The organism is Cupriavidus gilardii (assembly GCF_013347325.1).
GTDB lineage: Bacteria > Pseudomonadota > Gammaproteobacteria > Burkholderiales > Burkholderiaceae > Cupriavidus > Cupriavidus gilardii.
Map to the genome: position 1 here is coordinate 1,052,622 of NZ_CP054624.1, position 112,668 is coordinate 1,165,289.

A 112,668-nucleotide genomic window follows, 5' to 3' on the forward strand; every position below is an offset into this window, starting at 1 on the left:
GTATATTTATACAGTCCACTTCGTCCCCCACGAAATGGCGCGATTCCCAGCCGTTATCGATGTCCGCCACTGCCAGCCCGTCCGATTTCGCCGCCACCGTCCAGGACCAGCCATCCGCCTCGCCACGCGAGCAAGGCGAGCCTGCGCCGGCTGCCGACAGCGAACCGCGCTACATCGTCGCAGTCCGCACGCTGTGCGATTTCACCGCCCGTGCCGGCGACCTGGACCTGCGCTTCACGCCTTCTCCGACCGCGCTCGAAGGCATGGCCGGCCATGCCACCGTGACCTCCCGCCGTCCCGCCGGCTATCGGACCGAAATTTCCCTGAGCGCGGACTTCGGTCCGCTGCGCGTGCGCGGCCGTGCCGACGGCTACGACCCCGACCGGCGGCGGCTCGAGGAAATCAAGACCGTTCGCGGCGATGCCGCCGAGGTGCCGGCCCATCATCGGCATCTGCATTGGGCGCAAGCCAAGGTCTACGGTTGGCTGATGTGCCAGCGGGAGGCGCTGGACGACATCGAAATCGCGGTGGTCTATTTCGATATCGTCAGCGGCCGCGAGCTTGCCGAGACGCAGCGATTTACGGCACAGACGCTGCGCGAATGCTTCGAGGCGCAATGCCGTGCCTTTATCGGCTGGGCCGAGCAGGAGCTGGCGCATCGCGCCGGGCGCGACCTGTCGCTGGACTCGCTGGCCTTTCCGCATGCCGGGTTTCGTGCCGGCCAGCGCGAACTCGCCGAATCGGTCTATCGCGCCAATCTGTCGGGCCGCTGCCTGCTCGCGCAGGCGCCCACCGGCATCGGCAAGACCGTCGGCACGATCTTTCCCGCGCTGAAGGCGATGCCGAAGCAGAAGATCGACAAGCTGTTCGTGTTGTCGGCCCGCTCGACCGGCCGGGCGCTGGCGTTGGAGGCCACACGCGGACTGGCCGCGCAGCGGGATGCGATGCCGCTGCGCGTGCTGGAGATGGTCGCGCGCGACAAGGCCTGCGAATATCCGGGCCGCGCCTGTCACGGCGAAGCCTGTCCGCTGGCGCGCGGCTTCCATGACCGTCTGCCGGCGGCGCGCGCGCAGGCGGCCGGACGGACGATGCTGGACCGCGCTCAAGTTCGCGAGATCGCGCTGGCACACGACATCTGCCCGTACTACCTGAGCCAGGAAATGGCGCGCTGGAGCGATGTGGTGGTGGCCGACTACAACTACTACTTCGACCGCACCGCGTTGCTGCATGCCTTCGCGCTGCACGACGGCTGGCGCGTCAGCGTGCTGGTCGACGAGGCCCATCAATTGCCGGAGCGGGCGCGCGACATGTACAGCGCCGCGCTCGACCAGGCCGCGTTCCGCGCGCTGCGGCGTCAGGCGCCTGCGGATCTGCGCCGCGCGTTCGATTGCGTCGGCCGTCAATGGAACGCGGTGGTGAAGAACCTGGCCGGCGACTATCGGGCCGAGGCGAAAGTCCCCGCGCCGTTGCTCGATGCCTTCGAAGGGCTGTGCGCAGCGTTGCTGGAACGGTTCACGGAGCGGCCCACCGAACAGGACCCGGCGCTGCAGCGCTTCTATTTCGATGTGCTGCAATTCTGCCGGCTGGCCGAACAGATCGGTCCGCATTCCGTGTTCGACATGACGCGGATGCCGGCGCGCGGCGCGCACGCCAATGTCCGTCTCGGGGTACGCAACCTGGTGCCGGCGCACTTTCTGCGGCCGCGGCTGGCGGCGGCGCATTCCGTGTCGCTGTTCTCGGCCACGTTGGCGCCGGCCTCCTACTATGCCGATATGCTGGGCCTGCCCGAGCGGTGGGTCTGGCACGAGGTGCCGTCGCCATTCCGGCCGGACCAGTTGCGCGTTCGGGTCGCATCGCATATCTCGACCCGCTTCGCGCATCGCCGGCGCTCGCTGCCGGACATCGTCGAGCTGATCGCCGCGCAGTATCGCGATAGCCCCGGCAACTATCTCGCCTTCTTCAGCAGCCACGACTACCTCGGCGAGGCGTTGGCGCTGTTTACGCAGCGGCACGCCGATATCCCGAGCTGGTCGCAGGCGCGCGGCATGGGAGAAGGAGAGCAGGCCGACTTCCTGGCTGCCTTCCGTCCGGGCGGCCGCGGCGTGGGCTTTGCCGTACTGGGCGGCCCGTTCGCCGAGGGCGTCGATCTTCCCGGCGACCGCCTGATCGGCGCATTCGTCGCCACGCTGGGACTGCCGCAGTTCAATCCGGTCAACGAGCAGCTGCGCAGCCGGCTGGAGGACGCGTTCGGCGATGGCTATGCCTACGCCTATCTGTACCCAGGCCTGCGCAAGGTCGTGCAGGCGGCGGGAAGGGTCATCCGCACCAGCGAGGACCGCGGCGTGGTGTATCTGATCGACGACCGCTTCGCGCAGCCGTCGGTGCGGGAGTTGTTGCCAAGCTGGTGGCGGGTAGAACGGGCCCCGGCTAGCGTACCGGAGCAAGCTACACGTACTTCCCCGTCAGTCCGCCATCCACCACCAGTTCCGTCCCGGTGACATACGCGGCCGCATCCGAAGCCAAAAACGCGCAGGCGTAGGCCACGTCCCAGGCCGTTCCCATCCGCTGCACTGGTACCTGCCTTGCCCGCGCCGCGCGCGCTTCATCGAGGTCGTTGTCGGAGAACATCTTCGCCACGGTATGCGCGATCCGCGGCGTATCGATCAGGCCCGGCACCACCGTGTTGGCGCGGATGCCATGCGACGCGTATTGCTGGGCCAGCATGCGGGTGAACTGGATCACCGCCGCCTTGGTGACGCAGTATGACAGGTGCGGATAGCCGAGATAGCGCAGCCCCGCGACCGACGAAATGGTGACGATGGCGCCGCGGCCGCGCGCGACCATCTCGGGCAACACCTGTTGCGACGCGAGCAGCAGGCTGCGAACGTTGACGTTGTGCGCCTGGTCGAAGTCGGCGACCGCGGTGTCGAGGGGCCCGCCCGGCTTGCCGATGCCGACGTTGTGATGCAGCACGTCGATCGCCCCAAAGCGCGCACGCGCCTCGGCGAACAGGCGCTCGACCTCCGGCTCGATGGCGACGTCCCCGATGAACGTCTCCGCTGTGCCGCCTTCCGCGCGGATCAGCGCCGTGGTCTCTTCGGCGGACGCGGCATCGCGATCGACCACGCAGACGCGGGCGCCGAGACGCGCATAGGTCAGGCTGGCGGCGCGGCCGATGCTCCAGCCGGGGCCGGCCGATCCCGCGCCGGCGACGAATACGGTACGGTCCGCAAGGCTCAGCGGGAGCGCGGGGGTGGGCGTCACGATGCCTCTCCCGTCGGCGCGTTGCCGACATAGGGAATCGCGTGCTCGACGGTGTCCCAGATATAGCGTCCGGAAGGACTTTGCTGTTCCTCGACGATATGGGCGACCAGCCCGGCCGCGCGCGAGATCACGGCGAAGCCGCGCATCACCGCGGTCGGTACGCCGATCTCGCCGAGCAGCGCCGCCACCGCACCGGTGGCGTTGATCGTGATCGGCCGGCCGGCCGCTTCGTCGACCGCCGCGGACAACTGCTTCAGCGCGCGAATCCGCTCGCCGCCCAATTCCGGCTCTGCCTCGGCCAATTCGAGCAGCTTGTACGCGCGTGGATCGACCGGCTTGTGCAGATGGTGGCCAAAGCCGGGCACCGGGCTCCTCGTTTCCTTGTAGTGGCGCGCGATGGCGCGCGCTTCAGCCTGCGGGTCGCCTGCGGCGAGCAGCCGATCGAGCAGTTGCGAACAATTCTCCATGGTGCCGACGAAGGAGCTGCCCACGGCCAGCAGCCCGGCGGAAACGGCCCCCTGCAGGTTCTCCGGCGCGCTCATGTAGATCAGCCGCGTCGCGATGGCGCTCGGGGTCAGGCCGTGTTCCATCAGCACGATCAGCACGACATCGGTGATCCGCATATCGACGGGCCGCGGCGTGCGGCCGAAAATCTGCATCAGCATGACTTCGGTGAAGGTCTTCTTGCCCATCAGGTCATTGACCAGATCGGCATCGCGGTAGTGCAGGCTCGTCAGCGTATGCGTGCAAAGGCGGGTTACGGGCTTGGTGGTGGCGGTCATGGCTGCTCTCCCTCTTGTATGGGCGATATGGACGGGGTGGCCGACGCATCGGCGAGCGCCCGTTCGCGTACGGCGTTCTTCAGTACCTTGCCGACACTGGAGCGCGGCAGGCTGTCGTGGAAGTGGATGCGCTTGGGCGTGGGCACGGGTCCCAGGCGTTCGCGCACGAAGGCGACCAGCTCCGCTTCGCTCGGTGGCGGGCATCCTTCGCGCAATTGCACCGCGGCGTGCACCGCCTCGCCCCATTTGTCGTCGGGCACACCGAACACCGCGCATTCATGGACGGCGGGATGCTGTCCCAACGCGTTCTCGACATCGATCGGATAGACGTTGAAGCCGCCGGTGATGACGACCTCGCGCAACCGGTCCTTCAGATACAGGTAGCCGCGCTCGTCGAACAGGCCGCGATCGCCGGTATGCAGCCAGCCGTCGACGATCGTCGCCGCGGTCAGGTCGGGGCGCCGCCAGTACCCGGTCATCACCAGGTCGCCGCGAGCCACGACCTCGCCGATCTGTCCCGGCGGCAACAGCGTGCCGTCCGGTGCCATGATGCCGACGTCGCTGAACCAGGTGATCCGTCCGACCGAGGCCAGATTGCGCTCGTCGTCGAAATCCTCGGGGCGCAGCACCGTCAGCAGCTGCGGCGCTTCCGTCTGTCCGTAAGTCGTGCCGACCACCGGGCCGAAGAACGCGCGCGCCTGGCGGATCTTCTCGACGGGCATCGGCGCGCCGCCATAGATCAGCCGGCGCAGCGCGCGGTAGTCGTCGCGGGACGTGCCTGGCAGCGCCATCAGCATGTAGATCAGCGTCGGCGGCATGAAGGACACCGTGCCGCGCCGGTCGCGAAACGCGGCGCGGACCGCCTCGGCACCGCTGCCGTCCAGGATCACGTGGCAGCCGCCTTGCGCGAGGATCGGCAGCACATAGGTCGAGGTGCCGTGCGTGATCGGGGCCGCCATCACGTAGCGATCGTCGGCATCGAAGCCCCACGCATGGATCTGGTTGACGATATTGGCCGTCCACGCGCGGTAGGGCTGCATCACGCCCTTTGGCGCGCCGGTGGTGCCGCCGGTGAACTTGATGGCCTGGGTGGCATCGCGATCGAGGTCGGGATAAAGATCGAGACGGGGCCGCGCCGCGTCGGCATGACGGGCGATGAGCGCCGGCAATGCGTCGCAGCCGTCCTCCGCGACGTCCGTGAAGATCCGCACGCCCGGCGCGCCGTCGAGCAGCGCGATGCAGCCGCTGTCCAGCACCAGAATGCTCGGCTCGGTCGCATCGACAATGCGGCGCAGCTCCGGTCGCGTGCTCTTCGGGTTCAGCGGCACCCAGACCTTGCCGCTGGCCAGCACCGCGAGCAGCGCAACCAGATGCACGGTGGAATTGCCGGCGCAGATGCCGACGCGGCTCTGCGGCGAGGCATCGAGCGCCAGCAGGCCGGCCGCCGCCGCGGCGACGCGCGCCGCCAATTCGCGATAGGTCAGGCAGCCGTCCGGCGCGTCGATGGCGATGTTGTCGGGCCAGCGCTCCGCGGCCCGCCAGAACAGATCGATCGGAAACATGGGGCTCCTCAGTTCACACGGGCGCCGGACTGCTTGACGACATCGTGCCAGCGCTTGATCTCGGACATCATGAAGATGCGCATCTGCTCCGGCGTGCCCGGTTGCGGATTGGCGGCGAGATCCTGCATGCGCTGGCGCACGTCGGGCGCGGCCAGCGCCTTGTTCAGCGCGGCGTTGAGCCGGTCCACCACGGGTTTCGGCGTACCGGCGGGCGCCGCGATCGCGAACCACGACTGCACGTCGAAACCGGGGTAGCCCGACTCGGCCACGGTCGGCACATCGGGCAGCAACGGAAGACGCTGCGGGCTGGTCACCGCGATGGCGCGCAAGCGGCCGGCCTTGACGTGCGGCATCGCGGACGGCGTGTTGTCGAACATCGATTGCACCTGCCCGCCCAGCAGGTCGGTGACCGCCGGCGCGCTGCCGCGATAGGGGACGTGCAGCATATTGATGCCGCTGCGCATCCGGAAGATTTCGCCGGACAGATGGATCGACGAGCCGCTGCCCGAGGAGGCGAACGTGATACCCGACGAAGATTCCTTCGCAAAGCGCAGGTAGTCGGCTACGTTCTTGACCGGCAGGCTCGGATTGACGACCAGCACGTTCGGAATCTTCGCGATCATGCCGACCGGCTCGAAGTCCTTGGCCGGGTCGTAGCCGAGCTTGTCGTAGAGCGAGGCATTGATCGTGTTGGCGATCGTATAGACGTACAGCGTGTAGCCATCGGGCTCGGCCTTGGCGACCACCTCGGCGCCGACATTGCTGTTGGCGCCGGCACGGTTCTCGACGACCACTGGCTTGCCAAGCTCGTCGCCGAGCTTCATGGCGACCAGGCGCGCCAGCACGTCGGTCGCGCCGCCCGCGGCATAGCCGACGACGAGCCGCAGCGGCTTGCTGGGCCAAGGCTGCTGGGCATGGACAGAAGGGGGAATTCCGCCAGCCAGCACGGCAAGCGAAAGGGCAAGGGCACAGCCGAACAGGCGCCGACGCGGCGCGTTCCGTACGTTCATGATGGGTGTCTCCTGGGTCGATAGCCTTGCCGGGGCGAGCCCTCTTGTGGTGTTGGGGCATACTGCGGACTGGTATCCCGGCACGGAAATTCTTCCCGATGACCTCTCGCCTTGCGAATCGAAACGTCCGGCAGGCGGACGTTTCAACGACCGCTCCGGAAGAGGGCGCGCGTGCGCTGCGGCGCGGCCTGACGCTGCTCGACGCGATTCTCGCGGGCGGCAGGGACAGCTTGCGCGTCGTCGATCTATGCAGGGCGGCGGGGCTCGAGCGCCCGACCGTCTATCGGCTGCTGGCGACGCTGATCGAATGCGGCTACGTCGCTCAGCGCGGCCGCTTTCGCTATGTCAGCGGGCCGAGGCTCGCGGCGATGCCGCAGCGCGACGGCTCGACCGAACTGGCGGAGAAGCTGCGGCCGGTGCTGGCGCGGGTCAGCGGAGCGTGCGGAGATGCGGCCTTCGCAATCGTGCGCGATGGTTCGCTGTCGCGCTGCATCGCGCGCCATGTCGGCACGCATCCGGTGCAGGTGCTGGTGATCCAGGTCGGTACGCGTCAGCCGCTCGGCGTTGGCGCGGCCGGGCTGGCGCTGCTGTCCGCGCTGCCGGATGAAGCGGTGGGGGAAATCATCGAAGGCAATGCCGACACGCTGGCTCAGTACGGCGGCATGACGCCCGAGCGGATGCGCATCCTGATTCGGGCCACGCGCGAACGCGGGTGGTCAGTGATCGGCAATCACGCCACGCGCGGCGCCCTCGCGGTCGGCATGGCCGTGCACAACCGCGACGGCGAACCGGTGGCCGGCATCAGCGTCGCCAGCACGCTGGCGCGGATGCCGCGCGATCGCCAGCAATTGATCGCGCGGTTGATGCGAGAGGCGGTGGGGGCGTTGCTGCCGAAGGGGCTATAGAAGGGTCACGAGGCGCTGTGGCTCGTCTGCTAAGCCAGCGCCGCGATAGCCATCCCGATGCCGACGAGGGCCAGCATACCGACGGCTGCCACCAGTTCGAACTCGTACCATGCCTCGCGCCGCATCGGGGAGACCGGATACCGGCCCAGCGTCACGATCTTCAGTACGAGCCAGCCCGGCCAGTAGAGGAAGAACTGGAACAGCGCATACATCGCGAAGCGCGCCACGACCCCGATGACAGATTCCATTCGCCATGCCCCGCTTGATGGTGGAATGGCAGCATTCTAAGCGGGGCAATCGGTGCGTCAAGCCGCGATCAAGCTGCGATCAAGCCGCGGTATAGGCCGTCTTCACCGTCGTATAGAACTCCTGCGCATACCGTCCCTGTTCGCGCGGACCGTAGCTCGATCCTTTGCGTCCACCGAACGGCACGTGGAAATCCACGCCGGCGGTTGGCGCATTGACCATCACCATGCCAGCCTGCGCGTGGCGCTTGAAATGCGTGGCCAGCTTCAGCGACGTGGTGCAGATGCCGGCGGACAGGCCGAACTCGGTATCGTTGGCGAGCGCCAGCGCTTGCTCGTAGTCGCGTGCCGCGATCACGGCGGCCACCGGCCCGAAGATCTCCTCCCGCGCGATCCGCATGTCGTTGCTGCAATCGACGAACAGTGCCGGGCTCAGGTAGAAGCCGTCCTTGCCGAGCGACAGCCGTTCTCCGCCGCATGCCAGTCGAGCGCCTTCGGCCTTGCCGATGGCGATATAGCGCTCGTCCTGTTCAAGCTGCCGCGCATCGACCACCGGGCCGATCTGCGTGCGCGCATCGCGGGCATCGCCGACTACCAGCGCCGCGGTCCGCTCGGCGAGCCGGGCAACGAAGCGGTCGTGGATGCCATGCGTGACGATGATGCGGCTCGACGCAGTGCAGCGCTGGCCGGTCGAATAGAACGAGCCTTGCAGCGCGACCTCGACCGCGAGTTCGAGGTCGGCATCGTCGGTGACCACCAGCGGATTCTTGCCGCCCATCTCCAGCTGGAATTTCGCCAGGCGCTGGCAGGCCTGCGCGGCGATGTTGCGTCCCGTGGCCACCGAGCCGGTGAAGCTGATCGCATCGATCTGCGGATGTTCGACCATCCGCTGGCCGACATCGCGTCCGCGGCCGAGCACCAGATTGAAGGCGCCGGCCGGCAGGCCCGAGCGGCTCAGGATCTCCGCCAGCGCCCAGCTCGAACCCGGCACCAGTTCCGCCGGCTTGAACACCACGCAATTGCCGTAGGCCAGCGCCGGGGCGATCTTCCACGCGGGAATCGCGATCGGAAAGTTCCACGGTGCGATCAACGCGACTACGCCGATCGGCTCGCGCGTGATTTCGACGCCGATGCCGGGGCGCACCGAGGGCAGCAGCTCGCCCGCGGTACGCAGCGCCTCGCCGGCGAAGAACTTGAAGATCTGGGCGGCACGCACCACCTCGCCGATCGCCTCGGGCAGCGTCTTGCCTTCCTCGCGCGCCAGCAGATCGCCCAGCTCGGCGCGGCGCTGCAGCAGCTCGTTGCCGACGAAATCGAGTACATCGAAGCGCTGCTGCGGCGTCGACAGCGACCACTTGCCGAAGGCCTGCCGCGCGGCGGCCACCGCCCGGTCGACGAGGGCGGCGTCGCCTTGCGCATAGTGGTCGATGATGTCCGACAGGTCGGACGGATTGACGTTGGCGGTGCTGTCGGGGCCGGCGACCCATTCGCCGGCGATGTAGTGCGATTTCACGGTGGCTTCCTTGTTCAACGGGTCGGCGCTGCGGCGTTGATGTCGGCCCCTTGCAGGGGGGCAAGCGGCTTGCGAAGACGCCGGGTTCCCGCCTGCGCGGGAACCGCGGCGATCATTCCTTCTCGATGCCGGCGGTGCGGATGATGCGGCCCCAGCGATCGAGTTCGGCCAGCTGGAAGCGGCCGAGCTCCTCGGGGCTCGACAGCGAGATTTCCTGGCCGCTCTGCTCGACCACCTGCCGCACGCTGGGCGTGGCCAGCGCGCGATGGACCAGCTCGCTCAGGCGCTGCACGACCGGCTGCGGCGTATTGGCGGGTGCGTACAGCGCGTTCCAATAGCCGGCCTCATAGCCCGGCAGCGTGTCCGCGATGGTCGGCACATTGGGCACCAGGGCCGAGCGCTTCGGACCGCTGAAGCCGAGCACGCGCAGCTTGCCCGAACGCACCTGCGGCAGGCTGGCAGGCAGGTCGACAATCATCAGGTCGGTCTGGCCGGCCACGAGGTCCACCACCGCCGGCGGATTGGCCTTGTACGGGACGTGGGTCATCTCGGTGCCGCTCATCTGCTGGAACAGCTCGGCGGCGACGCGTGCCGACGAGCTGCCCGAACCGTAGGTCAGCTTGCCCGGCTCCTTCTTCGCCAGCGCGATCAGTTCGGCGACGCTGTTGGCCTTGACATTCTGATTGACGACCAGCAGCTGGTAGCCCTTGGTCAGCATCGACACCGGCGTGAAGTCCTTGATCGGGTCGTAAGGCAGCTTCTTCAGCAGATGCGGGTTGGCCGCCTGCGTGGTATTGGTCGTGATGAACAGCGTGTAGCCGTCCGGCTTGGCACGCGCCACGGTCTGGGCCGCAATACCGCCCATCGCGCCGGCGCGATTTTCGATCACCACCGCTTGTCCGGTCAGCCGGGTGACTTCATTGCCGAGCGCGCGGGCCAGGCCGTCGGTGGCGCTGCCGGGACTCGAGCCGATCACGATGGTAATGGGGCGAGCGGGATAGGTTTCCGCGAGCGCGCCGCCGGTCAGCGAGGCGAAGGCGCAGAAGGCAAGCAGGGTGCGACGAAATGACATCGTTGGTCTCCAATGAACGTTCTTGTAGTGGGACGAGGCGTCCCGTCAGTGCGCAGCGGGCGGCCGCCCGCGATGAAATCAGCGTGTGAGCCCCCACCCGGACATCAGCTCGTGCAGGCGGCGCTGCTGGGCATCGGTCAGCGGCCATGCCGAGGGTGGCCGTGCGGCGCCGCAGTCGTTGCCCATCAGCTGCAGCGCCGCCTTGACGACCGTGACGTTGGTGCCGTTGTTTTCCTGGGCGCGCAGGTCCTCGAAGGGCAGCATTTCGCCGATCAGGCGCATCGCCAGCGCATGGTCGCCGGCTTCCAGCGCCCGGTGGATCGCCACCGAGCGTTCGGGCATCACGTTGATCAGGCCCGAGGTGAAGCCGCGCGCGCCGACCGCATAAAAGGGCGGCGCCCAGACTTCGGCCAGCCCGCCGACCCAGGCCAGCCCGCGGTCCGCGGTGCGGCGGATTGCTTCGGCCAACACCATCGGCGTAGGGGAGGCCCACTTGACGCCGACGACCTCGGGAATCCGGCACAGCGCTTCGATCGCGGCCAGGCCGATGTTGTCGTTACGCAGATAGAGCACCAGCGGCAGGCCCTGGCCGGCCTCGGCGATCTTCTGGACATAGGCGACCACGCCGCGCGGCGCGACAAAGGGATCGGGCGGCTGATGGACCATCAGCGCATCGGCGCCGGCTTCGCGGGAGGCGCGCGCAAGGGCGCAGGCTTCGTGGATGCTGCGGCCGACGCCGGCCAGCAGCGGCACCCGGCCCGCCACGTATTCGGCGGCGACATGGACCATGCGCACGGCCTCCTGCTCGCGCAGGCCGTAGAACTCGCTGGTATTGCCATTGGCGACCAGCACGTGCACGCCGGCGTTCACGGCCCGGTCGATCACGGCCGAAAGCGGACCGGGCGAGACGGTATCATTCGCGTCGAACGGCGTGACCAGGATTCCGGAAATGCCATTGAGCGCCTCGCGCAGCGCGGAACCTTCGAAAGTCGCCACTTGAACTCCTGATGGAATGGACATGAGAGGCGCTACTGTAGAAAGCCCCCGGTGCTGCCGTCCAATCCAAACTGGCGATTGCCCAATACAAGATTTGAATCGTGTTCCAGCTATCCCATCTGCGCAGCTTCGTGGCCGTCGCGACCGAATTGCATTTCGGCCGGGCCGCTGCCTTGCTGAACATGACGCAGCCGCCGCTGACGCGGCATATCCAGCTGCTCGAACATGAGGTGGGCGTGCAGCTGCTGGACCGCTCCGGCGGCGCGGTGCGCCTGACGCCGGCCGGCGCCATCTTCCTGCGCGAGGCCGAGGACATCCTGCGACGCAGCCAGGCGGCCAAGCTGGCCGCGCGCCGGGCCATGCGTGCCGATGCCGGCAGCGTGTCGATGGGATTCATTCCGGCCGCGAGCTTCGCGCTGCTGCCGCAATTGCTTGGTGCGATCCGGGCCAACTTGCCCGAGGTCCATGTGTCGCTGCGCGAAATGCAGACCGACGCGCAGCTCGAGGCCATCGCCGCAGACCGCATCGAGCTGGGTCTGGTGCGCCCGTTCGCGCCGCGCAGCTTCGTCGAATCCGCGCCGCTGCTGCGCGAGCCGTTCGTGCTGGCCGCGCCGGCCGGGCATCCGCTACTGCAGGCCGAACGCCTGCCGTTGTCCGCGCTCGAAGGCCAGCCCTTCATCGAGTTCTGCCGCTCTGAATCCCGCTATCTGTACGAGATTGTCGCCGGCCGGCTGCGCGCCGAAGGCGTGGCGCCCGACACCGTGCAGACGCTGAGCCATACGCACTCGATCCTGTCGCTGGTCGACGCCGGCATGGGCGTCGCGCTGGTGCCGCAGTCGGCCTGGCGCCTCGGCTACGCCGGGGTGCGCTTCCGGCCGATCGACGATCAGGTCGGGCTGGATGTCGAGCTACATCTGGTCTGGCGGCGTGGCAATCCGCATCGGGTGGCGGCGACGGTGCGGCAAGTCCTGGAGCAAGCGTTCGACACGACGTGATTGCACTCGCCAGCCGGCGCGCGGCGCGCCATCCAAGTCGTTATTGTTCCGGAGATTGAGGAATTATTGCCTCCGTGGCGGCCAATAGGCCGATAGTTCCGGAATATTGGGAACTAATGGGCCGACCAAGGTGGATGACGAGGTCAAAACATGGTCAGAAAACTGCCGTTGCCGGATATCTCCCTGAGCCCGGTCGCTCACGATCTGCAGTCGTTAGGGGCTTTGATTCGCAGCCAACGAGGACGTTGTCAATTGCGGATCGACGATGCGGCCGATTTGCTCAATGTCTCCAAGGACTTGCTTTCTCGTCTGGAGAACGGCAGATCGGTCGGGCTCGACGGCCTGATGAAGGTACTCGATGGTCTGGGAATGAAGTTGCTTGTTGTCCCTAAAGGGGACGCCTTGTTTTTGGAGGACCGCCTCACCGAAAGCTGGAAAGAAGCGTAAGTCCTAGAACACGCCCAGCGCCAGCCCGCTTGCCAATCCTTCCCCAAGTTCCGCGCAGCGCGCGAGGTCCTCGGCACCGATCTGCTTCGGTGCCAGGATGCGCTCCGGCGTCTGCGCATGCGTGCAGACGATCAGACCGGGCGCCACGCAGCGCAGGCGCCAGCCGGTGGCGATCCGGTCGATCTGGCGCAGCGCGTTCTGGCCGTCGCTGCCGGCGCAGATCATCGCGGCGTAGGGGCGGCCATTGACGCGGTCGAGCACCGGGTAATAGCAGCGGTCGAAGAAGTCCTTCATCAGCCCGGACATTGCGGCGAGGTTTTCCGGCGTGGCGAACAGATAGCCGTCGGCGTTCAGCACGTCGCCGGCTTGGGCCTCGGTGGCGCGCAGCAGGCGGACCTCGACGTCCGGCTGCGATCTCGCCGCATTGGCGGCGGCTTCGGCCATCTGCTGCGTACCTCCGGTCATCGTGTGGTAGACGATCAGCAGCGTTTTCATCGGTGCGGGCGTGTGGATATGTGTGCGGACATCCGAGCGGCAAGTGTTCCGGTCCGCAATACGAGGGCAATGTAGCACGCAGTCTCCAGCGTGCCGCGCCGCGCGGACATCAGCGCAACGACGGCGTGCCGGCCGATCCCTCGACGGGAAAGGCCGATTGCGCGACCTGGCGGAAGTGCCGTCCCGTCGGCGTCTCGGTGTCGTCGCAATAGGCCAGCGCCAGTCCGATCGACGCGGCCTCCGGCATGTCGTCGACCGGGATGCACGCAAGGCGCTCGTTGGCGAAGCGATGCATGATCGATGGCACCAGCGCAATGCCGAGGCCGCTTTCCACCAGCGCCATCACGGTCTGGATCTGCGTCGCGATCTGCGTGATGCGGGGCTGGAAGCCGCCCAGCTGGCAGGCTGTCATCGCGGCCGCGTGCAGGCCGGAGGCCTCCTCGCGGGCGTACATCACGAAGCGTTCGCCGGCCAGCTCGGACAGGTTCAGCGATCGGTGCCCGGCCAGCGGATGATGGCGCGGCAGCGCGGCGACAAAGCGGTCGTGCTCAAGCGGAGCGAGCGTGATCCTGCCGGCCTGCAGCAGCGGAATGCTCACCAGGCCGACATCCAGCGCCCCGTCTTCGAGCTGTTTGACGATCGACGCCGAGGTGGCCTCCTTCAGTGTCAGCTCCACCGCCGGATACTCGGCCCGAAAGCGCGACACCAGTTGCGGCAGCAGGTGATAGGTCGTGGAGCCGACGAAACCGATCCGCAGCGTTCCACCCATGCCGCTGGCCGCGGCGTGCGCGGCCTCGCGGAAATGGCCGGCATGGAACAGGATGCGCCGCGCCTCGGCGAGCGCCGCGTGGCCGCTCGGCGTCAGCGTGACACCGCGCGTCTCGCGCACGAACAACTGCGTTTCCAGTTCCTGTTCCAGTTTCTGGATCGAAACGGTCAGCGCAGGCTGTGCGATATGCAGCCGTTCGGCGGCGCGGCGAAAGTTCAGCGTTTCCGCGAGAACGACAAAATGCCGGATACGTCGGAAATCCATGGGGCAGGGCGGCGCGCGGGCAGTGGCGAAGCCCACATCTTACCGATGGCCGACGCCGCGCCCGCCGGTCAGCCTTGGGACGCCGGTTTCCGTTTCTCGAGGAAGGCCGTCACCGCGCGCCGATGGTCCTCGGTCTGGTGGCACATTGCCTGGAAGGTCGCCGACATCTCGAGCAGCGTGTCGAGCCGCGTGTGCATGCCTTCGCGCAACAGCCGTTTGGCGAGCCGCACGGCTTGCGGCGGATTGGCGGCGATCGCCTCGGCCAATCGCATCGCTGTCGGCAGCAGCCGATCGGCGGGCACCACCTGGGACACCAGGTTCCATTCCAGCGCCCGTGCGGCATCGATCGGCAGGCCGGTGAAGATCATTTCAGCGGCGCGCGACAGGCCGATGACGCGCGGCAGCAGCCAGGCGCCGCCGTCGCCCGGAATGATGCCCAGCCGCACGAAGCTCTCGGCGAACTGCGCGCTCTCGGACGCAATGCGCAGATCGCACATGCAGGCGAGGTCGAGGCCCGCGCCCATCGCGGGCCCGTTGACCGCGGCGATCACCGGGACCTCCAGATGGAACAGCGCCAGCGGCAGCCGCTGGATGCCGCGGCGGTAGTCGCGCCGGATCTCCATGCCGGGCACCGTGCCCGACGCCTGGCGCTCCATGTCGCGGATATCGCCGCCGGTCGAGAACACGGTGCCGGCGCCGGTCAGGATCACCGCACGTACCGAGTCGTCGCCGTCGATGCGGTCCACCGCTTCCACCAGCTCCGCCACCGCGGTGTTGCCGGTCAGCGGATTGCGGCGTGCGGGCTCGTTCAAGGTCAGGGTCACGATATGACCTTGTTGCGCGTAGTCCAGGAACTGGCTCATGGTGGTCCTCGTTGGGTGGGTTGGCGACGGCGGCCCGTCGTCGTCGTTGCCGGTGAGTTCTATTGCTTCGGAATGCCGGCGCGCGTCGCCGCATCGGACCATTTGCGGATCTCCGCCAACTGGAAGCGCCGCAGTTCGGCAGCGTTGCCGGTAAAGACATCCCAGTTGGTGCGGGCGAAGAACTCGGCGGTCTCCGGGGCGGCATTGATTTCCAGCAGCAGCTTCTCCAGCTTCTCGACCACCGGGCGAGGCGTCTTCGCGGGTGCGAAGGCGGCGGTCCAGTTGACCATGAAGTAGCCGGGAAACCCGCTTTCCTGCAGCGTAGGCGTATTCGGCTGCGTCGCCAGCCGTTTTTCGCTGGTCACCGCCAGCAGCCGCAGCTTGCCGCCCTGCAGCAGCGGCAGCACGGCGCCGTAGTCGGCGAAGGCGAAATCGACCTGACCTGCGGCAACGTCGGTCAGCGCTGGCGCGGCGCCCTTGTACGGCACGTGGTTGGCCTTGATCTGCGCCTGTTTCAGGAACAGTTCGGTCGCGATCTGATATGAGGCGCTGCCGGCGCCGTAATTGAGCTTGCCCGGATGCTGACGGGCGTGCGCGACCAGTTCCGCGACCGTATGGAACGGCGAGGCCGGATTGACGACCACCGCCATCGCTCCCACGCCGAGCCGAGCGATCGGCGCCAGTTCGCCGACCGGATCGTAGGGTAGCTGGCGAAACATCGCGACATTGGTCGCCACCGGGGAATTGCTTGCGAGCAGCAGCGTGTAACCGTCGGGCTCGGCGCGGGTGACCGTCTGCACCGCGATAAAGCTGTTGCCGCCTGGCCGGTTCTCGACCACCACCGACTGACCGGTCTTTTCCTCGAGCTTGCGCGCCACGTAGCGGGCAGTGGAATCGGTGCCGCTGCCGGGCGGAAACGACACGACGAGGCGGATCGGCTTGTTCGGATAGTCGGCTCGCGCCGGCGCGGCAAGGCTCAGGGAAAGCGCGGCGACGCAGAAGATGGCGGCCAGCAGCCGGCCCGGGCGGGTCATCAGCATGTCTCTCTCCAGTCGGCGCCCCGTCATCGCGAGGCTTGTGCGCAAGGCTAAGAGCGGCGTCGGCAGCCTGTCCAATATGAATTCGGCGCGCGGCGATATACAAAACTTATCGCCGCCCCCGGGGAGTTGGACTCCCTGTCGTCGGCGCGAACGCGGGGACGACGGGGGCGGTTGCTAGCGATAAACGATCGCTATCGATCGATGGCGATTCGATATTGGACGCATTGCGTTTGCCCTCACTACGCTTGCCCCAATCGCAGCCACAGGAGACCACTGGTGAAAGGCGCATTGGCACATATCAAGGTTCTCGACCTGACCCGCATCCTGGCCGGCCCATGGGCGACGCAGAACCTGGCCGACATGGGCGCCGAAGTCATCAAGGTCGAACGTCCGCGCGTCGGCGACGATACCCGTGCCTGGGGCCCGCCGTTCCTGAAAGACGCGCAAGGCCGCGAAACCGCCGATTCCTCATACTTCCTCAGCGCCAATCGCGGCAAGAAGTCCATCACCGTCGATCTGGCGGTGCCGGAGGGGCAGCAGATCATCCGCGCGCTGGCGCGAGAGGCGGATGTCGTCGTCGAGAACTACAAGGTCGGCACGCTGGCGCGCTACGGCCTCGGCTACGACGATCTGCGCGCGCTCAATCCGCGGCTGGTCTACTGCTCGATCACCGGCTTCGGCCAGTCCGGTCCCTATGCCGCGCTGCCGGGCTACGACTTCGTGTTCCAGGGCATGGGCGGGCTGATGAGCATCACCGGCCTGCCGGACGGCGAGCCAGGTGGCGGGCCGATCAAGTCGGGCATCGCGATCACCGACCTGCTGACGGGCATGTACGCGAGCACCGCGATCCTGGCGGCGCTCGAGCATCGCAATGTCAGCGGCGAAGGGCAATACATCGACATGGCGCTGCTGGACTGCGTGGTGACCATCAATTCCTACCAGGCGATCAATTACTTCCTGTCCGGCAAGATCCCGCAGCGGATGGGCAATGCGCACTCGAACATGGTGCCCTACCAGGTGTTCCGCTGCCGCGAAGGGGACGTCATCGTCGCGGTGGGCAACGACGCGCAATACGCCGCGCTGTGCGAGGTGATCGGCCGTCCCGAACTGGCCACCGACCCCCGCTTCACCTCCGCCGGCCAACGCAACCGCAACCGCCAGGCGCTGATCCCGCAGATCGCCGAAGCGATGCTGGCGCGCACGATGACCGAGTGGGTCGAGCGCATGGAAGCGGCCAACGTGCCGTGCGGGCCCATCTACGACATGCAGCAGGTGTTCGAAGACGAGCAGGTGCGCCATCGCGGCATGCAGCTGTCGTTGCCCCATGGCGCGGGCGTGCAGGCGCCGGGACTTGCCAATCCGATCCGGCTGTCGGCCACGCCGATCCGGTACGAGCGCGCCGCGCCGACGCTGGGAGAACACACCGAGACGGTGCTGCGCGACAGGCTCGGCTTCGACGAGGCCCGGATCGATGCGTTGCGTGCCAAGGGCGTGATTTGACGCCGGTAGCTGGCCGGCGCACCCAACATGGAATGGAGTCGCCCATGCAGACCATCGCCTCGCTGGAGCAGTTACGTGCGGCGGTTGGCGCGCCTGCTGCCGTCAGCGGGAATTTTCCGCTGGATCAGTGCAGCATCGATGCGTTCGCCGACCTGCCGGCGATGGTGGCGACCGGGCTGATCCAGATGCGGTACTGACGCCGTTCCACGTGCGAGCCGCGGAAACGACCATGAACAGACCGAACATCGACCGCATCGGAGCCGATCGCAGTGTCCAGTCTTCTCGATAACTTCGTCCGTGCGGAACTGCCGCCCGAGGCAGAGTCCTTCCGTGCCGAAGTCAAGCGCTTTCTTGCCGCGCAACTGCCCGACGCGCCGGCCGATCGCCGTGCGCGCTCATGGATGGGCTTCGATGCGGACTTCAGCCGCCGGCTGGCGGCGCGTGGATGGGTCGGCATCACGCTGCCGCCGGAATACGGTGGCGCCGGGCTCGATCCGTTTCGACGTTTCGTGCTGGTCGAAGAACTGCTGGCCGCCGGCGCACCGGTCGCCGCGCATTGGATTGCCGATCGCCAGAGCGGGCCGTTGATCCTGCGCTACGGTTCCGAGACGCAGAAGCGCCGCCATCTGCCGGCCATCTGCCGCGGCGAGAGCTTCTTCTGCATCGGCATGAGCGAACCCAACTCCGGCTCCGACCTGGCCAGCGTGCGCAGCCGGGCAAGCCGCGTTGGCGATGGATGGGTGCTGAATGGCCGGAAGATCTGGACCACCAATGCTCCGCACTGCCGGTACATGATCGCGCTGGTGCGGACCTCTGGCGTGCCCGAGGACAAGCAGAAGGGGTTGTCGCAGTTCATCGTCGACCTGTCGTTGCCGGGCGTCACCGTGCGCCCGATCGAGGATCTGACCGGCGACGCGCATTTTGCCGAGGTCGTATTCGACGATGTTCAGCTGGACGACGACGCGCTGATCGGCAACGAAGGCAGCGGCTGGGAGCAGGTCAATGCCGAACTGGCGTTCGAGCGCAGCGGCCCCGAGCGGATCTACTCGAGCGTGGTGCTGCTGGATCTGTGGGTTGCGCGCCTGCGCCGCGATGGCGCCACGCCGGAACAGCAGGCGCTGCTGGGCCGATTCTGCGCGCAACTGGCCACGCTGCGGCAGATGTCGATCGCGGTGACCGCCAGGCTGGCGGCCGGACAGAGCCCGGTAGCCGAGGCGGCGTTGGTCAAGGACCTGGGCACGACGCTGGAGCAGCAGATTCCCGCCGCGCTCGAGGCCGTCATTGCCGGCGATCCGCGCACCGTTGCCGATGCGGACCTGTATCGCACCGTCAGCTATCTGAGCCAGATCTCGCCGACTTTCTCGTTGCGGGGCGGCACCCGTGAAATCCTGCGCGGCATGATCGCCCGCAGCCTGGGACTGCGCTAGGCACGCGGCGGCAAGCGCAAGGGGAGAGCACCATGTTCGTCGAAGCGATCGAATCGATCCTGCAGGATGCCTGCACGCCTGCGGCGGTTCGGGCCATCGAGGGCGGCGCCGACCCGAGGGGGCTGTGGGCCACCATCGAGGATGCCGGCTTTCTGGAACTGCTCGTGCCCGAGCGGAGCGGCGGTGCGGGCTTGACGCTGTCCGAACTCGCACCGGTGCTGATCGCCATGGGACGCCAGCCGCTACCGGTGCCGCTGGCGCAGTCGGTGGCCGCACGGGCGCTGCTGCGCCGGGCCAGGCTGGGGGTCCCGAACGGGATGATCACGCTGGCCCAGGCCGGCATGCGCGAAGCCGATGGCGGCGTGGTCTGCCCCGTGACGCCATACGGGGCGATCGCGGACCACGTGGTGCTGGGCCTCGACGGCAAGGTGCTGTTGCTCGATGCGGGCGCCGCCAGCCGCGTTGCCACCGGCGTGCACCGCGACCAGGCCGCGACGCTGCGCTGGCCGGCGCAGGCGGTGCCCGAGCCCGTGGCGGCGCCCGGCGCCGACGTCGGCGCATGGGGCGCGGCGCTGCATGCCGCGCTGATCGCTGGCGCCGCGCGTCGTGTGTTCGATCTGACGCTGCAGTATTGCAATGACCGGACCCAGTTCGGCCGGGCGATCGGGAAATTCCAGGCCGTGCAGCACCAGCTCAGCGTGATGGCCGAACTGGTCGCCGCCTGCCATATCGCCGCGCAGATCGGGCTCTCTGGCGATGGCGACCAGCCGGACCGCATCCCCGCCGCGATTGCGAAGTCTCGTACCAGCCAGGCAGCGGCCGCCATTGCCGCCACCGCTCACGCGTTGCACGGCGCGATCGGCATTACCGAGGAATACGATCTGCAGTTGCTGACGCGACGCCTGCATCAATGGCGCATGGCCCACGGTTCCGAGGCGTTCTGGCAGCCGGTGGTTGGCGCGGCCTGCCTGGCGTCCGCGCATGCCACGGTCGACTTCATTCGCGCGGTGACGGACAGCCGCGCACCTTGACGCGCCGGCCGCCGGCTGTCCGCACACTGCCGCAACTCACGCCGTCTCGAACAGCTTCTCGTGCGTGCGCGACCGGGCCGCATGGTCGGGCAGGGCCCGGTACCCCGCCGCGAACACCAGCCGGCCGGCCGACCACGTATGCGTGACCATCGGTTGCCCGGCCACAGGCGCGACCGCGATCACGTCCGCGCGCAATCCCGGTGCCAGTCGGCCGCGATCGTGCAACAGGCAGGCGTCCGCCGGATTGGCGGTGACCAGCGCGGCCGCCTCGTTCAGCGGCAAGTCGGCCAGGCGCGCCGCGGCAAACGCGGCGGCGATCAGCGTCGACGGCTGGTAGTCCGAACAGAGGATATGGCCGACCCCCGCCTGGATCGCGTCGATCGCGCGCATCGATCCGCTCTGGCTGCGCCCGCGCAGCACGTTCGGCGCGCCGAGGATCGTCGGTAGCGCGTGGGCGGCGGCCGCCTGCGCGGTGTCGAGGTTGATCGGAAACTCGCTCATGCGCACGCCGAGGGCCTGCATCGCGGCAATGCGCTGCGGGGAATCGTCGTCATGGCTGGCGGTCGGCACGCCGACTTCGTGCGCGCGGGACAGCAGCCGGCGGACCCGCTCGTGCGCACCGTCGCGCTGCTCGGCCTTCTTCGCGGCGGCGTCCGCCGCTTCCTCGCGGCTCATGCCATGGTTGCCGACCATGTAGGCAAGGTACGCGTCGAGCGTCTTGAACTGGCCCTGTCCCGGCGAATGGTCCATCACCGACAGCAGGTCGACCACGCCCTCGAGCATCAGCATCTCGAGCACCGGCACCGCGGCAGCGTCGGTCACTTCGTAGCGGCAATGGATTCGGTTGTCGACCAGGCTGTGGTCGCGGTACGCCGCCACGGTGCGCACCAGTTCGGCCGCCGTGTCGTTGTTGCGTACGCCGAACTGGTTATTGGCGAAGGACAGCGCATGGTAGGGCGTGGTGATGCCGGCCGCCGCGTTGCGCCGATCGACCTGTGCCACGGCGAAATCCATCGGGAACAGCACGTTGGCACGCGGTTCGACCTCTTTCTCGATCGCGTCGCAATGGACGTCGATCAGGCCGGGCATCACCGTGTGTCCGCGCAGCGCCACGACGCTGGCCAGCGCGGGCAGCGTGGATGGGTCGGGCTCGATGGCGGCGATGCGTCCATCCTCGATCAGCAGCGCGCTGTCTTGCAGCACGCGGTCGGGCAGTACCAGGGTGACGTGCGTCAGGTAAGTGGCGGACATGTCCGGCTCCGTGTCGGTTCAGGCTGGTGCGGGGTAGCGTGCACGTAGGGTGCGGATAGGGGCGGCCGGGACGCGCATCACGCGGCCGCGGTCGCCGGATGCAACGGCAGCAGGCGCGTGGCGACCGCATCGCGGACCGCCTCGTCGTGAAAGATGCCGATCAGGCAGCGGCCCTCGGCCAGCGCCTCGCGGATCAGTTCGACCACCACGGTACGGTTATCGGCGTCGAGCGAGGCGGTGGGCTCGTCCAGCAGCAGGATCGGGTGGCCGCCGATCAGCCCGCGCGCGATATTGACGCGCTGCTGTTCGCCGCCCGAGAACGTTGCCGGCGGCAGCTCCCACAGCCGGCGCGGCAGGTTCAGCCGTTGCAGCAGCGCCGCGGCGCGCGCGCGGGCCTCGTTGCGGTCGATGCCGCGCTGCTGCAGCGGCTCGGCCACGACGTCGAGCGCGCCCACGCGCGGAATCGCGCGCAGGAACTGGCTGACATAGCCGATCACGTCGCGGCGCAGCTTCAGCACGCGTTGCTCGGGTGCATCGGTCAAAAGGACCCAGGGCTCGCCTTCGGCACTGGTATCGCGAAGCCGGATGCTGCCTTCGGTGGCCAGATAGTTGCCGTACAGGCATCGCAGCAACGTGCTCTTGCCGGTGCCGGACCTGCCCGACAGCACCAGGCATTCGCCGCGCGCCGCGTCGAAATCGATCGCCTGCAGCACCGGCAGCCGGATGCCGCCCTGGTTGTGCAAGGTAAACATCTTGCCGAGGCCGCGGACCTCGATCAGCGTCTGTGCGTGCTCGGCCTGCCGTGCTTGATTCATGGTTCAACCCTGCAGAATGGAAGAGACCAGCAGCTGCGTATAGGGATGCTGCGGGTCGTCGAGAATCTGATCGGTCAGGCCTTGCTCGACCACGCGGCCGCCCTGCATCACCAGCGTGCGGTGGGCGAGCAGCCGGGCGACGGCGAGGTCGTGCGTGACGAGGATGGCGGCCAGGTCGAGGTCCGATACCAGCCGGCGCAGCAGGTCGAGCAGGCGCGCCTGAACCGAGACGTCGAGCGATGCGGTGGGCTCGTCCATGAAGACCAGGCGTGGATGCGTGACCAGGTTGCGGGCGATCTGCAGCCGCTGCTGCATGCCGCCGGAGAAGGCGTGCGGGGTGTCGTCCAGCCGCGCGAGGTCGATTTCCATTTTCTCCAGCCAGGCCCCGGCGATCTCGCGCAGCTCGCCATAGTGGCGCTGTCCGACTGCCATCAGCCGCTCGGCGATATTGGCGCCGGCGCTGACCTGCATGCGCAGGCCGTCGCGCGCGTGCTGGTGGACGAAGCCCCAGTCGGTGCGGGCGAGCAGACGCAGGCGCGCGCTCGACAGGGTCGCCAGATCGGTCAGCCCGGACTCCCGCATGTCGTAGCGGACGCTGCCGCGCTGGGCCGGCGCCTGCATCGACAGCGCCTGCAGCAAGGTGCTCTTGCCCGAGCCGGATTCGCCGACGATGCACAGCACTTCGCCGGGATACAGGTCGAAGCTGACGTCATGGCAGCCATGGACGCCGTCCCACGTGCGCGTCAGCCCGCGCACCGACAGCAAGGGCGTCGCGCTCATCGCACACCTCCGGCGGCCGAATCCGTGGGCTCGGCGGCCTGTCGGGCCTGCCGATCGGCGCAGTACTCGGTGTCCGAGCAGACGAACATGCGCGTACCGGCATCGTCGGTGATGATCTCGACCAGATAGCTGTCGGTGGCGCCGCACTGGGCGCAACAGCTGGACCACTTCTCGACCGTGAACGGATGATCGGCGAAGTCGAGGCTCTTGACCGAGGTGTACGGCGGCACCGCGTAGACGCGCTTCTCGCGGCCCGCGCCGAACAGCATCAGCGCCGGATTGCGGTCAAGTTTCGGGTTGTCGAACTTCGGGATCGGCGAAGGCCGCATCATGTAGCGCTGGTTGACAATGACCGGGTAGTCGTAGGTTGTCGCGATATGGCCGTGGCGTGCGATGTCTTCATAGAGCTTGACGTGCATCGCACCGTATTCCGCCAGCGCATGCATCGTGCGTGTCTCCGTTTCGCTGGGCTCGAGCCAGCGCAGCGGCTCGGGGATCGGCACCTGGAACACGATGGTCTGGCCTTCGCGCAGCGGTGTTTCAGGGATGCGATGGCGGGTCTGGATGATGCTTGCCTCGGCGGTGCGTTCCGTGGTGCGTACGCCGGTCACCCTGCCGAAGAAGCGGCGGATGTTGATGGCGTTGGTGGTGTCGTCCGAACCCTGGTCGATGACCTTGAGTACGTCGCGCCGGCCGATGATGGCCGCGGTGACCTGGATGCCGCCGGTGCCCCAGCCATAGGGCAGCGGCATCTCGCGGCTGCCGAACGGGACCTGGTAGCCGGGAATCGCCACCGCCTTCAGCAGGGCCCGGCGCAGCATGCGCTTGGTCGATTCGTCGAGATAGCCGAAGTTGTAGTGGGCGTCCGGCGTGGGGCTTTCCACGACGGGAGGGGCAATGGCGGCGGTCATGCGACGCTCTCCTCGTGGGGCTGGCCTTGTTGCGCAGTTTCGCTGTGTTGGGGAGCGGGGGCAGACGCGGCGACCGTTGGGGCTTCGGAGCCCGGCGCCGCCGTCTGGCGCTGCGCGCGCAGCCGGCGCAGCAGTTCGAGATTGGTCTGGAAGTCCACGTAGTGCGGCAGCTTCAGATGCTGGACGAAGCCCGAGGCCTCGACGTTGTCGCTGTGATACAGCATGAATTCGATGTCGTTGGCCGGATTGTCGGCGGCCTCGCCGAGTTCCTCGGCGCGCATCGCCCGATCGACCAACGCCATCGACATCGCCTTGCGCTCGTTGTAGCCGAACACCAGGCCATAGCCGCGGGTGAAGCAGGGCGCTTCCTCGGCATTGCCGGCGAAGTCGTTGATCATCTGGCACTCGGTCAGCTCGATCTCGCCGATCGTCACGGCAAAGCCCAGCTCTTCGACGAACAGTTCAACCTCTGCGAGGCCGTAGCGTATCTCCGCCGCGAACGGATGCGAATTGCCGTATCCGCGTTGCGTCGAATAGCCCATCGACAGCAGGAAGCCTTCGTCGGCTCGGGCCAGATTCTGCAGCCTCGCCGCACGCGCGGCCGGGAAGGTCAACGGCTCGCGGGTCAGGTCGGTCGGCGCGGGATCGCCAGGCGGAATGGGCTCGGCCTCGACCAGCGCTTCGGCTTGCAGCAGATCGGTCACGCGCGGCATCGCCTCGGCCTCGCCGCCCGTTTCCTTGTACGTCGCCGCGACCGCATGGGCAACGCCTTCTGCCTCGAGCGAGAAGTCGAGCAGCCGCTGCGTATAGTCGTACGTCGGCCCCAGGACCTGCCCGCCCGGCACATCCTTGAAGGTCGACGAAATCCGCCGGCGCAGCCGCATGGCGCCGGTATCGAGCGGTACCGTATAGCCGAAGCGCGCCAGCGTGGTGCGATAGGCCCGCAGCAGGAATACCGCCTCGATCTGGTCGCCGGCGGCCTGCTTCAATGCCAGCGCGGCGAGATGCGGGTCGTACAGCGAGCCCTCGGCCATCACGCGGGAGACGGCGAGCGGCATCTGTTCGCGGATCTGGGCCAGCGTCAGTTCCGGCACCGAAGGATCGCCGCGTCGATACGCGTCCACCATGCGGTACGAATTGAGGATGGCGCGTTCTCCGCCCTTGACTGCGACGTACATGTCAGTCCTCCACCAGTGTGGTGCGCGGCAGCGCGCAAATCCGATCGCCGGCGGTCAGCAACAGGTCCACGCCCAGCGGAAAGCCGGCATGGTTGGCTTGCCATTGCCGGCGGAAGTCGTCCGGCAGGCCGCCGACGCGCAGCGTGCGGGTGGTCTCGATGCCCGGACCGCGCAGCGTCAGCGTGCCACCTTCGTCGAGCGAAGCCACCTCGACGATCAGCGTGGCCGAGCGGTCCGGAAAGGCGGGATCGCCCTGCGCGCAGCGGCGCAGCGCCGGCATGTCATGACCGGCCGGCACGCAGACGAATTGCGCGGACGCCAGCTCTTCAACCAGCGGGCACCCGCAGTGAAACCGCAGGAAGCCGCCGATCGATGCGGCGACGTCGGCCGGCAGCCAGACCGGCGTGTCCGGATCGGCCAGCGTCAGCAGCAGCGCCGTCATCGCCGGCGACAGGCCGTCGGGCACGCCGCAATCGGCGTTCAGCGTCTCGATGCGGCCCGGATGCGAGATCGCTTGCAACGTCGCGCGAAAGACCTGTTGAGCGTCGTCGACAGGATTGTCGAAACCGGGCAGCAGCGACGCGGTGGTCTGGCCGGACATCGTATGCAGGGTCGGCATCTCAGTCCTCTCCGCGGGCCATCGTGAAGAACTCGACGCGGGTCTGCGCGGCAGTGGCGGCTTCCGTCGCGGCGCGCTCTGCCAGCGCGCTGGCCAGAGGCTCGACCACGATCTGCTGTACACGGGCATGCCATTCTGGCCGCTGCAGCAGTGCGTCGAGCACGGCCGCCTGTTCGACATGGCGCGGGCAGCGGCCCATTGCATAGGCCACGCCGGCGACCGCTGGCTCTTCGGTGGACGCCGGGCTGGCCTCGAGTACCACCGCGCAACGCGTCACGGTGATTTCGCCGAGGTTGAACTGCGCGCCAGTGCCCCCGGTACGCCCGCGCACCATCGCCATGCCGGATTCCGGCTTGCGCAGCAGCCGGTATGCCGGCAAGGGGCCGTGCTGTGCCAACTGCCGGTAGGCGCCGTCCAGCGCGTCGGTGTCCGCCAGCGCCAGAATCCGCAGCCATGCGGCCCGGGAAGCGTCGGCGGTATCGCTGATCTGGCCGCTTTCGCCGATCTTGCCTGTCATCGTCATCCCTATACGTCTATACGTTTAGATGTGAGCTGCAACAACACGGCGCTACTAGACCACGGCGGGATGACCGTTTGATGACAAGCCCGGATCGTGATCGGACACCGCGCACGCAGGCATGCGGCTCGGGCACAATCGCACGATGCGATGGCCGCCGAATGACAGCGGTCCATGACCAGGAGAACAACAACGATGTCGGAACGAGAAGTCGAACGGGGCTCGGGCGTCGCGGTGTGGCGCCAGATCGGGGAGGCGCTGGCCGATGACATCCGCAAGAAGCTGTACGGGCCGGGCGAGCAGCTGCCGCCCGAGTCGGAGCTGGCCATGCGGTTTGCGGTCAATCGCCATACGGTGCGACGTGCCATGAGCGAGCTCGAGCAGAGCGGTCTGGTACGGATCGAGCAGGGGCGCGGCACCTTCGTGCAGGAGCATGCGATCGACTATGCGATCGCGCGGCGTACCCGCTTCTCGCAAAACCTCGCCGCGCAGGGCATGCGCGGCCATACCGAAGTGGTCGGCAGCCAGGTAAGCCGTCTGCCCGAGGTCGCCCGGCATCTTGGCCTGGCGCGCACGGCGCCGGTGCTGCATGTGCAGATGGTGGGCAAGGCCGAGGGCCGTCCGATCGATGTGGCGGAGCACTATTTCGATTACGAGCGCTTCCCGCAGCTGGCGGACCTGCTGCGCGACCAGCGCTCGATTTCGCGGGCGCTCGCGCAATGCGGCATCGCCGACTACACTCGCAAGTGGTCGCGCATCACGGCGGCGCTGCCCAGCGCACCGGTGGCGCGGCTGCTGAACCAGCCGAAGACCAGGCCCGTACTGCAGGTCGAGGCGTTGAACGTCGACATCGACGGCGCGCCGGTGCAGTACAGCGTCACGCGGTTTGCCGGCGACTGGGTTCAGCTGACCGTATCGGATAACGACTGAACCGCGGCGCGAGCGGATGGCATGGCTGGTCGATTGGTCTAGACATCCGTCTGTCACCTTGACGCGTTAGCCTGCCGATTGGACACACGCACGCACATGACCATGCCGGCGCATCGATACGCCATTTACCTTGCTCCCAACGAGCCGTTCCGTACCTTCGGCCAACACTGGCTCGGCCGCGACGCGGACACAGGGGCAGCGGTACCCCTGCTTCCCGAGATGGCGGCGCGGCCGGCCGCGTGGGTCGAGGCGCCGGCCCATTACGGCCTGCACGCGACGCTGAAGCCGCCGTTCCGGTTGGCCGAAGGCATGGTCCCGGCAATGCTGGATGATGCGGTGCGCAATTTCGCCCGCGGTCGGCATCCGTTCCAGGCTCCGTTGACGCTGCGCGCGCTGCGGGGCTTTGTTGCGTGGAGCCTGGCGGATCGGCACGAGGCGGCAGAGCGGGTGCACCTGCTTGCCGACGCGAGCGTGCGCGAGCTGGACCGCTTCCGCGCGCCGCCGACGCCGGACGAGATCGCGCGGCGCAACCCCGAACGGCTGTCCGAGCTGGAGCAGCAGATGCTGCGCGACTGGGGCTATCCCTATCTGTTCGAGACCTTTACCTTCCATATCACGCTGACCGGCATGCTGGACGCGGAGCGGCAGGCCGCGGCGCTGGCCCAGCTGTCGATGGCGGCCGGCGCGCTGCTGGACACTCCGCTTCGCGTGGACAGCGTCAGCGTGTTCGTGCAGCCCGAGCCCGGCGCCGCGTTCGTCGCAGCGCGCCACTACGGCTTCGATGGGCAATCTCGCGATGGCGCCGGCGCGGCGTACCTGTCGGCATGAGCGCGGCAAATCATGGCGTGGATGGCGCCGGCCTGTTCTATCTGATGGGCCCATCGGGCAGCGGCAAGGACTCGCTGCTGCGGGCCCTGCACACGAGACACGGCAGCGATGATCGCCTGGTCGTCGCGCATCGCTATATCACGCGTCCGGCGGATGCCAACGAAGCGTCGGTCTCGCTGACCACCGAGGAATTCCATCGCCGCGTGGCGCTGGGCTGCATGGCGATGCACTGGCACAGCCACGGCCTGCACTATGGCATCGGTATCGAGATCGAGCAGTGGCTGGCACGGGGTATGAAGGTCGTCGTCAATGGCTCGCGCGAGTACCTGCCGCAAGCGGTGGCGCGCTATCCAAAGCTGAGTGCGCTCCATGTGCGGGTGTCGCCGGAAGTGCTGGCCGCACGCTTGCGCCAGCGTGGCCGGGAGTCGGAAGAGGCAATCGCACGGCGCCTGGCACGTGCCACCGCGCCGTTCGATGTGCCCGCCGATTGTCGGATTGTCGAGATCGACAACAGCGGGGCGCTGCACTCGGCTGCCGAGGCGATGGCAAAGGCAATCGGCATCGCGCCGGCCATGTGGCCGGCGGACGAAGGGCGCTGATCGCCGAAACCCGGTACGGAAGGTACGGAAGCGGTGCCGGCCGTCTTCAGACCAGCACCTTGCGGATCTGCGCCGAAAGCACGTCGATCACGGTCACGAAGGCGATGATCAGCAGCATCACGGCGCAGGTCTGCGCGTACTGGAAGCTGCGGATGATCTCCCACAGCACGGTGCCGATGCCGCCCGCGCCGACGATGCCGACCACCGACGCCGAACGGACATTCGACTCGAAGCGATAGAGCGCAAACGACAGCCACAGCGGCAGCACCTGCGGAATCACGCCGTAGACGACTTCTTCCAGCCGGCCCGCGCCGGTGGCGCGCACGCCCTCGACCGGACGTGGATCGATGGCCTCGACCGCCTCGGCGAACAGCTTGGCGAGCACGCCGGTGGTGTGAATCCAGATCGCCAGCACGCCGGCGAATGGTCCCAGCCCGACGGCGACGATGAACAGCATCGCGAACACCATCTCGTTGATGGCGCGCGAGGCGTCCATCAGGCGCCGCGCCGGCTGGTAGATCCACGCCGGCACGATATTGGCCGAACACAGCAGGCCCAGCGGCACTGCCACGCCGACCGCCAGCGCGGTGCCCCAGACGGCGATCTGCACCGTCACCAGCATCTCGTCGAGATAGTGCCGCCAGTCGCGGAAGTCGGGCGGGAAGAAGTCGGCGGCGAACTGCGCCATATTGCCGGAGTCGCGCAGCAGGTCAAGCGGGCGCATGTCGGCGCCCTGCCAGGACAGGGTCAGCATCGCGAGCACGATGGCCCAGACGAGCATGGCGGACAGGGAGGCGCGCGGCGGCCGGCCGTTAGCGTTCGGCGAAGGCAGGCCGGGCTTGGCGGTGGCGGTCATCAGGGAATCCGTAGAAAGAAAGTAGGCGGCAGGGACGCGGCACGGCCCCGGCCCTGCGGTCAGTCGAAACGATGCGCAACGACTGCGCAATCACAGCGCAATTACAGCGCGATCACTGCGCGCTGACGGCCTTGTCGAGTTCGGCAAGCCGGCGCGACACGTCCGCCAGCCGCTTTTCCTTGTCGGCGGCGCCAAGCGTGCCGTCCGATTCGATGCGGGCCTTCTCCTTGGCCAGCTCGATCTGCCGGATCGGCACCAGTTGCGCATCGCTGGACGGGCGGAAGCCCTGGTAGGTCAGCGTGGCCAGCACCTGCTTCTCGCGCGCGGCATCGGCGCCCTTGCCGTAGTTGACGAAGAAGGTCTGGATCTTCTTCTTCAGGTCGGCCGGCAGGTCCTTGCGGTACACCATCGGATCGGCCGGGATCAGCGGCGATTTCCACAGCACGCGCACCTGTTCGTACGGGTCCTTGCCGGTGTTGACCCGATAGCGCCCGAGGTTCTCGGTATTGTTGACCGCGACGTCGACCTGCTTGTTCAGCACGGACAACAGGTTGGCTTCATGGTTGCCGATGCGCACCGCCTTGAACAGCGTCTTCGGGTCGACCTTGTTGGCCGCCCACAGATAGTGGCCGGGGACCAGCGTGCCCGAGGTCGAGTTCGGATCGCCGGCGCCGTAGGACAGCTCCTTGCCGCGCTTGATCACGTCGTCGACCGACTTCAGGTCGCTGTCCTTGCTGACGATCAGCAGCGACCAGTAGCCCGGGTTGCCGTCCTTGTCGATCACCGAGGCGAATACCTCGCCGTTGGCGCGATCGACCGCCTCCATCGCCGACTTGTTGCCGAACCAGGCGATCTGCACCTTGTTGAAGCGCATGCCTTCGATGATGCCGGCATAGTCGGACGCGAAGAACGGCTTGACCGGCACGCCGAGCGTCTTGCTCAGGTCATCGATCAGCGGTTGCCAGGCGGTCTTCAGGTTCGATGACGACTCGGTCGAGATGAAGCCGATGCTCAGTGGCTTGGCATCCTGCGCCAGGGCCGGGGTGGCGACGATGGCCGATGCGATCAGCGCGAAGAAGGTTCTGCGAAGCATGGTGGTCTCCGATGCGGAATTGGGGTGGGGAATGCGGTGCGGCAGCGAGAAGCAGCAGGATCAGCAAGGGTGCTCACGCGGCCGCGAGATCCATCCTGACGGTGGCCGGTACCAGCATGCCGTCGGCCGGCATCGCGATCCGATCGGGCACCAGGTCATGCAGCAGCTCGTCGGCCTCGGTGCCATAGAGATCGCGCAGCATGCTCTGCGTCAGCGCCTGGGACGGGCCGTCGTAGACGACCTTGCCGTGGCGCAGCGCCACCACGCGCGGGCAGTAGCGCATCGCGATGTCGACCTGATGCAGCGACACCACCACGGCGACCTTGTGCGTGCGATTGATCTGTGTCAGCAGCGCCATCACGCGGCGCGACGATTCGGGATCGAGCGAGGCGATCGGCTCGTCGGCCAGGATCACGCGGGCGTTCTGCACCAGCGTCCGCGCAATCGCGGCGCGCTGCTGCTGGCCGCCCGACAACGTCGAAGCACGTTGAAACGCATAGTCGTCTATACCAACTTGCGCAAGCGCATCGAGCCCGGCGCGCAGTTCATCGGCCTTGAAATAGCGAAGCAGGCCACGCCATTTCGGGATGCGGCTCAACATGCCGATCATCACGTTGGTGATCACCGGCAGGCGACCGACCAGATTGAACTGCTGGAACACGAAGCCGATTTCGGCGCGGGCCTTGCGAACGTCCGTGGCGAGCCGGCCATCGCGCTGCACGGTGCGGCCATGTACCAGGATCTCGCCGCTGTCGGCGGCGACGAAACCGGCCACATGACGCAGCAGCGTGGACTTGCCGGAGCCCGAGGCCCCCAGCAGCGCCACCATTTCGCCGGGCGCCACCTGCAGCGTCACGTCGTCGAGGGCCTTTCGGTCGGCCCGGAACGACTTGCTGACGCCGCGCACTTCGATTGCATGGGTCATGTCGACTCCCTTGCTGAATGACGGGGGCATTCTGGGGGGAGGTGATGACAGAGAGATGACTGTGCCGGGCCTTCCGCTGACGAATGCCGCTATGCCGCATCGACGGCACCTGGCGTCGCGAATCAGCGGCGGAACAGCCAGATCAGAACGGAAACGATCAGTGAGATCACGATGCAGGTCGTGATCGGGAAATGGAATTGAAAGCCCTCCCGGACGATATGGATGTCCCCTGGCAGGCGACCGAAGGGAAGACGGGAGAGCCAGGGCCAGGCGAGTCCGGCCGCGAGCAAGGCCAGGCCGGCGATGACGAGAAAGCGCTGCATGGTGAAGAGGGCGTGCGTGCGCGAACGATCGACCAGGCAAGCCTAGAGGAAGGGAAGGGCCGCTGCAAGCGGTGCTCCACCGCGACGGCACAGCGCAGAGGCAATGCAATCAGTAACGAAGATTCGTAGTTGTCGCAATGTGTCAAGGAACTGACATTTGAGCTGCCAACAATGCATGCCAACGATAACGCTGTCCCTTTCCCCACCACGGAACTCCAGCCATGCTTCTTCCCTTCGCTTCCCTGTTGCGGCGCCGCACTTCGGCGCCGCTCGCGGTCGGCGCCATGCTGGCCGCGCTGCTGCTGGCCGGCTGCGGCGGCGGCGACGATGGCGCGACGCTGTCGCCCTCGGCCGCCCCCGACACCACCAATCCGAGCGGCAAGCTGCCCGGCAAGCCCGGCAACTGCTCGAGCCGCTGCGCGCCCTGACTGGGCTCCGTCCCCAACGAACAAGAATCCGCCATGACATTCAATCCGTCGAAGCGACAATTCCTGAAGGCTTCGCTTGGCACCGGCGCCGCTGCTGCCGTGCTGGCGAGCTTCCCGCCCGCCATCCGCCGCGCGCTGGCGATCGAAGCCCACAATGCGACAGGCACCATCAAGGACGTCAAGCACGTGGTGATGGTGATGCTCGAGAACCGTTCGTTCGACAGCTATTTCGGCACGTTCAAGGGCGTGCGCGGCTACGGCGACCGCTTCCCGATTCCGCTGCGCAACGGCCGCACCGCGCTGTACCAGACCGATGCGAACGGCAACATCATCACGCCGTATCACCTCGACGAGACGGCCGGCAACGCGCAGCGCGCCGGCGGCACGCCGCACAACTGGGCCGACTCGCAGGCGGCTTGGGACCACGGCCGCATGGATCGCTGGCCCGTGGCCAAGCAGCCGCTGTCGATGGGCTACTACGATGACGAGGAGGTGACGTTCCAGCGCGCGCTGGCCGATGCCTTCACGCTGTGCGATGCCTACCATTGCGGCATCCATACCGGCACCATCGCCAACCGCCTGTTCTACTGGACCGGCTCGAACGGCCCGACCGGCGACAACGTCGCGGTCACCGTCAACGAGTTCAACGGCGGCGCCGACGTGGGACCGTCGACCGAGGGCTGGACCTGGGAAACCTATGCGGACCGGCTGCAGGCCGCCGGCGTCAGCTGGAAGGTCTACCAGAACATCCCCGACAACTTCGGCTGCAACCAGATGATGAGCTTCCGTCATTGGCGCGCCGAGATGGAGAAGATGCCGGCGGGACGGCAGGTGTCGAACACCAACGCCCCCGGCTTCAATCCGCCGTACGATCCCGCGATCGACGACCGCTACAGCCCGTTCGCCAAGGGCTTCTGCAACACCATGGCCGATGGCGGCTTCCTGCAGTCGCTGCGCGACGACGTGCAGAACGGCCGCCTGCCGGAAGTCTCCTGGATCATCCCGCCGGCCGAGTTCAGCGAACACCCGGGGCCGTCTAGCCCGGCCAAGGGCGGCTGGTATGTACAGGCGATTCTCGATGCGCTGACGTCGGACCCCGAGGTCTGGAGCAAGACCGCGCTGATCATCAACTACGACGAGAACGACGGCTTCTTCGACCACCTGCCGCCGCCGACCGCGCCGTCGCGCAATCCCGATGGCACCGTTGCCGGCAAATCGACGCTGTCCGATGCGCAGATGGCCTTCGAATACCACGACTACCAGCCGGCCACGCCGAAGCAGCCGGCCCGCGATGGCCGGCCCTATGGCCCGGGTCCGCGCGTGCCGATGTGGATCGTCTCGCCGTGGAGCCGCGGCGGCTGGGTCAATTCGGAAGTGTTCGACCATACCTCGGTGATCCGCTTCCTCGAGGCACGCTTCGGCGTGATGGAGCCGCAGATCAGCCCGTACCGCCGCGCGGTCTGCGGCGATCTGACCAGCGCCTTCAATTTCGCCACGCCGAACGCCGATCCGCTGCCCGCGCTGGCCGGCCGCACCACGCGCGCCGAGGCCACCAGCCTGACGGCCGCGCAGCAAGCCATGCCGAAGATCCCGGTGCCCGCCACGCCGGAGTTGCCGGTACAGGACGCCGGCACGCGTCCGTCCCGTGCGCTGCCGTACGAGCTTCACACCAGCGCACGCGTCGATGCCCGCAACAACCGGCTGCAGCTGCTGTTCGCCAATGCCAGCGCGCGCAGTGCCGGTGCGGTGTTCCACGTCTACGATCGCCTGCATCTGGACCGCATTCCGCGGCGCATCGTCGTCGAGGCCGGCAAGATGATCGACGACGTCTGGGATCTGAGCGGCGACGGTGGCAAGTACGATCTGTGGGTACTGGGTCCGAACGGCTATCACCGCAGCTTCGTCGGCGATGTGGCGGAGCAGGGCGAGGCGATGCCGGAGATCCAGGTCTGCTACAACCCGTGCGAGCGCCCCACCGTGCAGGTCAAGCTGCATAACAACGGCAGCCGGCCGATCCGTTTTACGGCCGAGGCGCTGGCCTATCGCAACGACGGCCCGTGGACGAAGATGGTCGCCCCCGGCAAGGTCGTCGAGTTCGAATGGGCGATCGCCGACTCGGGCTGCTGGTACGACTTCGTCGTGACCTGCGACGCGAGCCCGGCGTTCCGCCGCCGCTTTGCCGGACGGATGGAAACCGGCAAGGATCTGGTCAGCGATCCGGCGATGGGGCAGGTTTGACGCCGGCCTGACGCTGTCGGCGGAAGTCGTCCGCTGAACGAAGCGCGGTCCCGCCCGGGACCGCGCTTCAGCTCGTCCGCAGGAAGGTGCCCAGGCCCTCCTGGTCGTAGTACTCCAGCGTCAGCCGATCGCTGCCGAACCACACGCGAGAGATCGTGCCGGGCGTCGCGTTCTCGTTGCGCAGCTGGAACGTGTAGACGTCGCCATCCCAATGCGATAACGGCAGCACCAGCGGCGCGGGGCCGATCGTCAGCACCAGCGCACCCGCGGACTCGCGCACCGTGATGGGCCCGTAGTAGTCGTTGGCGTAGTCGCCGGCATAGACGGGCAGCGCGCGCGGCGGCAGCGGCGAGGCCGGCGGCGTGGCGCCGACCAGCGCGCCCTCCGGCGCCAGCACGGGGGCGAGTGCCTCCTCGATGATCGTGGCCCAGTCCTGCTGGATCGCCCCTTGATCGACCAGATCGAAGAACTGGTTGTTGATCGTCTCGGGCACGCCGATCGGATAGCCGTTGGTCAGCGTGACGATCGCCAGGCCGAGCGATGGCACCGCGAGAAAGGCCGTGGCGGCGCCGAGCGCGAACGCGCCCGAGTGGTTGTACATCGGGCGGCCGGCGGGATTGGTGCCGACATTGAAGCCATAGCCGTAGAAGCCGGCCGGACGTCCGCCTGCCGGTGGCGTCGACTGATTATGCGGTGCGATCGCTTCCTTCAGCGCGCCGGCCTCGACGATGCGTCTGCCTTCGAACATGCCTTCGCCAAGCATCATGATCAGCCAGCGGGCGACATCGTTGACCGAGGCGCTGACGCCGCCCGCCGGCGATTGCGCATCGGCATCGCGCACCGGCCCGCGTACCCACACGCCGTTCTCCCGTACGTGGCCGACCGCCCGATTATCGCGGGCCACATAATCGGCGTGGCGCGAGCTGGTGCGCGTCATGCCGAGCGGACCATACAGGGTCTGTTCCGATAGCGTGGCCCAGTCCGCTCCCGCCGAGGTGGCGACCGCTTCGGCGGCGGCGGTCAGTCCGAAATTGGTGTACTGGTACGACGCGCGGAACGGATGCAGCGGCAGGAGCCGCAGCCGCTCCAGCACCTGGCGGCGGTCGTACCCCATGTCCTCGAGCCGGTCGCCGGCATGATCCGGCAGGCCCGAGCGGTGCGAGTACAGGTCCGCCACCGTCAATACCGGATTCACCTCGGGATCGGACAAGGCAAACCAGGGCAACTGCGATTGCACAGGCGTGTCCCAACGGATGCGGCCGACGCCGACCTGATGCGCGACGACCATGGCGCCGATCGATTTCGACATCGAGGCAAGCTGAAATACGGTATCGGCGTCGACCGTCGCCGGCTCGTCGACAGCCCGCTTGCCGAAGCCTTTGGCATAGACGACGCGATTGCCGGCGGAATCGCGCCGCACCACAGCGGTGGCCACACCAGGCACGCCGGTGCGCGACATCTGGTCGGTCACCAGCTTGTCCAGACTGGCGATGGCCTGGGCGATCCGCGCCTCCGGCACCGGCGGGGGTGGCTCGCCGCCCGATGGCGGGGGATCGTCGTCATCGCCTCCGCAGGCGGCGAGGGCGGTCCCGAGCGTGGCGACGAGAAACGTGCGGCGCGAATGCAAGGTCGTCATGGCGGGCCCCCCTTTGTGTTGTCCGGGCAGGCCGATGCGCCGCGCGCAGCGTTCCTGTCTTGCTGGACAGTAGAAGTTGCGGCGGCGAATGTCGAGGGCCGTCACCGGGATCGCGGCGGAACGAAGCGGGATGTGCCGGACGAGATGCCGAGCCCGGCCGGGCGCCGCGTTCAAGCGAATTCGGCTTGCCTTTCGGGCCAGGCCAGATGGGTACGCAAAAAGCCGATCTGATCTTCGACGACGAGGCGGCGGACCGCCTCCTTGTAGAAGTCGAAATGCGCGCAGGGATAGCGCCGCAATTCGCCGAGCGGTGCCCGATCCGCGATCCGGCGGCCGAGGTGCGAGGGCGTTTGTGCATCGCGCTCGGCCAGACAGACCAGCAGCGGCGCGTTGACGCGGTGCGCGCGGCGCCCCGGCCGGTACCACAGCATCATGTCGAGCAGCACGCGCGGCGTGATTTCGTTGCGCCAGCTGTCGTTGCGCATCGAGCGAATCACCTCTTCAGCCTCGTCGAATGCCATCACCGCCAGCCGCCCACGCGGGGCGACCGCTGGGACATAGTGCGGCGGCCGGCCGGTTCGGCCATGCCACCAGTCCTTCAGCATGGCCAACAGCAATTGTCGGGTTTCGGCCGGGGTCCTGCCTTCGACCTTGCGCGGAAAGCCGTTGAACGGCACCTGCGCGACCACCGCGGCGATACGCGAGTCTTCGGCGGCTACCTCGACCACATGCCCGCCGCTCAGCGAGCTGCCCCACAACGCGATGCGCTCCGCATCGACGCCTGGCAGGTGGCGAGCGTGCGCGATTGCCGCATGCCAGTCCCTCTTCTGCGCGGCGATCGAGATCAGCTGGCGGGGCATGCCGCCGCTCTCGCCGAAATAGCGGTAGTCGAAGGTCAGCACGACAAAGCCCGCCGAGGCAAAGTCCCCGGCGGTGCTGGCCAGCGAGCCCTGTTGCGTTCCGCCGAAGCCGTGCGCCATCACGATGCAGACGGGCAACGGCTTGCGCTGCGCCGGGCGATAGACGTAGCCGACGCAATCGGTGCCATCGACCTCGAAGCGCGTTACGGTCTTCTGCACCATGGTCATCGCTCCGTTCGGTCCCCGCCCATTGCGCTCAGCCGCTCAGGCCGCTGCTTGCTGCCCGGCCTTCCACGCCTCGTGCCGTTTGCCCCAGGCGGACATCGCCGTCACCGCGTCGTTCAGGCTCACGCCCAGCGGCGTGATCGAGTATTCGACGCGCGGCGGCACTTCATCGTAATCATGGCGATGGATCAGTCCGTCCAGCTCCATCTGCCGCAATTGCTGCGCCAGGACTTTTTCGCTGACGCCGGGCAACAGCCGGCGCAATTCCGCGAATCGATGCGGGCGCAGATGCAATTCCCAAAGCACCGATGTTTTCCATTTGCCGCCGATTGCCTGCAGCGCAGAGGCAAAGCCGCAGCTGTCCGGTTCCTTGTTCCTCATCGCAAAAAACTCCATCCCCGGATTTGGGGTACTTACCTCGAGGTGCGTTCTTCCTCGGGCAAAGGTGAATCGATATCATCGATTCTCCCTTCCACAAACATCGGGCGGTCGCGACCTCGGACGTTCGGTCGTTCGTTCGATCGCCGGAGAACTGTTGCATGACATCGAATTCGCAGCCGCGTGCCGCTTGGCAGATGAACTTGCCTGCCATTGCCATTCTAATGAACCCGTGCCAATCGGCTCCGCATCAGATTGCGGAGTGCGCCAATGCAGGCTGAAGTCCGCAAGCGAACCGCGGCTTGTTCATGCCGTGGCGTGGAACTGATCCTCACGGGCGAACCGCGCCGCGTCTACGCGTGCAGCTGCCTCAAGTGCCAGCGCTGTACCGGCTCGGCCTTTTCCTACCGGGCCATCTATGCCGAATCGGCGATCGTCAGCCGAAAAGGCGAAAGCCGGACGTGGCGCCGTATCGGGACATCGGGACAATGGCTGGAACAGGAATTCTGCACCACGTGCGGATCGGTGGTGCTGATGCGGGCGGAGGCATTGAAGGAAGCCATTTCGGTATCGGCGGGCTGTCTGGAGGACCGGGATTTCCCGCCGCCGCAATTGCTGCATTGGGCGGAGCGCAAGCATCGATGGCTTTGTCTGCCAGGAATTGACGCGGCCGCGCCGGCTTGAACTCGGCGGCTTATGCCTGCTTGAGCTCGTGGCGTTGCATCGGCGCACCCGGGCGCCGAATTAACAATTGCTGAATTCACCGCCGACTGCAGTTCTGGTAATGTCTCGGCCTTGACGCCAGCCATGCCGCCACGGGCATGCGCGGCGTCGAGCCAACACCAGATACCAATACCAATAAATCCGGAAGGGGTCCCGGTTCACCGGGCGCACAGGGCGTCCGGTCCCGGCTCAGCCTGGCGCATCGCCATGCCGCTTCCGGCGCAAGCTCTGCGGGAGGCCGGCGCAATGACGCTCTACGAACTCAAGCCCAGATTTCAGGCATGGCTGCGGCCGCTGGTCCAGGATCTGGCCGAGCGCGGCGCCACCGCCAATCAGGTGGCGCTGGTCGCCGCGGCCGGCTCGCTGGCCGTCGGTGCGCTGGCCGCGATCGGCGCGCTGGTTGCCGAGACCTCGGCGCTGTTCCTGCTGTTCCCCCTATGGCTGTTCGCGCGGATGGCGCTCAATGCGATCGACGGCATGCTGGCGCGCGAGCATGGCCAGAAGAGCGCGCTGGGCGCCTATCTGAACGAGCTCGGCGACATCGTCTCCGATGTCGCGCTGATCCTGCCGCTGGCCGCGCTGCCGGACTTCAATCTGGTCCAGGTCGGACCGTTTGCCCTGCTGGCGGTGATCGTCGAGGCCGCGGGGCTGATCGGTCCGCTGGCCGGGGCAAGCCGCCGCTACGACGGCCCCTTCGGCAAGAGCGACCGCGCGCTGGTGGTTGGCGCGATCGCGCTGTGGGCCGGCGTCGGCCTGGGCTTCGGCGCGGCCGGGCCGTGGCTGTGGCTGCTGCTGTCGCTGTTGTCGGTGCTGACCGTCGTCAACCGGGTGCGGCGCGGCGTTGCTGAAGCGCAGGCCCAATCGCCAGCCCGCACCGCGGAGTAAGCATGGATCGACTGTCGTCACGCCAGCCGCAGGAATTGCAATTTCAGACCCACGACGGGCAGACGCTGTTCTATCGGCATTGGCCGGCGGTCGAGGGGCAGCCGCGCGGTGCGGTAGTGCTGTTCCATCGGGGGCACGAACATTCCGGCCGTGTCGCCCACCTTGCCGACGAACTGAATCTGCCGGGCTACGACATCTTTGCCTGGGACGCCCGCGGCCATGGGCGCTCGCCGGGAGAGCGCGGCTATAGCCCGAGCCTGGCCGACTCCGTGCGCGATATCCAGACCTTTACCGAACATATCGGTGCCAACCACGGTATCCCGCTGCAGCGGATGGCGGTGGTGGCGCAAAGCGTGGGCGCGGTGCTGGCGGCAACCTGGGTCCACGACTACGCGCCGCCGATCCGCGCGCTGGTGCTGGCTTCGCCTGCGTTCAAGGTCAAGCTGTATGTGCCGTTCGCGCGCCCGGGCCTGAAGCTGATGCACCGGCTGCGCGGCAAGTTCTTCGTCAACAGCTATGTCAAGGCGAAGTTCCTGACCCACGATCCCGAGCGCATTGCCAGCTATGACAACGATCCGCTGATCACGCGGCCGATCGCGGTCAATATCCTGCTCGATCTGTACGAGACCGCCGAACGGATCGTCGCCGACGCCGCGGCGATCACCGTGCCGACGCAGCTGCTGATCTCCGGCGCAGACTGGGTGGTCCATCGCGGCCCGCAGGACCGCTTCTACGAACGGCTGGGCAGCCGGACCAAGGAGCGCCTCGTGCTCGATGGCTTCTATCACGACACGCTGGGCGAGCGCGACCGGCAGCGCGCGGTCGAGGCGGCGCGGCGCTTCATCGTGCGCGAATTCGACTCGCCGTCGGCGCCGCGCTCGCTGCTCGATGCCGACCAGATCGGCCCGTTCCGCGAGGAATCGGACCGGCTCGCCTCGGCGCCGACCGGCCTGGCGGCGTGGTATTGGCGCGCGGCGCGCGCCAACCTGAAGCTGGGCGGCCTGCTGTCCGACGGCGTGCGCCTCGGGCACCAGACCGGCTTCGATTCGGGCTCGACGCTCGACTACGTCTATCGCAACACGCCATCGGGCCGCGGCGCGCTGGGCCGGATGGCCGACCGCCAGTACCTCGAGGCGATCGGCTGGCGCGGCATCCGCCAGCGCAAGGTTCATGCCGAGGAGCTGATTGCCGAGGGCGTGCGCCGGCTGCGCGCGGACGGCGTGCCGGTGCGGATCGTCGATATCGCCGCCGGCCACGGCCGCTACGTGCTGGAGGCGCTGGAGAAGCTCGATCGCAGCGCTGTCGAATCGATCCTGCTGCGCGACTACAGCGCGCTGAACGTGGAACAGGGCAGGGCGCTGATCACGGCCAAGGGCCTCGGCGACATCGCCCGCTTCGAGCAGGGCGACGCGTTCGACGGCGACGATCTGGCCGCGTTGTCGCCGGCGCCCACGTTGGCGGTGGTCTCCGGCCTATACGAGCTGTTTCCCGACAACGCGATGATCCGCCGCTCGCTTGGCGGCCTGGCGCGTGCGGTGCCGCCCGGCGGCTATCTTGTGTATACGGGCCAGCCGTGGCATCCGCAGATCGAGTTCATCGCCCGCGCGCTGACGAGCCACCGCGCCGGCGCGGCCTGGGTGATGCGGCGCCGCTCGCAGGCCGAGATGGACGAACTGGTGCGCACCGCCGGTTTCGACAAGGTGACGCAGCGGATCGACCGCTGGGGCATCTTCACCGTCAGCCTGGCGCGCAGGCGCGACGCATGAGCGCCTTGCCTGCCGACACGCAGTCTGGGACGCAGCCTGCTCCGAGGGAGGCCCGCCCCTGGGGCCTGGCCTGCGTGCTGCTGGCGTTGGCCGGCGCGCTGTTCTTCTCGAGCTACGGCTTCGCCAACTGGCTGGCCAGCCAGCGTGCGGACGTGCCGTCGTTCCACTTCGGCTGGGAACGCGGCATCCCCTTCGTGCCGTGGACCATCGTGCCGTACTGGTCGATCGACCTGCTGTACGGCATCTCGTTTTTCCTGTGGCGCACTCGCGCCGGGCTGCTGACGCACGTCAAGCGCCTGGTCGCGGCGCAATTGATCTCGGTTGCCTGCTTTATCGCGTTCCCGCTGCGCTTTGCCTTCGCGCGTCCCGAGGCGGATGGCTTGCCGGGCGAGCTGTTCCGGCTGCTGGGCGGCTTCGATCTGCCGTTCAATCAGGCGCCGTCGCTGCATATCAGCCTGTTGATCATTCTGTGGGTCGCGTTCGCCGCGCACCTGCCCAGGCGCTGGCACTGGCTGCTGCATGGCTGGTTCGCGCTGATCGGCGTCTCGGTGCTGACGACCTGGCAGCACCATCTGATCGACGTGCCTACCGGCGCGCTGGTAGGCTGGCTGTGCGTCTATCTGTTTCCGCTGCGCCTGCCGGCTGTTGCGGCAAACGCCCCGGATGGAAGCACGCGCCGGCTCGCGCGCCGCTACGGGCTCGGGGCGGTGGCGACGTTGCTGTGCGCACTGCTGGCACTGAGTGCCTCGGTCACGCTGGCGCTGTTGCTGCTGTGGGGCGCGCTGGCGCTCGCCTGTGTCGCCCGCATCTATGCGCTGGCGGCGCCGGCCTGGTTCCAGAAGGACAGTGACGGCACCATGGCGATCGCCGCGCGCTGGGTGCTGGCGCCCTATCTGCTGAGCGCCTTTCTCAATTCGCGCTGGTGGACGCGGCGGGACCCGCAGGCAAGCGTCATCGCGGACGGCATTCGGGTAGGGCGTTTCCCCACGCGGGCGGACCTGCGCGCGTGCGGAGCCGATGCCGTGCTCGACCTCAGCGCGGAACTGCCGCGCGCGGTCGGCGGCGATCCGCTCGGCTATCGCTGCGTGCCGATGCTGGACCTGACCGTTCCCACCTCCGCGCAGCTCGATCGGGCGGTGGCCCAGCTCGACGCGTGGCACGCGGCGGGCAGGCACGTATTGGTCAGTTGCGCGCTTGGTTATTCGCGCAGCGCGATGGTGGTCACCGCGTGGCTCGCGCGTCGTCAAGGTTCGCCCGATGCCGTGGCGGCCGTCGACGCGGCGCTTGCCCATCTGCGTACCCACCGTCCTGCGGTCGTGCTCGGCGACGCCCATGCCGACGCGCTGCGGCGGTGGCTCGTGCAGGCCCGGGCAACGGAGATGGACCATGCCGCCTGATTCGATGCAGAAGGGCGCCGGCGTAAACGTCGAAGCCAACATCGACGCCTGGACCGCGCATGCCGTTGCCGGTGCGCTGTCCGGCGCCATCTGGATGGCGGGTGCGGGGCTGGCGTTCGGCCTTGCGACCGTCTGGCTGCTCGTTGCCGACGATTTGCCCGGCTGGCTCGCGGGCATGCCGGTGCTGCTCGCGCTGGCCCAGCTCTGGCTGCTGCTGCGGGTGGCGATCGACCGCCGGCTCTTCGAGGCGCTGGCGACTTACGCGAGCCGCCACGGCGCGGCCGATCTGGCGGGCCTGGATGCGGCGCTGCTGCAGCTCGGCTGGATCGCGCCAGGCCGCCAGGGCCGGACGATGACCGACCGCGCGCGCGGTGCGCTGCGGCTGGTGCGGCTGTGCGGCGCGTTGACCGTGATTCAGCTTGTCTTGACCTTTCTTGCATCGATCCTGGGATAACGCCATGTGGATAGCCCGCGTGACCGCGCGCGCCATCATCGTCTTCGCCCGCCTGCTGACCGGCATGCGGGCCAACTGGCAAGGCTGCGTGCCGGCGGCAGTGCAGCGCGTCTACTTCGCCAATCACAGCAGCCACGGCGACTTCGTGCTGATCTGGGGCTGCCTGCCGCCAGAGCTGCGCCCGCGCACGCGGCCGGTAGCAGGCGCCGACTACTGGGATCGCTCGCCGTTGCGGCGCTTCATCGGGCGCGATGTCTTTCGTGCGCTGCTGATCGACCGCACCCGCAGCGACCCGGGCAGCGATCCGGTCGCGCTGATGCGTGGCGCGCTGGAAGGCGGCGATTCGCTGATCCTGTTTCCCGAGGGCACGCGCAACACCACCGAGGCGCGGCTGCTGCCGTTCAAGAGCGGCATCTTCCATCTGGCGCGCGCCTGCCCGTCGGTCGAGTTCGTTCCCGTGTGGATCGACAACCTGAACCGCGTGATGCCCAAGGGCGAATTCGTGCCGGTGCCGCTGCTGTGCACGGTGACGTTCGGTCAGCCGGTGCTGCTGGCTCCGGACGACGACAAGGACCGCTTCCTCGCCCGATGCCGCGACGGCCTGCTCGCGCTCGCCCCCGTACTGGATTGACCCGCCATGCCGACCCTGCATTGGAACCACGAGACCTGGCTGTTGTTCGGCGGCCTGTTTGCCGTGCTGCTGCTCGCCTCGACGGTGACGCTGCTGCTGCGCTGGCGCATTGCCGGTGGCGGCGCGCACCCGGTGATCGACAACCTGGCGCAGCGGGTCTGGGCCTGGTGGTGGATGATCGGCGTGATGGGCGTGGCCTTTGCGCTGGGCCGCACCGCGGTGATCGTGCTGTTCTACCTGTTGTCGTTCTTCGCACTGCGTGAGTTCGTGACCATTACGACGACGCGGCGCGGCGACCATCGCGCGATCGTCGCCGCCTTCTTCCTGTTCCTGCCGCTGCAATACGTGCTGGTCTATGTCGACTGGTACGGCATGTTCTCGATCCTGATCCCGGTCTATGCCTTCCTGCTGCTGCCGATCCTCGCCGCGCTGTCGGCCGAGACGACGCGTTTTCTCGAACGCTGCGCAGGCGTGCAATGGGCCGTGATGATCTGCGTGTTCTGCATCTCGCACGTGCCGGCGCTGCTGACGCTGCCGATCCCGGGTTTCGAGGGCCGGAATCTGCTGCTGATTGCCTTTCTGGTGATCGTGGTGCAGGGCAGCGACGTGCTGCAGTATGTCTGGGGAAAGCTGTGCGGCAAGCGCAAGATCGCGCCGCTGCTGTCGCCGTCCAAGACGGTCGAGGGTTTCGTCGGCGGCGTCGCCAGCGCGACCGCGCTCGGTGCCGCGCTGTGGTGGATCACGCCGTTCGCGCCGTGGCAGGCGGGCGCGATCGCGCTGGTCATCGCGCTGATGGGCTTTCTCGGCGGGCTGGTGATGTCGGCGATCAAGCGCGACCGCGGCATCAAGGACTGGGGCCAGATGATCCAGGGCCACGGCGGCATGCTCGATCGGCTCGACTCGGTGGTGTTCGCCGCGCCGGTGTTCTTCCATATCACCCGGTATTGGTGGGTGCCGTGATAGCCGTTGCCGCGCGGCGTTGGCCATTCCCCGCTCGCCATCAGCGCTAGAGCAGCCCGGCACCGCGCAGCGCCAGCCATGCACCCGCGCCGATGCCGAGCGTGCCGCTGGCCCTGGCTACCCGCTGGCCGGCCGGCACCAGCCGTTCGGCGCTGATTGCCACGGTAGCGACCGCCATGGCGCCAAGGTCCATCACGCCGACCGCCGCGAGGCTTGCGGTCACGCCAGCGCAGCACTGGATGCAATGCAGGCCGAGGCGAACGCCATGCCGCCACGCGGCAGCCGTGTTTTGCAGTGACGCTGGGGGGGACGAGTGCCGGCAGCCCGTCAGCAAGCGAGTCTTCCACGCGGTGAATTGCAGGCCGCCGGCGGCGAGCACCACGAGGCCGGCAAGGGTAGGCATGGCCCGCGCCAGCGTCGGCCACTGCATCGCGAGCGCAACCAGCGCGGCGCCGAGCATGAAGACCGCCAATCCCAGCGCGGCCCACAACAGGAAGTAGGCCGCCGCTGCCACCAGCGTCAGCCACGTCGCGCGCCCCGTTTCCTCCGCGGCCACGCGGCAGCGCCACAGCGCCGGCGCGATCGACGGCAGCATCATCGCTACCATCATCACGACCCACATGCCGATGAAGGCCGCGGCGGCGCCGGCCCAGGTTTGCCCGCACATCGGGGCCCAGGCCATCGACAGCGTCCAGCCACCGGGCATCGGCGTGGCCACCATCGAGGACATCGCGCCATGCAGCGCGTCATGCAGTGACACCGTGGCCGCTGCGCCGAGGCCGAACAGCACGGCGCAGACGCCGAAGAAGGTTCGCCGGCTCCCGTCCCTGCCCGCAAGCTCGCCGCCGGCGCAGCAGTGCGCCGGTTCAGCGCTCGCCGTACTCGTCATGGCGGCGCCACCAAACGCCCGTTTCGTTGCGGCCCTTCGGCGCGCGGTCCAGCCACTGGTACATGCCCCAGAGTCCGTCCAGTCCACGCGAATACGCCGAGTAGGTGTGATAGACCACGCCGTCCTCCATCACGAAGGCGCTCAAGCCGGGCCGGTCGCGGTGAAAGGTAGCGGTATCGGTGCCGCACATCGCGGCGATCCGGTCTTCCGCGGCCTGGCCGCCGCCTTCCATGTTGCGGCGCCATCCGCGTACGGCGGGCTCGCGGCGGTAGTTGTATTCGATGTCGCCATCGCGCTGCTGCGCGGTGGTGAACGACACGTTGAAGTCGGCATTGAAGTCGCTGTCGTGCGACGACGCCCACGGGAAGGTCCATCCCATGCGCTGCTTGTAGGCCTGCAGCTTGGCCAGCGGCGCGCGCGATACGGCGGTCAGCGCGACGTCGTGATTGGCAAGGTGGACGGCAAAGCCGTTGAAGCCGTCGGCGATCGCCGAGCACGACGGGCAGCCGGCCTTGTAGTCGGGGCCGAACATGAAGTGGTAGACCAGCAGCTGGGAGCGGCCGCGAAACAGGTCGGCCAGCGTCGCGGGGCCTTCGTCGGTGTCGAAGCGGTAGGTCTTGTCGATGCGCAGCCAGGGCAGCGCCTGACGCTGGCGGGCGATTTCGTCGCTGCGCCGCGTCAGCGCCTTCTCGGCGTCGAGCAACTCCAGGCGGGCGGCCAGCCATTGTTCCCGGTTGGCGGTGGGGTGGGTTGTCATCGTGCTTCCTCCATGTGGACGTGGCGTGGGCTGCCGTGCTGTCGTGTTGTCGTGCTGCACGGCAGCGGCGCGCCGGGTCGGTTGATCGTCGTGCTAGATTAGGCGCCGGCTTCGACAGGGAGGGAGTGACAAGTGTGGCGTGATTCGAATGGACCCGACGATCTCGGCGGCGGCCCGCGCGCTCGCGGCTGGTAACCCGCTCGGGGCACTCAATTGCGTTGCCCTGCGCGATGACGCGCCGGCGCTGGCGTTGCGCGGCATCGCGATGGCGCAACTCGGCGACCTCGTGCGGGCCAAGGCGCTGGTGCGCAGCGCCGCGCGAGCCTTCGGCCACCGCGCTCCCGTTGCCCGGGCCAGATGCGTGGTGGCCGAGGCGGAGATCGCGCTGGCGGCGCGCGACCTTGGCTGGCCCGCCAGGGCGCTCGATGCGGCCCGCCTGACGCTCGAGGCGCACGGCGACCACGCCAATGCCGCGCATGCACGCTATCTGGCCAGCCGCCGGTTATTGTTGATCGGGCGCCTGGACGAGGCCGAGCAGATGCTGACCGGGGTCGATCCGGCGAAGCTGCCGCCGGCACTGCGGACCGTGCACGAGCTGGTGATCGCCGGCATCGCCATGCGCCGCGTGCATGCGCGCAGCGCCGCCGCGGCGCTCGACCGCGCGCGTCACGCGGCCCGCCGGGCGGCCATTCCGGCCCTCGCCGCGGAGGTCGATCGGACCGCCGCGATGCTTGCCGGCCCCGCGGCCCGCCTGATCGATCGCGGGGAAACACGACAACTACGGCTGGACGAAGTCGAGGCACTGCTTGCATCGAACACGCTGGTGGTCGACGGGTGCCGCCACGCCGTGCGCCACGCCGGCACGGTCGTGCCGTTGGCCACGCGGCCCGTGCTGTTCGTGCTCGCGCGCGCGCTGGGCGGGGCCTGGCCGGACGATGTGGCGCGCGACAACCTGATTGCGCACGCCTTTCGGATCAAGCATGCCGACGATTCGCATCGTGCGCGATTGCGCGTGGAAATGGGCCGGCTGCGTGCCGCCATTCGGTCATTGGCCGACATCCGCGCGACGGCGCGCGGCTATGCGCTGGTGCCGCACGGCACACGGCCGGTCGTGGTGCTGGCACGGCCGGTCGACGAGCGGCATGCCGCGGTGCTGGCCTTGCTGGCCGATGGTGAATCGTGGTCCAGCTCCGGGCTGGCCCTGGCGCTCGGCGCCAGCCAGCGGACCGTGCAACGCGCGCTGGATGCGCTGGCGGAGGCCGGCAAGGTGCAGGCCATTGGCCACGGACGTGCGCGCCGGTGGATGACGGCGCCGGTGCCGGAAATCACGACGACCTTGTTACTCCCGGCGATCCCGAGCCTGGACTAGGATGCGGGCATGAAGGCGCCATCGCGCAACTTGCTTGCCCGCCGGTGACGCGCCAAGTCCTTTGACCACCATCCACCAGGAAGCGAGCATGAAATCCATTCCCGCAGAAGTCCTCCAGGAGTACGGGCCATTCCCTGGCATTGAGGCCGTTCATGGCGTGTCGTATGACGGCAAGCATGTCTGGGTAGCGTCCGGAGACGGCCTCCACGCCATGGACCCGGCCAGCGGCCAGATGCTTCGCTCCATCGACGTCACTGCCAATGCCGGCACCGCCTTCGACGGCCGCTACCTGTACCAGATCGCCGGCGATCGCATCCAGAAGATCGACCCGCAGACCGGCCAGGTCGTCTCGACCATCCCTGCACCCACCGACGGCGGCAACTCCGGACTGGCTTGGGCGGAAGGAACGCTATGGGTCGGCGTATGGCGCGATCGCAAGATCCATCAGGTCGATCCGCAAACCGGCGCGGTGCTGCGCACGCTGACCTCCGACCGCTTCGTCACTGGTGTCACCTGAATCGATGGCGAACTGTGGCACGGCACCTGGGAGGGCGAGGCCAGCGACCTGCGCCATGTCGATCCCGCGACCGGGGAAGTGATCGAGCGCATCGAGATGCCGGCAGGCATGGGCGTGTCGGGATTGGAGTCCGATGGCGCGGATCGGTTTTTCTGCGGTGGCGGCCCCAGCGGGAAGGTCCGGGCGGTACGGCGCAAGGGGCGTGGATCGACCGAAGCGTCAACGTCGCGCGCGTAGGCGGCGTCCGGGCAGCTTCTCATCGAGATAGTTCACCAGCGCCTGCTGCGCGGGCGTCAGCAGCCGCGCGCTGCCGATCAGCGCCAGCTCGGTCGGCGGCGGGGCAGGCAATCCGGCCCTGGCGCCGAGCACGACATGATCGTCCTGCACGGCGGTGGCCGGGAGCAGGCTTAGGCCGAGATTCGCGGCGACCGCCGCCTGGATGCTGACCAGGCTCTGGCTCGTGAAGGCGATGCGCCAGCCGCGGCCCGAGGATTCGAGCGCGTGGATCGCACGGTCCCGATACAGGCAACCATGGCCGAACACCACCAGCGGTAGCGGGTCGGTGTCCATCGCAAAGCCCCGGCCCACGACCCATTTCAGTGTTTCCGGACGCCGGAGCAGTACGGGTGCACCGTCGGCGTCGCGCTTGAGCAGCGCCAGATCCAGGTCGTGCCGGGCGATCCGGTTGGAAAGCTCCACGCTCAAACCGTTGACGGTATCCAGCCGGATCGCCGGATGGCGCGCGGCGAAGCCGGATAGCAGCGGAATCAGCCGCTTGACATCGAAATCGTCGGGCACGCCGAGCCGGATGACGCCGGCGTTGCCCCGCGTCTGCATCATCGTCTCGGCCTCCCGGGCAAGATCGACCAGACGGCGCGCGTAGCCGAGCAGCCGCTCGCCGGCCTCCGTCAGAGCAACCGACTTGCCGGCGCGCTGGCGCAGCAGCAGCGGCTGCGCCACCTGGTCCTCCAGCTTGCGAATCTGTTGGCTGACGGTCGACTGTGTGCGGTGGACTCGCTCGCCGGCGCGCGTGAAGCCGCCCGCGTCGACGACGCTGACAAACGTCTTGAGCAGTTCGAGATCGAGCATGATTAGGAATGCCGATGAAGTTGCGCTAAAAATCGAATTTTCGAATTTTTCTGCATCAGCTTAGCATGCAGCCATTCGCAACGTAAAAGCTGGAGCCCCGATCATGCAAGCTTCCCCTCGTCCGGAATGGTTGACCTTTGACTGCTATGGCACCCTGATCCAATGGGACGAAGGCTTGCTGGCCTGCGTCGACCGCCTGCTGGCCAGTAAGGGATTGCGCGGCGTCGATCCTCACGAATTCATTCGCGTCTACGACGAACACGAGCACCGGCTGGAACAGACGCCGCCGCATCGCAGTTTTGCCGAGATATCGGCGCTGTCGCTGCGCGCCGCGCTGGAGGCGTTCCGGCTACCGTTCGAGCCCGGCGATGCCGATGCGCTGACGCGCCATATCGCGGCGATGCCGCCTTTTCCCGAGGTCGTGCCGACGTTGGCCTGGCTGAAGGCGCAAGGCTTCAAGCTGTGCATCGTGTCCAATACGGATGACGCCATCATCGCCGGTAACGTTGCCCAGCTCGGCGGCCATATCGATCGGGTCGTCACCGCGCAGCAGGGACGGGCCTACAAGCCGTCGCCGCGGCTGTTCGAACACGCCCATGACGCGATCGGCGTGTCGCAAGGCCAGCTGCTGCATATCTGCGCGAGTCCGCATCTGGATCTGGCCGCCGCGCGAGACATGGGGTTTCGTTGCGTCTGGATCGATCGCGGCACGGCGCGCAAGCCCTTGCCCGACTATCGGCCCGACGCCGTCCTGCCCGATCTCGCCGGTCTGCGCCAGTTATTTGCTACGCTCGGATGGGTGCAACCCTGAAGGAGCGATCCATGGCGCATCAACTTTCGAGCCGGGCTGCGGGCGACGCCGAGATGGCGGCGGTGTTGCGGAACGATCCTGCTGTCCGGCAGGCCCGTATCGATCTGGCGGCCTGCCTGCGCATGGCGGCGCGGCTCGGGATGGCGGAGGGCATCTGCAACCATTTCTCGGCGACGTTGCCGGGGCACCCCGGGCTGTTCCTGGTCAATCCGCTGGGGCTGGCGTTCTGCGAAGTCACGGCTTCGCGCCTGCTGGTCTGCCATGTCGACGGCCGCGTGCTCGATGGCGATGGCGAGCCCGAGGCCACGGCCTTCTTCATCCATGCCCGCCTGCACATGCGCAAACCCTCGGCGGTCGCGGCCTTTCATACGCACATGCCGAACGCGACCGCGCTGGCGATGGTCGATGGCGAACCGCTGGTATGGGCTGGGCAGACCGCGCTGAAGTTCTACGACCGCGTGGCCACGGTGCCGTTCAATGGGCTGGCGCTGGATGAACTGGAGGGCGATCGCATCGCGGACGCGATGGGCAATGCGGACATCGCCTTCCTGCGCAACCACGGCGTGATGGTGACCGCGCCGAACATCGCGCAGGCGTGGGACGATCTTTATTACCTGGAGCGTGCGGCCGAGGTCCAGGTGCGCGCGCACGGCACCGGCCGCAAGTTGATACCCGTGCCGCCCGACGTCGCTGCCCTGTGCGCGCGGCAGATGCGCGAGGGCGATCCCGACAGCGCGCGCCTGCATCTGGCGAGCATCCACCGTCAGTTGGCACGGCTCGAGCCGGATTATCTCGACTGAGGCCGCGTGCGTGCTGCCGCTCAACCGGCGGTCAGCAGATCGATCATCGCCCGTGCCGCCGCCGACTGGCGGCGGTGCGGCGCGTAGATCAGCGAGAACGGCCGCGAGCGCCCCCGCAGAAGCGGCAGCACTTCGACCAGCCGCCCGCGCTCGATCCGGTCGCGCACGATGAAGTCATAGCTCTGGCAGATGCCGGCGCCGTGCTCGGCGAGCGAGACCACGCCCAGCACATCGTCGGAGATCGCGATCGGGGAGCTGGTGGCCCAATCGATATCTCGGTCGCCGTCGCGAAATACCCAGGGCGCAATGCGGCCAGTGCTGGGCAGCACGAAGGGCAGGCAGACGTGGCGATGCAGATCGTCCAGCGTCCGCGGCGTGCCCGCGCGCCGCAGATAGTCCGGGGCCGCGACCAGACATAGCGCCGCATCTTCGAGCTTGCGCGCAACCAGCCCGCTGTCGGGCAGCTCGCCGAGACGGATGGCGAGGTCGAAGCCCTCCGCCACCAGGTCGACATTGCGGTTCGTGATGTTCAGTTCCACCTGCACGCGCGGGTACTGCCGCGTGAATCGCGCCAGCAACGGCGGCAGCCGGTAGTGCCCATAGGTGGTCGGCACGCTGAGCCGCACCCTTCCCGACAGTTCGCCTTCCTGACCCTGTATCTCACGCTCGGCGTCGTCGAGCAGCGTGAAAGCAGCGCGTGCCTGTTCGACATATTGCCGTCCCGCGTCGGTCAGTCCGATGCGACGGGTGGTCCGGCGCAGCAACTGGCTGCCGAGCCGGGCCTCCAGCCGGGCGATGGCGCGGCTCAGCACCGAAGCCGTGGTCGACAACGCCACCGCGCCCGCCGTGAACGAGCCATGCTCGACCACCGCCAGAAAGGCCTCCACGTCCCCAAGATGGTCGAAGCGGCGCGCCATTATATCCCCCGAAGAACAGATGAATTCCCGATTGGCGAGTTTATCTCCGTTGGTGCGGGTAATAAAGTCGGGCATCACCACCCGATCACGAAGAACTCCATGGACCTTCAACTTCAAGGCAAGACTGCCATCGTCACCGGGGCCACGGCCGGCATTGGTCTGGCCATCGCCCGGACCCTGGCGCGCGAGGGCGTTGCGGTGACGGTCACCGGGCGGCATTGCGACAAGCTCGAGGTGGGCGCCTTCACGCCGCCGGACATGGTGCATTACGGCGTCAGCAAGTCGGCACAGCTGGCCGTGTCGCGCGGCATGGCGGAGTTGACCAAGGGGACCGGCGTCACGGTCAACAGCGTGCTGCCGGCCGCGACGCGTTCGGACGGCATCGTCGAATACCTGCGCCAGACCGCGCCGCGTCCGGGCATGAGCGATGCCGAGATCGAAGCGCATTTCTTCCAGACGTACCGGCCCAGTTCGCTGATCGCTCGCATGATCGAGGCGGACGAGATCGCCGCGATGGTGGCGCTGCTCGCCAGTCCGCTCGGCGCTGCGTCCAATGGGGCTGCCGTCCGTGTCGAGGGCGGGTCGTTCCGCTCGATCCTTTGATGGCCGTCACTGCCTTTCGGCCCAACCTTCCGGACATCATCATGTTGCTTCGCCTATCCCGTCTCGCGGCGCTGGCGCTGACCGCGCTCACCGCCGTGCCGGCGTTCGCCGGTTCCGCCGATGCCGCAGATTCCCCCGCCCAGGTCACCCTCGAACGCTGGCGCAGCTATGCGGGCGTCAGCTGGGAGCCGTCTCGCCGGGGCGCGGACCCGGTGCCCTTCGCCGGCTCGGTCAACGCGCCAATTGCGGGCATCCATTTCGATGCGCAGGGCCGCGCCTTCGTCACCACGCCGCGGCTGGTGTCGGCCGACGCGCCGGCGACACTGAGCCTGCTCGACACGAGCGCTCCGAGCGGCCCGGCCCGGCTGTCGGCCTTTCCGTCGGTTGCCGGCAATGCGGTCGATGGCGCCCCCGACACCCATCTGCGCAATGTGCTGGGCTTTCATGTCGACCGCCGCAACGGCTGGCTATGGGCGCTCGACATGGGTTTCGTCGCGGGCCAGGCCGAGGCGCCGGCCGGCGCGCAGAAGGTGATGGTCTACGATCTGCGTACCGGACGCACGGTCCGGCGCATCGCACTCGATGGGGTGGCGGACCGCAAGGGCAGCTTCCTGAACGATATCGTCGTCGACGAGCGGCGCCGGATCGCCTATATCTCCGACAGCGGCCTGCGCAGCGCGCCGGACAATCAGGCGGGGCTGATCGTGGTGGACTTTGCCGCCGGCAAGGCGCGGCGCGTGCTGGACCGCCACGCGAGCCTGCTGCCGGAGCCCGGCGCGAAGGTCGTCTCGCATGGCGCCGAGGTGTGGCCGGGCAATCCGTTGAAGCTCGGCATCAACGGCATCGCACTGTCGCCCGATGGTGGCACGCTGTACTGGGCCGTCACCACGGGCACGCACATCCATGCCGCGCCGACGCGGCTGCTGCGTGACCAGGGCGCCAGCCCGGAGAGCCTGGCCGCGGCGGTGCGCGATCTGGGCGACGTCGGCAGCAATACCGATGGCATCGTCACCGACGCGAAGGGCAAGCTGTACATCACGGACGTGACGCGCAATGGCATCGTCAAATACGACCCGGCCACCGGCACGATGTCGCTGCTCGCGGCGGACGAGGGCGTGTTCTGGCCCGATACACCCGCGCTGCTGCCCAACGGCGATCTGGTGTTTACCGCCAGCCATCTGAACGGGCATTTCGCGGGGGCGGTCAAGGCCGGCGAGGAGCGCTACGAGCTGTGGCGCCTGCCGCTGCATCGGACCCCAGGCAAACGCGACTGAGCCGGGCGGCGCGGGTTCGAAGCGATGGGGGTTGGCAAGTGGGCTACGGACAACGGATGATATGGCGATTTCCCGCACACCCATATCGACCCCAGGAGCCAACACGATGAGACTGATCGGCATGCTCGATTCCCCCTATGTCCGCCGCGCCGCGATCACGATGCGCCTGCTGGGGCTGTCCTTCCAACATGAACCGGTTTCGGTGTTCCGCACCTTCGAGCAGTTCCGCGCCATCAACCCGGTCGTCAAGGCGCCATCGCTGGTCTGCGACAACGGCGTGGTGCTGATGGACTCGACGCTGATCATCGACTACGTCGAGGCGTTGGCCGGACGCAGCCTGATGCCGACGGAGCTGGCGGCGCGCCAGCGCGACCTGCGCGTGATCGGTCTGGCGCTGGCCGCTTGCGAGAAGGCGGTGCAGAACGTCTACGAGCACATGCTGCGGCCGGCAGAGAAACAGCACCAGCCGTGGGTCGAGCGCGTCGACGGCCAGCGCACCAGCGCCTTCGCCTTGCTCGAGGAAGAAGTCGCCCGCCTGCCGGTGCCGGTGCAGGAGACCGCGCTGACGCAGGCGCAATTGACGACCGCGGTGGTGTGGACCTTCACGCAGGCGATGCTGCCGGGGGCCGTCGATGCGGCCGCGCATCCGGCCATCGCGTCGCTGACGGCAGCCGCCGAGGGCTTCGCGGCGTTTCAGGCGTATCCGCACGCGTGAGACAAGTACGAACCTGCGGCAGCACGGTGGACTGCCGCCGGTTGCGGCCTGTTCAAAGGCCTGTTTGCTGCAGCTCCACCAGATACGGCGCCAGCGCGCCCAGGTCGGGCACCACGCCGAAGCCAGGCGCGTCGCCAAGCTGCACGCAGCCGTCGCTCAGATGCATGACCGGCGCCGCCATCGCGTCGCGCAGCGGATTCGGATTGGCGTCCACTTCGACATAGCCGGCCCCGCCCGCGGCGGTTTTCAGGTGCAGCGAGGCGAGCAGGCCGATGCCGGCGCCCAGCCAATGCGGGCAATACCATTTGCCCGCCGCAATCGCTTGCTGCGCGACGTCCAGGCATCCGGTCAGTCCGCCCCATTTGCCGGCATCCGGCTGGATCACCGACATGCCGGGTTCGCCGATGAAATCGCGGTACTGTGCATGGCCGCACAGGTTCTCGCCGCCGGCCAGCCGCAGCGGCTGCTCCGCAGCGAGCTTCGCCCACGTCTGCGGCGGCGCGTCGGCGCGCACCGGTTCCTCCAGCCACAGCAGATCGAACGGTGCCATGCGATGGCCGGCGGCCACCGCATCCTCGGCGTCCCACGCCTGGTTGGCATCGACCATCAGCACCGCATCGCCACCGAGCGCCTCGCGCATGTCGCGCAGATTGCCGAGGTCGCGCTCCACGCCGAAGCCGACCTTGAGCTTGAAGGCCCGGTAGCCCTCGGCCCGCTTGGCCAAGGCCAGTTCGGCGGGATCGGTCGGATTGATGCCCGACGCATAGACCGGCACGGGCCACGCGCCGGCACCGCCCAGCGCACGCCAGACCGGCTGGCCGGCGCGGCGTGCGAACAGGTCCCACATCGCCATGTCGATGCCGGCGGCGATCTGGTGAAGCGGTCCGGGCTCGCCGGTCTGCAGCATCAGTACCGCCAGCCGCGCCACCAGCGTTTCCCAGGTCTGTCGGGGCGAGGCCCACGCCTGGCCCGTCACGATGGGCCGGCCGTACGCCAGCAGCAGGCGGGCGCGATGCTCGGCGCCTACCGTCGGGAAATTGCACCAGACCTCGCCCCAGCCTTCGCAGCCATCGCTGTCGGTCAGACGGACCAGCACCGCCGGGCGATCGCGCATGATGCCGAACGACGTCTGCACCGGCGGATCGGCGGGCGCGCGCAAGACGAAGGCGTCGAGCCGCTCCACCTTGACCGGCGTCGCACTCGGTTGGCTGTCGTGCATGCGGTCTGCCATCACGCCACCCCTGCCATGCAGACGTATTCGATCTCGAGGTAGTCGTCGATACCGTCGCGCGAGCCTTCACGCCCCATGCCGGACTGCTTGATGCCGCCGAACGGCGCTGCCTCGTTGGCGATCGGGCCGCTGTTGACGCCGACGATGCCGCATTCGAGCGCCTCGGCGACGCGCCAGATGCGCGCCATGTCGCGCGAGAAGAAGTAGCCGGCCAGCCCGTACTCGGAATCGTTGGCCATGGCGATGGCGTCGGCCTCGGGCTCGAAGCGGATCAGTGGGGCCAGCGGGGCGAAGGTCTCCTCGCGCGCGACCAGCATCGACTGCGTGACGCCGGTCATCACCGTGGGCTCGAAGAAGGTGCCGCCCAGCGCGTGGCGCGATCCGCCGCACAGCACCTGCGCGCCGCGCTGGCGGGCGTCGGCGATATGCTCCTCGATCTTGGCGACCGCGTGGCGCCATTCGCCGCCGATCAGGCATGGCTGGCGGAACAGGGTTGGGTCTGGAAGGGGCATGGTGGTCAATGACATCAGCGTTGCTCGCCGTTTGTTCGCTGTTCAGTAGATCGGCGGTTCAACGGTCGGCGCGTTGCCTGCCAGGCTGGCGAAGTCGCAGCCCTCGTTGGCCTGCGTGACTTCGTGCTGGAAGATGCGGCCATAGCCGCGCGCATACGGCAGCGGTGGCGGCTGCCACGCTGCGCGGCGCGCTTCCAGTTCGGCTTCCGGTACCAGCATGTCGAGCCGGCGGGCGCCGATGTCCAGGCGCACGAGGTCGCCGGTGCGCAGCAGCGCGAGCGGCCCGCCGACCGCGGATTCGGGCGCCACGTGCAGCACGCAGGTCCCGTAGTGGGTGCCGCTCATGCGGCCGTCCGAGATGCGCAGCATGTCGCGCACGCCTTCGCGCAGCAGCTTTTTCGGGATCGGCAGGTTGCCCCACTCGGGCATGCCGGGGCCGCCGATTGGGCCCGCATTGCGCAGCACCAGCACGGTCGAGGCATCGACATCAAGGTCGGGGTCGTCCATCGCCGCGAACATCTCCGCGTTGGAATCGAATACCAGCGCCCGGCCCTCGTGCCGCAGCAGGTGAGGGCTGGCGGCCGACGGCTTGATGACCGCGCCGTCGGGGCAAAGGTTGCCGCGCAGCACGGCAAGCGCAAGTCCGGCCTCCGGACATTCCGGCGTGCCGGTCTTCAGCGGCCGGTCCAGGTCCAGCACGGTGCCGTCGTTTTCGCAGGGCCATGCGGCGATGTTCTCGCCAAGCGTGCGGCCGGTGACCGTGCGCGCGTCCAGGTCCAGGTGCGGCGCGATCCTTTGCAGCACGGCGGGCAGGCCGCCCGCATAGTGGAAGTCCTCCATCAGGCGTTCGCCGGAGGGATAGAGGTTGGCGATCACCGGCACATTGCGCGCAACCGCGTCGATCTCGTCCAGGTCCAGCGCGACGCCGGCCCGGCCGGCCATTGCCGGTAGATGCACCGCGGCGTTGGTCGAGCCGCCCAGCGCGGCATAGGCGGCAACCGCATTGAGGAAGGCCGCCTTGGTGGCGATCTGCGATGGCCGCAGGTCCTCCCAGACCATTTCGACGATGCGCTGTCCGCAGCGCCATGCCATGCGGCTATGCGCCGCGTCGACGGCCGGGATGCTCATTGCCCCAGGGAGCGTGAAGCCCAGCGCCTCGACGATGGCCGTCATCGTGCTGGCCGTCCCCATCGTGTTGCAGGTGCCGACCGAGCGCGTCATGCGCGCCTCCATCGCGATCCACTCATCCCTGGCGATATTGCCGATGCTGTATTCGGCGAAGTATTTCTTGGTGTGGGTGCCGGCGCCGACCGCGGCGCCACGATAGCGGTCGTTCAGCATCGGTCCGGCCGGCACGAAGATCACCGGCAGGTCCATCGAGAACGCGCCCATCATCAGGCCGGGAGGCGTCTTGTCGCAGCCGCCCATCAGCACCGCGCCGTCGAGCGGCAGGCTGCGCAGCAGCTCTTCCGTTTCGATCGACAGCAGGTTGCGATAGAGCATGGTGGTGGGTTTGACCATCACCTCGCCCAGGCTCAGCGCGGGCAGTTCGAGCGGGTAGCCGCCTGCCTGCAGCACGCCGCGCTTGACCGATTCGGCGCGTTCGCGCAGATGCGCGTGGCACGGCGAAAGTTCGCTCCAGGTATTGATGATGCCGATCACCGGCCGGCCCATGAAGGCCTCCCGGGCCAGTCCCTGCTGCTGCATGCGCTGGCGATGCGCGAAGCCGCGAATATCGTCGCTGGCGAACCAGCGATGGCTGCGCAGGTCTTCCGGGCGGCGCGGCGGCTTGTCTGGGCGTGTCATGCTTGCGATTCCTCCGGTTTGCAGCGCGCGTTCAGTACGACGCGTTGGCCGCGCCGGGGCCGCGGCCAAAACGCTTGGCCAGATCATCGGCGCTCTTGCGCAGCAGTACCTGGTCGGTACCCACCGCGACGAACAGCGCGCCCAGGTCGAGGCACTCCTGCGCACGCTTCTCGTCGAGCATCAGGATGCCGGGGGCCTTGCCGCAGGCCCGGATGCGGCGGATGGCCGCGTCGATGGCCGCGCGTACACGCGGGTGGTTCAGCTCGCCGGGCACGCCCATGCTGGCCGACAGGTCCGCAGGCCCGATGAAGATGCCATCGATGCCGTCCACGGCGGCGATCTCTTCGAGCCGTTCCAGCGCTTCCTCGGTCTCGATCTGGACCAGCACGCAGATCTGCGCGTCTGCATCGCGGACATAGTTGGCATCGCGGCCGAAGCGCGAGGCGCGCACGGTGCCGCCCATGCCCCGCACGCCGCGCGGCGGATAGCGCGTGGCCGCGACCGCGGCGGCCGCTTCTTCCGGCGTCTGCACGAAGGGGAACAGCAGCGACTGCGCGCCGATGTCGAGGTAGCGCTTGACCAGCACGGTGTCGTTCCACGCGGGGCGGACCACCGCCGAAGTCGTGCCGGTACGGCCCGCGTCCACGGCCTGCAGCTGCTGCTGCATCAGCACCGGATCGCTGGCCGTGTGCTCGGTGTCGAGCATCAGCCAATCGAATCCCGAACCGGCGATCAGTTCGGACACATAGGGAAACGGCAGCGTGGACCAGAGGCCGATCTGGGGGCGCTGCTCGTGCAGCGCCTGCTTGAAGTGGTTATGTGAGGGCACGTGTGCTCCGGTATCGGGAAGGATCTGTCGGGTCAGTCGATCTTGACGTTGGCGGCCTTGATCAGCGCGCCCATCGAGGTGTAGTCGGACTTGATGCGGTCGGCAAACTCGGCCGGCGTGGAAGACAGGACCTCGGTGCCCTGGGCCTCCTGCGGGGCGCGGAAGGCCGGGCTCTTCAGGATCTCCACCATCTCCTTGCTCAACCGCTCGACGATCGGCTGCGGCGTACCGGCGCGCACCAGCATGCCGCTCCACGGCACCTGCACCACGCCCGGCGCGCCGGCCTCCTTCATGGTGGGCACATTGGGCAACAGCGGGGCGCGCTTGTTGTCGGCCACCGACAGGATGCGCACCTTGCCTGACTTCTCGTAGGCCAGCACCGCATTCAGGTTGTGGAACATCATCGGAATCTGGCCGCCCAGCACGTCCGTCAGCGCCGCGGGGCCGCCCTTGTAGGGCACGTGGGTCAGCGTGGTGCCGGTCTTCTGCTGGAACAGCACGCCGGTCAGATGCATGGTGTTGCCGTTGCCGGCCGAGCCGTAGTTCAGCGAGCCAGGCGCCGCCTTGGCGGCCGCCACCACGTCGGCGACCGTGCGATACGGCGCGGCGGCGTTGACGACCAGCACGTTGGGCGTCTGATTGGTCAGCGTGATCGGCTGGAAGTCCTTGAGCGGATCGAAGCCGGGCGACTTGTACAGATGCGGATTGACCGCGAGCGTGCTGACCGAGCCGAAGAAGATCGTGTAGCCGTCGGCGGGCTGCTTGGCGACGTAGGCCGCCGCGATGTTGCCGTTGGCACCGGCGCGATTCTCGATGACGACCGGTTGGCCCAGACGCTGGGCCAGCGCCTGCGCGAAGGGGCGGGCGAAGGCATCGGCCGCGCCGCCGGGCGGTTGCGGCACGACCATCACAACGGGGCGCTCGGGCCAGGCGGCGATGGCGGCCGGCGCTGCCGCGACGAGGAGGGGAGCAGCCAGCAAGGGCAGCATGCGGGCCGCGCGGCGGAGGGGATGCATGAGGGTGTCTCCATGGAAAGGGCGATGTCAGCCTCGCCTCGGTCGGGGATGTTACCGGTTACATTTCGGCATCGCTGGCGAAATGAAACCGGTAACATTGCCCGAGTGTATAATCCGCTGCGCCAACTGGTCAACCCATCAACCGATCCTCGGCAGCATGCCCACCGATCCCGGCCCTGTTCCTCCCGCCAAACCCGCCGCCACGCGGTCGCGTGCGTCGCGGCCGAGGTCAGGCACCTATACGGTTCACGACGTCGCCCGGATGGCAGGGGTGTCGTCGGTTACGGTGTCGCGCTACTTCAACGAACCGCAGAAGGTGTCCGAGGCACTGCGCACGCGGCTGGCACAGGTCATCGAGCAAACGGGCTACGTCCCGAACCAGATGGCGCGGATCCTTGCGACCAACCAGGGAGGCGTGGTCGGAGCCGTGATGCAGAACGTCACCAGCCCGACCTTTGCGGACATGGTGCGCGGCATGATGGATGTGGCCGAGCGCAACGATCTGCAGCTGCTGCTGGCGAACAGCCACTTCTCGCGCGATTCCGAGGCCCGTGCCTTGCGCACCTTTGCAGGGTGGCATCCGCGCGCGCTGATCCTGACGCGCGGTGATCATTCGCCGGAGTCCGATGCCCTGTTGGCCAGGCTGAAGGTACCGATCGTCGAGGCATGGGAAGTGCACGCCGGCCGGCCGTTTCACCAGGTCGGGTTCTCCCAGCAGGTAGTGGGACGGATGCTGGCTGAACATTTCGTTGGCCAAGGCGCGCTGCGCATCCGCTTCGTGCTCAACGGCGCCGTCGAAGACGGCCGTGCCACGCGGCGCAGCGAGGGCTACGCACAGGCGATGCACGACGCCGGGCTCGTGCCCGATGTCTGGCGTGCGCGAGCGAGCGACGACGTCGCGGCGGCGCGCGAAGCGATGGCCGCGCTGGCGGCCATGCCGCCCGGCAGACGTCCGCGGGCGGTGATCTTTGCCAACGACAATATGGCGATTACCGCCATTCTGTGCGCGCATTCCCATGGCCTGGCCATACCTGGGGATCTGGCGGTGGCGGGATTTGGCGATGCGCCGCTGGCGGCGGTGACCACGCCTTCGCTGACCACGGTGCGCCCCGATCCATATGCGATCGGCAGCCGCGCCATGGAAATCGTCGTGACTTCGCTGCATGCCGGCACGGCGTCGGCCGGCCCGCAAGTGCAAGAGATCGCCTGCGACCTCGTGATCCGGGAAAGCAGCCGCGTCGTGCGCTAGCGCGGCAGCCTTTGGGCAGGGCTATCGAGGCGCAAATGCGGTGGCCTTGATTTCGACCAGTCCGCCCTCGGGGTTCAAGTCCGCGACGGCCAATTCCACCGCGACCGGATACGGCGCGGCAAAGAACTCGTCGCGTACGCGGCCGATCGCCGCCAGCTGTCCGGCCTTATCCAGCGCGAGGCGTTCGCTGCCGAAGACATGAAACATCTGCAGCTCGACGACATCGTCCAGTTGCGCGCCGCAGGCCAGCAGCAGGCGCTCGATCTGCCGGAAGACCGCACGCAACTCCTCGCAGAACGCGGCCTCGTCCATCGGCGCGGCGCGCCGGTTGCGGGCGACCACGCCAGACAGATAAACGAAGTCGCCGACGCGCCGGGCGGGAGCATAGTGGAACTGCGCGACGTCGGCCTCGAGCTCGGGCGGAATGGCCACCATGCCGGTGGCGGTCGGAATCTGGCGAATGTCGCTGCTAACGGGATGGCTCATCGGTATTCGTGGCGGCTAAAAATTTATCGATCGGTACAGAAATTGGCAAAAAAACAACGGGTGTATGAGACCCGTTGCATCGTTGCTTGAGGGGCAACGGCGCTCAGTGGGTTGAGCGCGTGCCGACGAGCATAATTTGTTTTGTACCGGTCAGTCAAATAATGCCGGGGCGCCATTGCTGGTTCCCGCGGCCGGGCACGCGGGATTACGCAGCGGCGCTGCCTGACTCCGCCCTTATTCCGCGCGAATATTCGCCCGCGCCGCGACGGCGCGCATCTCCGGCAGCTCCTTTTCGACCCGGGCCTTGACCGCGGCGGCATTGCCATAGGCCGGCGTCAGCGCCAGCTCGACGAGTCGAGCGCGCGTGGCCGGCGCATTGACGACGTCGGCCAGCGCCTTCTCCAACTTCTGCTGGACCGGCGCCGGCAAGCCCGCCGGTGCGATCAGCGCGAACCACGTGCCCATCTGGAAGCCAGGGTAGCCGCTCTCGGCCACCGTCGGCACCTGCGGCAATGCTGGCAGGCGCAGCGGCGACAGCACCGCAAGCGGGCGGATCCTGCCAGCCTTGATCAGCGGCAGCGTCGCGACCACGGTATCGACTGCGACTTGCACCTGGCCGCCGGCAAGTGCCGTCAGATTGGGCGCACTGCCGTTGAAGGGCACATGGACCATGCGGATGCCGGTGGCGGACTTCAGCATCTCGCCGCCGAAATGCACCGACGAACCGGTGCCGAACGAGCCGTAGGAGAACTTGTCCGGATCAGCCTTCGCCTGCGTGACGAGATCCTTCAGCGAATGCAGCGACGTGTCCGGGTTGGCGACCAGCACCAGGCTCATATCGGCGACCAGACCCAGCGGCGTGAAGCTCTTGATCGGGTCGTAGGCGAGACTTGGGCGGATCGCCGGGTTCAGCGTCAGCGTGGTGCTGGCCGCGAGCAGCAGGGTGTAGCCATCGGGCGCGGCCTTGGCGACCTGGGTGGCACCGATCACCGTACTGGCGCCCGGCTTGTTTTCGACGACCACGGTTTGCCCGAGCTTCTCGCCCAGGCCCACCGCCAGCAGACGCCCGAGCACATCGGTCGCGCCGCCGGCGGCAAACGGCACCACCAGACGGATTGGGCGCTCCGGATACGTCTGCGCCGTGGCTGGCGCCATGGTGGTCGCCAGGACGGCGATCAGGCCGGTGCATGCGAGGAAGAATCGCTTGTGGGGCAGCTTCGGGGGCATTGCGGTCATCAAGGGCACTCCTGCCAGCAGTGGTGAAGTTCGAATTCGGTCGGGCGGCTGTGGGATCGCCGGACGTGGCGGGGCTCAACCCAGCCAGGGACTGCGCACCCGCGAGAAACCGCCCGCAAGGTCGTAGGCATGGCCCAACTGCAGCACGGCGGCATCGGTCTGCGCGGGTCCGATGATCTGGATGCCGGCGGGCAGGCCGTTCGGTCCGAAGCCGGCCGGTGCGGCCAGGGCGGGCAGCCCGGCCATCGTCGCCGGCACCACGGTCTGCATCCAGCGGTGATAGGTGTCCATGTCGCGGCCGTCGATGGCGTGCGGCCAGTCCCATTCCGCGTCGAACGGAAACACCTGCGCGGCGGGCAGCACCAGATAGTCGTAACGCTCGAACAGGTGGACCAGCGCCTGATACCAGGCACTGCGCACGCACATCGCTTCGTAGACGCGCGGGCTCGGCAGCGCCATGCCGCGCTCGATTTCCCAAGCAGCCTCGGGTTTGAGCAGCGCGCGCTTCGCACGGTCGTGCCACAGCGCGGCATTGGCGCCGGCCACCGAGAAGCTGCGCAGATCGATCCAGGCGTGCCACAGCGTTTCCAGATCGAATGCCGGCAGCGCGGGCTCGACCGTGCAGCCCAGCGTGCGGAAATGGTCCAGCGCGCGGGCGCAGGTATCGAGCAAGCCCGGATCGGTCGGCAGTTGGCCGTTCATATCGCCCAGCCAACCGATGCGCACGCCGCTCCAATCGCGCTCCGGCGGCAGCGCAAAACTGCCCGGCGGCTCGCAGCGGCGCGTCAGCGGCAAGCGGGCATCGAAACCCGCCTGCACCGACAGCAACAGGGCCAGATCCGGCACGTTGCGCGCCATCGGACCGGCCACGCTGAATTGCTGGAAGAAGACTTCATCGGTCGGACCGTGCGGCACCAGGCCGAACGACGTGCGCAACCCATAGACATGATTGAACGCTGCCGGCGTGCGCAGCGACCCCATCATGTCCGAGCCGTCCGCCACCGGCAGCATGCGCAGCGCGACGGCGACCGCCGCGCCGCCGCTGCTGCCGCCCGCGGAGCGCGACGGGTCGAAGGCATTGCGCGTGGTGCCGTAGACCGGGTTGTAGGTATGACCGCCCAGGCCGAATTCGGGGGAATTGGTGCGCCCGACAAACAGCGCGCCGGCTTCACGCATGCGCGCGAAGATCGCGGCATCGGTCTGCGTGACCTGGCCGGCGAAGATCGGCGAGCCCTTGGTGGTGACCATGCCCGCGGCCGGGCTGATGTCCTTTGGCGCCTGCGGGAAGCCATGCAGGGGGCCGCGGCTTTGTCCGCGGGCGAGCTCGGCATCGCGCTCGGCGGCCTGCGCGCGCAGCGTGCCACGATCCAGCGGCGCCACGATGGCGTTGACGCGGGGGTTGTGGCGGTCGATCTGGTCGAAGAAGGCGTCGAGCACCTCGACGCACGAGACCTCGCGCGCGTGGATGGCGCGGGACAGTGCGACGGCGTCGAGTTCGACGATCGGATTGGCCGGTTGGCTGGAAGGGGCTTGGTCGGGCGGCATGGTCTGGGTTGTCTCCTTCGTGGATTCGTCAAAGCATACGGGCCGGGCAGGCTTTCGCACAATCGACGATTATTTCAAATATCCTTGCGTAAAACGCAAACCAGACCTGGAAACCTTCCCGCCGGAGACCCGAACCGATGCTGTCGCACCGCCTGCAGGACACCTCGCTGCGCTATTTCCTCGAAGTGGTCCGTAGCGGCTCGCTGACCGAAGCCGCCCAGCGGCTCAATGTCACGGTATCGGCGGTCAGCCGCCAGGTGGCCTCGCTCGAGGCGCTGCTGGGCGTGCCGCTGTTCGATCGCCGCCCGCGCGGCATGGTGGCCAGTGCGGCTGGGGAATTACTGGCCGCCTACGCATTGCGCGGCGCTCTGGAAGCCGACCGTGTCGTCTCGGAAATCGCCGCGCTGCAGGGCCTGCGGCGCGGACGTGTACGCATTGCCAGTTCGGCTGGATTTGCCATCGACTTCCTGCCGCGATGCATTGCCGAATTCCGCGAGCGCTATCCGGGCCTGCATTTCCATGTACGCGTGGCACCGCCCGCTGAAGTCACCGGCATCGTGCTGCATGGCGACGCCGATATCGGGATTACTTATAGCCGCGCAGGCGAGCAGGGCATCCGCGTCGAGCATCGGCAGCCGGCACCGGTGATCGCCATCATGCGCCCGGACCATCCGCTCGCTCGCTTTCGCAGCGTGACGCTGGCCCAGATGCAGCCGTATCCGTTGGCATTGCCGGAGGCCGACAACACGGTGCGCCAGCTGTTCGACATCGCCGCCGGCGAACGCGGCATCGTGTTCGAGCCGGTGCTGGTCACCAATCATTTCGAGACGCTGACCAGCTTTGTGCTGCATGGCGGCGGGTTATCGATTTCGGGTGCGGTGACGGTGGGAGACCGGCTGCGTCGTGGGGAGCTGCACGCTGCCGTGATACGGGAGCGCGGGATGAAGGGACGTTCGATCGAACTGCAGACCTTGGCGGGGCGGACGTTGCCGGAGGGGGTGAGGGGATTTTTGGGGTTTGTGCGGGAGAGGCTGGGGGCGGAGGCCGGGGCAGTGGGATGATCGGGAGTGCGTCTCGATGGTGGCGCTTTCCCCCGGAACGCCGCCTGCCCTCGTGACATCCATCTCCATGAAAGGACCCGATCGCCCACGCCTTCCGGCGGCGGCCACCGGATCCACTTGATGGAGGAGCGATGCCATGAAACACGTGCTGACAGCCCTATCCCTGTGCTGCGCTGCGGCAATCGCATGGGCACAGGCACCCAACGACGCCCAGATCGCCGCCATCGTCGTCACAGCGAACCAGGTCGACATCGACGCCGGCGAACTGGCCCGAACGAAGGCGAAGTCGAAGGAGGTGAGGCAGTTCGCCGACCTGATGGTCACCGACCACTCCAGCGTCAACCAGTCCGCAATGGACCTGGCCAGGAAGCTCGACCTCACGCCCGAAGACAACCCGACCGCCCAGACCCTGAAGCGTGGAGGGGAAGCAAACATCGCCAAACTGAAGGGGCTCAAGGGTGAGGCGTTCGACCGGGCCTATGTCGATCAGGAGGTCGACTACCACCAGGCCGTGCTCAATGCCCTGGACAAGACCCTGGTGCCGAACGCCAGCAATGCCGAGCTGAAGGCGCTGCTGGTCAAGGTACGGCCTGCCTTCGTTGCGCATCTGGAGCATGCGAAGCAGTTGCAAGCCTCGCTGCCCAAGGGCAAGACTGGCGCCAGGAACAAGTAGCCATGATTCGCAGCCGGGGGACCATGCTGGGATCGCTGCTGATGGCGGCGATCCTTGGCGGCACGGAAGTCGGCGCGGCGACCTATATTGTCACCATCGAGGGCATGGAATTCCGTCCTTCGACATTGGTGCTGCACCGCGGCGATCGCGTCGTCTGGGTCAATCACGATCTCGTGCCGCATACCGCGACCGCGTCGGACGGCAAGGGCTTCGATTCCGGCCATATCGCGCCCGGTGCGTCATGGGAGCATGTGGTGCAGGGCCAAGGATCGCTGCCTTATGTCTGCACGCTCCATCCGACCATGCAGGCGGTGCTTGAGGTTCGCAAGCGATGATCCCTTCCAGTGCAACGGCGCTCGCCACCGGCAATCCTTATCACGATGACCAGGAGCTTGCCCGGCGTATCGCGGCGGGCGATCGTTCGGCGTTCGAGTTGCTGATCCGGCGGAACAACAGGCGCCTGTATCGTCTGGCGCGGGCCGCGCTGCGCGACGACGCGGAAGCCGAGGACGCCTTGCAGGAGGCTTATCTCTCGGCCTATCGCGCGATCGGCGAATTCCGCGGCGATGCGGCGCTGGCGACCTGGCTGTCGCGGCTGGTACTGAATCAATGTCTCGGTCGATTGCGCCGGCACGCGCGCCGCGAGAAGGTGATTCCGATGGTGGCTTCATCGGGGGATGACGCTATGGAGCACGACTATCCCGCACCCGACGACGATGCGCCCGACCGGGCGTTCGCGCGTACCGAGTTGCGCGGGTTGATCGAGCGTCAGCTGGACCGCTTGCCGAAGGCGTTTCGTCTCGTATTCGTGATGCGGGAAGTCGAGGAAATGAGCGTCGAGGAGACCGCGCAGTGTCTCGACATTCCGGAGGCAACCGTCCGCAGCCGGCATTTCCGTGCACGAAGCCTGCTGCGGGAGGCGCTGGCTCGCGAGGTCGATCTGGCCGGCCGCGATCTGTACGAATTCGGTGGCGTGCGCTGCGATCGGATCGTGCAGGGGGTGATGGCACGGTTGGACCGCGAGAACGCTGGCAAGGGATGAAAGGATCGCCAAAGTAGCCCACGTGCCAGACAACGCCATCAACAACGCCGCAAGGAACTCGACATGACCACCTCCCTCTGGCGCGGCACGACCAACCCGACAGGATGTCCGATGCTGGTCGAGGACATCCAGACCGATATCGCGATCGTCGGTGGCGGCATTACTGGCGTCAGCCTCGCCTGGCGTCTCGTGCTGGCGGGGCGCAGCGTGGTGCTGCTGGAAGCGAATGCCCTGGGCGTCGGCGATACCGGCAATTCCACCGGCAACCTCTATGCGACGGTCAGCAGCGGGTTGCGCGCCATTCGGCAGAAGTGGGGCGACGACGTAGTACGGCAGGTCGCCCAGTCGCGCGGCGAGGCGGTCGATTGGATCGAAGAACACGTTCATCGCCTCGGCATCGATTGCGCGTTTCGGCGTTGCCCTTTGGTTCGCTATCCGGCGTCGGCCGATGCGCGCGACGGGATCGAGGCCGAGTTCGAGGCGTCGCTGGCCGCCGGCCTAGCAATTCGGAGGGAGGGCGTCTTGCCTCCGGGCTTGCCGCATGCCCACGGCGATGCGCTGGTGCTGGAGCAGCAGGCGCAATTTCATCCGCTTGCCTATGTGCTCGCGCTGGCCCGGCATGCCGCCGACAATGGCTGCCGCATCTTCGAGCGCTCGCCGGTGATCGAGCTGGACCGCTCGCAACAGCTGCTGCGAACGGAGCGCGGCAGCGTCAAGGCCCAGCACATCGTTCTGGCCACGCATTCGCCGAGCGGCTTTCATCTGATGCAGGCCGGCATGGTGCCGCATCGCGAGTATGGATTGGCTGCGCCATTGAACGGCGACTCGTTTCCCGCGGGGATTTTCTACGCCGAAGGCAGCGAGCGCTTGTCGGTGCGCGGTCTTGATACCACGCAGGGCAACTACCTCGTATGCGTCGGCCAGACGGCCAAGACGGGTCAGCATGACGCGGCCGCCGCCATGGCCAGGCTCGAAGACTCGGCAAGGCAGCGTCTCGGCATTCGCCAAGTTGCCTTTCGCTGGTCCGCGCAGAACTTCCCGTCGCCGGACGGGCTGCCCTATATCGGCAAGGACGCGTTTGGCTGCTACGTGGCCACCGGTTTCGCGACCGACGGCCTGACCTACGGCACGCTGGCCGCGGCCATCATCGCTGACCGGATTCTCGGGGCCGACAACCGCTGGAGCGAGCTTTACAGGGCAACGCGGCTGACCGCCGTGAAATCGGCGAAGGGCACCGCCGAGGAAGTGGTCAGCATGGGCAAGGCGCTGATCCAGGACTATCTGACGCGCCGCCAGCACGAACAGTTGCAGAGCCTCGCACCGGGAAGCGCAGCGATTGCCGAGCTGGAAGGGGAACGCGTCGCGGCCTATCGCGATCCCGCTGGACGGCTGTTTGCGGTATCGCCCGTCTGCACGCACATGAAATGCATCGTCCATTGGAATGCGGTCGAGGCAAGCTGGGACTGCCCATGCCATGGCAGCCGTTTCGCGCCCGATGGCAGCGTGCTGTCCGGCCCGGCGCTGGCACCGCTGACCATCAAGCTGGTACCGGACCAGGAAAGCGGTACCTGAGCCGACGCCGCCGTGGCTCAATCGCCGTCGTTCTGCTCTGCGGAAAATGGCGGAAAACCCCAACATGTCGCGGCCTGGAACAGCCATTAAGATGAACCGGCAGCAGCGGACTTCAAAACGACAGCCGGAGACATCAGCATGGATCGACGACAGTTCCTCGGTGCGGCGGCTTGTGCCACCTCAGCGCTGGCGGCAAATGGTCTGGCGCCACAGGCATGGGCCGCCGATTGGCCGAGCCGGCCGATCCGTCTGGTGGTCGCCTATCCGCCGGGCGGCGGTACCGACGTGGTGGCGCGCCTGTTCGCCGACTACTTCACCAAGGTCATCGGCCAGTCCGTGGTCGTGGAGAACAAGCCAGGCGGCGCGACGATCCCTGCCACGCAGGACGTGATTCGCGCGAAGAACGATGGCCATACGCTGCTGGTGACGCTGGGCTCGTCGGCGACCTCCGGGGCGCATATCAACCGCGTACCCTACGACCCGCTGACCGATCTGACCGCATTGGCGGAGTTGGGCAAGGCCCCGGTCGTGATGGTCGCGAACAAGGACGCGCCATTCTCGTCGCTGAAGGAGCTGGTCGCCTGGTCCAAGGCCAACCCCGGCAAACCGCTGCATTCGGCCTCGTACGGCCCGGGCACCTCGTCGCACTTCGGGCCGCTGCTGTTCAATCGGCTTGCCGGCACCCATATCGAGCCGGTGCTGTACAAGGGCTCGGCGCCGGCCACGCAGGATCTGGTCGGCGGCGTGGTGCCGCTGATGATCGACGGGCTGACCACGGGCGTGCCGCTGTATCAGGCCGGCAAGACCAAGGTGCTGGCCACCACGATTCCGGAACGTTCCGAACTGGCTCCCGGTGCGCCGACGTTCCGGGAACTCGGCTTCCCCGAGATGGAGCAGCTGAGCGGCTATTTCGCGCTGTTCGGTCCCAAGGCGATGCCCAAGGAGACCGTGGAGGCGGTATCGGCCGCGGTGCGCAAGGTGTTGGCCGATCCGGCCTATCACAAGCGCCTGGCGGGCGTCGGCGTATTGCCGCCGCAGGCCGTCACGCCGGACGCCTTTGCCACGCAGATCAGGACCGATCATGCCCGCTGGGGCAAGTTCATCAAGGACATCGGCTTCAAGATCGAGGGAACCTAGGCGCCAGCGCCAGCTCCCGTACCATCGCGGGATTTCCCATCCGGGGCCCGGTGCCCTATGCTACGGGCTTTGCGTGGCCTGCCGGCGCAGCGGCAGGGCCATCCGGCCCGCCGCGGGCGCCACGCCAGCCAGGAATCAGAGGACCCCGCCTTGAAGGCCGATAGCACCGCGTCGATCGTCGACGACTACCAAAACCTGTTCGATCTCGCGCCAGTCTCGTTGTGGCTGGAAGACTATAGCGACCTGAAACGGCATCTGGACGGCCTGCGCGCCGCGGGCATCGTCGACCTGCGTGCCCATCTGCACGGTCATCCCGACGAGGTTGCCCGTTGTTCGTCGCTGATGCGGATCGTCCATGTCAATCGCCGCACGCTGGAGCTCTACGGCGCCCGCGATCTCGCCGACCTCGTCGGCAATCTGGACAAGGTGTTCCGCGACGACATGTTCGAGCAGCATGTCGAAGAACTGGTGCAGCTGTGGGAAGGCAAGGGGACCTTCTCGGGCCAGTCGGTCAACTACACGCTCGATGGCCAGCGTCTCGATATCCAGCTGTCCGGCCGCGTACTGCCCGGCCACGAGCAGCACTGGGATCGAGTGCTGCTGTCGATCGACGACATCACGCAACGCCAGCGTGCCGAACGCGAATTGCGCAATAGCCGGCAATACGCGGTCGGGCTGTTCGAGCATTCTCCGGTGTCGCTGTGGGTCGAGGACTTCAGTGCAGTGAAGGTGCTGCTCGATGAGGTCCGGGCGGCCGGCATCACCGATTTCCGGACATTCCTGAATGTGCATCCCGATTTCGTCGCGCGCTGCATGCAGGAAATCCGCGTGATCGACGTCAACCAGCAGACGCTGCTGATGTTCAGCGCGCCGTCGAAAGCGGTGCTGTATTCCCGCCTGGGCGACGTTTTTCGGGACGACATGCATCAGCATTTCGCCGAGCAGCTGGTCGACTTGTGGAACGAGAAGCTGTGGCAGCAGCGCGAGATCGTCAACTATGCGCTGGACGGCCGTCAGGTCGATGTGTACATGCAGTGGTCGGTGTTCCCGGGCCATGAGGCGGAATGGGATCAGGTGCTGGTATCGCTGACCGATATCACCGCGCGCAAGAAGGCCGAGGCCTATGTCGAGTTTCTCGGCAAGCACGACGTGCTGACCAAGCTGTACAACCGCGCCTACTACGAGGACGAGCTGGCCCGATTGGGCCGCAAGGGCCCGTGGCCGGTCAGCGTGATCGCGGTCGATCTGAACGGGCTCAAGCAGGTCAATGACAACCTCGGCCATGCCGATGGCGATGCGCTGCTGCGGCGCGCGGGCGAGGTCCTGAAGAAGGCTGTCGGCGACGGCTTCTGCGTGGCCCGTGTCGGCGGGGACGAGTTCATGGTCCTGCTGCCGGACCGCGACGAGCATGCCGCGGCCTCGGTCGTCGCGCAGATCCAGCAGGTCGTCGAGCTGAACAACCAGTTCTATCCCGGGGCGGCACTGAACTTCGCCATCGGCGCGGCGACCTGTGCGGTGGGCGAGCGCCTGACCGACACGGTCAAGCAGGCCGACGCACGCATGTACGCCGCCAAGCGGGCCTACTACGAAAAGCTGCGGGCGGAGCGCGAGCGCCGCCTCGGCTGAAGCGGACTCAAGCCCTCAAGCGTTCAAGCCATCAGTCGCGTTCGCCCATCGCCGGGTCGGACACCAGGTCCTTGCCCGTTTCGATGCGCCCGGCGAAACGGCGGCGGAAGCTGCCCTGCTGGGTGGTCACCGTGAAGTCGTACCAATTGCCCTGCGATCCGACCGGCCAGTGCTGGTCCAGCTGCTTGCCGGCCGGCACCTCGAAGGTCCACGGACCGTCGTCGCGATAGGCGTTCGGCACCACGGTGAAGGTGCAGGCACTGGCGCCGGCATTGATCATCGTCAGATAGACCGCCGCGTTGGCGATGTCGTAGCAGACACGGATCTCCGGTGCGCTGGCGCCCGCGGTGCCCAGCGTGCTGACGTCGCCGCGGAAGCTGCGGTGAAATCCATTGGGCCCGAGCACGAACAGGTCGTAGCGGCCCTCGTCGCTGGCAAAGACGTCGTAGCGGCCATCGAGCTGCTTGCCCGGTTCGACGGCATAGCGGCGCGGCACGCGGTCCAGATGCAGGCGGTCGTAGACGTGAAACACCGCGGTGGCGGTTCCCGTATTGCTGAACAGCAGCCACATCGCGCGGCCACTGGCGTCTTCGCGGCCGCTGACATGCAGTTCGTACGGCAGCCCGCGCGACGGCCGCGTTCCGGTTGCCTGCGCGGGCAACTGCTGCGCGCTCGTCGCGGGCAGCGGCACCTGCGGCAGCTGGCCCTGCGCGGTGCGGATCGCGTCCGCACTGGTCTTGTCCCGAGTCGGCAGCGACGGCAGCGTCTCGGTATTCGGATTGACGAAGTTGAACGCCGAGGTCAGGTCGCCCGCGATTGCGCGGCGGTACGCGCTGATATTCGGCTCCATCACGCCGAAGCGAGCCTCGAGGAAGCGCAGCACCGAGGTGTGGTCGAACACCTGCGAATTGACCCAGCCGCCGCGGCTCCACGGCGATACCACGTACATCGGCACGCGCGGGCCCGGGCCATAGGGATTGCCGTCGGTGTGATATTCGCCGTCGGTCGCCACCGTCGACGCGCCGGCCAGCGTGCCGTTGTCGAAAGCGGGCGCACATGGCGGCGGCAGGTGGTCGAAGAAGCCGTCGTTCTCGTCGAAGTTGATCAGCAGCACCGTGCGGCTCCAGACCTCCGGATTGGCCGTCAGCGCGTTGAGCACCTCCTGCGTATACCAGGCGCCCTGCACCGGGCTCGACGGTCCCGGGTGTTCGGAGTAGGTGGCCGGCGCCACGATCCACGACACCTGCGGCAGCGTTCCCGCCGCGATATCGTCCTTCAGCGCCTGCAGAAAGCCGCCGTCGGGCATCGTGTTGCCGATGCCCTTGATCAGCGGGCTGATCGATTCGTCGGCCGGCGTGTACGGCGGATACGGACTGCCATTCGGCTGGTTCCCCCGCGCCGCGTTGGCGTCGCGGTATTGCTTGAAGCCGGCCAGCGGGTTGTCGGTGAAGTTGTCCGGCAGGTTCTGATAGACCTTCCAGCTGACGCCGGCCGCCTGCAGCCGTTCCGGATAGGTGGTCCAGCGGTAGCTGATGCTCGTTGCATCGAGCGAATCGCCGCGGTTGTCGATGACAGGGCCGCCCATCGCGCCGGTAGGATCGTTGGTCCCGGTCCAGTGGAACAGGCGGTTCGGATTGGTGCCGCCGTGGAACGAGCAGTAGTACGCGTCGCAGATCGTGAAGGCGTTGGCCAGCGCGTACTGGAAGTCGAGTTCGGCTTCGGTATAGAAGCCCATCGAATGCGGTTCCTTGTACGTCGGCCACTGGTTCATGCGGCCCAGGTCCCAGGCGTCCTGCGCATCGGGATAGCTGTGCGGCGTGCCGCTGACGCGCTGCGCATTGCCTGCGCTGCTGTCCAGGTGGTAGGGCAGCACGATGCGGCTGACGCCGTTCTCGGTATAGGTCTGCTCGAACACGTTGCGTCCGCCGGCCAGCGGAATCGGAAAGCGGTCGCCAAAGCCGCGCACACCCTTCATCGTGCCGAAGTAGTTGTCGAACGAGCGGTTCTCCTGCATCAGGATCACGACGTGTTCGACATCGCGGATCGTGCCGGTGGCGTTGTTGGCGGGAATGGCCAGGGCGCGGCGAATCGCAGGCGGGAATGCGGCCAGCGTGGCGGCAGCGGCGGCGCCGGTGCTGGCGATCTTCAGGAATTGACGACGGCTGTTCGATGGCATGGCGAAAGGCGGCTGGGATGACGGGATGGTACCGGCAGGGCGGCGATCGGGAAACCATGGGCGCCGGCGCCCGCGTTCAGCGGGACGCCGGACAGCCGAAGCCGGCACCGTACCGGAGCGCGATGTCAGCGCCATGACGTCGGGATGACAGCCGCCACTTCACAACTTGTGCGGGAGTTCGGGCTCGGGTCACAGTGCCGTCATGCATCGGCACTAGGCTGGCGGGATTTTCCGGAGCGGCACGCCTGTCGATCCGGAATCTTTCCCATCCTTCTTCCACGCCAGCGAAGGTCCCAATGCAAGCCCTGAGAATGACGAGAGCGCTGTTGGCCGTTCTTCTGACCACTGCCGTGCTGACAGCCTGCGGCGGCGACGACGACAAGCCGGGCGAAACGCCCAGGCCGCCGGAGACACCGAAGCCGGAACTGCGCTGCGCGCCCTGAGCGAACGCCCGCACTCCGTCAACCGGCGTACCTTGCGCCATCGCGCGCTCTGCCTCCTACCACAACAACGAACAGAAATGACCTCTCGCCGCAGATTCCTGCAGGCGAGCGCGGCTGCCGGTTTTTCGGCCGCCGCGCTGGCCGCCTTTCCTCCGAGCATTCGCCGCGCGCTGGCCATTCCGGCCAACAACGCCACCGGCACCATCATGGACGTGCAGCACGTGGTGATCCTGATGCAGGAGAACCGCTCGTTCGACCACTACTTCGGCACGCTCAGCGGCGTGCGCGGATTCGGCGATCGCATCACGATTCCGATGCCAAACGGCCGCAAGGTCTGGCAGCAGGAACGCGCCAATGGCACGGTGATCACCCCCTACCATCTGGATGGCACCGCCAATAACGCGCAGCGCGTCGCCGGCACGCCGCACTCGTGGAAGGACAGCCAGGAAGCGTGGGACCACGGCCGCATGTCGCGCTGGCCGGTAGCCAAGACCGACACGTCGATGGGGTATTACAAGGAACAGGAGATCCCGTACCAGTTTGCGCTGGCCAACGCGTTCACGATTTGCGACGCCTATCACTGCTCGATGCATACCGGCACCGACGCGAACCGGTCGTTCCATTTGACCGGCACCAACGGCCCGGTGCCGCAGAACGTCGCCTTCGTCAACAACGAGTGGGATGCGATCAACGGCATCCCGTCGGACGCGAACATCGGCTACACGTGGAAGACCTATGCCGAGCGGCTGGAAGAGGCCGGCATCAGCTGGATCAGCTACCAGAACATGCCGGACGAGTGGGGCGACAACATGCTCGGCGCCTTCCAGACGTTCCGCCGGGCCAATCTGGCATCTGGCTTTCCGGTGTCGAGCGGCGGCGCCCCGGGCGCGCCGTACAACGATACGGGCCAGCCGCTGCCGTATCACGCCTACGATGCGGCGACCGACAACGCCAACAACCCGCTGTACAAGGGCGTCGCCAACACGCTGCCGGGAAGCCAGCCGGACCAGTATCTTGATGCCTTCAAGCGCGACGTGCGCGAAGGCAAGCTGCCGCAGGTGTCGTGGATCAATGCGCCGTCGATCTACTGCGAGCATCCGGGGCCGTCGAGCCCGGTGCAAGGCTCGTGGTTCCTGCAGGAAGTCCTCGATGCGCTGACGGCCAACCCCGAGGTCTGGAGCAAGACGGTCCTGATCGTCAATTTCGACGAGAACGACGGCTATTTCGATCACGTGCCGTCGCCGTCGGCGCCGTCCCGCAATCCGGACAACACGTACGCCGGCAAGACGACGCTGAGCGAGGAGCAACTGGCGCCGGAGTATTTCACGCAGCCGCCGCCGCAGGGCAGCACCAGCCAGCCGGCGCCGGATGGCCGTGTCTATGGGCCGGGCCCGCGCGTGCCGCTTTACGTGATCTCGCCGTGGAGCCGCGGCGGCTGGGTCAATTCGCAGGTGTTCGACCACACCTCGGTGCTGCGCTTCCTCGAAGCCCGCTTCGGCGTGCAGGAGCCGAACATCAGCCCGTTCAGGCGCGCCGTCTGCGGCGACCTGACCAGCGCGTTCAATTTCAAGACGCCCAATTCGGAAGCGCTGCCGACGCTGGCCGGCCGCACCACGCGCGACGCCGCCGACGCGCTGCGCGCCGCGCAGCAGCGGCTGCCGGCCGTGCCGGTGCCGCGCGACATGGCGCTGCCGCTGCAGGCACCGGGCACGCGTCCTTCGCGCGCGCTTCCCTACGAGCTGCATACCAGCGCGCGGTGCCAGGCGTCCGGCCAGGTCGAACTGCTGTTCTCGAATACCGGGACGCAGGCCGCCGTGTTCCACGTCTACGACGGCCACAAGCTCGACCGCATTCCACGCCGCTATATGGTCGAGGCCGGCAAGACGCTGTCCGATACCTGGAACGCCGCGTCCGACAATTTCGGCCGCTACGATCTGTGGGTGCTGGGCCCCAACGGCTATCACCGGCACTTCAAGGGCGATCTGAACCGGCTCGGCGGTACGCAGGCCGCGCCCGAGATCCGCGTCTGCTACGACATCGCCAATGGCGATGTCTACGTGGACCTGCTCAATCCGGGCGCCGCCGCTTGCCAGTTCGCCATCACGCCGCTGGCCTATCGCGCCGACGGCCCATGGCAAGTGGATGTTGCCGCGGGCGGCACGGCATTGCGTCACTGGTCGCTTGCCGACAGCGGCCAGTGGTACGACTTCGCGGTGACGTGCAGCAGCGATCCGGCCTTCTATCGCCGCTTTGCCGGCCGCGTCGAGACCGGTCGGCATACGGTCAGCGACCCGGCGATGGGCGAGGTCTGATTGCCGCGGATCAGCGGTCCGAAGTAGTGGGCGGCGAGGGCTGCTCCCTCGCTTCCTTGACCCATCGCCACAACGTCGCCCGGCTGATGCCCAGCAGCTGGGCCGCCTGCTGCCGATTGCCGCCGCATGCGGCCAGCACTTCGAGCACCCGTTCGCGAGGCGCGGCGTTGGCGCCGGAACCGTCGGCGTCCACGCCAAAGAGCTCGGGGCAGTCATGGCGCAGCTCGTCGAACGCGATCGCGTCGACGCGCGGCCACTGCGAGAAGAACACCGCCATCCGTTCGCACAGGTTCTCCAGCTCGCGCACATTGCCCGGCCAGCGATAGGCCAGCAGCCGCTCGCGCAACGGCGCAAGCAGGGCCTTCGCGTCGAGGCCGCTGTCAACCCGGTCCAGACTGCGCCGCAGCAGCACGGCAGCCAGCGTTTCGATGTCCCGCTGCCGCTCCCGCAGCGGCGGCAGGCTCAATTGCAGCGTGTTGATGCGGTAGTAGAGGTCCTGCCGGAATTGCTTCGCCGCGATCCGCTGCGGCAACGGCTGGTGGGTTGCCGCGATGATGCGCACGTCGACGGGAATCGGCACGCCGCCGCCCAGCCGCACAATCTCCCGCTCCTGCAGCACGCGCAGCAGCCGCGTCTGCAGCGGAACCGGCATGTCGCCGATCTCGTCAAGGAACAGCGTGCCGGTGTGAGCGGCTTCGAACAGGCCGCGCTTGCCGCCGCGGCGTGACCCGGTGAACGCGCCTTCCTCGTAGCCGAACAGCTCGCTCTCGAGCAGCGCCTCGGGAAACGCCGCGCAGTTGACCGCGACGAAGGGCTTGTTCGCGCGCTTGCTGTCGTTATGAATGGCCTGGGCAAACAGCTCCTTTCCGACGCCGCTCTCGCCGGAGATCAGCACCGTCAGATCGGTCCTGGCGAAGCGTTTGGCTGTCTGACAGGCGCGCAGGAAAGCCGGGCTGGTCCCGACCAGATTGTCGAAGCGATGGCGTGCCGTGGGCTGATGGCGGCGCTGCTGGCTGCGCAGGCTGGCGTCGGCATCCTGGATATTGCGGGCGTCGTACAGCGTCAGCGCGGCGCCCACCGTCTCGCCGTGCTCGCGAATCGGCGTGCGGTTTGCGATCCAGTCGCGCTGGGCGTAGCGCAGCACACTGCCGCGCTCCTGCAGGCCGCTGTCCAGCGTGGCCTGCAGCGACAGCGCCGGCTCGATGTCGTCCAGATGCTGGCCCAGCAGGCGGGCGCGCACGCGCCCGAGCAAGGTCTCCATCGGCGGATTGACGGCGATCACCCGATTGTCGCGATTGACGGCCAGCACCGCCTCCTGCAGGTTGTGCAGCACGCCGTTCAGCTGCTCGTAGCGGCCGGCCTCGAGCCGCGCGACGCGTGCCAGTTCGATCGCGTCCTCGATGCCCTGGCGCACCGCGCCGAGCGAGTAGGCGAGCCGTCCCTGCAGACCGTACTGCTCGGCCAACTCGACCACGATGCTGGAGCCGACCACCACTTCGTAGCCGTCACGGGCCAGCAGCTCGAAGCACTGCCTCGCCTCGTCCGGCGTGCGGTAGGCGTATTGGGCGACCTCGATCCTCAGCAGATCGCGCACGGCATCGAGCTCGGGGATGCAGGTGCCGTACATCACCACGCCGACCTTGGACGAGATGCGCCGCGCATTGAGCAGCGCCAGCAGGATGTCGAAGCCGGACAGCTTGATGGTGGCCACCGGCGCCACCACCGCATTGCGCAGGATGGTGGCGTTGGCGCCGGCGCTGATCAGCGCGTCGGTCGAGCCATCGCGAATGCGCTCGCGAGCGGCATCGAGGGCCGCCTCGAACGAGGCGTTGACCACCTCGATGTCCGCGCGATCCGCGTATTCGTCCAGCACCGTCATCGCGAACCGGCTCAGGTGCTTGTAGCTGATGAAGCAAAGCCGCGGCCTGATGCCGCGGTCGTTCGGGGTGTTGCGCATGGTCTCCTCGCCGGCAATCTTCGCGCCTCGGACGGATCGGGGGTCGTCGTTTACGCGAGGTCGCCGTGTTTCATCGACGTTTCATCAGTGTTTCATGAAACGCCGAAACGCGAGTGGCAAAATGGATTCCCTCGAAGAATCAATGCGTTAGCGTCCGTTGCAACGATGGCATAGCGCTTGCGGAATAGGCCTCACGCTACTGACGGAGGAAAGAATGCAGGCGCTCAGCCATATCACCGTGCTGGATTTGACCCATATGCTGTCGGGCCCGTACGGCACGATGCTGCTGGCCGATCTCGGCGCGCGCACCATCAAGGTGGAGCCGCCCGGCGCAGGAGAGGGGACGCGCCGGCTGCTGGCCGACAGCGAGGACTATGCGCGCGACGGCATGGGCGCCTATTTCCTGACGCTGAACCGCAACAAGGAAAGCGTCTGCATCGACCTGAAATCCGACGCCGGCCGCGCGGTGTTTCTCGATCTGGTCCGCCATGCCGACGTGGTGTTCGACAACTTCAGCGCTGGCGTCACCGAGCGGCTGGGCATCGATCATGCGGCGCTGTCGCAGGTCAACCCCCGCATCGTGACCTGCTCGGTGACGGGCTTCGGTCAGACCGGACCGGACCGGCAACAGCCGGCCTTCGATCAGGTCGTACAGGCGATGGGCGGCGGCATGTCGATCACCGGCATGGCCGACGGTCCACCGGTGCGCAGCGGCATTCCGATCGGCGACCTCGGCGGCGGAGTATTCGGCGCGATCGGCGTGCTGGCGGCGCTGGCCGAGCGCGAGCGCAGCGGCGTCGGGCAGCACGTCGACATCTCGATGCTGGACGCTCAGATATCGCTGCTGAACTACATGGCGACGATGCATCTGATGTCCGGCATCGTGCCGGAGCGGATCGGCAATAGCCATTTCGTGCACGTGCCGTACAACACTTATCCCACTCGCGACGGCCACATCATCATCGCCTGCATCGGCGATGCGTTCTTCGAGCGCTTCCTCAGCGTGATCGATCATCCCGAGCTGCGCCGCCCGGAATATCTGCGTCAGCCGGGCCGTTATGCCGACAAGGACCGCATCGACGCGATCATTGGCGAGGTGCTGCGCACCGAATCGTCGGCCTGGTGGCTCGACCGGCTGCGCCAGGCGCGAATTCCCTGCGGCCCGGTCAACGACTTCGCCCACGCGCTGCGCGAACCGCAGGTGCTCGGCCGCAACATGGTGGTCGAAGTCGGTCTAAAGACAGGCGAGACGGTGCGCATGCCGGGCAATCCGGTCAAGCTGTCGCGCGCCGCCGCGCCGACATACAGCTGTCCGCCTGCGGTTGGCGAACACACCGAGGCCGTGCTGCGCGATCTGCTCGGCTATGACGCCGATCGGCTGGACCGGTTGCGCGCTGCGGGTGCGGTTGCATGACGGAGGCGACGACGATGGAACGGGAAACGATCGTCATCACCGATGTCGCGCCCCGCGATGGACTGCAGAACCAGGCCGCCGCGATTTCGACCGACGGGAAGCTGGAGCTGGTCCGCCGCCTTGCCGCGGCCGGTGTACGCAGCGTGGAGGCGACCAGCTTCGTCTCGCCCCGCGCGGTACCGCAGATGGCCGACGCCGCCGACGTGGTGGCCCGCCTGCGCGCCGAGCTGCCCGATCTGCGCCTGTCGACGCTGGTGCCAAACCGCAAGGGACTGGAACGCGCCCATGCCGCCGGCGCGCCGGAGATTGCGGTGGTGCTGTCGGCGACGGAGACCATGAACCTGCGCAACATCAATATGGACCTGGACCAGGCCACGGCCGTCAGCGAAGAGACGCTGGTCCACGCATGCCAGCTGGGCCTGCGCACGCGGGCCTATGTCGCAGTCGCGTTTACCTGCCCGTTCGAGGGAGACGTGCCGCTGTCCACCGTCGTTCGGCTGGCGCAGCGGATGCGCGAGGCCGGCGCGGAAGAGATCGTCATCGCGGACACCATCGGTGCCGCCGCGCCCGCGCAGGTCAAGGCGCGGTTTGCGGCGCTGTCCGAAGTCATCGAGCTCGATCGGCTCGCGGTTCATCTGCACGATACGCGCGGCCTCGGTGCCGCCAATGCGTGGGCCGCGTTGGAAGCAGGCGTGCGGCGCTTCGACGCCAGCGTCGGCGGCATCGGCGGCTGCCCGTTTGCGCCCGGCGCCGCCGGGAATCTGGCCACCGAGGATCTGGTGCTGATGGCCGAGCAGAGCGGCTTTGCCACCGGCATTGCGCTCGAAGGATTGCTCGATGCGGTCGACTATGCGGAAACCTTGCTGGGGCGTTCGCTGGGAGGGCGATCCAGCGCATGGCTACGGCGTCGGTACCGGGCTGTATCGGAGACGTGATTGCGCCGTCCGGCAGGAGCCCAGCGAGCAGAACAAACCAACACAGAACATACACAACAGGAGACAACCGATGCTGAACCATTGCTGGATGCGCGCGGCCGTGATGAGCCTAGCCTGCATGGCCGCTGCCATGCCGTGGAGTCACGCCGCCGCCAAATGGCCCGACAAACCGGTCACGCTGATCGTGCCCTATGCGCCTGGCGGCGGCACCGATATCGTCAGCCGGCTGGTCGCGCAAAAACTGTCGGAGCGCTGGGGGCAGTCGGTGGTGGTCGAAAACCGCCCCGGCGCCAACGGGGTGATCGGCACCGGTCACGTCGCCAAGTCGGCACCGGATGGCCACACCTTGCTGATGGTGGTCGGCTCCCACGCGATCAATCCGGTGCTGATGAAGAGCCTGCCCTATGACACCGCCAAGGGTTTCACGCCGATCACGCGCCTGGCCGTCTCGCCGATGGTGCTGGTGGTCGCGAAGTCGAGTCCGTACAAGACGCTGAACGATCTGGTGGAGGCCGCGCGCAGGCAGCCGCTGGGCGTGGGCTATTCGGAGGGGCAGACGCGGCTGACGGGCGAGCTGCTTCGCCAGGTCGGCAAGTTGCAGACGATCCCGGTGTCGTACAAGGGCGGCGCGCAGATCATGGTGGACATCATCGGCGGCCATCTGGCATCGGGCTTTACCAGCGTACTGACCGCCTTGCCGCACGTCAATGGCGGCAATCTGCGCGTGATCGGCGTGGCGGCGGACGAGCGCATGCCGATCTTCCCCGATGCGATGACGTTCACGGAGGCCGGCCTGGACGACGTGCAGTCGCTGAACTGGTATGGCTTGTTCGGGCCGGCCGGCATGCCTGCGGCCACGGTCGAACAGATTCATCGGGACCTGCGCGAGGTCACCGCCGATCCTGCGGTGGCCAAACAGATGCGGGACCAAGGCGCGGCGATCGTGCTGACGCCGCCGGACGCGTTCCGCGCGTTTATCGGCAGCGAAACGCAGAAGTGGGCCGAGGTCGCCCGCCGCGGCGGCATTCGGCCGGAGTAGCGCGGCGCAAGCGGAGTAGTGGAGCGCGAGAGCAAGATGCCCCCGATATAACGAGGAGGAGGAGACAAGATGCAACGCCGAAGACTGATTCAGGCGCTGGGAGCCGCCATGCTGGCGCTCGCCGTGGCGCCGGGCTCCAAAGCCCTCGCGCAGGATTATCCGGCGCGGCCGATCCGCTTGATCGTGCCGTTCGCCCCCGGCGGGGTCTCGGATACCAGCGCGCGCGTGATCGCCGACAAGCTGGGCCAGCGGCTTGGCCAGCAGGTCATCGTCGATAACCGTCCTGGCGCATCAGGCAATATCGGAACCGCGATGGCCGCGCAGGCCGCGCCGGACGGCTATACGCTGCTGCTCGGCTTCGACGGCACGATGGTCATCAACCCCCACGTGTTCGCCAAGGTTCCGTTCGACACGATGAAGGACTTCGTGCCGATCAGCAAGATCGGCGACGCCGCGCTGATCCTGATCACGCATCCGTCGGTGCCGGCAAAGAATCTGAGCGAATTGGTAGCGTACTCGCGAACCACGTCGGCGGGCCTCTCCTATGGCAGCGCCGGCACCGGCAGCACGCCGCACTTGGCCGGCGAACTGCTGAAGGCGCGCACCGGGCTGAACATGGTCCACGTGCCCTACAAGGGCGGCGGACAGGCGATGGGCGACCTGGTCGGCGGCACGCTGCCGGTGCTGTTTACCGCGGTGGCGGGCGCGCAGCAATACGTGAAGAACGGCAAGGCCAACGCGATCGCGGTGTCCGCCGCGAAGCGCGTGCCCTCGCTGCCCGACGTGCCGACGCTGGCGGAGTCGGGCGTGCCGGGCTTCGTCAGTGACTCCTGGGTGGGCCTGCTGGCGCCGGCCAATACGCCGAAGGAGATCGTCGACAGGCTGGCGCGCGAGCTCAATGCGGTGGTCAACATGCCGGACACCCGAGAGCGTTTGGCGACGCTCGGGATCGTGCCGTCCGGCAATACCTCGGAGGCGTTCGCCAGCGAGATCCAGAACGATCTGAAGAAATACAGCGAGATCGTCAAGACCGCGAAGATTCGCGTGCAGTGAGGTCGTCGGCGTCGGCAAAACGATCAGTTGCCGCAATCAGCCGATCAAGAATGCCCGGCTCCGTCCATGCATGCCCGGCACCCTCGACCAGATGAAAGTCCGCCCGCGGCCAGGCCTGGTGCAACGCATAGGCGTAGCGCGCCGGGCACGGCATGTCGTAGCGGCCGTGCACGATGACGCCGGGGATGTTGGCCAGCCGGTGCGCGTCGCGCAGCAGCTGCCCTTCTTCCAGCCAGCAGCGGTGCGTGAAGTAGTGGTTCTCCAGCCGGGCAAATGCCAGCGCGAAATGGCCATCGTCGTGCTTGGCGGCGATCGCCGGATCGGGCAGCAGCGTAATGGTTTCGGCTTCCCACACGCTCCACGCGCGCGCGGCTTCGATCTGCCTGGCCTTGTCGTCGCCGGTCAGCAGCTTGCGGTAGGCCGCCATCATGTTGTCGCGCTCGGCCTCGGGGATCGGCGCCTGGAAGCGTGCCCACTTGTCGGGGAACATTTCGGAGACGCCGTATTGGTAGTACCAGTCCAGTTCGGCCTGCGACACCGTGTAGATGCCGCGCAAGACCAGCTCGCTGACCCGCTCGGGATGTTTCTGCGCGTAGGCCAGCGCCAGCGTCGAGCCCCAGGAGCCGCCGAACACAAGCCAGCGCTCGACGCCGGCCAATGCGCGCAGCCGTTCGATATCGTCGACCAGGTGCCAGGTGGTATTGGCCTCGAGTCCGGCATGCGGGGTCGACCGGCCGCAGCCGCGCTGGTCGAACAGCAATACGTCATAGCGTGAGGGGTCGAACAGGCGCCGATGGTCGGGCGAGATGCCGCCACCCGGCCCGCCGTGCAGGAACACCGCGGGCTTGGCGCCCGGCGTACCGGCGCGCTCATAGTAGATGACATGGCCGTCGCCGACATCGAGCGTGCCGGTCTCGTAGGGCTCGATTTCTGGGTAGAGGGTGCGCAGTGCGGGCATGGGTGCGGGCTCCGATGTCGAATACCGCAGTGTACCGGCGCCGCATGGCCGAGACAGGGCAAGTCGCTCAGGCGGCGGGTGTCACGGCAAGCCAGATCATCAGCGCGCCGGCCACGATCAGCACGACGCCGGAAAGCCGTGCCAGCTGCAGGCCGGCTGGCCCTGCCTTTTCCAGCAGCACGAGCAGCGCGAGCGCGGCAGCCCAGACCAGCGCCATCACGCCGGTGACGAACAGCACGGCCATCAGCGCCCAGCAGCAGCCCAGGCAAAACGCGCCATGACGGAGACCCATCGTCAGCGCACCGCGCTTGCCGTCGCGCCAGTTCGTCATCAGGAAACCGAGCGGGCTGCGGCAGTGGGTCAGGCAGGCCCGTTTCCATGGCGTCAGCTGGTAGAGTCCCGCCAGGCAGAGGATGGCGCCCGCGGCCACGCGGCTCGATATTGCCATCGCCGGGGACAGCAGCATGGTCTGATGAAGGCCCCATTGCACCAGCGTGATGGCGGCGCTGAAACCGACCCAGACGGCCAGATAGCCAAGCCCGAAGCAGACCACGGCTGCCGGCAGCCTGCGGCCGGGCCGCCGGCGTTGCAGGCCGGCGTAGACCAACATCACTGGCGCGGCGGCCGGCGCCATCATGCCGATCATCATGACCACCCACATCGCGAGGGTGTAAAGCCCGTCCGCGGCCGACCAGCGCATCGGCATCGCCATGCCCATGCCGGCCATCATCGCGGCGTGGTCCGTAGCCGGCGCCATCGAGCGATGCAGATGGAGCAGATAGCCCCACGCCAGCGCGGCGATGACCAGCATGCAACCCCAGACCAGCAGGCGGTCGCGTTGCGGCAGTGCGCCGAAACGTCTGGCGTCGGGCAGCGGCACCGCGCCGGCGGGCTCAGGTTCCCTGCCAGGAGAATGGCGCATATTGGCCATTGTTGCGGCCGCTGTCGTCGTCCCAGACCATGCCGAGCGCGTGGACGTGGCTGCGTGCGGGGCGCGCCAGCGCGACGCGGTCGGCTGCGGGATGGCCGGTGTTGTCCAGATGAATCGGCTCGGTCGCATTCGGGTTGATGCCCATCACGCCTTCGGCGGCCATGTCGACGAGGTTCGGCGCGGTGACCGACCAGCTTCTGGTGTTGCGATCGAAGCGGATCTGCGCCGACTCCACGCCTTCGAAGGTGCCGACCAGTGGGGAGAGCGCCGCCATCGGCCCGCCCGCGGCGCCGCTCGCAATGGCGGTGATCGCATCACGCTGTGATGCATCGGCGCGTTCGTCGACGATCAAGCCGACCGACCAGTTGCCCTTGCCCATCTCGTCCGGCGTCGAGCCCAGCACGATAAAGCCAAGTCCATCCAGCGGGACCTCGCCATAACGGCCCTGCTCGATCTGGAAGCCCATCGCGAAGATGCAGTGGCCCTTGGTGGGCGGTACCGCGAGCTGCCCGGGCAGGCAGGGGCAAATGAAGTCGCAGTTGCAGGTCTCGTAGTACTGACCCCGGATGTTCCAGTTGGGCGCGGCCATGGTTGCCTCCTCGTCTTGCCTCCCGGACCGGCGCCGTACCGCGGTGGATCGGGCGATACGCGGCGTCTCGATTTCGCGAGTCCGGGATCACTCGAATATAGGCGAGCAGACGGAGGATGCCGCCAAGGCCCAATAGGTCAGTGTTATTTGCCGAAACGGGGCGAGGAGGGAGGGGAGAGGCGGCGATGCCGCCACCGAAGGCGGCGGCATCGCGTCATGCAGGCATCCGGAAAGACGCCCGGCGAGGCAGAGGTGCTGCTTATTCGACCGTCGCACCGGATTCCTGTACGATGGTCTTCCACTTCCTGTAGTCCGACTGGACCAGGTCGGCGAACTGCTTCTGGGTCATCACCTTCGGCTCGGCGCCTTGCTCGTGGATGGCCTGGATCATCGCCGGCGTGGCGAGCTGCTTGTTCACTTCGGCCGCCAGCTTGTCGACGACCTCGCGCGGCGTCTTCGCCGGCGCGAAGATGCCATACCACGTGCTGACGTCGACCTGCTTGTAGCCGCTTTCGGCAAGCGTCGGCACATCGGGCAGCGAGGTGCTGCGCGTGGCGGACGTCACGGCCAGCGCGCGCAGCTTGCCGGCCTTGATTTGCGCCATGGCCGACGGCACCGAGGCCACCATCAGATCGACGTTGCCGGCGATCGCATCCATCATCGCGGCGTTCGAGCCCTTGTACGGCACGTGCAGCAGCTTGATGCCCGCGGCCTGGCTGAAGATCTCCGCTGCCAGGTGAATGGTAGTGCCATTGCCCGGCGAGCCGTACTTGATCGAGCCGGGCGCACGCTTGGCGGCGGCAACCACGTCGGCGATGTTCTTGAACGGCGAATTGGCCGGCGCGACGATCATGATCGGCGTATAGGCGACGTGGGTCACTGCCACCAGATCCTTGGTCGGATCGTACTTGACCGTCTTGTAGAGCCACGGGGCCACGATCAGGTTGTCCTTCTGGCCCATCACCAGCTCATAGCCATTGGGCGTCGCCCGTACGGCTTCGGCAATGCCGATGGTGCCGCCCGCGCCCGGACGGTTGTCCGGTACCACGGTCCATTTGGCGCTCTGGGTCAGCTGATTGGCGACGAGGCGGGACAGGATGTCGGTGCCGCCGCCCGGGGGGAATGGAATCACCAGTCGAATCGGCTTCGAAGGCCAGGCGGGGTCGGCCTGGGCCGGGGCGACCGCGGCCATGCCGCAGACCGCCAGAAGGGCGAGCAACGCCTTCTTCATCGTTTGTCTCCTGTTCTGGATTGTCCCGAACCAGTCGTGCTGCTGGCTTGTCGCGGCCGGATTGCGCCGGTCCCGCTGGGCTGGAGCAAGTCTAGAGGGCGGGAGTGGGGCGGGCGAAGTCATATTTTCAGAGACCAGATATGCGTTTTAAAAATAGCGGAGGTTACCACTAACCGAGATTGGGGGCACAGGAAGGGCCGTACCGGACGCCGATCCAGGGGGCTGCTGGCGGTATGGACAGGGAACCGGTATCGCGCAGGGGCCGCCGCGGGCAGGCGTTCCTGCGCGCACCCTATAGAGGTCCCCGCCTGTTAAATCCGCGGCATTTCAGGCAAGCACCGTAGCCGATTGGCTGGCAACTTATCGGGACGTTGGCCCCCTCCTCAACCTGGCTGTCCTTGCCTATGAACCCCTATCTCGACCCACCCGTTGCCGCCCATCTCGCCCGCTATCCCGTTCGCCCTCCCGCGCGCTGTTTGATGACGCATTCGGGCGGGCATGCCATCGGCGGTTATTCGACCCTGCGCCGATTTCCCGAACCGATATGCCACCGGATAGCCGAACCCGGGGATACGGCAGACGGTGACGCCCCTGCGAAAGGCCGCGATCACGATGGCTCATACAAGCTGGTGTTCTCCTTTCGCGAAGTCGTGCGCGACCTGATACATGGTTTCATCGACGAGTCCTGGCTGCACGCGCTGGACTGGAATTCCCTTGAGCCGGTGCCCGGACACTATGTGTCGGACCGCCTTCGTTACGGCATCAACGATGTGGTTTGGCGAATCGACGTCGCCGGGCAGGAGCAGCCGCTCTACTTGCTGATTGAATTTCAAAGTCGAGTCGATGCCGACATGGCGGCACGCATGCTCGCCTATGTCGGCATGTTCTACCGCGATGCGAGCCGTCGACCCAGCCGTCCACATGGCCGTCGGCGCGGTCCACGGTATCCGGCGGTGCTGCCGATCGTGTTCTACAACGGCAACCGACCATGGCAAGCGGATACGGAAATCGCGGCGATGATTTGCCCACTGCCGCCGTCCATGGCGAGTCACCAGCCGCGCCTGAACTATTTCCTGATCGACCGTACCCGCTACACGGATGCCGACCTGGCGGGGAAGCGAAATTTGGTGGCAGTGCTGATGCGGTTGGAACGGGCCCAGAACATCGAAGCGATGCTCGAACCATTGCGGCTGGCGAGAGAATTGACGGCACACAATGCCGCCCTCGACGAGGCAATGACAGCCTGGTTCGCTGCTCTGACACCGAATGCGTTGCGTTTAACTGAAGTACATAACCTGATGGAGTTGGAAATGGACATGACGGCAAAGTTTTACCGCTGGGCGCGGGAGTATGCGCAGAAGGAGGTCGAGCAGGGGATCGAGAAGGGGGTTCACATGGGTCACGCCAAAGCTTTGGCAAAGCTCCTGCGGCATCGTTTCGGCCCATTGTCCACACATGTCCTCGCCCAGTTGGACGCCGCTTCAACGGATCAGCTGGAGGTCTGGCAGGACAGAACCCTGGAGGCGGAGTGCCTGGACGACGTTTTTCGCCCCTGACGCATGCAATCGGGGGCAGGTCGGACTTGTAAAGCAAGACTAGCCGCCGGCCCGGCCTCGCTGTTACCCGAGGCCGGGCCTCCGGAGCACGAGGCCGTTCGTAACAGACGCTCGCGCTATTTGCTATTGCGTGACGCAGTTGAAGCTGCCGGCCATGTTGATGTCACCGCCTCCCTTGTACCGCGGCCAGCTCGGATACGGGCAAAGCGGGCGCGTGCGTCCCGGCACACCGACCGTGTCGGCGACCACCTGCGGGGGCGGTTCGGCACCTTTCTCTACCCAGTTTTCCAGCGCGGTCAGCGAATCCCAGGCCGCGTTGAACACCGTGCTGGCGGCGTGGCCATAGCCCGGGATTTCATAGTAGTGCATGAACTGCCCGACCCGGTCCGCGCCCATGGTGGTGCGCACGCGCTCGTAGTACTGGGCCGTCGCGCGCGAGCTGACCAGCACGTCGGCATTGCCATGGGCCATCAGGATCTTGCCGCCCTTGGCGGCGAATGCGCTCAGGTCCGTCTTGTTGATGTCCTGCAGCGCGGTCAGTTCGCTGACGCGAGACTGCCAGGGGCCCGGGTTCTCCGGATCCAGCGACAGCGAGTTGAAGTTCGGGTCGCGCGTGACGAAGAAGCGGACCCACTGGTCCCAGAACACCGCGAAATACGGCGCCGTGGCAGGCATCGGCGTCGCGGGCGGGTCGAGATTGAGCGCGAGCGCGATCACCGTCGCTTGCACGGGCGACGGCCCCGACATGCCAAGGTCCGCTCCCCATACGTTGAAGCCCGGGTACTGCGTCTCGCCGCTGCCCAGCGGATACGCGAACTGGATCGGCGCGTTGTAGACCTTTAGCGCCGCGATCTGCGGATCGGACAGGCAGTTGTCGCCGGTGTCGCCCCCGCCCGTGCAGCGCAGCGGGGCGCCGTTCAGGGTCGCCGTCGCCGGATCGAAGGTGGCGTTGCACGCCGCGACATTGCTGATGAGGCCATCCTGCACGCCGTCGAGCGTATCGCAGGCCTGCAGTGAGGCGTCAAAGAGTGCGCGACGTTTGGCGGCATTGGGATAGGCCCCTGGCTGCGCGAGCGCCCGCGTGATGCGCCCAAACGCCAGATCCAATGTCGCAGCGTTCCACGCGGGATAGAGCACGATGGCACCGTTCCAATCGTCGGGCCATCGCTGGACCACGGCGAGCGCTTCGCGGCCACCGGTGGAGCCTCCCGCAAAGTACGCCTTGCGCGGTCCTTCGGTCGCGTAGCGAGCCTTGATCAAGTGCAGCGCTGTGTCGCGGGTCTTCTTCAACGCATCGCTGGCGAAATTGCGCAAGGCCTCGTCATTGACGCCGAACGAGCCATCCCGGCTGCCCAGCGCGCCGGCCTGATGCCCGGAGTCGCTGGCGAAGGTGGCATAGCCGCGCCCCAGCGGCGTGGGCTGGTCGGCGGGGCCGGCCGGCACATTGCCTTGCGCCGCCGGAATCGTGCCGTTGTAGCCGCCGCCACCGAACATCATGATCTTGTTGTTCCAGTTGGCCGGAAGATTCAACTGGAAGCGGATATTCGGCGCATTGGGGTCGACCGGCCGGATATGGCCCAACACCCGGCAATACTCGCCGGTAGCCTGCGCGCCACTGCCGCCGGCCGGCACCACGGTCGCCTCGGTGACCACTGCACCAGAAGTGGGCAGTCCGATTGCCGTGGCCGGTACTTCGACGGTCGCCATTTCGGCGCAGGTCTTGGGCTTGGCGGCACTGGGTGGTGGCTTGTGTTCGTGATCGTCGCCGCCGCAGGCGGAAAGGGTCAGGACGATGCCGGCCAGCAGCGCGCCAGAGGCGGCGCGGATCGGATAGTCAGCGTGGCGGGTGCTGCGGTCCTGGTCCGGCGGATTGTCCGTGTTGGTATCTTGCATGCTTTGTCTCCATGTCGATATTCCGCCTTGGCCCTGGACCGGCACTTGTGAAGGCTGTCAGGCCGCGCAAGGGGGCGGCCAATCGACCATAGGAGGCGCAGCGCGATGCGTCAATCACGGAGATGGCTGATAGCCGGCAACGCGGCTGCCATCGGGTCGCGGGGACAATGCAGGCGGAGAGCGCCGGCCCCTCAGAAGTCGAACTTCTGCCCCGGCTCCGGCACGATGATCCGGGTCGTTTCCGTGGCGCCCAGCGCCGCAGTAAATTCGGCCGGCGTGCCGCGCAACATGGGATTGGTCAGGTAGTGAATCGGCATCGCGTATTTCGGCCGGATCATCTCGCGCACGGCGATCGCCGCCTCGCGCGGTCCCATGGTGAAATGCCCGCCGATCGGGATCAGCACCAGGTCGGGCTTGTACAGTTCGCCGATCAGGCGCATATCGGCGAACAGGCCGGTATCGCCCATATGCCAGATGCGAAAGCCGTTCTCCAACTCGATGATGTAGCCCACCGGCTCGCCGCCATAGTGGACCTCGTCCTTGCCCGAACTCGGGTTCTTCCAGACCAGCTCGGACGAGTGCTCGGCATGCACGGCGGTGATCCTGGGACCGTTCGGGCCGAACGGCGTCACCGTGCCGCTTTTGCCGAAGCGCTGCGACAGGTTGGCCGGCACCATGCCGAGGCTGACCAGCGTTTGCCCCATGCCGCCGCCGTTGTAGATCGGGGCGTTATGCATCTTGGCCAATGCCGGGGCGTCGCCCAGGTGGTCGCCGTGCGCGTGCGTGACCAGGATCAGATCGACCTTGCCCAGCGCCTGCAACTGCTTGAAGGGGGCTGGGGTCTTCGGATTCGCAGTCAGCCAGGGATCGATCACGATCACCTTGCCCCCTGGCGTCGTAATGCGCGTGGCGGCTTGGCCAAGCCACAGTACCTCGGTCTTGCCGCCAGACGTCGGGCCGGCGGCGGCCGGTGCCGGCCCCGGTGTGGAAGCGGTGGGCGCAATCGGTGCTTGGCCGGCGCATCCCGCGAGCAGTGTCAGCAGGGCGGCGAGCAGCAGCGGTCGGGCTTGAGGCATGGCTTACTCCTTGCAGCGTGAGCGAAACGGCAAGAACCGAGCAGGCCATTGCCAAAGCCCAGTATTGGCATGCGTACTTGCGGTGTCAACCTGGGGTGGCGGGAATCACCGTGCCATGTGCCATGTGCCTTTTGTCATGCGGAAAGGCTGGACGATATGCGCGATGACTAGCGGTTCCGCTCGCCGCCGCCCAGCGCCCGCTCGATACATCCGATGATCTCCGTATCCTCGAAGGGCTTGTTGACAAAGCAGGCGGCGCCAGCCGCGCAGGCGCGTCGCTCGTGGCCTTGTTCGGAAAACGCCGTCATGAAGATGATCGGCACGTGGCAGCCGCTCGCGCGCAGCGCCTCGCACAGCGCGAAGCCGTTCATTTGCGGCATCTGGACGTCGGTGATCACGCATGCGATCTGATGCAGCGTGGCCGATTGCAGCAGATCCGCGCCGCGGCCATAGAGTTCGACCGCCAGGCCGAAGGACCGCACCAGCCTCCCCATGGCATCCCTGACGGAGATGTCGTCGTCGACGATGGCAATCACGGGGGGCGAGGTCACAAGGGATCCTTGAGGAATCGGGCGTTTGCCTAGAAGGTATGCCGCATGCCGAGCGCAAAGACCTGCGGATCGGCTCCCGCCGCGATGCCCAGCTCGTTGATCGCGAAGTCGTAGGTGGCGTTCCGCTTGTTGTCGATGCGGCTGTAGTACGCATACAGCGCCGTGCGCTTCGACAGCGGATGGTCGTAACCGATTGTCCATTGCGTGGCGCCGGTCTGCGGACCGCTGCGGACGACCCCGATGGTGTCGGTCGATGCGCCGGTGCCATTGGCGGCAAATCCAAAGCCCAGCCGCAGGCTGCTGGCGCCCAGCCGCTGCACCAGCGATGCATACCAGGCGTTGCGCTGCAGATCGCCGCTGGCGGTCCGGTAGTGCAGCCGCTCGTAGACGCCGGCGATCCGCGTGCCGGACAGCACCTGCCACGCCACGCCGAGCTTCAATGCGTCGTCGTTGCGGCCGGCTGCCTGGTAGTGCCGGTGGACCTCGTAGGCGACGCTCGCATCGAACGCTCCGCGCTGATAGACCAACGCTGCGGAGTAGAGCGAAGGATTGCGTGCGACCGTCGCCCTTTCCTCGGGCAGGCCCCAACCGAGCCACAGGCTGGCACCGCCGAAGCGCGGCGACCGGTATTGCACGATGTTTTTCTGGCGGCGATCAAACGAACTGGTGTTCTCGACGTTGTCGGAGCTGGAGGCCGACCCATTGCCGATCAGCGCCATATAGCCGGCGGTGGTCGGGTAGTAAGGGTCGTAGCCCATCGTCGACTCGGTATACGGCGTATGCCAATGGCCGAGGAACAGCAGGCCGTAGTCGCCCTGCAGCCCGATCCGCGAACTGCGGCCGGCGATCTGGCCCTCGCCGGTGTCCAGCGACAGGTTGCTCTCGATCTGCCACAGCGCCTTCAGCGAGCCGCCCAGCGCTTCCTCGCCGCGCAGGCCGAACACCGAGCGGTAGTTGCTCTGGCGCATGCCGCTGGCGAGCGCGGTGCCATCGGTGGCGGTGCTGGCTCGCGTGTATTCGATTGCCGTATTGAGCCGTCCGTAGACGGTGACGGTACTGTCCGCCAGCGCGGGAACGCACGCCATCGACAGCGCGCCGGCGCACAACAGCGCGTCAGTGCGCCGCATCGCCGTCCTTGCGGTTGGCGGCAAGCGTTGGCCCCGGCGTGCCGGTAATCTTCGGCACGCACTCGGAATGGAACCACGCGACGGTGACCGGCTCGCCCGCCAGCATCCGCTTGACCGGCGGAATCAGCTGCTCGCCGATCAGCATGCCGAGCAGGCCGATCAATGCGACAGCCGGCGGCGCCGGGGAGCGAACCTGCATCAGCGCATAGATGATGCCGACCAGAATGCCGGCGCCAAGGGAAACGAGGTAGATCTTCATGGCGGTCTCGTAATCGAGAGGAAATCGGAAAAGAACCGGCTCAGGTGCGCGTTGGCGGCAGGCCCACACCGAGCAGATGACGCACGCGGGGCGGCTCGGCACCGGTGTGGAAGCGGGCGATGTCGCGCTGCAGGTCCGCGTCGGCATGCGGCACGCGCCGGTGCTGGCGCAGGTGCTCGGCCCACGATTCGACCAGGAACCACTCTGTCAGCAGGTCCGGATCCTCGGGGTCCTCCATTACGCCCCAGTTGAAGGCGCCGTCGCGCAGCCGTTCTTCCGACAGTTGGTGAATGGCCCGCAGGAACGCCTCGCGGTTCTCGGGCGAGACGCGATACTCGATCAGGATCATCACCGGGCCGCGGTCGTGCGCGATCTCGTCGGCCTTCTCCGGCTCGGGCCAGTGGCGTGCCGGACCCAGGTCTTCCTCGCCGCGCGGCAGGCGCACGCGGCGCAGCAGCAGCGTCGCGACGATCAGGCCCGCGCCGGCAATCCACAGCGCATTCGGCGTCCCCAAACCCTGCGCGACGAAGCCCCAGATCAGGCTGCCGCCGGCCAGCGCGCCGTTGAAGACCATCTGGTAGACGGCCAGCGCGCGGCCGCGTACCCAGTTCGGCAGGATGGCCTGCGCCGCGCCGCCCAGCGTGGTCAGCGCCATGATCCATGCCGCGCCGAGCAGCAACAGCAGCGGCAGCGCAACCCACACCGGCGGTGCGATCGACAGCGCGGCCATCACCGCGGCGGTGACTACCGCGGACAGCAGCACCATGCCATCCGAATCGAGCCGCTTCTGCAGCGCCGGCATCGTCAGCGCGCCCAGGATCGCGCCCGCACCCACGGCGCCCAGCAGGATGCCGTAAAGGCCCGCGCCGCCGTTGAGCAGCTGACGCGCGACCAAAGGAAGCAAGGCCCAGACGCTGCTGCCGAACGCAAAATGCACGGCAGCACGCAGCAGCACGATATGCAGCTTGCTGTGCGCCCGCGTAAAGCGCAGTCCGGCCCGGAAGGCGCTGAAGAAATGCTCGCGCAGCGGATCGCTGGGCTGGGCCGGGCGTTGCCACCAGATCAGCGCCGCGATCACGAACAGATAGCTGAGCAGATCGGCACCGTAGGTCGCCGCCGCACCGAATGCCGCCAGCAGCAGGCCGCCGGTGGCAGGGCCGATGGCGCGCGCGATATTGACGCCCAGCGCGTTCAGCGCCACTGCCTGCCGCAGCGTGCTCGGCGGCACCAGCTCGGGCACGATCGACTGCCAGGTCGGGCCCATCATCGCCGCGCCGATGCCGCCGACGAAGGCGAGCGCGATCAGGATCTCGATGGTCAGCGCCTGCCGCCAGGCCAGCAGCATCAACGTGCCGCTGACCAGCGCGAGGCCGATCTGGATCACGACCAGGAAGCGGCGCCGATCGAGGATGTCGGACAGCACGCCGGCGGGAATCGCCAGCAGGAATACCGGCAGCGTGGCCGCCGCCTGAATCGTCGCGACGGCAGCGGGCGAGCTCGACAGGTCGGTGGCCAGCCAGGCGCTGGCGACGTCGCGCATGAAGCTGCCGATATTGCCAAGGATGGTCGCGACCCACAGTACCGCGAAGGTCGGCCTGGCCAGCGGCGCGAAGGTGCCGGCCGATGCCGGCGCGGCCGCTGCCGTATCGGAGGGCGCGCCGGTGCTCATGCCTGCCTCCGCGTACGCCAGTCGTGCCAGGCCACCAGCAGGAAGCCGCCGACCAGGCCCAGGTGCTCGAAGAAGGCGTTGGCCATCATGAACTGCGCCTCGGGCGGCGCGTTCCAGAAGCGGTTGGCCAGGAATGTGGCGGCCAGCGTGAAGGCCGCCAGGGCCAGCGCGCCGAGCCAGCGCCCAATGCCGGCCAGGATCATGGCGGCGGCCACCAGCTCGAGCGCGATGGTGGCGACGGCCATCGGCACGGCCGGGCTCAGGCCGAAATGCTGCATCTCGGCGACGGCACCGGGGAAATCGAGCAGCTTGACCAGCCCGCCCTGCAGATAGGCGCCGCACAGCAGCAACAGCGCGATCCAGCGCATCGCGCGCGGCAGCATGCCCGCATCGTCATCGGCCGGGGAAGGCCGGGAGCTCGACAGCATCATGTTGGTTCTCCGGTTGGCGGCTTGCGGGTCGGCTTGCACGCCGGCTTGCAGGACGGCTTGCAGGTGGGGCTACCCATCAGAACGCCCAGCACGAGCACCCCAGCGCGCCCCAGAACCCGCTTTCATCGCTGGTCGGCACGCTTGATGTCCACGCCTTCGCGTGCGCGTGGCCATGCACGCCGCACGAGGACGCGCAGCCGCAGGCGGTGTTCAGCGCCAGCGTGCGGGCCTGCGCCTGCGGCCGCGGCTGGTAGCGGCTGCCATGGCGGGCCGGCGACCAGTCCGGCATCGGCGGCGGCAGGTCCGGTGCGTGCCGGCCAAACTCGGCGTCACCGTAGACCACCTTGCCGCCGAGCACGGTCATCACCGAGGTGATGTCCTGGATCTCGTCGCCGGGCACCGAGAAGTAGTCGGCCGACAGCACCGCCAGGTCGGCCAGCTGCCCCACCTGGATCTGCCCCTTCTTGCCGACCTCGGACGAGAACCAGGTATTGGCCTCGGTCCACAACCGCAGCGCGGTCTCCCGGTCCAGCAGATTGGCCTGCGGGTACATCGCCATGCCGCCCACCGTCTTGCCGGTGGTCAGCCAGTACAGCGATACCCAGGGGTTGTACGAGGCCACGCGGGTGGCATCGGTGCCGGCCCCGACCCTGACGCCGCGCTCGAGCATCTTCCTGACCGGCGGCGTGGCCTCGGCCGCCTTGGCGCCGTAGCGCTCGACGAAGTATTCGCCCTGGTAGGCCATGCGATGCTGCACCGCGATGCCGCCGCCGAGCGCGGCGATGCGGTCGATATTGCGGTCCGAGATCGTCTCGGCGTGGTCGAAGAACCAGTTCAGGCCCTGGAACGAGACGTCGCGCGCGACCTTCTCGTAGACGTCGAGCGCGCGCGTGATGGTTTCGTCGTAGGTCGCGTGCAGGCGCCACGGCCAGCGCTTCTCGGCCAGCAGGCGGATCACCGGCTCCAGATCGGCCTCCATCGACGGCGGCATGTCTGGGCGTTCGACGCGGAAGTCCTCGAAGTCCGCCGCGGTGTAGACCAGCATCTCGCCGGCGCCGTTGTGGCGATAGAGATCGTCGCCCTGGCCGGGCCGCACCGATGAGGTCCAGTTCTGGAAGTCGCGCAGCTCTTCCTTGGGCTTCTGCGTGAACAGGTTGTAGGCCAGCCGCACGGTCAGATGGCCCTCGCGGTGCAGCTCCTCGACGATCTGGTAGTCGTCCGGGTAGTTCTGGTACCCGCCGCCGGCATCGATCACGCCCGTGACGCCGAGCCGATTGACCTCGCGCATGAAATGGCGGGTCGAATTTTTCTGGTACTCGGGCGGCAGCTTCGGGCCCTTGGCCAGCGTCGCATAGAGGATGGTGGCATTGGGCTTGGCCAGCAGCAGGCCGGTCGGGTTGCCGCTGCCGTCGCGCACGATCTCGCCGCCCGGGGGATTGGGCGTGTCCTTGTTGTAGCCGACGGCGCGCAGCGCGGCGCCGTTGAGCATCGCGCGGTCGTACAGATGCAGGATGAACACCGGTGTGTCGGGCGCCACGGCGTTCAGTTCCTCGATGGTCGGCAGGCGTTTCTCGGCGAACTGGTGCTCGGTGAAGCCGCCGACCACGCGCACCCATTGCGGCGCGGGAGTGCGGTCGACCTGCGCCTTGAGCATGCGCATTGCGTCGACCAGCGAGCGTACGCCATCCCAGCGCAGCTCCATGTTGTAGTTCAGGCCGCCGCGAATGATGTGCATATGGCTGTCGATCAGCCCGGGAATGGCCCGCCGGCCATTCAGATCGATCACCCGGGTGCCCGATGCCGCGCGCTTCATCACGTCCTGGCGCTCGCCGACGGCGATGAAGCGGCCGTCCGCGATGGCAACGGCATCGGCCTGCGGATTGGCGCGATCGAGCGTGGCGAACTTGCCGTTGACGAGAATCAGGTCGGGTGTCGGGTTCGGTGACATGGCGAAGAGTTCCGAAGAGGCGGCCGCGCCGAGCGCGGCGGCCGAGGCGATGAATTGCCGGCGGGTGACTGACATAGGCTCGTGCGTCCGGATCAGGCGTTCAGGAAGGCCAGCAGGTCGGCATTGACCTTGTCGGCATTGATCACGCACATGCCATGCGACGCGCCCGGGTAGACCTTCAGCGTGGCGTTCGGCGCGATCTCGACGGACAGCCGCGCGGCGTTGTCGATCGGCACGATTTGGTCGTCGTCGCCATGCAGGATCAGCGTCGGCACCGTCATCTTCTTCAGGTCCTCGGTGTAGTCGACCTCCGAGAATTCCTTGATGCAGGCATACTGACCGACAATGCCGCCGGCCATGCCCTGAGCCCAGAACGCGTCGATCGTGCCCTGCGAAACCTTGGCATTGGGCCGGTTGAAGCCGAAGAACGGCATCGCCAGGTCCTGGTAGAACTGCGAGCGATTGTCGGCCACGCCCTTGCGGATGCCGTCGAACACTTCCAGCGGCAGGCCGTTGGGATAGGCCGTGCTCTTGGCCATCGTCGGCGGCACCGCGCCGATCAGCACCGCCTTGGCGACGCGCCTGGTGCCGTGGCGGCCGATGTAGTGCGCCACTTCGCCGCCGCCGGTGGAATGGCCGACCAGCGTGGCGCCCTGGATGTCGAGCGCGTCGAGCAGCGCGGCCAGGTCGTCCGCATAGGTGTCCATGTCGTTGCCATGCGCGGGCTGATCCGAGCGGCCATGGCCACGGCGGTCGTGTGCAATGACGCGAAAGCCCTGCTGCACCAGGAACAGCATCTGCGGATCCCAGGCATCGGCGTTCAACGGCCAGCCATGCGAGAAGACGACCGGACGGCCCGTGCCCCAGTCCTTGTAGAAGATGCGAGTGCCGTCCTTGGTGGTGATCGTGTTCATCGGTTCGTTCCTCGAGTCAGGTGGAAGCGGTGGGGTGGGAGGCGTTCAGCGCGCCGCGACCGGGGCGATCGACTGGTGCGGGGTGGCCGTGCGCTGCTCGGCCTTGTGCACCATCGTGTAGGCGTAGTCCACGCCCATGCCGTAGGCGCCGGAGTGTTCCTTGACCAGCTTCATCACCGCGTCATAGGTGTCGCGGTGCGCCCAGTCGCGCTGCCATTCGAGCAGTACCTGCTGCCAGGTCACCGGCACCACGCCGGCCTGCACCATGCGCTGCATCGCGTAGTCGTGCGCGTCCTTGCTGGTGCCGCCCGACGCATCGGCCACCATGTAGATCTCGTAGTCGCCCTCGAGCATCGCGCACAGCGCGAACGTGGTATTGCAGACTTCGGTCCACAGGCCGGACACCACGACCTTCCTGCGGCCGTTGGCCTTCAGCGCGTCGCGCACCTTCTGGTCGTCCCAGGAATTCATCGAGGTGCGCTCGAGCGTCTTTGCCTCGGGGAACACGTCCAGGATCTCGGGGAAGGTGTAGCCCGAGAACGACTCGCTCTCGACCGTGGTGATGGTCGTGGGCACATTGAAGATCTTTGCGGCCTTGGCCAGGCCGACGACATTGTTCTTCAGCGTCTGGCGGTCGATCGACTGCACGCCGAACGCCATCTGCGGCTGCTGGTCGATGATGATCAGCTGGCTGTTCTGCGGGGTCAGGACTTCTAGCTTCGGGTTGGCCATCGGGAGCTCCCTGGAAACGAGGTTAGAACGAAGTGGGACGAGAGGGACGAAAAAGGCGGTGCGCGCATTCGCGGTACGCGAAGCGGGGTGGGCGGCACCGAACCGGTGCGCGATCGGCGGGGCGACGGCGATGCAGCCCGACAGAAGACTAGACGGCCCAGGCGTTGGCCGCCATTGACCGATCGTATTAGTGGCCAGTGGCGCGATGGCGGCAGCGCAGTACGCGAACCGTCGTCGCCCGCGTTCACGGGGACGGCGGTGGCGGCATCGCTGCCGGCGGCGCCACTAACACAAAGGTATGGGTGGCCGTGCCGGCGCCGCTATGCTGAAATCGGCCGGTCCCGCGGGCCGCGTCATCGGCCCTGTCTATAATCCCCGCGATCTGCTCGAGCACACTGGAGGACCGACCGTGACCACCCACAGCGAGGCACATGCTGCCGGCGGCGAGTCGATGGTGCTGATCGTCGACGATGATGCGGGGCTGCGCAATGCACTGGGCAACCTGTTCCGGTCCGTCGGCATCCGAGTGGCGCTGTTTGACTCGGCAGCCGAACTACTCGAGTTCGAGCTTCCCGACATGCCATGCTGCCTGGTGCTGGATGTTCGCCTGCGCGGCCCCAGCGGCCTGGAGCTCCAATCGCGCCTGTTGCAGATGGGCGTTCCCATTCCGATCATCTTCATGACGGGGCATGGCGACATCCCGATGACAGTCGCGGCAATGAAGGCGGGCGCGGTGGATTTCATGTCCAAGCCGTTTCGCGACCAGGATCTGCTCGATGCCGTCACGGCGGCGCTCGACAAGGACCGCGCGCGACGGCAAGGGATGCGCCAGGTCGAAGCGATCCGGCGGCACTACGCCACGCTGACACCGCGCGAGGCGGAGGTCATGGGGCTGGCGGTCACTGGCCTGCTGAACAAGCAGATCGCGGCGGAGATCGGCATCAGCGAGGTCACCGTCAAGATCCATCGCGGGCAGGCCATGCGCAAGATGAAGGCCCGAACCTTCGCCGACCTGGTATTGATGGCCCAGCAACTGGGCATCCGGCAAGGCCTGCCGGCCGGCTGAATTCGCGCTACGCGTGCCTTCCCAAGCGGGGGGCGATCTGGCATCAAAATATTTGAATAACAAGGCCAAACCGCGGTCCTTCTCCCACTGCGACCTCCCTCTATAGTTCAGCACATGGACGACGCGACGGCGCAACAAACTCAAGCGCGGCAGCGTCCGAACCGATTCAAATTCGCTGACTGATGAAGGAGAAAGCCATGCCCAAGAACACCGCCCTGAAGATCGCTTCCGCTCTGCTGCTGTCGTTTGCCGGTGCCGGCATCGCGCAGGCCGCGACGGTCCCCGCCGACAAGTACGGCTACGAGTTCCGCACGCCGCAGACCTACACCGAAGGGGCGCGCACCTTCGATGTGCATGGCGATGGCGCCCGCGGCTTCGACCCGTACACCCAGGGCGCGCGCAAGGCCGACCCGTTTGTCGACGGCGCGCGCAAGGTGGCCGGACTGGATCGCGTGGGCGTCTCGGCAACCCCCGGCCGTGCTGCCGATGCGTACACCGATGGTGCTCGCGGCTTCGATGCCTTCAGCGAAGGCGCACGCGGCGTCAATCCGTATCTGGACGGCGCCCGCATCCAGGCCTGACTCGATGCGGCGTGCCGCGCTGCGCCGCGGCCGTCGCATGGCTGTCTATAATGGCCGCCCACTCGCAAGCAACGGACGGGAGAAGGGCGGTGATGGATCCAGTGCAGGCAGCCCCGATCGCCCCGGCTGGGGGTGGCGCGGGCCAGTCCAGGAGCGCCGCGTCATGACCTCGCCGAACCGACCCGAGCGGCATTCACCGATCGCCTTCGATGCCGCATGGCTTGCCGCCACGACAGCCCACCTGTTGAGCGCGGCGGACGGCGTGGTCGCCGAGCGTCTGTTCGATCCTCGTACCGGCACATACTGGCTGTCCCGCAGCGCGTCGCTCGCATCGGACGGCGCGCATCGGCAGTTGCAGAACGAACTGAGGCTGGCGCCGCGCTTGCATCCCGGATGGGCGACGGTGCCGATTGCCACCGTCTGGACCGCCGACCGAATGGTGCTGTTGTCGGAGGCGCATCCGTCTTCCCGCACCGCCGCGGCGCAGATCGGTCCCGTGCTTCCCATTGCCGCCGTATTCCAGATTGCCATCGCCGCCGCTCGCGCGTTGGCGGCCATGCACGGGAAAGGCCTGCTGCATGGCGATATCCGCCCGCACAACCTGTTGATCGACGACAGCGGCGCGTTGCGCCTGACCGGCTTCGGCCACGCGGTCGTCATCGACCCGGGGCGGCCATCGGCACCGCAAGCGGCACCGCAACCGGGCCCCGCCGCGCTGCCGTATCTCCCGCCGGAGCTTGCCCGCGGCGACGTGGCCCGCATCGGCGTGCGTTCCGACTTGTACGCGCTGGGCGTTGCACTGTACGAGTTGCTGATCGGCGCGACCCCGTTCCAGGCCGAATCGCCGGCCGCATGGCATCACGCCCATCTCGCCGTCGAACCGGTGCCGCCGCAGTTCCGCCGTCACGATGTGCCCGGCATGCTGGGCCGCATCGTGCTGAAGCTGCTGGCAAAGGACCCCGCCGACCGCTATGCCAGCGCCGCGTCGCTGGTGTCGGATCTGCTGCGGCTGCGGACCGAATGGGAGTCGACGGGGCGGATTGCGCCGTTCCAGCCCGACGCCGCCGTTCGGCCGCCGATTCCGATGCTGCCCGGCCAGCTGTTCGGCCGCGACACCGAGAAGGCGATGCTGTCCGAGGCATGGTCGCGTGTGCGCGACACCGGCAGATCCGAGCTGGTGCTGATCGCCGGTGCCGCGGGCTCCGGCAAATCGGCGCTGGTCGACTGGCTTCGGCGCGAGGCGGGCCTGGACGCGCTGCACTTTGCCGGCGGCAAGAGCGATCAGTTGCAGCGCGAGACGCCGTATGCGCCGGTGGTGCAGGCGCTGCGCGCGTCGACGATGGCCTTGCTTGGCGAGGATGAGGCCGTGCTGGCGCCGCTGCGGCAGCGCTGGCTCGACGGGCTTGCGGGCCAGGGCAGGGCCGTGGTCGAGCTGGTTCCCGAGGCCGAGCACGTGATCGGCGCCACCGCGCCGCTGTCCGAGGTGCCGGCCGCGCAGGCGAGGGCACGGGTGGACACCGCGATGCTGCGTACCTTCGCCGCCTTTGGCGAGGCGGGCACGCCGCTGGTGCTGTTCATCGACGATCTGCAGTGGGCCGATGCGTCAACCCTCGGGCTGCTGGAGGCGTTTATCGCGCAGCCGCCCGACAACGTGCTGTTGATCGGTGCCTATCGCGATTCCCGCGCCGGGCAGGAGCCCGGTGCCGGCGCCATCGAGCGGCTCGCGGGTCTGGCGCAGCCGGCGCGGCCGGGTATGACGGCGGCAGCGCCGGCAACGCCGATATCCGACACAACGACGGCCGCAACGAGCGCCCCGATGGCCGTCAGCCGTATCCAGATCAAGCCGCTGGCGCTTGCCGAGCTGACCGAGCTGGTGGCGGCTGCGCTGGACGAAGCGCCGGCCCGGGTGGCGGAGCTCGCGCGTGCCGTGCGCGCCAAGACCGCGGGCAATCCGTTCTTTACCTACCAGCTGCTGCGCACGCTGATCGACGAAGGGGTGCTGGCCTACGACGGTGCGGCTTCGCTGTGGCAGTGGAACGCGGCCGACCTGGTGCGCCTGCGTTATACCGACAGCGTGATCGACCTGATGGTCCGGCGCTTTGCGCGGCTGCCGACCGCCGGCACGCTGCTGCTGCAGCAACTGGCCTGCGTCGGCATCCGCTGCGGCGAGGGGCTGCTGGCGCGCATTGCCGGCATCTGTCCGCTGCAGATCGGCCAGCGGCTGCGGCCCTTCGTCGACGCGGGCTTGCTGGACCGGCTGCCCGAGGGCTATGCGTTCCGCCATGATCGCGTGCTCGAGTCCGCGTACACGATGATCGCGCCGGACCGGCGTTCGGCGATGCATGCGCACATCGCGGCCAGCATGATCGAGCACTGGCAGGACGAGCTGCCCGACTACGCCTTCGAGATCTGCAACCAGATCGAGCGCGCGGGCGATCATCCGCTGACCGGGCAGCAGCGCGCCGCCTTTGTCCATGTCGCGATCGTCGCGGGCCGGCGCGCCAAGCGCGCGGCCGCGATCGAACAGGCGGCGCGCTATACCGACGCGGCGTTCCGGCTGATGCCGGCGTCGTGGCGGTCACCGCAAGACGGTCCGCCTGAGGGTCCGCATGACGCCCCCCATGCGCGGCCCGACGATGGTTCCCCCTACGCGCTGGCCTACGCGGCCAGCGTGCTGCGCTGCGAATGCCTGCTGGCGCAGGCCGATCTCGACGGCGCCCGGCGGGAAATCGATGCGCTGCTGATGCGCGAGCTGCGGCCGATCGACCGCGCGGCCGTGCACCGTCTCGAGGCCATCCTGCTGACCGTGCGCTGCGATTACGAAGGCGCGATCAACGCGGCGCTGTCCGGGCTCGCGCTGCTCGACGTGCGCCTGCAGCGGGATCCGGCGCGCATCCATCATCGCGCCGCTTACGAGGCCGTCACGGCCGCGCTGGGCGACCGCGCGATCGCCGATCTCGGCGCCTTGCCGGCGACCGGCGATCCACGTATCCGCACGGCGATGGGCCTGCTGTCGACGCTGATCTCGTCGCTGTTCGTGTCCGACGGCATCAGCTTCTTGCATGTCGCCAAGATGGTCGAGCTGACGCTGGAACACGGCGCGACGCCCGAATCGGCCTACGGCCTGTCGTGGTTCGGCGTGTTCGTCGCCAGTCTCTACGACGAATACGACGACGGGTTGGCCTATGGCCTCGCCGCGCTGGCGCTGATCGATCGCCATGGCTACGAGGCAGAGCGCATCGCCACGCTGGTCGCGCTCGACCAGGTCAGCGCCTGGACCCGGCCGCTGCCGTACGCGCTGGAACACGCCCAGCGCGCGGTCGCGCTGGGGCGCGCGTCCGGCGACATCGGCATGGCGTGCTACGCCTGCAACCATATCGCCTCCGACCTGCTGGCGATGGGCGAGCATCTGCGGCTGGTCAAGGAGGAGATCGAGCGCGGTCTCGAACTGACGAGGCTGGTCCAGTACCGCGACATCGAACTGATCCTGCACGCGCAGAGCCACTTCGCGCAGCGCCTGTGCGCCGGCGACGATGCGATGGCGCAGGACGGGCCGATGCCGGCGGCGCAGACCAGTGTCAAGGAGCGGCTGCGCCTGAGCAACTCGTTGCCCACACGCTTCTGGATCTGGCTGTATGACGGCATGGCAGCGGCATACCTGCACGACTGGGAGCACGCGAGCCGCAGCCTGGCGCAGGCGGAAACGCTGATCTGGTCGGCGCCCGCGCATATCAATGTGGCGGATTGCCGCCTGTTTCTGGCGCTGTCGTTTGCCCGCGGTCCGGCGGCCGCGCTGGATCGCGACCAGGCCATCACCGCGCTGCAAAACCATCGCGAGCGCTTTGCGCAATGGGCCTCGCTCAATGCGCTGACGTTCCAGAGCAAGCTGTCGCTGCTCGACGGCGAGATCGCGCGGCTGCGCGGCGACCCGCTTGCCGCGCTGGTCTGCTACGAGCGCGCGGCCCACGCCGCGCAGGCCGCCGGCTTCGTGCATGAGCAGGCGCTGGCCAACGAACTGGCCGCGATGCTGTGCGAGAACCACGGTCTGCATACCGCGGCCCGTCAGCACTACCGCGGCGCGCAGGACTGCTACCGTCGCTGGGGCGCCGATCACAAGGCGGCACTGCTGGCCGCACGCCATCCGGAGCTCGGCGCCTGGTCCGACGCCCAGGCAAGCCCCGTGGCGCGGTTGGGCGCGGCGCTGCCCGCGGCGACGCGCTCACTCGGTATTGAGGCCGCGCAGGCGCTGTCGGGCGAGGTCGTGATGGACCGGCTGATCGAGACGCTGATGACCGCGATCGTGGCATCGGTCGATGCGAGCCTGCGCTGGCTGAACCGTCCGGCGCCGGAGCTGGGCGAGGTCGCCGAGGGGCTCGCGCAGATCAAGCAGAACGGACTGCGCGCGGCCGACATCATTCGCGCGCTGCGGTCGCTGGCGAAGCAGGCGCCGGCCGTGCTGGCGCCGCTGCGGCCGGACGACGTGGTCAGTGAAGTGCTTGACATGGTGCGGATGGATATCGAGGAACACGATGTCCGCGTCCACGTGCGGCTCGAGGCGGGCGCGGCGACGGTCGAAGGCGACCGGGTCCAGCTGCAGCAGGTCGTGCTGAACCTGATTACCAATGCGCTCGATGCGATGGACGGCACGCCCGCCGAACGGCGCGAACTGATCGTGACGTCGCGGCGCGAGCCGGGGCGGCAGGGGCGGCAGGGGCGGCAGGGGCAGCAGGAGCAGGTGGTGGTCAGCGTGCAGGACCGCGGCGAGGGCATCGCCGCGGACGCCGCCGAACGGATCTTCGATCCGTTTTTTACGACCAAGGCGAGCGGCATGGGCATGGGCCTGGCGATCTGCCGCTCGATCGTCGAGGCGCATGGCGGCACGCTGGAGGCGAGGCGGGTCGAGCAGGGCGGCAGCGAATTCGAGTTCCGCCTGCCAGTGGTGGCGGGTTAGCGGCGCACCAACTGCAAAAAAACACGCGCGCAAGGCGATCGGCCTTGCGCGCGTGCTTGCCGGTGAGGCAGCGAGCCCCCGGCGATGGCACTGTGGCCCGTGCTAGGCGACCGTGCGCACAGGCAACGAACGGATCCGCTTGCCCGTTGCGGCAAAGATCGCGTTGCACAGCGCCGGTGCGACCGGCGGCACCGGCGGCTCGCCGACGCCGCCCGGCGGCACGTCGTGGCTGCCGTTGACCAGGTGCGTGCGAATCGTCCGCGGCGACGCGTGGTGGCGCAGTACCTCGTAGTCGTGGAAGTTGCTTTGCTTGACCCGCCCCTTCTCGAAGGTGATCTCGCTGGACAGCGCCAGGCTCAGCCCCATGATCGCGCCGCCTTCGAGCTGCGAACGGATGCGTTCCGGGTTGATCTGCGGGCCGCAGTCCATCGCCATGTCCACCGCGACGACCTGCACCTCGCCCTTGTCGTTGACGGCGACCTCGACGACCGCGGCCGTATAGCTCATGAAGCTGTAGCAGAAGGCCAGGCCCAGGCCATGCCCGCGCGGCAGCTTGCGGCCCCAGCGCGCGCCGCGCGTGGCGGCCTCGATCACGTCGCGCAGCCTGCCCGTGTCATACGGATAGCGCTCCGGCGATTCGGTGTAGTTCCAGCTATCCGCCATCGTGCGCGGATCGATCTTGCGGGCCGGGCCGATCAGGTCCAGCGCGAACTGCTTGTGATCCTTGCCGGCGCGATGAGCCAGCTCGGCGATGAAGCACTGTGCCGCGAACGCATGCGGGATATTGGACACCGAGCGGAACCAGCCGATGCGCGCGTGGGCCTCGACTTCCGCGGTTTCGACACGCACGTTCGGAATCCGGTACGGCATGTTGATGGCCGACATCCCCAGTTCGAACGGCTGCTGGCCCTTGGCCCCGGCCGTAAACAGCGAGCCGATGGTCGGCGCGGCGCTGCGGTGCAGCCAGGTCTGCGGGCGCCCGTCCTTGCCGACGACCGCCTCGAGGCGCTCCACCGACACGGTGTGCAGGTAGTCGTGATGGATGTCGTCCTCGCGTGTCCATACCAGCTTGACCGGCGTGCCGGGCATGGCTTGGGCCACGACCGCGGCCTCGTCGACGAAGTCGGGCTTGGACTTGCGGCCGAAGCCGCCGCCCAGCAGCACCACGTTGACGCGCACGTCCTTGGGCTCGAGCTTGAGCCGCTTGGCGACGGCGGTCTGGGCGGCCACCGGATTCTGGACCGACGTCCATACCTCGGCGGTCTTGCCGCTGACGCGCACCGTCGCCACCGGCGGTTCCATCGAAGCATGGGCCAGGTGAGGCAGGTAGTACTCGGCCGCGTAGCGCTCGCTCTCGGCGCTCTTGTTCCAGGCAGCCGGCGCATCGCCCTCGTTGCGTACCACCTTGCCCGGTTGCCGCGCCGCGGCTTCCAGCGTACGGCGATAGGCGACCGAGTCGTAAGCGGCATTGGGGCCGTCGTCCCACTCGATCTCGAGCGCGGCACGGCCCTGCATCGCGGCCCAGGTATTGCGCGCCACCACGGCGACGCCGCCCAGCGGCTGGAAGGCGGGGGCGCCGGCAAACGGCGGTATCTCGACGACCTTGAGCACGCCCGGTACGGCCAGCGCCTTGTCGGCGCGAACCGCACGCACCTTGCCGCCGACCACCGGCGGCCGGGCGACCACGGCATAGACCATACCGGGCAGGCGCACGTCCATGCCATAGGTGGCCTGGCCCTTGCCGATCGCTTCCAGATCGACCAGGCGCACGCGGTCCTTGCCGATATAGCGGAACTGGTCGGGGGTCTTGAGCTTGAGCGTGCCTTGCGCGGGGACCGGCTGCTTCGCGGCGTCGGCGGCAAGCTCGCCATAGGACAGGCGCCGGCCCGTCGGCAGGTGGACCACCTCATGCCGTTGCGCGCGGACCTCGCCGACCGGCACCGACCAGCGCGCCGCGGCGGCGGCCTCCAGCATCTGCCGCGCCGCCGCACCGACACGCCGCATCGGCATCAGGAAATGCCGCACGCTGCGCGAACCGTCGACGTTCTGGTTGCCGTAGCGCGTTTCGTTGGCCTCGGCCTGGACCACCTTGACGCGGTCCCAGTTCGCCTCCATCTCGTCGGCGACGACCATCGGCAGGCTGGTCCGCACGCCAGTGCCCATCTCGGCGCGATGCGCGACGATGGTCACCGTGCCATCGGCGCCGATCGAGACGAATACCAGCGGATCGGACACCGTGCCGCCGGGCATCGAATCCGCGCCATATTTCTTCGGCGCGTCGTCATCGGCGCGGGCCAGGCCGATGATGCCATTGGCGCCGACCGCCAGCGCCAGCGTGCCGAGCGCAGTGCCTTGCAGGAAGCCGCGGCGCGAGAGGTCCGGGGTCATGGCCGGGGTCATGGTCGAGTCGTTTGCGCGCATTACTTGCCCCCCTTGGCCAGTTCGCCGGCCGCCTGCTTGATCGCCGCACGGATCCGAGGGTAGGTGCCGCAGCGACAGATGTTGCCGCTCATCGCTTCGTCGATCTGGCGCTCGTTCGGCGCCGGTGTGGCCTTCAGCAGGCTGACCGCCGACATGATCTGGCCGGCCTGGCAATAGCCGCACTGGGCCACGTTGTTCTCTACCCAGGCTTTCTGCACGACGCGGCCGACGCGATCGGATTCCACGCCTTCGATCGTTGTGATGGCGTGCCCGTCCGCGGCGGAGACCGCGGTAATGCAGGCGCGAATCGGCGAGCCGTCCATATGCACCGTGCAGGCGCCGCACAGTGCCATGCCGCAGCCGAATTTGGTGCCGGTCATGCCGAGCTCGTCGCGCAATACCCATAGCAGCGGGGTATCGCCCGGAACGTCGATTTCCTTGATCTGGCCATTGAGTTGGAGGCGTGCCATGGCGGAATAGAGGTCGGTGGGGTAGTGTTCGGGAGTTGTTATCCGAGCGCGGGCCGCTGCGGCATGCACGCCGATTGCGCGCCGAATTGCGCTCCGGCGCAATGATATTCGCTAATGCCGTTTCTCGCAGCGTGCGCAATCGGCAAGCACTGATGCGTCGGCTCGCCGGACTACTTCGAGGCGCACGGCGTGCAATGCGATGGCGGCCCATGGCCCCCAAGTTTCCGGTGCTGTTCGCCTGCTATCCGAACCGGCGCAATGCGTCGAAGGCGCTGACGCTGGTGATCGAGGCGATCCGGTGGCGGGATCGAGGCGGGAGTGGACGCCGCGGGCGGCGCGAGCGGCAACGGGGAAAGCGGGGCCGGCCGACGCCGTGCCCCGCTGTCCTTGCCGCGTGGCGGGCCTTGGGCCCGCTCAGGGCTTCACCGCAATCGCCCCGATCTCGACCGCCACATCGCGCGGCAGCCTGGCCACCTGCACCGTCGCGCGCGCCGGCGTGACGCCGGTGAAGTAGGTCCCGTAGACCTCGTTCATCTTGGCGAAGTCGTTCAGGTCCTTCATGTAGACCGTGGTCGAGACGACGTTGGCCATCGTCATCCCGTCGGCCGCCAGCACGGCCTTCAGGTTGTCGAGCACCAGCCGGGTCTGCGCCTCGATTGGCGCGTCCTTCATCAATTCTCCGGTCTTCGGATGAATCGGGATCTGCCCGGCGAGATACAGCACATTGCCGGCGCGGACCGCCTGCGAATAGGGCCCGATGGCCTTGGGCGCATCGGGCGACGAGACGGCGCGCAGGGCGCCGCCTTGCTGGGCGCAGGCGGACAGCGATGCCGCGCCGCAAAGCGCGGCGGCAATCAAAGCGATCGATCGTTTCATGGGCTGACTCTTGTTGGAAAGGGGAAGGTCGGTTATGCCATGGCGCCGGACAGATTCCACATCGATTCCACCAGCCGGTCGATGTCGTTCGCGTCGTGCCACAGGTGCGTCGAGATGCGGATGCCGTAGTGCTGCGCGGGCGCGCCGATGACTTCGAAGTTGACCGAGCGGATCACGAAGCCCGGCGAGAAGTCGCTCAGCATGCGGTTGACGAACGTGGTGGCCTTCTGCTGGTTCATCACGTCGTCGCGATTGCGGAACGGATTGAAGCAGGTCAGCGCCGACACCAGCTTCGGGTCGTCCTTCGGCGAGTACAGCGAATCGATACCCCAGCGCTCGACGATCTTTTCCTTCAGGTAGGCCGACAGCGTCAGATCGTAGGTCTCGATCTTCTTCCTGCCGATCGAATCCCACATTTCGCAGGCCCGTGCCAGCGCACGGAACATCGGCACATGCAGGCTGCCGCAGGAGGTCACCGTGGCGGCGATATCGTACGCGCCGCGCGGCTGCTGCCTGGCGTAGGAACTGGTATGGATCGGGAACCAGTCGGGCAGCGGCAGCGGGTTCGATGCGCGCATCTTGTTGCGGATGACCAGGATGCCGGTCGAGCCGGGGCCGCACTGCCACTTGTGTCCGGCGCCGGACATGAAGTCCATGCCGAGCGCGCCGTAGTCGTACGCCATCATGCCGGGCAGGTGCGCGCCATCGACAATGCTGATCAGGCCATGCGCCTTGACCACCTCCATCAGATCGGCGATCGGCAGCATGGTGCCGGTCTTGTAGGTCGGCGATGACCACATCATCGCGCGCACTCGCTTGCCCTGGCCCTTCAGCGCCCGGATCCGTTCGTCGAACAGCTGCACATAGGTGCTGGCGCTCTGGCGATTGCCGGTCGGCACCTGGATCATCGACACTTCGATGCCATAGCGGTCCACCGCGATATTGAGCGGCGTCAGACCGCCGCCGTGTTCGTGGTTGGTGGTCACCACCACATCGCCCGGTTCCCACTTGATGCCGAGAATCGCATGGCACATGCCCGACGAGGTGTTGGCCGAGAAGGCCAGCTCGTCGCGATCGACGCCGAAGCCCTTGGCCACGGCCTCGCGCAGGTCCGCGAGGTTGCCATATCCGCTCGAGGAATCGGCCGCCTTGGCGAAGTTTTCCTGCTCGAACGTATCGAGCACGACCTGCGGCATCGAGCCGCCGGTGCCGATGTTCATGTAGACCTTCTCGGGCTTGAGCACGAACATGCCCTGCACCTGCGCCCAGAACGCTTCGTCCTGCGTCAGCCGCGAGCGCAGGTCCGATGCCTGCGCCGATGCGTCGTCGGAGCAGGCGCCGATCAGCGGCCCCAGCGCCAGCGAGCCGGCGCCGTAGGCCAGCATCCGAAGAAATTCACGGCGCTTCGGCGTCCACGTCGCCAGGTCCTCCGCCTGCCATTGCGTCGCGACTGCCGGTCTCTGCGTTTGCTTCAGCTCGTCCATGGTGCTCTCCCGTTTCGGTCCAACGATCTCGGTCCAACGATCGGCGCATCGCGTATTCGAACACTCGAACATTCGAACATTCGAACATTCGAACGCATGGCGCCTGTCCGAAAAAAGTCTATGCAAACTGCGGTCCCGGCATCAGGACGACTTTCCCCTACGCAGTAATACCGAGAGCACGGTGTTCATGCACGCAGAAGGGCAATGCGCAAGCGAGGCGCGCTTGCGACGTGCGCCCGGGCAGTGCGCTCGCGCGGCGCGGCGGCACCATCGCGGGGATGGCGCCCCAGCAGAGGGATGACGGTCAGCAGTCCGCCGCGAGTGCCTCGTCGGCCAATCCGACCGCATGCAGATCGGAGAAGTGAACCGCGTACTTGACGAGCTCCGCGCGTCCGCCGACCTGCAGCTTGCGACGGACATGCAGGCGATGTGTCTCCACCGTCCGCACCGAGGTGCCGAGCCGCTCGGCGATTTCCTTGTTGGAATAGCCCTCGGCCACGAGCTTCAGCACCGTGGCTTCCTTGGGCGTCAGCGTCCGCCGCGATGACGGGGGCGGCTCGTCGGTCCGCAGATACGCCTGCAGTTCGGTATTGAGATAGGTGCCGCCCGCGGCGACCGTGCGGATCGCGGTCACCAGCTCGTGTGCCGGCGCTTCCTTCAGGACATAGGCCGCGATGCCGAGCGCGAAGGCGCGGCGCACATACTCCGGATCCTTGTGCATCGACAGCGCGACGACGCGGATCGACGGAAACCGCTCGGCAAACCGCGTGGCGAGCTGCAGGCCGTTGGCGTCCGGCATGTGAATGTCCGATACAACCAGATCGGGACGCCGCTGCTCGGCCACCGCGATGGCGTCCTCCACGTTGGACGCCTCGCCGACCACCGTCATTTCGCCGGTGGCCTCCAGACGCAGGCGGACGCCGTCCAGCACGAACGGATGGTCATCGACGAGCAGCACACGCAGGTTCGAGGTCATGCAGCAGGGCTCCTTGCAGGGGGACGGTGGCCGGAACGTCGGGCCGGCTGTCGGCGCGGATGTCGGCGCGGCTGTCGGCGCGGCTGTCGGTCTCGGGCTCGGGCGCGCGCAGCGCCAGCCGTACCTCGACGCGCGTGCCGTCGGGCCCGGTATGGATGGCGAAGCCGCTGCCTTCCAGGCTTTCGATGCGCTCGCGCATATTGCGCAGGCCGATGCCGCGCTGGCGGTCGGCACGCACCTTTTTCAGATCGAAACCGCGGCCGTTGTCCTCGATCGTCAGCTCGACATGGCGCTCGCTTCCGGTAAGTGCGATCTGCACCCAGCCGGCATGGGCGTGGGACAGCGCATTGTTCAGCGCCTCCTGTGCAACGCGGAACAGCGCCGTGGCCTGGGCCTCGGACAGCGCCGGTATCGCACCGTGCTCCGCGAAGCGCAGGTCGACGGGACACTGCGGCCGCAACTGTTCGACCAGCATGCGCAGCGCGGCGGCCAGACCCAGGTCGCTCAGCAGCGCCGGATGCAGGCCGTGCGACACGCGGCGGATCTCGACCAGGGCCTCCTGCAGACGGCCCAGGCCCTGCGCCAGCAGTTCCTGCGGCGCGTGGCGGCGTGCGGGCGGCGCGGCGGACGTCCGGTCCGATCCCTGTTCCTGCTCGAGGCGGACCTGTGCGGTCTCCAGCAGGTACTTGGACGACACCAGCACCTGCACCACGCCGTCGTGCAGCTCGCGCGCGACGCGGGCGCGTTCCTCCTCCTGCGAGCTGACCACGCGCCGAGCCAGCCGGCGCAGCTTCTCGCCGGAGATTCGCGAGTTGTGCAGATTCAGGGCAAGGCCGCCCAGGCTGATCAGCATGATGGAGCCGAGCGCGAAGGCGCTGATCCGGATCTGCGTATCGCGCAGCGTGCGGGCGGCATTGGCGTCGAAGGCCGCCAGCTCCCGCTCGATGTCGTCCATATAGAGGCCGGCGCCGAGGATCCAGCCCCACTGGTCGGCGGCACGGACATAGGACATCTTGGGCGCTTCGGTGCGCGAGGAGGGCTTGATCCAGTTGTATCGAACAATGCCGCCGCCGGCGCGCGCCTTGTTGATCAGCATCATCGCCTGGTCGCTGCCGGTATCGGCCGGATCGCAGAAATCGACGCCGTCGATTCCCATGCTGCCCGGGTTCAGCAGCACATTGCCGAGGCGGTCGTAGACGAAGAAGTAGCCGTCGTTGCCGAAGTGCATGCGGGACAGGGCGGCCAGCGCCTGCTGCTGCAGGTCCGCCTCCTCGCCGCTGCCGTGGGCGATGCGGACCAGCGTGGCATGCCCGAGTTCGACGTAGTGGCGCAGCTCCTTTTCCTTGCTGGCCACATAGACGGCCTGCACCTGCTGGCGGTCCTGCCGCGAATGGCTGACCATCTGGTACGAGACAGCCCAGGTCACCAGCACGAAAACCACCAGCATCAGGGCCGCGAACAGCGCGACCGTCCGCATGCGGATCGTCAGGCTTTGCACACG

102 protein-coding genes and 2 pseudogenes (1 of these 104 cut by a window edge) are annotated in these 112,668 nt (G+C 67.5%); 44 read left to right on the plus strand and 60 right to left on the minus strand.

Features of this window, described 5'->3' with window-relative positions:
• The first annotated feature begins 59 nt into the window (after positions 1–59).
• Entirely contained in the window at positions 60–2,498 is a 2,439-nt protein-coding gene (locus FOB47_RS04950) for an ATP-dependent DNA helicase (RefSeq protein WP_244959294.1), read from the plus strand.
• On the opposite strand, the gene FOB47_RS04955 is transcribed toward FOB47_RS04950, so the two are convergent.
• The 4 genes from FOB47_RS04955 to FOB47_RS04970 are packed head-to-tail and all read right to left on the minus strand — an operon-like array spanning position 2,446 to position 6,618.
• Positions 2,446–3,264: an SDR family NAD(P)-dependent oxidoreductase gene (locus FOB47_RS04955; protein ID WP_174780149.1), complete on the minus strand. Its 819-nt coding sequence runs from the start codon at positions 3,262–3,264 to the stop codon at positions 2,446–2,448. The genes FOB47_RS04950 and FOB47_RS04955 overlap by 53 nt on opposite strands.
• Positions 3,261–4,046: a citryl-CoA lyase gene (locus FOB47_RS04960; protein WP_174780150.1), complete on the minus strand. Its 786-nt coding sequence runs from the start codon at positions 4,044–4,046 to the stop codon at positions 3,261–3,263. Before FOB47_RS04960 ends, FOB47_RS04955 begins: the two co-directional genes overlap by 4 nt.
• Positions 4,043–5,608 (minus strand): class I adenylate-forming enzyme family protein, encoded by a 1,566-nt coding sequence (locus FOB47_RS04965; protein ID WP_174780151.1) that lies wholly within the window; start codon positions 5,606–5,608, stop codon positions 4,043–4,045. Before FOB47_RS04965 ends, FOB47_RS04960 begins: the two co-directional genes overlap by 4 nt.
• Before the next feature lie 8 nt (positions 5,609–5,616).
• Positions 5,617–6,618, minus strand: a complete 1,002-nt coding sequence (locus FOB47_RS04970; protein ID WP_174780152.1) for a Bug family tripartite tricarboxylate transporter substrate binding protein — start codon at positions 6,616–6,618, stop codon at positions 5,617–5,619.
• Positions 6,619–6,716: 98 nt separating this feature from the next.
• Here FOB47_RS04970 and FOB47_RS04975 point away from each other — a divergent pair, with 98 nt between their 5' ends.
• Entirely contained in the window at positions 6,717–7,523 is an 807-nt protein-coding gene (locus tag FOB47_RS04975) for an IclR family transcriptional regulator (protein WP_174780153.1), read from the plus strand.
• Between the two features lie 29 nt (positions 7,524–7,552).
• Here FOB47_RS04975 and FOB47_RS04980 read toward each other — a convergent pair whose 3' ends face one another.
• From FOB47_RS04980 to FOB47_RS04995, 4 genes are all read right to left on the minus strand, one after another.
• Positions 7,553–7,771, minus strand: coding sequence for a hypothetical protein (locus FOB47_RS04980; protein ID WP_053824001.1), 219 nt, complete (start codon positions 7,769–7,771; stop codon positions 7,553–7,555).
• Positions 7,772–7,850: 79 nt separating this feature from the next.
• On the minus strand, positions 7,851–9,281 hold the full coding sequence (locus tag FOB47_RS04985; RefSeq protein ID WP_174780154.1) for an aldehyde dehydrogenase family protein: 1,431 nt from the start codon (positions 9,279–9,281) through the stop codon (positions 7,851–7,853).
• A gap of 112 nt (positions 9,282–9,393) precedes the next feature.
• Complete coding sequence (locus FOB47_RS04990; RefSeq protein WP_053824000.1) at positions 9,394–10,353, minus strand: Bug family tripartite tricarboxylate transporter substrate binding protein; 960 nt, start codon at positions 10,351–10,353, stop codon at positions 9,394–9,396.
• 78 nt (positions 10,354–10,431) lie between these two features.
• Entirely contained in the window at positions 10,432–11,349 is a 918-nt protein-coding gene (locus FOB47_RS04995) for a dihydrodipicolinate synthase family protein (RefSeq protein WP_217488909.1), read from the minus strand.
• Between the two features lie 101 nt (positions 11,350–11,450).
• Between FOB47_RS04995 and FOB47_RS05000 the strand changes: the two genes are divergently transcribed.
• Together FOB47_RS05000 and FOB47_RS05005 are read left to right on the plus strand one after the other, a co-directional pair.
• Positions 11,451–12,344 (plus strand): LysR family transcriptional regulator, encoded by an 894-nt coding sequence (locus FOB47_RS05000; protein ID WP_174780156.1) that lies wholly within the window; start codon positions 11,451–11,453, stop codon positions 12,342–12,344.
• A gap of 150 nt (positions 12,345–12,494) precedes the next feature.
• Complete coding sequence (locus FOB47_RS05005; protein WP_174780157.1) at positions 12,495–12,791, plus strand: helix-turn-helix domain-containing protein; 297 nt, start codon at positions 12,495–12,497, stop codon at positions 12,789–12,791.
• A 3-nt stretch (positions 12,792–12,794) separates the two neighbouring features.
• Here the strand turns inward: FOB47_RS05005 and FOB47_RS05010 are convergent, their stop codons facing one another.
• The 4 genes from FOB47_RS05010 to FOB47_RS05025 all read right to left on the minus strand — a co-directional run bounded on the left by FOB47_RS05010 (position 12,795) and on the right by FOB47_RS05025 (position 16,216).
• A complete protein-coding gene (locus FOB47_RS05010; RefSeq protein ID WP_174780158.1) occupies positions 12,795–13,286 on the minus strand; it encodes a flavodoxin family protein in 492 nt (163 codons plus the stop codon).
• Between the two features lie 109 nt (positions 13,287–13,395).
• On the minus strand, positions 13,396–14,319 hold the full coding sequence (locus tag FOB47_RS05015) for a LysR family transcriptional regulator (RefSeq protein WP_174780159.1): 924 nt from the start codon (positions 14,317–14,319) through the stop codon (positions 13,396–13,398).
• A gap of 68 nt (positions 14,320–14,387) precedes the next feature.
• A complete protein-coding gene (locus FOB47_RS05020) occupies positions 14,388–15,182 on the minus strand; it encodes a crotonase/enoyl-CoA hydratase family protein (RefSeq protein ID WP_174780160.1) in 795 nt (264 codons plus the stop codon).
• Between the two features lie 59 nt (positions 15,183–15,241).
• Positions 15,242–16,216, minus strand: coding sequence for a Bug family tripartite tricarboxylate transporter substrate binding protein (locus FOB47_RS05025; protein WP_390884805.1), 975 nt, complete (start codon positions 16,214–16,216; stop codon positions 15,242–15,244).
• A 282-nt stretch (positions 16,217–16,498) separates the two neighbouring features.
• Here FOB47_RS05025 and FOB47_RS05030 point away from each other — a divergent pair, with 282 nt between their 5' ends.
• The 4 genes from FOB47_RS05030 (at position 16,499) to FOB47_RS05045 (ending at position 20,180) form a co-directional block, all read left to right on the plus strand.
• Entirely contained in the window at positions 16,499–17,722 is a 1,224-nt protein-coding gene (locus FOB47_RS05030) for a CaiB/BaiF CoA transferase family protein (RefSeq protein WP_174780162.1), read from the plus strand.
• A 44-nt stretch (positions 17,723–17,766) separates the two neighbouring features.
• A complete protein-coding gene (locus tag FOB47_RS05035; RefSeq protein ID WP_174780163.1) occupies positions 17,767–17,919 on the plus strand; it encodes a hotdog family protein in 153 nt (50 codons plus the stop codon).
• 72 nt (positions 17,920–17,991) lie between these two features.
• A complete protein-coding gene (locus FOB47_RS05040) occupies positions 17,992–19,149 on the plus strand; it encodes an acyl-CoA dehydrogenase family protein (RefSeq protein ID WP_053823992.1) in 1,158 nt (385 codons plus the stop codon).
• A gap of 32 nt (positions 19,150–19,181) precedes the next feature.
• Complete coding sequence (locus FOB47_RS05045) at positions 19,182–20,180, plus strand: acyl-CoA dehydrogenase family protein (RefSeq protein ID WP_174780164.1); 999 nt, start codon at positions 19,182–19,184, stop codon at positions 20,178–20,180.
• A gap of 36 nt (positions 20,181–20,216) precedes the next feature.
• Here the strand turns inward: FOB47_RS05045 and FOB47_RS05050 are convergent, their stop codons facing one another.
• The 7 genes from FOB47_RS05050 to phnG form a co-directional block, all read right to left on the minus strand.
• Entirely contained in the window at positions 20,217–21,431 is a 1,215-nt protein-coding gene (locus FOB47_RS05050) for an alpha-D-ribose 1-methylphosphonate 5-triphosphate diphosphatase (RefSeq protein ID WP_174780165.1), read from the minus strand.
• A gap of 77 nt (positions 21,432–21,508) precedes the next feature.
• Positions 21,509–22,246 (minus strand): phosphonate C-P lyase system protein PhnL, encoded by a 738-nt coding sequence (phnL, locus tag FOB47_RS05055; RefSeq protein WP_174780166.1) that lies wholly within the window; start codon positions 22,244–22,246, stop codon positions 21,509–21,511.
• A gap of 3 nt (positions 22,247–22,249) precedes the next feature.
• A complete protein-coding gene (phnK, locus tag FOB47_RS05060; protein ID WP_174780167.1) occupies positions 22,250–23,026 on the minus strand; it encodes a phosphonate C-P lyase system protein PhnK in 777 nt (258 codons plus the stop codon).
• Positions 23,023–23,937, minus strand: coding sequence for an alpha-D-ribose 1-methylphosphonate 5-phosphate C-P-lyase PhnJ (locus FOB47_RS05065; RefSeq protein ID WP_174780168.1), 915 nt, complete (start codon positions 23,935–23,937; stop codon positions 23,023–23,025). The genes phnK and FOB47_RS05065 overlap by 4 nt, the downstream gene beginning before the upstream one ends.
• Positions 23,934–25,115, minus strand: a complete 1,182-nt coding sequence (locus tag FOB47_RS05070) for a carbon-phosphorus lyase complex subunit (protein ID WP_174780169.1) — start codon at positions 25,113–25,115, stop codon at positions 23,934–23,936. Before FOB47_RS05070 ends, FOB47_RS05065 begins: the two co-directional genes overlap by 4 nt.
• A gap of 1 nt (position 25,116) precedes the next feature.
• Positions 25,117–25,734, minus strand: coding sequence for a phosphonate C-P lyase system protein PhnH (gene phnH, locus FOB47_RS05075; protein ID WP_053823986.1), 618 nt, complete (start codon positions 25,732–25,734; stop codon positions 25,117–25,119).
• Between the two features lies 1 nt (position 25,735).
• Entirely contained in the window at positions 25,736–26,257 is a 522-nt protein-coding gene (gene phnG / locus FOB47_RS05080) for a phosphonate C-P lyase system protein PhnG (protein WP_151021970.1), read from the minus strand.
• Between the two features lie 189 nt (positions 26,258–26,446).
• Here phnG and phnF point away from each other — a divergent pair, with 189 nt between their 5' ends.
• From phnF to phnN, 3 genes are all read left to right on the plus strand, one after another.
• Positions 26,447–27,181 carry a phosphonate metabolism transcriptional regulator PhnF gene (gene phnF, locus FOB47_RS05085; protein ID WP_053823985.1) on the plus strand — a complete coding sequence of 245 codons (735 nt, stop codon included), beginning with the start codon at positions 26,447–26,449 and terminating at the stop codon, positions 27,179–27,181.
• Between the two features lie 96 nt (positions 27,182–27,277).
• Entirely contained in the window at positions 27,278–28,009 is a 732-nt protein-coding gene (locus tag FOB47_RS05090; protein ID WP_174780170.1) for a DUF1045 domain-containing protein, read from the plus strand.
• A complete protein-coding gene (phnN, locus tag FOB47_RS05095) occupies positions 28,006–28,608 on the plus strand; it encodes a phosphonate metabolism protein/1,5-bisphosphokinase (PRPP-forming) PhnN (protein ID WP_174780171.1) in 603 nt (200 codons plus the stop codon). Before FOB47_RS05090 ends, phnN begins: the two co-directional genes overlap by 4 nt.
• Positions 28,609–28,654: 46 nt before the next feature.
• Here the strand turns inward: phnN and phnE are convergent, their stop codons facing one another.
• The 4 genes from phnE to FOB47_RS05115 all read right to left on the minus strand — a co-directional run bounded on the left by phnE (position 28,655) and on the right by FOB47_RS05115 (position 31,805).
• Positions 28,655–29,464, minus strand: a complete 810-nt coding sequence (gene phnE / locus FOB47_RS05100) for a phosphonate ABC transporter, permease protein PhnE (RefSeq protein ID WP_174780172.1) — start codon at positions 29,462–29,464, stop codon at positions 28,655–28,657.
• A 112-nt stretch (positions 29,465–29,576) separates the two neighbouring features.
• Positions 29,577–30,557 carry a phosphonate ABC transporter substrate-binding protein gene (gene phnD / locus FOB47_RS05105; protein ID WP_053823981.1) on the minus strand — a complete coding sequence of 327 codons (981 nt, stop codon included), beginning with the start codon at positions 30,555–30,557 and terminating at the stop codon, positions 29,577–29,579.
• Between the two features lie 73 nt (positions 30,558–30,630).
• Positions 30,631–31,482: a phosphonate ABC transporter ATP-binding protein gene (gene phnC, locus FOB47_RS05110; RefSeq protein WP_174780173.1), complete on the minus strand. Its 852-nt coding sequence runs from the start codon at positions 31,480–31,482 to the stop codon at positions 30,631–30,633.
• A gap of 122 nt (positions 31,483–31,604) precedes the next feature.
• Complete coding sequence (locus FOB47_RS05115; protein ID WP_053823979.1) at positions 31,605–31,805, minus strand: DUF2905 domain-containing protein; 201 nt, start codon at positions 31,803–31,805, stop codon at positions 31,605–31,607.
• A 221-nt stretch (positions 31,806–32,026) separates the two neighbouring features.
• Between FOB47_RS05115 and FOB47_RS05120 the strand changes: the two genes are divergently transcribed.
• Entirely contained in the window at positions 32,027–32,233 is a 207-nt protein-coding gene (locus FOB47_RS05120; RefSeq protein WP_053823978.1) for a hypothetical protein, read from the plus strand.
• Between the two features lie 33 nt (positions 32,234–32,266).
• The gene (locus FOB47_RS05125) at positions 32,267–34,471 is read left to right on the plus strand and encodes a phosphocholine-specific phospholipase C (protein WP_053823977.1); all 2,205 of its coding nucleotides are present in this window, start codon (positions 32,267–32,269) and stop codon (positions 34,469–34,471) included.
• A 67-nt stretch (positions 34,472–34,538) separates the two neighbouring features.
• On the opposite strand, the gene FOB47_RS05130 is transcribed toward FOB47_RS05125, so the two are convergent.
• The 3 genes from FOB47_RS05130 to FOB47_RS05140 form a co-directional block, all read right to left on the minus strand.
• The gene (locus tag FOB47_RS05130) at positions 34,539–36,107 is read right to left on the minus strand and encodes a serine hydrolase (RefSeq protein WP_174780174.1); all 1,569 of its coding nucleotides are present in this window, start codon (positions 36,105–36,107) and stop codon (positions 34,539–34,541) included.
• 170 nt (positions 36,108–36,277) lie between these two features.
• Positions 36,278–37,189 carry an alpha/beta hydrolase gene (locus FOB47_RS05135; protein WP_244959295.1) on the minus strand — a complete coding sequence of 304 codons (912 nt, stop codon included), beginning with the start codon at positions 37,187–37,189 and terminating at the stop codon, positions 36,278–36,280.
• Between the two features lie 42 nt (positions 37,190–37,231).
• The gene (locus FOB47_RS05140) at positions 37,232–37,573 is read right to left on the minus strand and encodes a winged helix-turn-helix transcriptional regulator (protein ID WP_053823975.1); all 342 of its coding nucleotides are present in this window, start codon (positions 37,571–37,573) and stop codon (positions 37,232–37,234) included.
• A 267-nt stretch (positions 37,574–37,840) separates the two neighbouring features.
• Here FOB47_RS05140 and FOB47_RS05145 point away from each other — a divergent pair, with 267 nt between their 5' ends.
• From FOB47_RS05145 to FOB47_RS05175, 7 genes are all read left to right on the plus strand, one after another.
• Positions 37,841–38,254 carry a GFA family protein gene (locus FOB47_RS05145; RefSeq protein WP_174780176.1) on the plus strand — a complete coding sequence of 138 codons (414 nt, stop codon included), beginning with the start codon at positions 37,841–37,843 and terminating at the stop codon, positions 38,252–38,254.
• 285 nt (positions 38,255–38,539) lie between these two features.
• Positions 38,540–39,178 (plus strand): CDP-alcohol phosphatidyltransferase family protein, encoded by a 639-nt coding sequence (locus FOB47_RS05150; protein WP_174780177.1) that lies wholly within the window; start codon positions 38,540–38,542, stop codon positions 39,176–39,178.
• Positions 39,179–39,180: 2 nt separating this feature from the next.
• Positions 39,181–40,944, plus strand: coding sequence for a bifunctional alpha/beta hydrolase/class I SAM-dependent methyltransferase (locus FOB47_RS05155; RefSeq protein WP_174780178.1), 1,764 nt, complete (start codon positions 39,181–39,183; stop codon positions 40,942–40,944).
• On the plus strand, positions 40,941–42,341 hold the full coding sequence (locus tag FOB47_RS05160) for a phosphatase PAP2/dual specificity phosphatase family protein (protein ID WP_174780179.1): 1,401 nt from the start codon (positions 40,941–40,943) through the stop codon (positions 42,339–42,341). The genes FOB47_RS05155 and FOB47_RS05160 overlap by 4 nt, the downstream gene beginning before the upstream one ends.
• A 4-nt stretch (positions 42,342–42,345) precedes the next feature.
• The gene (locus FOB47_RS05165) at positions 42,346–42,795 is read left to right on the plus strand and encodes a hypothetical protein (RefSeq protein ID WP_174780180.1); all 450 of its coding nucleotides are present in this window, start codon (positions 42,346–42,348) and stop codon (positions 42,793–42,795) included.
• A 4-nt stretch (positions 42,796–42,799) separates the two neighbouring features.
• Complete coding sequence (locus FOB47_RS05170) at positions 42,800–43,426, plus strand: lysophospholipid acyltransferase family protein (protein WP_053823972.1); 627 nt, start codon at positions 42,800–42,802, stop codon at positions 43,424–43,426.
• A 6-nt stretch (positions 43,427–43,432) separates the two neighbouring features.
• Positions 43,433–44,386 (plus strand): phosphatidate cytidylyltransferase, encoded by a 954-nt coding sequence (locus tag FOB47_RS05175; protein WP_053823971.1) that lies wholly within the window; start codon positions 43,433–43,435, stop codon positions 44,384–44,386.
• Positions 44,387–44,432: 46 nt separating this feature from the next.
• Here FOB47_RS05175 and FOB47_RS05180 read toward each other — a convergent pair whose 3' ends face one another.
• Positions 44,433–45,275, minus strand: coding sequence for a DUF2182 domain-containing protein (locus tag FOB47_RS05180; RefSeq protein WP_174780181.1), 843 nt, complete (start codon positions 45,273–45,275; stop codon positions 44,433–44,435).
• Positions 45,253–46,032, minus strand: coding sequence for a DUF899 domain-containing protein (locus tag FOB47_RS05185; RefSeq protein WP_174780182.1), 780 nt, complete (start codon positions 46,030–46,032; stop codon positions 45,253–45,255). Before FOB47_RS05185 ends, FOB47_RS05180 begins: the two co-directional genes overlap by 23 nt.
• 148 nt (positions 46,033–46,180) lie before the next feature.
• Between FOB47_RS05185 and FOB47_RS05190 the strand changes: the two genes are divergently transcribed.
• Together FOB47_RS05190 and FOB47_RS05195 are read left to right on the plus strand one after the other, a co-directional pair.
• Complete coding sequence (locus tag FOB47_RS05190; protein WP_174780183.1) at positions 46,181–47,401, plus strand: helix-turn-helix domain-containing protein; 1,221 nt, start codon at positions 46,181–46,183, stop codon at positions 47,399–47,401.
• Positions 47,402–47,489: 88 nt separating this feature from the next.
• Positions 47,490–48,155 (plus strand): annotated as a pseudogene (locus tag FOB47_RS05195) (Vgb family protein).
• Here FOB47_RS05195 and FOB47_RS05200 read toward each other — a convergent pair.
• Positions 48,138–49,007 carry a LysR substrate-binding domain-containing protein gene (locus tag FOB47_RS05200; protein WP_053823966.1) on the minus strand — a complete coding sequence of 290 codons (870 nt, stop codon included), beginning with the start codon at positions 49,005–49,007 and terminating at the stop codon, positions 48,138–48,140. The pseudogene FOB47_RS05195 and the gene FOB47_RS05200 sit on opposite strands and share 18 nt — an antisense overlap.
• A 103-nt stretch (positions 49,008–49,110) precedes the next feature.
• Between FOB47_RS05200 and FOB47_RS05205 the strand changes: the two genes are divergently transcribed.
• Complete coding sequence (locus FOB47_RS05205) at positions 49,111–49,818, plus strand: haloacid dehalogenase type II (RefSeq protein ID WP_174780184.1); 708 nt, start codon at positions 49,111–49,113, stop codon at positions 49,816–49,818.
• 11 nt (positions 49,819–49,829) lie between these two features.
• Complete coding sequence (locus FOB47_RS05210) at positions 49,830–50,618, plus strand: aldolase (protein WP_151021974.1); 789 nt, start codon at positions 49,830–49,832, stop codon at positions 50,616–50,618.
• 20 nt (positions 50,619–50,638) lie between these two features.
• Here the strand turns inward: FOB47_RS05210 and FOB47_RS05215 are convergent, their stop codons facing one another.
• A complete protein-coding gene (locus tag FOB47_RS05215) occupies positions 50,639–51,535 on the minus strand; it encodes a LysR family transcriptional regulator (protein ID WP_151021976.1) in 897 nt (298 codons plus the stop codon).
• A gap of 99 nt (positions 51,536–51,634) precedes the next feature.
• Between FOB47_RS05215 and FOB47_RS05220 the strand changes: the two genes are divergently transcribed.
• From FOB47_RS05220 to FOB47_RS05230, 3 genes are all read left to right on the plus strand, one after another.
• Positions 51,635–52,138 carry an SDR family NAD(P)-dependent oxidoreductase gene (locus FOB47_RS05220; RefSeq protein WP_174780185.1) on the plus strand — a complete coding sequence of 168 codons (504 nt, stop codon included), beginning with the start codon at positions 51,635–51,637 and terminating at the stop codon, positions 52,136–52,138.
• Between the two features lie 41 nt (positions 52,139–52,179).
• A complete protein-coding gene (locus FOB47_RS05225) occupies positions 52,180–53,412 on the plus strand; it encodes an L-dopachrome tautomerase-related protein (RefSeq protein ID WP_174780186.1) in 1,233 nt (410 codons plus the stop codon).
• A gap of 106 nt (positions 53,413–53,518) precedes the next feature.
• Positions 53,519–54,127 carry a glutathione S-transferase gene (locus tag FOB47_RS05230; RefSeq protein ID WP_053823964.1) on the plus strand — a complete coding sequence of 203 codons (609 nt, stop codon included), beginning with the start codon at positions 53,519–53,521 and terminating at the stop codon, positions 54,125–54,127.
• Positions 54,128–54,179: 52 nt separating this feature from the next.
• Here the strand turns inward: FOB47_RS05230 and FOB47_RS05235 are convergent, their stop codons facing one another.
• From FOB47_RS05235 to FOB47_RS05255, 5 genes and pseudogenes are all read right to left on the minus strand, one after another.
• Entirely contained in the window at positions 54,180–55,346 is a 1,167-nt protein-coding gene (locus FOB47_RS05235) for a mandelate racemase/muconate lactonizing enzyme family protein (protein WP_174780187.1), read from the minus strand.
• Positions 55,347–55,357: 11 nt separating this feature from the next.
• Positions 55,358–55,807, minus strand: a pseudogene (locus tag FOB47_RS05240) (aldehyde dehydrogenase family protein); the annotation flags it as partial.
• A gap of 105 nt (positions 55,808–55,912) precedes the next feature.
• Positions 55,913–57,676: an L-arabinonate dehydratase gene (gene araD / locus FOB47_RS05245; protein ID WP_053823962.1), complete on the minus strand. Its 1,764-nt coding sequence runs from the start codon at positions 57,674–57,676 to the stop codon at positions 55,913–55,915.
• A gap of 31 nt (positions 57,677–57,707) precedes the next feature.
• Positions 57,708–58,505, minus strand: a complete 798-nt coding sequence (locus tag FOB47_RS05250) for an aldolase/citrate lyase family protein (RefSeq protein WP_053823961.1) — start codon at positions 58,503–58,505, stop codon at positions 57,708–57,710.
• A gap of 32 nt (positions 58,506–58,537) precedes the next feature.
• Entirely contained in the window at positions 58,538–59,521 is a 984-nt protein-coding gene (locus FOB47_RS05255) for a Bug family tripartite tricarboxylate transporter substrate binding protein (RefSeq protein WP_151021981.1), read from the minus strand.
• On the opposite strand from FOB47_RS05255, the gene FOB47_RS05260 reads away from it, so the two are divergent.
• Positions 59,493–60,770, plus strand: coding sequence for a LacI family DNA-binding transcriptional regulator (locus FOB47_RS05260; protein WP_174780188.1), 1,278 nt, complete (start codon positions 59,493–59,495; stop codon positions 60,768–60,770). The two genes, FOB47_RS05255 and FOB47_RS05260, sit on opposite strands and share 29 nt — an antisense overlap.
• A gap of 21 nt (positions 60,771–60,791) precedes the next feature.
• Here the strand turns inward: FOB47_RS05260 and FOB47_RS05265 are convergent, their stop codons facing one another.
• From FOB47_RS05265 to FOB47_RS05275, 3 genes are all read right to left on the minus strand, one after another.
• Positions 60,792–61,256: a Rid family hydrolase gene (locus tag FOB47_RS05265; RefSeq protein WP_174780189.1), complete on the minus strand. Its 465-nt coding sequence runs from the start codon at positions 61,254–61,256 to the stop codon at positions 60,792–60,794.
• Between the two features lie 234 nt (positions 61,257–61,490).
• Complete coding sequence (locus FOB47_RS05270; RefSeq protein WP_174780190.1) at positions 61,491–62,492, minus strand: Bug family tripartite tricarboxylate transporter substrate binding protein; 1,002 nt, start codon at positions 62,490–62,492, stop codon at positions 61,491–61,493.
• A gap of 75 nt (positions 62,493–62,567) precedes the next feature.
• Positions 62,568–64,037 carry an amidase gene (locus tag FOB47_RS05275; RefSeq protein ID WP_174780191.1) on the minus strand — a complete coding sequence of 490 codons (1,470 nt, stop codon included), beginning with the start codon at positions 64,035–64,037 and terminating at the stop codon, positions 62,568–62,570.
• A 137-nt stretch (positions 64,038–64,174) separates the two neighbouring features.
• On the opposite strand from FOB47_RS05275, the gene FOB47_RS05280 reads away from it, so the two are divergent.
• The 7 genes from FOB47_RS05280 (at position 64,175) to FOB47_RS05310 (ending at position 71,148) form a co-directional block, all read left to right on the plus strand.
• The gene (locus FOB47_RS05280; RefSeq protein ID WP_053823956.1) at positions 64,175–65,098 is read left to right on the plus strand and encodes a LysR family transcriptional regulator; all 924 of its coding nucleotides are present in this window, start codon (positions 64,175–64,177) and stop codon (positions 65,096–65,098) included.
• Between the two features lie 136 nt (positions 65,099–65,234).
• A complete protein-coding gene (locus FOB47_RS05285; RefSeq protein ID WP_053823955.1) occupies positions 65,235–65,771 on the plus strand; it encodes a DUF4142 domain-containing protein in 537 nt (178 codons plus the stop codon).
• A gap of 2 nt (positions 65,772–65,773) precedes the next feature.
• Positions 65,774–66,106, plus strand: coding sequence for a cupredoxin domain-containing protein (locus FOB47_RS05290; RefSeq protein ID WP_390884796.1), 333 nt, complete (start codon positions 65,774–65,776; stop codon positions 66,104–66,106).
• The gene (locus tag FOB47_RS05295) at positions 66,103–66,813 is read left to right on the plus strand and encodes an RNA polymerase sigma factor (protein ID WP_174780192.1); all 711 of its coding nucleotides are present in this window, start codon (positions 66,103–66,105) and stop codon (positions 66,811–66,813) included. The genes FOB47_RS05290 and FOB47_RS05295 overlap by 4 nt, the downstream gene beginning before the upstream one ends.
• Positions 66,814–66,876: 63 nt before the next feature.
• Positions 66,877–68,385, plus strand: a complete 1,509-nt coding sequence (locus FOB47_RS05300; RefSeq protein ID WP_244959296.1) for an FAD-dependent oxidoreductase — start codon at positions 66,877–66,879, stop codon at positions 68,383–68,385.
• 138 nt (positions 68,386–68,523) lie between these two features.
• On the plus strand, positions 68,524–69,522 hold the full coding sequence (locus tag FOB47_RS05305; RefSeq protein WP_174780193.1) for a Bug family tripartite tricarboxylate transporter substrate binding protein: 999 nt from the start codon (positions 68,524–68,526) through the stop codon (positions 69,520–69,522).
• A gap of 150 nt (positions 69,523–69,672) precedes the next feature.
• Complete coding sequence (locus FOB47_RS05310; RefSeq protein WP_174780194.1) at positions 69,673–71,148, plus strand: sensor domain-containing diguanylate cyclase; 1,476 nt, start codon at positions 69,673–69,675, stop codon at positions 71,146–71,148.
• A 31-nt stretch (positions 71,149–71,179) separates the two neighbouring features.
• Here the strand turns inward: FOB47_RS05310 and FOB47_RS05315 are convergent, their stop codons facing one another.
• The gene (locus tag FOB47_RS05315) at positions 71,180–73,324 is read right to left on the minus strand and encodes a phosphocholine-specific phospholipase C (RefSeq protein ID WP_174780195.1); all 2,145 of its coding nucleotides are present in this window, start codon (positions 73,322–73,324) and stop codon (positions 71,180–71,182) included.
• Between the two features lie 520 nt (positions 73,325–73,844).
• Between FOB47_RS05315 and FOB47_RS05320 the strand changes: the two genes are divergently transcribed.
• Complete coding sequence (locus FOB47_RS05320; protein WP_174780196.1) at positions 73,845–76,079, plus strand: phosphocholine-specific phospholipase C; 2,235 nt, start codon at positions 73,845–73,847, stop codon at positions 76,077–76,079.
• Between the two features lie 10 nt (positions 76,080–76,089).
• Here the strand turns inward: FOB47_RS05320 and prpR are convergent, their stop codons facing one another.
• Entirely contained in the window at positions 76,090–78,036 is a 1,947-nt protein-coding gene (gene prpR, locus FOB47_RS05325; RefSeq protein WP_174780197.1) for a propionate catabolism operon regulatory protein PrpR, read from the minus strand.
• 214 nt (positions 78,037–78,250) lie between these two features.
• On the opposite strand from prpR, the gene FOB47_RS05330 reads away from it, so the two are divergent.
• From FOB47_RS05330 to FOB47_RS05345, 4 genes are all read left to right on the plus strand, one after another.
• Complete coding sequence (locus tag FOB47_RS05330) at positions 78,251–79,450, plus strand: CaiB/BaiF CoA transferase family protein (RefSeq protein ID WP_174780198.1); 1,200 nt, start codon at positions 78,251–78,253, stop codon at positions 79,448–79,450.
• Between the two features lie 14 nt (positions 79,451–79,464).
• Complete coding sequence (locus FOB47_RS05335) at positions 79,465–80,385, plus strand: hydroxymethylglutaryl-CoA lyase (RefSeq protein WP_174780199.1); 921 nt, start codon at positions 79,465–79,467, stop codon at positions 80,383–80,385.
• 70 nt (positions 80,386–80,455) lie between these two features.
• Positions 80,456–81,424 (plus strand): Bug family tripartite tricarboxylate transporter substrate binding protein, encoded by a 969-nt coding sequence (locus tag FOB47_RS05340; protein WP_174780200.1) that lies wholly within the window; start codon positions 80,456–80,458, stop codon positions 81,422–81,424.
• Between the two features lie 69 nt (positions 81,425–81,493).
• A complete protein-coding gene (locus tag FOB47_RS05345; protein WP_390884795.1) occupies positions 81,494–82,477 on the plus strand; it encodes a Bug family tripartite tricarboxylate transporter substrate binding protein in 984 nt (327 codons plus the stop codon).
• Here FOB47_RS05345 and pip read toward each other — a convergent pair.
• The 4 genes from pip to FOB47_RS05365 form a co-directional block, all read right to left on the minus strand.
• Positions 82,449–83,435 (minus strand): prolyl aminopeptidase, encoded by a 987-nt coding sequence (gene pip / locus FOB47_RS05350; protein ID WP_174780201.1) that lies wholly within the window; start codon positions 83,433–83,435, stop codon positions 82,449–82,451. The two genes, FOB47_RS05345 and pip, sit on opposite strands and share 29 nt — an antisense overlap.
• A 67-nt stretch (positions 83,436–83,502) precedes the next feature.
• Positions 83,503–84,357, minus strand: a complete 855-nt coding sequence (locus tag FOB47_RS05355) for a DUF2182 domain-containing protein (protein ID WP_232963110.1) — start codon at positions 84,355–84,357, stop codon at positions 83,503–83,505.
• On the minus strand, positions 84,329–84,955 hold the full coding sequence (locus tag FOB47_RS05360; RefSeq protein ID WP_174780202.1) for a DUF1326 domain-containing protein: 627 nt from the start codon (positions 84,953–84,955) through the stop codon (positions 84,329–84,331). Before FOB47_RS05360 ends, FOB47_RS05355 begins: the two co-directional genes overlap by 29 nt.
• A gap of 259 nt (positions 84,956–85,214) precedes the next feature.
• Positions 85,215–86,186, minus strand: coding sequence for a Bug family tripartite tricarboxylate transporter substrate binding protein (locus FOB47_RS05365; protein ID WP_174780203.1), 972 nt, complete (start codon positions 86,184–86,186; stop codon positions 85,215–85,217).
• Between the two features lie 404 nt (positions 86,187–86,590).
• Between FOB47_RS05365 and FOB47_RS05370 the strand changes: the two genes are divergently transcribed.
• Positions 86,591–87,742, plus strand: coding sequence for an Rpn family recombination-promoting nuclease/putative transposase (locus FOB47_RS05370; protein ID WP_174780204.1), 1,152 nt, complete (start codon positions 86,591–86,593; stop codon positions 87,740–87,742).
• A 123-nt stretch (positions 87,743–87,865) separates the two neighbouring features.
• Here FOB47_RS05370 and FOB47_RS05375 read toward each other — a convergent pair whose 3' ends face one another.
• From FOB47_RS05375 to FOB47_RS05420, 10 genes are all read right to left on the minus strand, one after another.
• Positions 87,866–89,635, minus strand: a complete 1,770-nt coding sequence (locus FOB47_RS05375) for a tannase/feruloyl esterase family alpha/beta hydrolase (protein ID WP_174780205.1) — start codon at positions 89,633–89,635, stop codon at positions 87,866–87,868.
• Positions 89,636–89,826: 191 nt separating this feature from the next.
• Positions 89,827–90,711 (minus strand): metal-dependent hydrolase, encoded by an 885-nt coding sequence (locus FOB47_RS05380; protein WP_174780206.1) that lies wholly within the window; start codon positions 90,709–90,711, stop codon positions 89,827–89,829.
• 167 nt (positions 90,712–90,878) lie between these two features.
• A complete protein-coding gene (locus FOB47_RS05385; RefSeq protein WP_174780207.1) occupies positions 90,879–91,247 on the minus strand; it encodes a response regulator in 369 nt (122 codons plus the stop codon).
• Positions 91,248–91,291: 44 nt separating this feature from the next.
• The gene (locus FOB47_RS05390) at positions 91,292–92,389 is read right to left on the minus strand and encodes a porin (RefSeq protein ID WP_174780208.1); all 1,098 of its coding nucleotides are present in this window, start codon (positions 92,387–92,389) and stop codon (positions 91,292–91,294) included.
• Positions 92,376–92,648, minus strand: a complete 273-nt coding sequence (locus FOB47_RS05395; protein ID WP_006577519.1) for a XapX domain-containing protein — start codon at positions 92,646–92,648, stop codon at positions 92,376–92,378. The genes FOB47_RS05390 and FOB47_RS05395 overlap by 14 nt, the downstream gene beginning before the upstream one ends.
• Positions 92,649–92,688: 40 nt before the next feature.
• The gene (locus tag FOB47_RS05400) at positions 92,689–94,317 is read right to left on the minus strand and encodes an MFS transporter (protein ID WP_174780209.1); all 1,629 of its coding nucleotides are present in this window, start codon (positions 94,315–94,317) and stop codon (positions 92,689–92,691) included.
• Complete coding sequence (locus FOB47_RS05405) at positions 94,314–94,745, minus strand: DoxX family protein (RefSeq protein WP_390884804.1); 432 nt, start codon at positions 94,743–94,745, stop codon at positions 94,314–94,316. The genes FOB47_RS05400 and FOB47_RS05405 overlap by 4 nt, the downstream gene beginning before the upstream one ends.
• Before the next feature lie 79 nt (positions 94,746–94,824).
• Complete coding sequence (locus tag FOB47_RS05410; protein WP_174780211.1) at positions 94,825–96,771, minus strand: amidohydrolase; 1,947 nt, start codon at positions 96,769–96,771, stop codon at positions 94,825–94,827.
• 17 nt (positions 96,772–96,788) lie between these two features.
• Positions 96,789–97,610, minus strand: coding sequence for an alpha/beta fold hydrolase (locus tag FOB47_RS05415; protein WP_174780212.1), 822 nt, complete (start codon positions 97,608–97,610; stop codon positions 96,789–96,791).
• 45 nt (positions 97,611–97,655) lie between these two features.
• Positions 97,656–98,342 carry a hydrolase gene (locus FOB47_RS05420; protein ID WP_053823938.1) on the minus strand — a complete coding sequence of 229 codons (687 nt, stop codon included), beginning with the start codon at positions 98,340–98,342 and terminating at the stop codon, positions 97,656–97,658.
• 451 nt (positions 98,343–98,793) lie between these two features.
• Between FOB47_RS05420 and FOB47_RS05425 the strand changes: the two genes are divergently transcribed.
• The 3 genes from FOB47_RS05425 (at position 98,794) to FOB47_RS05435 (ending at position 104,940) form a co-directional block, all read left to right on the plus strand.
• A complete protein-coding gene (locus FOB47_RS05425) occupies positions 98,794–99,408 on the plus strand; it encodes a response regulator transcription factor (protein ID WP_053824628.1) in 615 nt (204 codons plus the stop codon).
• Between the two features lie 197 nt (positions 99,409–99,605).
• Positions 99,606–99,989, plus strand: a complete 384-nt coding sequence (locus FOB47_RS05430; RefSeq protein WP_053824627.1) for a hypothetical protein — start codon at positions 99,606–99,608, stop codon at positions 99,987–99,989.
• 163 nt (positions 99,990–100,152) lie between these two features.
• The gene (locus tag FOB47_RS05435; protein WP_174780213.1) at positions 100,153–104,940 is read left to right on the plus strand and encodes a trifunctional serine/threonine-protein kinase/ATP-binding protein/sensor histidine kinase; all 4,788 of its coding nucleotides are present in this window, start codon (positions 100,153–100,155) and stop codon (positions 104,938–104,940) included.
• Between the two features lie 102 nt (positions 104,941–105,042).
• Here the strand turns inward: FOB47_RS05435 and FOB47_RS05440 are convergent, their stop codons facing one another.
• From FOB47_RS05440 to FOB47_RS05465, 6 genes are all read right to left on the minus strand, one after another.
• Positions 105,043–107,328 (minus strand): xanthine dehydrogenase family protein molybdopterin-binding subunit, encoded by a 2,286-nt coding sequence (locus FOB47_RS05440; protein WP_244959153.1) that lies wholly within the window; start codon positions 107,326–107,328, stop codon positions 105,043–105,045.
• 32 nt (positions 107,329–107,360) lie between these two features.
• Complete coding sequence (locus FOB47_RS05445) at positions 107,361–107,831, minus strand: (2Fe-2S)-binding protein (RefSeq protein WP_053823936.1); 471 nt, start codon at positions 107,829–107,831, stop codon at positions 107,361–107,363.
• 414 nt (positions 107,832–108,245) lie between these two features.
• The gene (locus FOB47_RS05450) at positions 108,246–108,707 is read right to left on the minus strand and encodes a RidA family protein (protein WP_082371743.1); all 462 of its coding nucleotides are present in this window, start codon (positions 108,705–108,707) and stop codon (positions 108,246–108,248) included.
• 32 nt (positions 108,708–108,739) lie between these two features.
• Positions 108,740–110,191 (minus strand): aminotransferase class V-fold PLP-dependent enzyme, encoded by a 1,452-nt coding sequence (locus FOB47_RS05455; RefSeq protein WP_053823935.1) that lies wholly within the window; start codon positions 110,189–110,191, stop codon positions 108,740–108,742.
• 304 nt (positions 110,192–110,495) lie between these two features.
• Positions 110,496–111,167, minus strand: a complete 672-nt coding sequence (locus FOB47_RS05460; protein ID WP_174780215.1) for a response regulator — start codon at positions 111,165–111,167, stop codon at positions 110,496–110,498.
• Positions 111,133–112,668 carry the 3' portion of a cache domain-containing protein gene (locus FOB47_RS05465; RefSeq protein ID WP_244959154.1) on the minus strand. It continues 18 nt past the right edge of the window, so 1,536 of the gene's 1,554 nt are visible here — the last part of the coding sequence; the start codon falls outside the window, past its right edge; it ends in the stop codon at positions 111,133–111,135. Before FOB47_RS05465 ends, FOB47_RS05460 begins: the two co-directional genes overlap by 35 nt.

Bases quoted from the DNA above. Each gene is read 5' to 3' on its own strand.
- FOB47_RS04950 (WP_244959294.1), top strand. From the start codon at position 60: ATGTCCGCCACTGCCAGCCCGTCCGATTTCGCCGCCACCGTCCAGGAC.
- FOB47_RS04960 (WP_174780150.1), bottom strand. From the start codon at position 4,046: ATGACCGCCACCACCAAGCCCGTAACCCGCCTTTGCACGCATACGCTG.
- FOB47_RS04965 (WP_174780151.1), bottom strand. From the start codon at position 5,608: ATGTTTCCGATCGATCTGTTCTGGCGGGCCGCGGAGCGCTGGCCCGAC.
- FOB47_RS04970 (WP_174780152.1), bottom strand. From the start codon at position 6,618: ATGAACGTACGGAACGCGCCGCGTCGGCGCCTGTTCGGCTGTGCCCTT.
- FOB47_RS04975 (WP_174780153.1), top strand. From the start codon at position 6,717: ATGACCTCTCGCCTTGCGAATCGAAACGTCCGGCAGGCGGACGTTTCA.
- FOB47_RS04980 (WP_053824001.1), bottom strand. From the start codon at position 7,771: ATGGAATCTGTCATCGGGGTCGTGGCGCGCTTCGCGATGTATGCGCTG.
- FOB47_RS04990 (WP_053824000.1), bottom strand. From the start codon at position 10,353: ATGTCATTTCGTCGCACCCTGCTTGCCTTCTGCGCCTTCGCCTCGCTG.
- FOB47_RS05005 (WP_174780157.1), top strand. From the start codon at position 12,495: ATGGTCAGAAAACTGCCGTTGCCGGATATCTCCCTGAGCCCGGTCGCT.
- FOB47_RS05010 (WP_174780158.1), bottom strand. From the start codon at position 13,286: ATGAAAACGCTGCTGATCGTCTACCACACGATGACCGGAGGTACGCAG.
- FOB47_RS05015 (WP_174780159.1), bottom strand. From the start codon at position 14,319: ATGGATTTCCGACGTATCCGGCATTTTGTCGTTCTCGCGGAAACGCTG.
- FOB47_RS05020 (WP_174780160.1), bottom strand. From the start codon at position 15,182: ATGAGCCAGTTCCTGGACTACGCGCAACAAGGTCATATCGTGACCCTG.
- FOB47_RS05025 (WP_390884805.1), bottom strand. From the start codon at position 16,216: ATGACCCGCCCGGGCCGGCTGCTGGCCGCCATCTTCTGCGTCGCCGCG.
- FOB47_RS05035 (WP_174780163.1), top strand. From the start codon at position 17,767: ATGCAGACCATCGCCTCGCTGGAGCAGTTACGTGCGGCGGTTGGCGCG.
- FOB47_RS05045 (WP_174780164.1), top strand. From the start codon at position 19,182: ATGTTCGTCGAAGCGATCGAATCGATCCTGCAGGATGCCTGCACGCCT.
- FOB47_RS05050 (WP_174780165.1), bottom strand. From the start codon at position 21,431: ATGTCCGCCACTTACCTGACGCACGTCACCCTGGTACTGCCCGACCGC.
- phnL (WP_174780166.1), bottom strand. From the start codon at position 22,246: ATGAATCAAGCACGGCAGGCCGAGCACGCACAGACGCTGATCGAGGTC.
- phnK (WP_174780167.1), bottom strand. From the start codon at position 23,026: ATGAGCGCGACGCCCTTGCTGTCGGTGCGCGGGCTGACGCGCACGTGG.
- FOB47_RS05065 (WP_174780168.1), bottom strand. From the start codon at position 23,937: ATGACCGCCGCCATTGCCCCTCCCGTCGTGGAAAGCCCCACGCCGGAC.
- FOB47_RS05070 (WP_174780169.1), bottom strand. From the start codon at position 25,115: ATGTACGTCGCAGTCAAGGGCGGAGAACGCGCCATCCTCAATTCGTAC.
- phnH (WP_053823986.1), bottom strand. From the start codon at position 25,734: ATGCCGACCCTGCATACGATGTCCGGCCAGACCACCGCGTCGCTGCTG.
- phnG (WP_151021970.1), bottom strand. From the start codon at position 26,257: ATGACGATGACAGGCAAGATCGGCGAAAGCGGCCAGATCAGCGATACC.
- phnF (WP_053823985.1), top strand. From the start codon at position 26,447: ATGTCGGAACGAGAAGTCGAACGGGGCTCGGGCGTCGCGGTGTGGCGC.
- FOB47_RS05090 (WP_174780170.1), top strand. From the start codon at position 27,278: ATGACCATGCCGGCGCATCGATACGCCATTTACCTTGCTCCCAACGAG.
- phnN (WP_174780171.1), top strand. From the start codon at position 28,006: ATGAGCGCGGCAAATCATGGCGTGGATGGCGCCGGCCTGTTCTATCTG.
- phnE (WP_174780172.1), bottom strand. From the start codon at position 29,464: ATGACCGCCACCGCCAAGCCCGGCCTGCCTTCGCCGAACGCTAACGGC.
- phnD (WP_053823981.1), bottom strand. From the start codon at position 30,557: ATGCTTCGCAGAACCTTCTTCGCGCTGATCGCATCGGCCATCGTCGCC.
- phnC (WP_174780173.1), bottom strand. From the start codon at position 31,482: ATGACCCATGCAATCGAAGTGCGCGGCGTCAGCAAGTCGTTCCGGGCC.
- FOB47_RS05115 (WP_053823979.1), bottom strand. From the start codon at position 31,805: ATGCAGCGCTTTCTCGTCATCGCCGGCCTGGCCTTGCTCGCGGCCGGA.
- FOB47_RS05120 (WP_053823978.1), top strand. From the start codon at position 32,027: ATGCTTCTTCCCTTCGCTTCCCTGTTGCGGCGCCGCACTTCGGCGCCG.
- FOB47_RS05125 (WP_053823977.1), top strand. From the start codon at position 32,267: ATGACATTCAATCCGTCGAAGCGACAATTCCTGAAGGCTTCGCTTGGC.
- FOB47_RS05130 (WP_174780174.1), bottom strand. From the start codon at position 36,107: ATGACGACCTTGCATTCGCGCCGCACGTTTCTCGTCGCCACGCTCGGG.
- FOB47_RS05135 (WP_244959295.1), bottom strand. From the start codon at position 37,189: ATGGTGCAGAAGACCGTAACGCGCTTCGAGGTCGATGGCACCGATTGC.
- FOB47_RS05140 (WP_053823975.1), bottom strand. From the start codon at position 37,573: ATGAGGAACAAGGAACCGGACAGCTGCGGCTTTGCCTCTGCGCTGCAG.
- FOB47_RS05145 (WP_174780176.1), top strand. From the start codon at position 37,841: ATGCAGGCTGAAGTCCGCAAGCGAACCGCGGCTTGTTCATGCCGTGGC.
- FOB47_RS05150 (WP_174780177.1), top strand. From the start codon at position 38,540: ATGACGCTCTACGAACTCAAGCCCAGATTTCAGGCATGGCTGCGGCCG.
- FOB47_RS05155 (WP_174780178.1), top strand. From the start codon at position 39,181: ATGGATCGACTGTCGTCACGCCAGCCGCAGGAATTGCAATTTCAGACC.
- FOB47_RS05160 (WP_174780179.1), top strand. From the start codon at position 40,941: ATGAGCGCCTTGCCTGCCGACACGCAGTCTGGGACGCAGCCTGCTCCG.
- FOB47_RS05165 (WP_174780180.1), top strand. From the start codon at position 42,346: ATGCAGAAGGGCGCCGGCGTAAACGTCGAAGCCAACATCGACGCCTGG.
- FOB47_RS05170 (WP_053823972.1), top strand. From the start codon at position 42,800: ATGTGGATAGCCCGCGTGACCGCGCGCGCCATCATCGTCTTCGCCCGC.
- FOB47_RS05175 (WP_053823971.1), top strand. From the start codon at position 43,433: ATGCCGACCCTGCATTGGAACCACGAGACCTGGCTGTTGTTCGGCGGC.
- FOB47_RS05180 (WP_174780181.1), bottom strand. From the start codon at position 45,275: ATGACGAGTACGGCGAGCGCTGAACCGGCGCACTGCTGCGCCGGCGGC.
- FOB47_RS05185 (WP_174780182.1), bottom strand. From the start codon at position 46,032: ATGACAACCCACCCCACCGCCAACCGGGAACAATGGCTGGCCGCCCGC.
- FOB47_RS05190 (WP_174780183.1), top strand. From the start codon at position 46,181: ATGGACCCGACGATCTCGGCGGCGGCCCGCGCGCTCGCGGCTGGTAAC.
- FOB47_RS05200 (WP_053823966.1), bottom strand. From the start codon at position 49,007: ATGCTCGATCTCGAACTGCTCAAGACGTTTGTCAGCGTCGTCGACGCG.
- FOB47_RS05205 (WP_174780184.1), top strand. From the start codon at position 49,111: ATGCAAGCTTCCCCTCGTCCGGAATGGTTGACCTTTGACTGCTATGGC.
- FOB47_RS05210 (WP_151021974.1), top strand. From the start codon at position 49,830: ATGGCGCATCAACTTTCGAGCCGGGCTGCGGGCGACGCCGAGATGGCG.
- FOB47_RS05215 (WP_151021976.1), bottom strand. From the start codon at position 51,535: ATGGCGCGCCGCTTCGACCATCTTGGGGACGTGGAGGCCTTTCTGGCG.
- FOB47_RS05220 (WP_174780185.1), top strand. From the start codon at position 51,635: ATGGACCTTCAACTTCAAGGCAAGACTGCCATCGTCACCGGGGCCACG.
- FOB47_RS05225 (WP_174780186.1), top strand. From the start codon at position 52,180: ATGTTGCTTCGCCTATCCCGTCTCGCGGCGCTGGCGCTGACCGCGCTC.
- FOB47_RS05230 (WP_053823964.1), top strand. From the start codon at position 53,519: ATGAGACTGATCGGCATGCTCGATTCCCCCTATGTCCGCCGCGCCGCG.
- FOB47_RS05235 (WP_174780187.1), bottom strand. From the start codon at position 55,346: ATGCACGACAGCCAACCGAGTGCGACGCCGGTCAAGGTGGAGCGGCTC.
- araD (WP_053823962.1), bottom strand. From the start codon at position 57,676: ATGACACGCCCAGACAAGCCGCCGCGCCGCCCGGAAGACCTGCGCAGC.
- FOB47_RS05260 (WP_174780188.1), top strand. From the start codon at position 59,493: ATGCGGGCCGCGCGGCGGAGGGGATGCATGAGGGTGTCTCCATGGAAA.
- FOB47_RS05255 (WP_151021981.1), bottom strand. From the start codon at position 59,521: ATGCATCCCCTCCGCCGCGCGGCCCGCATGCTGCCCTTGCTGGCTGCT.
- FOB47_RS05265 (WP_174780189.1), bottom strand. From the start codon at position 61,256: ATGAGCCATCCCGTTAGCAGCGACATTCGCCAGATTCCGACCGCCACC.
- FOB47_RS05270 (WP_174780190.1), bottom strand. From the start codon at position 62,492: ATGACCGCAATGCCCCCGAAGCTGCCCCACAAGCGATTCTTCCTCGCA.
- FOB47_RS05275 (WP_174780191.1), bottom strand. From the start codon at position 64,037: ATGCCGCCCGACCAAGCCCCTTCCAGCCAACCGGCCAATCCGATCGTC.
- FOB47_RS05280 (WP_053823956.1), top strand. From the start codon at position 64,175: ATGCTGTCGCACCGCCTGCAGGACACCTCGCTGCGCTATTTCCTCGAA.
- FOB47_RS05285 (WP_053823955.1), top strand. From the start codon at position 65,235: ATGAAACACGTGCTGACAGCCCTATCCCTGTGCTGCGCTGCGGCAATC.
- FOB47_RS05290 (WP_390884796.1), top strand. From the start codon at position 65,774: ATGATTCGCAGCCGGGGGACCATGCTGGGATCGCTGCTGATGGCGGCG.
- FOB47_RS05295 (WP_174780192.1), top strand. From the start codon at position 66,103: ATGATCCCTTCCAGTGCAACGGCGCTCGCCACCGGCAATCCTTATCAC.
- FOB47_RS05300 (WP_244959296.1), top strand. From the start codon at position 66,877: ATGACCACCTCCCTCTGGCGCGGCACGACCAACCCGACAGGATGTCCG.
- FOB47_RS05305 (WP_174780193.1), top strand. From the start codon at position 68,524: ATGGATCGACGACAGTTCCTCGGTGCGGCGGCTTGTGCCACCTCAGCG.
- FOB47_RS05315 (WP_174780195.1), bottom strand. From the start codon at position 73,324: ATGCCATCGAACAGCCGTCGTCAATTCCTGAAGATCGCCAGCACCGGC.
- FOB47_RS05320 (WP_174780196.1), top strand. From the start codon at position 73,845: ATGACCTCTCGCCGCAGATTCCTGCAGGCGAGCGCGGCTGCCGGTTTT.
- prpR (WP_174780197.1), bottom strand. From the start codon at position 78,036: ATGCGCAACACCCCGAACGACCGCGGCATCAGGCCGCGGCTTTGCTTC.
- FOB47_RS05330 (WP_174780198.1), top strand. From the start codon at position 78,251: ATGCAGGCGCTCAGCCATATCACCGTGCTGGATTTGACCCATATGCTG.
- FOB47_RS05335 (WP_174780199.1), top strand. From the start codon at position 79,465: ATGGAACGGGAAACGATCGTCATCACCGATGTCGCGCCCCGCGATGGA.
- FOB47_RS05340 (WP_174780200.1), top strand. From the start codon at position 80,456: ATGCTGAACCATTGCTGGATGCGCGCGGCCGTGATGAGCCTAGCCTGC.
- FOB47_RS05345 (WP_390884795.1), top strand. From the start codon at position 81,494: ATGCAACGCCGAAGACTGATTCAGGCGCTGGGAGCCGCCATGCTGGCG.
- pip (WP_174780201.1), bottom strand. From the start codon at position 83,435: ATGCCCGCACTGCGCACCCTCTACCCAGAAATCGAGCCCTACGAGACC.
- FOB47_RS05355 (WP_232963110.1), bottom strand. From the start codon at position 84,357: ATGCGCCATTCTCCTGGCAGGGAACCTGAGCCCGCCGGCGCGGTGCCG.
- FOB47_RS05360 (WP_174780202.1), bottom strand. From the start codon at position 84,955: ATGGCCGCGCCCAACTGGAACATCCGGGGTCAGTACTACGAGACCTGC.
- FOB47_RS05365 (WP_174780203.1), bottom strand. From the start codon at position 86,186: ATGAAGAAGGCGTTGCTCGCCCTTCTGGCGGTCTGCGGCATGGCCGCG.
- FOB47_RS05370 (WP_174780204.1), top strand. From the start codon at position 86,591: ATGAACCCCTATCTCGACCCACCCGTTGCCGCCCATCTCGCCCGCTAT.
- FOB47_RS05375 (WP_174780205.1), bottom strand. From the start codon at position 89,635: ATGCAAGATACCAACACGGACAATCCGCCGGACCAGGACCGCAGCACC.
- FOB47_RS05380 (WP_174780206.1), bottom strand. From the start codon at position 90,711: ATGCCTCAAGCCCGACCGCTGCTGCTCGCCGCCCTGCTGACACTGCTC.
- FOB47_RS05390 (WP_174780208.1), bottom strand. From the start codon at position 92,389: ATGCGGCGCACTGACGCGCTGTTGTGCGCCGGCGCGCTGTCGATGGCG.
- FOB47_RS05395 (WP_006577519.1), bottom strand. From the start codon at position 92,648: ATGAAGATCTACCTCGTTTCCCTTGGCGCCGGCATTCTGGTCGGCATC.
- FOB47_RS05400 (WP_174780209.1), bottom strand. From the start codon at position 94,317: ATGAGCACCGGCGCGCCCTCCGATACGGCAGCGGCCGCGCCGGCATCG.
- FOB47_RS05405 (WP_390884804.1), bottom strand. From the start codon at position 94,745: ATGCTGTCGAGCTCCCGGCCTTCCCCGGCCGATGACGATGCGGGCATG.
- FOB47_RS05410 (WP_174780211.1), bottom strand. From the start codon at position 96,771: ATGTCAGTCACCCGCCGGCAATTCATCGCCTCGGCCGCCGCGCTCGGC.
- FOB47_RS05415 (WP_174780212.1), bottom strand. From the start codon at position 97,610: ATGAACACGATCACCACCAAGGACGGCACTCGCATCTTCTACAAGGAC.
- FOB47_RS05420 (WP_053823938.1), bottom strand. From the start codon at position 98,342: ATGGCCAACCCGAAGCTAGAAGTCCTGACCCCGCAGAACAGCCAGCTG.
- FOB47_RS05425 (WP_053824628.1), top strand. From the start codon at position 98,794: ATGGTGCTGATCGTCGACGATGATGCGGGGCTGCGCAATGCACTGGGC.
- FOB47_RS05430 (WP_053824627.1), top strand. From the start codon at position 99,606: ATGCCCAAGAACACCGCCCTGAAGATCGCTTCCGCTCTGCTGCTGTCG.
- FOB47_RS05435 (WP_174780213.1), top strand. From the start codon at position 100,153: ATGACCTCGCCGAACCGACCCGAGCGGCATTCACCGATCGCCTTCGAT.
- FOB47_RS05440 (WP_244959153.1), bottom strand. From the start codon at position 107,328: ATGACCCCGGACCTCTCGCGCCGCGGCTTCCTGCAAGGCACTGCGCTC.
- FOB47_RS05445 (WP_053823936.1), bottom strand. From the start codon at position 107,831: ATGGCACGCCTCCAACTCAATGGCCAGATCAAGGAAATCGACGTTCCG.
- FOB47_RS05450 (WP_082371743.1), bottom strand. From the start codon at position 108,707: ATGAAACGATCGATCGCTTTGATTGCCGCCGCGCTTTGCGGCGCGGCA.
- FOB47_RS05455 (WP_053823935.1), bottom strand. From the start codon at position 110,191: ATGGACGAGCTGAAGCAAACGCAGAGACCGGCAGTCGCGACGCAATGG.
- FOB47_RS05460 (WP_174780215.1), bottom strand. From the start codon at position 111,167: ATGACCTCGAACCTGCGTGTGCTGCTCGTCGATGACCATCCGTTCGTG.